This is a genomic window from Loktanella sp. DSM 29012 (genome assembly GCF_900110705.1).
GTDB lineage: Bacteria > Pseudomonadota > Alphaproteobacteria > Rhodobacterales > Rhodobacteraceae > Loktanella > Loktanella gaetbuli.
On sequence record NZ_FOEJ01000001.1, the window covers coordinates 177,434 to 290,354 of the forward strand.

Genomic DNA, 112,921 nt, shown 5'->3' on the forward strand with positions numbered 1-112,921 from the left:
GCGGCTGCGCTCGCCCTTGATCGACACGACAAGGCCGACACCGCAGGAGGAATGTTCGTCGTCATCGCGGTACAGGCCGTTTTCAGCCATCCATGCGCGCTTGGCTTCTTCGGCAGCCACCCAGGCGTCATCATAGGTTGTCATGAAATCTCTCCTTGAATGGGGGCAATCAGTTGCGACAGCATCACGCCGCAATCGTGTTTGGGGTTGGCAGACAGGAAACCGGGTTCACCGGGAAAGATGAATTCGACCGGACTGTCGTTTTTGTCGTAGGCGTCGCCGGGCACTGTGACGCGGCCCGTGCCGCCGATGAACATGCGCCAGTCGTCGCTGACGTATTCGTTCCCGGCCGAGGACCACAACTCGGTGCCGTCGGCGGCATAGGCGGTGATCTGGTAGGCGGTGCGCCGCAGGGTCACGTCATCGATCGTCACCACCTCGCCGGTCAGCGTATCCGCGCCCACGTAGCGGGTGGGACCGACCTGATCGGACAGCGTGGTAAAGTCATAGCTGTCGCGCCCGGTTTCCAGCAGTTCCGTCAGGGACGCGGGATCGGCCGGGCTGGATTCCAACCGTTCGGAATGACCCGTGAACGGATGGAAACTGTCTAGCCATTGCGCCTCAGTATCGGTGCTGCCGGCGTATGTCAGACCGTCCTCGCTCAGGCTGACGCGACGTTTGACACCTTCGGCATCGCCCGCGCAGGTGAAATGATGTTCCACCGAACAGCTGCGCGACTGGATCGTCACAAAGGCATCACAGCCTGCGGGCAGGCTGAACGTGTCCGGGGCCTGTGCTGCGACAGGCCCGGCCAGGACGCAAAGCAATGCGCCCGCGCGGATCATTCTGCGGCGACCGCGTCGGATTGCGACAGATAGTCCAGGATCGCGGTGGCGCAGTCGCGCCCGTCGCGAATTGCCCAGACCACGAGGCTGGCACCGCGCACGATGTCGCCCGCCGCAAAGACACCGTCCAGCGATGTCTTGCCGGTGGTAAAATCGGCCTTGACCGTGCCCCAGCGCGTGACCTCAAGACCTTCGACACCCCACAGGGCCGGCAGGTCCTCGGGTTCAAAGCCCAGCGCCTTGACGACCAGATCGGCCTCTTCGACGTAATGCGCGCCCGCAATCAGTTCCGGGCTTTGGCGGCCGGTCGCGTCGGGCTGACCCAGACGCATCTTGTCCACCACGACGCCGCGCAGCGGGCCACTGATGGGGGCTGGCGTGTCCACGTTCATCTGTGTTGCGTCGTCCACGAACATCTTGGGCGCGGACAGCCAGACGAATTCGACGCCCTCTTCTTCGGCGTTCTGCACTTCGCGTTGCGAACCGGGCATGTTCTGCTTGTCGCGGCGATACAGGCATTTGACCGATGTCGCGCCCTGACGAATGGCGGTGCGGACACAGTCCATCGCGGTGTCACCGCCGCCGATCACGACGACCTTTTTACCCGATGCGTTCAGTTCACCACTGTCGAATTCGGGCACCGTGTCACCAAAGCTGACCTTGTTCGAGGCGGTCAGATAGTCGATGGCGCGGACGATGCCGTCAGCCTCTGATCCCGGATTGTCCAACTCGCGTGTTTTATAGACGCCGGTGGCGATCAGCACGGCGTCATGTTTGCCACGGATCGCGTCAAAGGTAATGTCCTCGCCCACGTTGCAGTTCAGGCGGAACTCGACGCCGCCATCCTCGAGCTGGGCCATCCGCTTCATCACGACGTCTTTTTCCAGCTTGAAGCCGGGGATGCCGTAGGTCAGCAGGCCGCCCCCGCGATCATAGCGGTCATAGACGGTGACCTGCACGCCCTGACGGCGCAGCATGTCAGCGGCAGCTAGGCCACCGGGGCCTGCACCGATGATGCCGACAGATTCGCTGCGTTCGGCGTGGGGTCGGATCGGCTTGACCCAGCCTTCTTCGAATGCGGTGTCAGTAATGTATTTCTCGACCGACCCGATGGTCACCGTGCCGTGGCCGGATTGTTCGATAACGCAGTTGCCCTCGCACAGGCGGTCCTGCGGGCAGATACGGCCGCAGATTTCCGGGAACGTGTTCGTCGCCTGAGACACCTCGTAGGCCTCTTGCAGGCGGCCCTCGGCGGTCAGGCGCAACCAGTCGGGGATGTTGTTGTGCAACGGGCAGTGCGACTGACAATAGGGCACGCCGCATTGGCTGCACCGGCTGGCCTGCTCTGCCGCCTTGGCAGTCGCGTATTCTGCGTAGATCTCGCCGAAATCCTTGTTGCGCAGGTCAGGCGGACGCTTTTCGGGCATGTCACGGCTGACAGTGGTAAACTTCAACATCTTTTCGCCGGCCATGGTCACACTCCGCATCTGCATGTCTTTGGTAGCGTCTTACGCGAGGCCAATCACAATGAAAAGTCAGCAGTGCTGTCCTATTAATGAATTTTTCACCGGTGCAGCATTCAGGCGGGCGGAAAAGCACCTGATATTAGGTCCGATGCGATACCTATCTTCGGTCTGGCGACATTGCCTGCGTCGGCTAATGTGGCGGCGAATCATGAATGGCGGACAAAGGTGACTGCGGAATGACGCTCTTTACTCTGGTGCTGGTGGCCTTGATCCAAGGCGTGACCGAATTTCTGCCGGTCTCGTCCTCGGGGCATCTGGTGCTCTTGCCTTTGTTGACGGGCGAACCCGCGCAGGGATTGGCCATCGATGTGGCGGCGCATCTGGGCACATTGATTGCCGTTGTCCTGTTTTTCTGGACCGATGTGCGCATGGCGCTGTCAGGGCTGTTGCGCCTGATCCGGGGCAAGGTCGATACGCAGGGCGCATGGCTGGCGCTGTGCCTGATGGTTGCGACGATCCCGGTCATCCTTGCGGGACTGATTCTGAAGGTCACCGGACTTGCTGATCTGATCCGCGACAGCATGGTGGTCATCGCGCTGGCGTTTATCGTCTTTGGCATCGTGTTGTATCGCGCCGATCAGACGAACCCGGAGACTCGCACGGCACCCCAATGGACGATGAAACACGCCGTCATCATGGGATTGTGGCAGGTCGTCGCACTGATCCCCGGCACATCGCGGTCTGGCATCACCATCACGGGGGCGCGGACATTGGGATACACCCGAACCGATGCAGCACGCCTGTCGATGCTGATGTCCATTCCGACGATCCTTGCATCAGGGTCGTTGCTGGCGCTGGATGTGATCGGTGACACCACACCGGGTCTGTGGACCGATATTGCAATTGTGGCCGGGCTGTCATGCGTCGCGGCACTGGCCGCATTGTCACTGATGATGCGCCTGCTGCGGTCGGTCAGCTATACGCCCTATGTGGTCTACAGGGTCGCACTGGGTGCGATCCTGCTGATCATCGCTATGACTGGCGGAGGTTCTTTGCCGAGTTCTTGATCGCGGCATACTGACCCGACGGGCGGAACCGCCACAGATAGTCGGGCAGCACCGATTCCAGTGACGTCGGCGTCAGACCCAGATCGGCAAAGCCACGCGCGCCGTCGGACACCACGTTGTCGATCGCAAGGTTCTTGACCTGATCGGTTGTCAGTGGCGCGGGGGCAAGACCAAACGTCACCCTGGACAGCAGACCAAAGGCCGCCGCCATGGTGCGCGCCATGAAAAACGGGATGTTCATGACCATGTTGTTGCGATTGATGGTGTTCAGCATCTGGCGCATCAATTCGCGGAACGACGCCACATCCGGGCCGCCCAACTCAAAAACGCCAGCGACCGATGGATCGCGCAGGGCCACGGACACCGCACTGGCCACGTCATCTACGTATACGGGCTGGAACAACGTATCCGCACCCACCACCGGCAGCACCGGACCCATCCGGGACATGCCGGCAAAGCGGTTAAAGAATTCATCCTCTGGTCCGAACACGATGGAGGGGCGCAGGATCACGGCATCGGGCTGATGTTCCAGCAGCGCCTGTTCGCCCAGCGCCTTGGTCCGGGCATAGTCACTGTCCGCATCTGCATCGGCACCGATGGCGGAAATCTGCACCATCCGGTTGATACCTTCTTCGGCGGCGATCCGGGCGATCCGGCCCGGGGCCTCGGCCTGAAGCGCCTTGAAGGTATTCTTGCCCTTTTCGGCAAGCACGCCCACGCAATTCACGACCGCATCGGCACCGCGCGTCACGGTGCGCACGGAATCATCGTCGCGTATGTTGCAGAACACAGGTTCGACCTGTCCGACCACACCATAGGTGCGCACGAACATCGCCTCGTTCGGGGTGCGGCAGGCCACGCGGATGCGCCACCCGTCCTGAGCCAGCCTGCGCGCGATGTATCGACCGACAAAGCCGGATCCACCGAAAATCGTAACGAGCTTGGACATGGGACGCCTCTTTTGCAGTACCCCGCTGATGTAAACCGCACCCCGCCCACGAGCAAGACGAAAGGCGCTGCGGCAAATTCGTGAGCGTGACGCAAAAAGAGGGGTTTACAGTCCCCCGCACTCCTTCTAAATCGCCCCTCACGTGACCTGCCCAGGTGGCGGAATGGTAGACGCGCTAGCTTCAGGTGCTAGTACTGGCAACGGTGTGGAGGTTCGAGTCCTCTCCTGGGCACCACGATTTCCCCTCAGATCAACGCTTCCCCTCGGGGGACACAGGTCATCGTTGGAATGACGCCAGCCGGGGTCTAGGCTAAAGTATCGCGCCAGAGGATACACCGTGCCGTTCAGCCTGCTGACCACCCATTTCGAAATCGTTTTCCTGACGCTGCTGGTGCTGCTGGCAGCCGCATTCATGTTGCAGCAACGCAGAACGCCGCAATCGACCGCGGCGTGGTTGCTGGCGCTGGTCGTGCTGCCTTACCTAACGGTCCCGATTTTCATCGTGCTGGGGTTTCGCAAGCGCCCGGGCAAGGACAACAGCATTCAGTTTCGCGACGTCGATGCCGCTGACTCGGTCGACGGCTGGGACAGAACACTGCGGTGCTATGACCTGCCGCCGGCCACCTCTGGGCATGATCTGACACTGCTTGATCGCCCGCACACCGCCCGAGAGGCACTGAACGACCTGATCGCAGGGGCGCAGCACCGGATCGACGCATTGTTCTACATCGTCGCGAACGACCCGACGGGTACGGATTTCGTGGCGCAATTGACCCGGCGCGCAACCGAGGGCGTGCAGGTCAGGCTACTGATCGACCGGCTGGGGACATTGCGACCGCCGACAAAAGCGCTGCGCGCACTGAAGGCCGCTGGCGGTCAGGTGGCCTATTTCTCTCCTTTTACGCAGCGACCGCAGCGCGGACACATCAACCTGCGCAACCACCGCAAGATGCTGATCGCGGACGGGGTGCGGGTGTTTTCGGGCGGCATGAACATCGCGCGCAACTATCTGGATGACACGCCAGAGGCCTGGGTCGATCTGGCCTACGTCCTGACTGGCCCGGCGGTGACAAGCTTTGGCGATGTCTTTGCATCCGACTGGTCCGTGGCGGCCACCCAGATCGACGCCAAGGGCGGTGCTGCGGACAGCCACGGCGCGGCCGTCGTGCAACTTGTCCCGTCCGGTCCGGACCTGCCGCACGACGGGTTCCACGATTCGCTGGTGAACGCCATCCACCGCGCCCGCGACCGGGTCTGGATCGCGACACCCTATTTCCTGCCCACCGACAGCCTGTCCGAGGCGCTGGCCGTGGCAGCCCGGCGGCAAGTCGATGTCAGGCTGCTGCTGCCGCACAAATCGAACCAGATGATCGCCGATTTCGCACGCGGCGCCTATCTGCGCGAATTGCAGGAGGCAGGCGTGCAGGTCCTGCTATTCGCGGACGGCATGATGCATGCAAAGGCTGGCGTGATCGACACAAACGCCTACGTCGGGTCCAGCAATTGCGATGTGCGGTCCATGTTACTTAATTTTGAAACGACACTGGTACTGCATGATGACGCCAGTGCGGCGCTGATTGCGGATTGGTTCACGGGACTGTCGGACCGCTGCACGGTCGGCGTCGCAGAGGCCGGTACGCTGCGCCGCATCGCAGAGGGATTTTTCCGCATCGGGGCACCCGTGTTATGACCGAGGACAGGCCGATCAGGCTGCTGAGCTATAACATTCGCAAGGCGCTGGGCACCGACCGCAGGCGCGATCCCATGCGGATCGTTCGCGTGCTGTCGCACACCCAGGCTGATATCGTCTTGCTGCAAGAAGCAGATCTGCGGTTAGGCGACCGTCCTGCGGTGCTGTCCGAGGACGCACTGGGCGATATCGGCCTTGCGCCGCTGGCGGTCGCGGACACCGACGTCAGCATGGGCTGGCATGGCAATGCCATCCTGCTGCGCGCGGATTGGACGGCACGGCAGATCACCCGCATCCCCCTGCCCGGATTCGAACCGCGCGGTGCCGTTTCTGCCATCATCGACACGCCACAGGGACCGCTGCGCGTGATCGGTCTGCACATGGGCCTGTTGCGCCGGTCACGGGTTGCACAACAAAATGCGATACTCGCGTGGATCGCGGACCAATCGGACATCCAGACCATCCTTGCCGGTGATCTGAACGAATGGACGCTGCACCGCGGCCTTGGCCCCTTTGCCAAGAGCCACAGCCTGCATGCGCCCGGTCGCAGCTATCATGCGCGCTGGCGACTGGCACCGCTGGATCGCATCGCGGTAGACCGTCGGCTGGACCTGATCGACACGGGCATGATCGACACGAAACTGACCCGTGCGGCCTCGGACCATCTGCCGATCTACGCCGATCTGGAACCCGGATCGCTGCGCGGGGTCTGATCCGCCAAGGCCAAAGGGGGTTGAGCGAGGCGCCGCAGCGTCCTATCTGACAGCGAACCCAAGGAAAGCGGAACCACCATGGCGAACCATCTGTATCAAAACGATCTGCCAGACGGGCTGGATCTGGGACCGGTGGTTGCCATCGACTGCGAAACGATGGGCCTGAACCCGCACCGTGACCGGCTGTGCCTGATCCAGATGTCCGGCGGCGACGGCGACTGCCATCTGGTGCAGGTCGCCAAGGGCCAGACAGAGGCCCCGAACCTGTGCCGGATGCTGGCCGACCCGAAGGTGCTGAAATTGTTCCATTTCGGGCGCTTTGACATCGCCGCGATGGAACATGCATTCGGTACACTGGCCGCGCCCGTCTATTGCACGAAAATCGCGTCCAAGATGGTCCGGACCTTCACCGACCGCCACGGGTTGAAATACCTGCTGCAGGAACTGGTCGGCGTGGATATTTCCAAACACCAACAGCAAAGCGACTGGGGTGCCGAAACCCTGACCGAGGCGCAGTTGAACTATGCCGCGTCCGATGTGCTGTACCTGCATCAGTTGCGGGACGAGCTGAACCTGCGGCTGGAACGCGAAGGCCGCATGGATCTGGCCCAGTCCTGTTTCGATTTCCTGCCGACGCGGGCGAAACTCGATCTGGTCGGCTGGCCTGAAACTGACATCTTCTCGCACTGATGTCCGGGGCAGATTCATTTCAGGCCGTAGGCCGCCGGGTCATCGACGCAGAGGCCGCGTCGCTGACTGCGCTGTCGCGGTCGCTTGGCGCTGATTTCGACGCCGCTGTTGCCCTGCTGCTCAAGGCGACAGGCCGGATCATCATTTCCGGCATGGGCAAATCGGGCCACATCGGCAAGAAGATCGCGGCTACGCTGGCCAGCACCGGTACGCCCGCGCATTTCGTCCACCCCGCCGAGGCCAGCCATGGCGATCTGGGCATGTTGGCGCGGGGCGATGTGGTGATCGTCCTGTCCAATTCGGGTGAAACCCCGGAATTGTCCGATATCGTGGCCTATACCCGCCGCTATGACATTCCGCTGATCGGTGTCGCCAGCCGCGCGGAAAGCACGCTGTGCCGTCAGGCTGACATCGCGCTGATCCTGCCGCAGCTGGGCGAGGCCTGCGGCACCGGCGTGGTGCCGACGATTTCGACGACGATGACCTTGGCGCTGGGCGATGCCTTGGCCATCGCGCTGATGGAACACCGTAAATTCACGCCGGAAAATTTCCGCGACGTGCATCCCGGCGGCAAGCTGGGCGCGCGCCTGTCCAAGGTCGCTGACCTGATGCACACCGGCGACGCGCTGCCCCTTGTCAGCGCAGACACCCCCATGGGAGAGGTGCTGCTGACGATCAGCCAAAAGGGATTCGGCGTCGCAGGAATCGCCGGCGATGACGGCGGGCTGGCCGGTGTGATTACCGACGGTGACTTGCGTCGCCACATGCAGGGCCTGCTGGATCATACTGCATCCGAAGTGATGACCCCGAACCCCACGACCGTGCCCGCGGGTGCATTGGCCGAACGTGCCGTCGGCGTGATGAACGCACGCAAGATCACCTGCCTGTTCGCCCTTGATGCCGATAACCGCATTGCGGGAATCCTGCATATCCACGACTGCCTGCGCGCGGGCGTCGCCTGAGCCATGTCACGGGATATCAGCCTCCATACACAGGTGGTGGGTTGGCTGCGCATCCTGCTGCCACTGGGGGCGCTGATCCTGCTGTCCACGCTGTTTCTGATCGCGCGCGGCGACCCGGCGGAGACTGAAATCCCGTTTGCCCAGATCGACGCGGTGGCGGATGAACAGCGGATCGGTGCGCCCCGGTTCACCGGACTGACCGATACGGGCGACAGTATCGCGCTTACCGCGACCTCGGCCCAGCCCGGTGCGACAGATCCAGACCTCGTGGACGTGACGCGGCCCCGGCTGGCCCTGGACGGTTTGGACGGCACATCGCTCCGGGTGACGGCCGGCAACGGCACGATGAACACCGCCGCGCAGCAGGCGACCCTGACCGGCCTGGCACGGCTGGACCTGTCCACAGGGTATGCGATGGAAACCGCCGGTCTGAACGCCGACCTCGCGACCGGCGTCATTACCTCTGACGGGGCATTGGCGATCAAGGCACCTTACGGTGATTTGACGGCGGGGCAGGCTCGGATACAGTTGAGCGGGAACGGAAAGGGCACGCAGCTGCAATTGAGTGACGGCGTGCGGCTGGTATTTGTGCCGCAGCAAACGGGCGAGGAATAACCATGAAACGAATGACCGCCCTGATCTGCGCCCTGCTGGCCGGACCCGCATTGGCGCAGACCAACATCAATCTGGGCGGCATTTCAGCCGATCCGAATGCCCCGGTCGAGGTGACGGCAGATAACCTGAATGTGGACCAGGACGCCGGTACGGCCGTGTTCAGCGGCAATGTGGTGATCGGACAGGGCGATCTGCGGCTATCTGCGCCGCAGGTCGACGTTACTTATGGCGCTGACAGCGGCGACATTGCCCGGTTGCAGGCCAGCGGCGGCGTGACATTCGTCACCGCAACCGAAGCCGCAGAGGCGCAGACCGCCGACTATGACCTGCAGGCCGGCACGCTGACACTGAGCGGTGACGTGCTGCTGACGCAGGGCGCATCGGCGCTGTCATCGCAAACCATGGTCGTCGACCTGAACACAGGGCGCGCACAAATGTCGGGCCGGGTCAGCACCGTGTTTCAGCAAGGCGGCAACTGATGAAAGACCTCGCCGTGCCCGGTGGTGATCGCGGGCTTGTGGTGCGCCACCTGCGCAAATCCTACCGCAAGCGGCCCGTGATTCGCGATGTGAGCCTTGATTTGGGCCAGGGCGAAGTCGTGGCCCTGCTGGGCCCGAACGGGTCGGGCAAGACCACATGTTTTTACCTGATCGCCGGTTTGATCCGGCTGGAAGGCGGGCAAGTCAGCGTCGATGGCGAGGATGTCACGACATTGCCGATGTACCGCCGGGCCAACCGCGGCATCGGCTATCTGCCGCAGGAAATGTCGATCTTTCGTGGATTGACGGTCGAGGACAACATCCTCGCGGTGCTGGAAATCGCCGAACCCGACAAGAAACGCCGCCGCGACAAGCTGGAACGCCTGCTGTCGGAATTTTCGATCAGCCACCTGCGCCGGGCACCCTCGGTCGCGCTGTCGGGCGGCGAACGCCGGCGCGCGGAAATCGCGCGATGTCTGGCGGCAGGGCCGAAATACGTGCTGCTGGACGAACCCTTTGCCGGGGTGGACCCGATCGCGGTCGCGGAAATCCGCGGATTGGTCGCAGATCTGAAAAACCGTGGAATCGGCGTTCTGATTACCGACCACAACGTGCAGGAAACGCTGCAAATTGTTGATCGCGCTTATATTTTGAATGACGGCAAGGTTCTGATGTCCGGCACCGCCGAAGAAGTCGTCAAGGACGAGAACGTGCGCCGCGTCTATCTGGGCGACAGCTTTCGCGTGAATTGATACGCCATTGACACACGGGCGGTTTCAGCGCTTCATTCAAGGGATGACGATGAATGGATCCCCTTTCTTTTTCGTCCCCACCGCGTCTGAAAAGGACCGGTTCGGCGGATCAGGCAGACCATTTTCTTCATTTTTCATCCGCAGAAACGACATCGGTGCCACCGCCTGAGGGCGCGGTACCTGCACGCCTGCACGACCATCCAAGGAGAAAACCATGCGCTATCAAATCAGTGGCAAGCAAATCGACATCGGCGAGGCGCTGCAAACCCACGTGCAGACCGAGATGGGTGAAACGCTGTCAAAATATGCGGGCCGCCCGACCGAGGCGATCGTGGTTTTTTCCAAGACCGGCCATGAATTCGTGGCCGAGGCCGTCGTTCATCTGTCGACCGGCCTGACGGTGCAGGCCACCGCCCGCGACCCTGAAATCTATGCCGCTTTTGACGCTTGTTGTGAAAAAATGGACAAGCAGCTGCGGCGCTACAAGCGCCGGTTGAAAGACCATCACAGGGACCGTCCCGATCCGGTTGAAATCTCTGGAGGTGGCGCGTATATCCTCGCCGCAACGACAGATGACAACGACGAGACAGAGCAGACCAGCGACGTACCCGTGATCGTGGCAGAAACGGAAGCCAAGATTCCGGCGCTGTCTGTCGGTGAAGCGGTCATGCAAATGGAACTCGCAAGCAGCCCGGTGCTGGTTTTTCGCAACGAAAAACACAACCGGATCAATGTAGTTTATAGACGGGAAGACGGAAACATTGGATGGGTCGATCCTCACACGCGTGAGGAGTAGTCCGTCAGCCGTCCTGGGGAATTGTGATGCAGCTCGCAGAAATCTTGCAACAAAGCGCGATCAAGACCCTTGGCGGATGTTCCAGCAAGAAACGGCTGTTTCATGAACTGGGCGTGCTGGCGGAGCAGACCTACAGTGTCCCCGCCAGCGACGTCACCGAGGCCCTGATCGAACGTGAGGGGCTGGGGCCGACCGGTGTCGGACATGGCATCGCCCTGCCCCATGCGCGGCTGAACCAGGTCGAGGCCGTGCGCGGCGTCTTCTTGCGGCTGGAAAAACCCCTGAACTTTGACTCGATCGACCGGCAGCCGGTCGATCTGGTGTTCGCGCTGCTGGCCCCGTCAGAGGCGGGTGTCGATCACCTCAAGGCGCTGGCATTGGTGTCGCGGACACTGCGCAACCCCGACGTCTGCGCCAAGTTGCGCGCGAACGTCGAACCCGCGACGCTGCACATGATCCTGACCGAAGCGACCGCGTCACAAGCCGCCTGATCAGCGCAGGTTGCCGAACCCAAAGGATTCGTAATCCTTGCCATAGGCGTCGCGGGCCGCGGCCTCGATATCCGCGTCGTAAATCGCCTCGAGGCGCGCGGCGTAGGGGTCCGTGACTGTCGGCACCTCTGGCATCGTGTCGTGACCCACCTGTCCGGCCAGCCGCGCCAGATCACCGCGCAGACCGGTTTCGCGCACGATCACATCCGGCAATCCGAAATCCGACATGGCCTGCAATAGCGACAGTTGCGACGCCCATGCGGCATCCGTGCGCACCGCTGTTTGCGCAGACAGGTTATTGCGCAGGAATTTCAAGAAGGCGAGGAACGCGATCTTGTGCGCGGCCATGTGGTAGGTCGGATGGGTTTCGGGCTGTGGCCCGCCGTCCGGCACATCGACACCGTGCACCTTGCGCAAGGTGCCGCGAATTTCGGTGAAACTACCTTTGCCGTTGAACACGATCCGTTCGCAGAAAGCGGTATGGGCCCAGATCACCGGGTGCCTGACCACGGTAAATTTGCGATGCCCGGGGTTGCCGCGCAGCCATTCGCGCAACGTTTTCTGACTGAAGGACTGCAACAGATCATCGACCGGAACCTTGTCCAGACGCGCCAGCCAGTCGGATATCGCAGCCGTGGGGCCAGATTTCAGAGGCATGTACAACAGCGGGCTACGTGCCGCCGCGATATACGTCGGGATCATCGGGCCACGGCGCGGCTCGAAATTCGGCGTGCGGGTCAGGTTGAACCGGTCCAGACGCGCAAGGGTGGTTTCCATCGCGTCGAAATTCGCGACCTTGTCCGCCATCGGCATCGGGTTCTGTTTCTTCAGCTTCTTGTTCAGGGCCGTGATCTGGCTGTCGACCCCCAGCCAAAGCGTGAGGCCGTTCATCACCTCGACATCGTGCAGGTCCTCGTAGGCGACATAGAACGCGGTCTGGCCCGTGCGTTGCAGCGTGTTCATCAGCCTGACCTGAAAGCCCTGCAAATCGGTCAGATGACGTTCGAATTCGGCGGGATCGAACCGGATCTGACTGGTTTTGGCGTGGGTCGCATTGGTCAGTTTCCACTGGCCCGTAGCCGTCGCGATTTTCCAACTGACATAGCTGTCGGCGGGATTGCGGGTCAGAATGATCTTGGCGCAGCGCGGATCGGTCAGCGCAATGTCCAGCACCCTTGGGTCGTGATCGTTAAAGAAACGAAACCCGTTCAGACCGAAGGCCGCGATGACGGCGTCGATCAGTTTCTGGGGATCGTCCTCGCGTTCGCGCTGCGTGATGCCCAGCACATTGTCGGTGTCAGGGTACCCGATGAAATGGGGATTGAACGCCTCGCCCAGACAGGAAATGCCTTCAAAACTGTTCAGGTTCGCCTCGAGGAAATTGGACCCGGTCCGCATTTCCGCAAACAGGATAAAGTAGTCGTATTTTGACACGTTATTTCACCAGATAGGGTTTGCGCGGCTTTGGCGACTGATTGAGCGGTGCAGCCTCGACCGGAAAATCGCCCATGAGGTAGGGGTGCATCCCCTGGTTTTTCAGGTTTTGCAGGAATTGCCCGAACCCGGTCAGATCATGCATCCGGGGTGCCTCTGTCAGGCGTCGTGTGGTTTTTCCGGTCATTTCGTCAACGATGGTCTGAAGCGATTCCATCGGCGTTTCGATGAATTCGGCCATCGTCCAGATCCGCACCCGCGCCTTGGTCCAGGGGGACCGCAGCACGGTCAGGTGATCGTTTTCAATCTTTTGCAGACGTGCCGCCTCGTGACGCAATTCGGCAAAATTGCGGTTCGACTGGAACAGCGGGACCGCCCATGCGCCCGAAATGACCGACACCTGCGCATTGCCATCCTTGGCCAGCATCCAGTTGATGTTCTGGCTGTCACCGGGTCCGTATTGAAACGCCTGACGTTCGCCCCGGGTGTTCCAGATCAGGTTGGTCAGGAACATCTGCGGGCTGTGGTCGCGCATCGGCGCGCTGTCGGACAGCGCCCCGTTGAAACAGGTCTGCCGTCCGTCAAACTGCACCCGGTCAGGCGCATAAAGATGGCCATGCACCCGTGCGCCCGAAATCTTGGCCAGCCAGGGTTCAAAATTTTCGAACAGTTCGGTGAACCCCTGAAAGACGGAATAAGGGGCTGCCGTGATCCCGTTTTCCCAGTCCTGATTTGGCCAACGGCTTTGCATGTACAGACCGCGACGGCCCTGCGTGCGCCGTTCAACGGCCTTGGCAAAGATGCGGTCGATCTTGCCCGGATTGGGTTCCGCGCCTTTCATCGTGGCGGCGTCATCCGACAGGAATGCCTGATAGAGCCGGTCTGCATGCGGCCAGATCTTGCGGGCCACGAAACAATCGGACCGCCGCAGCAATTGCAGGTGATCATCGTAAAAGATGTGCGGTTTGCCCTGAAAGTCGAATTTCGACAGCGTCAATGACCGGCTTTCGATGTTGAAGGAATAGCTGCGGGCAAGCGTCTGGAAATAGCTTTCGTCGGGAATCCAGACCCGCGAAAAGTATTTGTCATACAGCGGACGATCAGGGTCCTGCAGGATCGCGGACAGGGTCTGCCGGGTCAGGCACCACCACTGCGATCCCATGTGCGGCACCAGACCATCCGGAATCTTGCGTCGGAAACCGATCGCGCGCTGGAATGCCACGTATTTGTCGAACATGTAGCGATTGGTCCGCCACGAAAACGGGAACCGCAGCGTGAAACGTTCCTGATCCAGTCCGCCGACCGTCCAGGGCACGTCGGCCGTTGTCGCGCTTTCGATGAAATCGGTGCGGGGCCGGCTGTCGAGATAGCGGCGCAATTCGCGCACGGGGCGCAGTGGCATGCACGACCCCGAGGCCAGATAGACGTGGCGCACATCCGCAAAGCTGCTCAGCATCACTTCGGCAGCGGACTGCGTGCCTGCCACGATGCCCCATGTGCCCCATTCGCAGCGATGGCGTTTGCAGAACTTGATCATGTCCACATCCGCAAGTGCGGCGCGAAAGATCTTGAACCGGGCGTCGCTGACATTCTTGTCCACGTGGATCACCACGGGACAGCCGCCGCTGACCCAGTGCCGCGCCACCTGTTCCGCGCGGTCAAAGGCAGTGTGCACCAGCATGATCACACCCAGCGTCATGCCCAGTTCCCCTTGGACATGAGCCCCAGGATTTCGAGCTGCCGCCAATTGATATAACGTTCCGACCACGTGCACCAAAGGTCAGGTGAATCGTCACTGGCGTAGGCCCGATATTCCAGACTGTTGGCGTAGTGCTGCTTGCGTTCCATTTCCTCCTTGGCCTTGTCTGAAAAGGTCGAGAGGAACTTGGTATGCAGCAAGGCACCAGAGGCCTTTTCGCCGCCCCACTCGTCGTAAACGAGGTTCAGACCGCGCGGCAACAGCATGTGGGTCGAACTGACGTAGGCGTAGCGGCGGTTCCATTTCACCAGCGGGATCTTGTTCAGCGCCGGGGCGCGTTCGGGTTCACCGGCAAAAAACGTGCGCGACCGTGGGCCACCCTGAATCCACAAATTACCGAACCGCGGGTTGCGGTTGATGGTGTAATTGCCGCTGTCGAACCATTCCGCGATCTGTAGCGGGTCAGCACCACGCCGGTACGGCAGATCATCGACCCGTCCCTTGGGATACATGTCGACAAGCATCGCACCGAACGATTTGATCGACGACGCATCCAGCCAGTCGGTCAGGGCACGCAGTGGCCGGGTGTCGCAGAACGGATAGACCAGCAATTCATCGGGATCGACCACCAGTGTCCAATGACCGTGCCCGTATTTGCACTGAAGCCAGTTCAGCCAGTCCACGCCGAAACGGGCCCGTTTGTAACTGGCACCGGTGCGGAACAGGGTGACATCCGGCTGATCCCGCAGAAATTCGCCACCACCATCGGTGCTGGCGTTGTCCACCATGATGAAATGGTTAACCCCCAGCCGACGGTAATATTCCAGAAAATAGGGTAACCTGATGTTTTCGTTACGAAAGGTAGAATAGACAATGATGTCGTCAGGTTTGATCTGCGACGTGCGGTTGGCGACTGATTTCAGTTCCCGACGCTTGCGAATAGCGCGGACAAGCCAACGCTGTCGCTGGACCCTCAGCTTGTAGGACTCCCACGCACCCACCGCGAACCTTTCACCATCCGAAACGACGCCAACACTACGGCGCTGACGTTAACACAGTATCAAAATGTTGCTTCCATGACGGCGCGTCGCGCCTTGATGTACGGCGTGCCGGCGCATGATCCAGAAGCGTCCTGATCTCTATGCTCCATTCATAGCGATCAGAGGGGTTCAGGTAAACGGGCCAGTCGCCCATCGCCTCGCGGCAGGCCGCAAGGTCGGCGCAAATAACCGGCACGCCCAGCGCCGCCGCCTCGATCGGGGGCAGGCCGTAGCCTTCGGCAAAGGACGGAAACAGCAGCCCCAGTGACCCGGCCAGCAGCGCGGCGATGGCACCATCGCTCAGATCCTGTGCCTCTTTGACGTGGGGCACGCCCTCGTCCAGCCTGCGGAACACGTCCTCGTTCAGCCAGCCACGGCGACCGCAGATCAGCAGATCCGGCGCGCCAGGTCCCCAGTCCTGCCAGATATCCAACAGCAGTGCATGGTTCTTGCGGGGTTCGATCGTGCCGACAACCATGAAATAGGGACGTACCGGCGACAGACGATAGGGGATTTCCTCGGGCGCGGGGCTGGGCGGTGTCACACCCAACGGGGCCACAACCACATCCAGCTGACCGGCACGCGGTCCGGCATGGCGGCGCAGGTCATTCGCCGCAGCCTGTGTCGTGCAGATCAACTGATCGGCGTGGTTCAACGCAGCTGTCAGCATCTTGCGAAACCGCGGAACAGACTTGGGGCGCTGCATGTCGGGATGATCCAGCGGGATCGTATCGTGGATCAAGACGGTGACACGCGATCCATCGTGGTTCGAGAGTGTGCGCAACAGCTGCGCGGTCAGATTGCTGTGACCCACGTTGTAATAGGATAATCCGCTTCCCAGCCGGTCGAGCATGCGGCCCAGCCGATGCGGCCTGCACCGGTCCACCGCCCGCCAGCGCACAAAGGACTGACCACGACGCGCGGCAGGCGTCAGATTGCCGTTCAGGCGCGACAGGATGTCAGGCAGATCGAACGATCCGGTCCGGCAGGCTGTGGCAAAGGCCGTCAGCCCCTTGCGATCCAGCAAGGCCAATCCCAGCGCCGTTCTGGCCAGCCCGTAGACAGGCGTCTGTGTGTCCGCGAGGAATGCGTCCACATAGGCCAATTCGACGCGATCCACGCCTGTCGGGGTCAAACCAGCCCTGGACACAAGACGAGAGATGTCCAGCAGGCGGGTTCGGGTCATGTCAGGAATCGGCAACAACGCGTTTGAGATAGGCACGGAAATCATCGCCCAGCTCTGCATTCGCGAGAGCAAAGGCGACGGTCGCCTCCAGATAGCCGGCCTTGGATCCGCAATCGTAACGTCGTCCCTCGAACCGGTAACCAAAGACGTCACGGTTCTGGGTGATCTCGGCGGCGATTGCGTCGGTCAATTGCACCTCGTTGCCGGACCCGCGTCCGATGTCGTTCAGGTTCGACATGACATCGGGTGTCAGGATGTAGCGGCCGATCACCGCCAGGTTCGACGGTGCGGTGCCTGCCGCGGGTTTTTCGACCATACCCTTGGCACGGACCAGACGGTCATCCTGGGTCACGGCCTTGTCGTCCACGTCCAGAACACCATAGGATTTCGTCTGCTCGGGGGCGACCTCCATCGTGGCGACCATCGACCCGCCGCATTCGTTGTAGGCCTCGACCATCTGCGCAAGGCAGGATTTGTCGCCGGCGATCACGTCATCCGGCAACATCACGGCAAAGGGTTCGTTCCCGATCAGGCGTCGTGCACACCAGACGGCGTGGCCCAGTCCCATCGCCTTGTGCTGGCGGATATAGGCGATGGCACCGCTTTCCATGTTGGTGGATTTCAGTGTTTCCAGCAGCTCCAGCTTGCCGTCCTTGCGCAGGCGGTTTTCAAGCTCTGGCGCGTTGTCAAAATAATCCTCAAGCGCGTTCTTGCCGCGCGCGGTGACGAAAATGAATTCCTTGATTCCCGCCTCGCGTGCCTCGTCGATGGCGTATTGCACCAGCGGGCGGTCAACCAGCGTCATGATTTCCTTGGGCACGGCCTTTGTAGCCGGCAGAAATCGCGTTCCCATGCCAGCTACGGGAAAGATCGCTTTGGTTACTTTTTTGCGCATTTGGGCCTCGGAAATGAATATTCTGGCAAGTCAGGATAGCGTCTAGGCCAGAGAAGCAATAAATCCAAGACAAGTTGTTTTAATTTACATTCGACTTTTGCACCTGCGGCACACGCAGATCATGGACGCGCTGCGCCTCGCGCAGGGAACGCGCACGGGCCGTCACGAACGTCAGGATCGGCGCATCCCTGTCTGATCGGCCGAACTGCCCGCCGGATTGTTCCCAAACGCCTGCGTCAGTGAACCGGACCCGATGAAACAAGCCCGAAAACGAAAACAGATACAGCGTCACGACGGCCCCGCCGCTGACCCGCGCGCGCGCCTCATCCCGCAAGCGTGACGCCTGCCAGAACCGTCCCGACATGACATCGTGCGGCCGCACCTTCGTGGGAAAACGCAAACGAACCCGGGGGTCCTCGACAAGCGTGATCTGCCCCAACGGGCGGGTCATGCCAGCTGCCCAACCCGCGTCAAAGGTCGCGAGGATTCGGCGCACATCCCCCGGCATCATGTGCCCGGCAACCATATGGCCCAAGAGGCTTCTGCGTTGTTCGGCACGGTGCAGAACGCGGGACGGGTTGCGGGTTGGACCGTGTTTGCGCAGGAACACCGCAAGGCTGGCACCGATCTGGAACAGATTGCGCGGCACACGCCCGGCCGTGCGGCGCGGGCTGGCAGCATAGCCGTGATGCACCTGCGCCAGCGGCACCAACGCCGTGACCGCGCCGCGTGCAGCCAGTCGCAGGTTCACGTCCGTTTCATCCAGATAGAATTCAAAGGCAGGGTCGAAACCGCCGATCGTCATCAACGCATCGCGGCGCACGGCCATGTTCGTTCCTTCGGTCTTGGCCGCACGACCCACAGACCCCTGCACCAGAACCGGACGGTCGCCCTTGACCGGCAGCGGCACAGCCTGCCCGTCACCGAACACCATCCGCCCGCGCCACTGGAAACTGATCCCGTTGCGACCGCGCACGAAACCTCCGGCAACCGTGACGCTGCCGTCCTGCAACGGGGCCAGCAGATGCGACAGCCAACGCGGTTCGGGCACGGCGTCATCGTCGATGAATGCAATCAGATCACCCGTTGCCTGTGCCACGCCTGCATTGCGCGCAGCCGAGATGTTGGGCGTATCGAATCGTACCAGTCGGATCACATCAGCCAGACCCGACGACATCACCGCAGGCGCAGAGGTCGCATCGGCAACCACGATCACCTCGACGTCCGGGTAGTCGATTTGCGCCAGACCCGTCAGGCAGCGCCGCAGCGCGTCGGGTCGGCCGTGGCTGACAACGACGACACTGACAGGCAGCATGTTAGTCCAGTCCCATCTTGGCCAGCATCGCCTCGATCCGGGGAACATCCTCTGGGTTGTTCAGCTCCCAAAACTCGCGCCCCTTGGCCGCGACCTTGACGCAGAGCACGCGCTGCGCCTGTTCCAGGAACCGCAGTTGCTCTAACCCTTCGAGGGTTTCCAACGGACCAGTGGGCCAGGTCATGTAGGCCCGTAGCGCATCGGGGCGGTAGGCATAGACGCCCACGTGATGCCAGACGGGCGTCATGGCATCGTCAGCGTAGGTTTCACCCCGATAGGGGATGACTTCCTTGGAAAAATAAAGCGCGTTCATCGCCGCGCCGAATACGGCCGTCGTCCCGCCAACGCGGCCCGCCTGACGGTCCTCGAGGAACCCGCGCAGCGCGGACCCTTCAGTTTGCAGGACAGGCGTGGCGACCATCGCGTCTGGGTTTGCACGCAGACCAGCGACCAGTTCCTCGACGAACCATGCGGGCGTCAGCGGCGCGTCGCCTTGCAGGTTCACGACGATTTCGGGGTTGCCCAGCGCGTCGAGTGCCGCGGCACAGCGCTCGGTGCCGTTGGCGCAGGACACGGGTGTCATCACGACCTCTGCGCCGAAGGCCTGAGCCGCGTCGCGGATGCGGTCATCATCGGTGGCGACCACCACGCGGTCCACGCCCGTGACCGTCATCGCGGCATCCCAGCTGCGACGGATCAGGCTGCGCGCAGTCCCATTGGCACCGCGCAGATCCACCAGCGGCTTGCCCGGATAACGGGTCGAGGCGTAGCGGGCGGGAATGACGATGACGACGCTCATGATGTCAGCAAGTCCACATCGGGCGAATAGGCGATAAAGAACGGGTTGGCGAAACCGTCCTTGCCGTATTGCAGCGGCTGGTGGTTATCAAACCGGACGACACGACCACCCGCACCGTTCAGCACCGCATGACCGGCAGCGGTATCCCATTCCATCGTACGACCCAGACGGGGATAGAGATCCGCCTCTCCGGTGGCGATCAGGCAGAATTTCAGCGAGGAGCCCGCAGATTTCATGTCCTTGACCATGTACAGGTCGATGTAGTCGTCCGTCGCCTGATCACGGTGCGATTTCGATGCCACCACCAGCAGCGCATTGTTGTCGGGACGCGACACGCTGATGGCCTCGACCTCGCCCACGGTGTCCTTGTCGAATGGTCCCAGTTCCTCGACCGTGGTGCCGTCGGCCTGCGTATAGAACATGCGGCCCTTGGCCGGGGCATAGACGACGCCCCGGATCGGCGCGCCATCGACCACATAGGCGATGTTCACGGTGAAATCGCCACGGCGTTTGATGAATTCCTTGGTGCCGTCCAGCGGATCGACGATCAGGAACGTGCTGGCCGTTTCGCCGTGCGTCTTTGACTGTTCCTCGGTGACCAGCGCCACATCGGGAAAGGCCGCGCGCAGGCCCGCGCTGATGATTGCGTCTGCCGCCTCGTCCGCCGCCGTCACAGGGCTGTCGTCGGATTTGGAACGGACCTCGAAATCGGGGCTGTCATAGATTTCCATGATGCGGTCACCCGCCTCGAGCGAGAGGCGACGCATCACGGCGGTCAGCTTTTCAAAATCCATGGTCATACTTTCTTCGCAATCCTGGGCCACACGTTGAATTGATTGATGAACAATGCTGCGGCCCTTATGCTGTGGCGGCAGACGGACGGCAAGAATTTCGTCAACAGACCCGCAAGGCAGTGAAATGTTTCAACCCGATCTTCGCAGAACACGGACGCGCACCGTCTTTGGCATGATGGAATTGATTTATCACAGTGCCGTCCGCGACATCCGCAAGAGCCATCGCAACGCGCTGATGGGTCTGGTTCTGAACATTTTCCAGACGGTGCTATTCGTTCTCAGTTTCTACGCGATGTTCATGCTGCTGGGGATGCGCGGTGCCGCGGTGCGTGGTGATTTCCTGCTGTACATCATGTCGGGTATTTTCCTGTACATGAGCCATACCAAGGCGATGAACGCCATCGTCCAGTCCGAAGGCCCGGCCAGCGCGATGATGCAACACGCGCCGATGAACACGGTGATCGCGATCTGCGCATCGGCCCTGTCGGCGCTGTATCTTCAAATCCTGTCGATCCTTGTGGTGCTGTTTTTCTACCACGTCCTGTTCACGCCCGTATATATCGACCAGCCTATCGGCGCGCTGGGCATGGTGATTCTGGCGTGGTTTTCAGGCTGCGCCGTGGGCACGATTTTCCTCGCGATCAAACCCTGGATGCCGGAATTCGCGAAAATCGGCAGTTCGATCTACGGGCGGGTGAACATGATCGCCAGCGGCAAGATGTTTCTGGCCAACGCCCTGCCTGCGTCGATGCTGGTGATGTTCGACTGGAACCCGCTGTTTCACTGCATCGACCAGATGCGCGGCTTCGTGTTCGAGAACTATCACCCCTATAATTCCAACGTCAGCTACCCGGTCAAGGTTGCGATCGTCCTGCTGGTGCTGGGCCTGCTGGGCGAATTCTATACGCGGCGTCAGGCCTCTGCATCGTGGAACGCGGCACGCTGATTGCTGACGCACCGGCAAGACGGCCACGCAAAAATTCTAGGCAATTGGTGCGACACCCCCGGTTGCAGGCCCCCGAACCCCCTCCTATATACGGCCAGTCGGTGTGACAGGCTCTGCCTCGCACCTGAAATCAAATCGGGCGCAGGTGCCGCAATGGGTCTGCGCCTCTCAAACCGCCTGATGTTAAAGGGATTTGAACCATGGCCAAAGTGATCGGTATCGACCTCGGTACGACCAACTCCTGCATTGCCATCATGGATGGCAGCAAACCACGCGTGATCGAAAACAGCGAAGGTGCCCGCACCACGCCGTCGATCGTCGCGTTCACGGATGACGAACGCCTTGTGGGCCAGCCGGCGAAACGCCAGGCCGTCACCAACCCCGAAAACACGATTTTCGCCGTCAAGCGTCTGATCGGTCGTCGGTTCGACGATCAGGATCTGGCCAAGGACAAGAAGAACATGCCGTTCGACGTGGTCGACGGCGGCAATGGCGACGCATGGGTATCCGCCAAGGGCGAGAAATATTCCCCGTCGCAGATTTCCGCATTCATCCTGGGCAAGATGAAAGAAACCGCCGAGAGCTATCTGGGCGAAGAAGTCACGCAGGCCGTCATCACGGTGCCCGCCTATTTCAACGACGCCCAACGTCAGGCGACCAAGGACGCAGGCAAGATTGCCGGTCTGGAAGTGTTGCGCATCATCAACGAGCCGACCGCCGCCGCACTGGCCTATGGTCTGGACAAAAAAGACACCAAGACGATCGCCGTCTATGACCTGGGTGGCGGTACGTTCGACGTGACCATCCTGGAAATCGACGACGGCCTGTTCGAAGTGAAATCCACCAACGGCGACACGTTCCTGGGTGGTGAAGATTTCGACATGCGGATCGTCAACTACCTCGCTGACGAGTTCAAGAAAGAGCATTCCGTCGATCTGACCAAAGACAAGATGGCGCTTCAGCGTCTGAAGGAAGCTGCTGAAAAGGCCAAGATCGAGCTGTCCAGCTCTTCTTCGACCGAAATCAACCAGCCCTTCATCTCGATGGGCTCCAACGGCCAGCCGCTGCACATGGTCATGAAGCTGACCCGCGCCAAGCTGGAAAGCCTGGTGTCCGACCTGATCAAGAATTCGATCAAACCGTGCAAGGACGCGCTGAAGGATGCCGGCCTGTCCGTCGGTGACATCGACGAGGTCGTCCTCGTCGGCGGCATGACCCGCATGCCCAAGGTTAAGGAAGAAGTCGCCAAGTTCTTTGGCAAAGAGGCGCATCAGGGCGTGAACCCCGATGAGGTCGTTGCCATGGGTGCCGCCATTCAGGCCGGCGTGCTGCAAGGCGACGTCAAGGACGTGGTCCTGCTGGACGTGACCCCGCTGTCGCTGGGCATCGAAACGCTGGGCGGTGTGTTCACCCGCCTGATCGACCGCAACACGACGATCCCGACGAAAAAGTCGCAGACGTTCTCGACCGCCGAGGACAACCAGAACGCCGTGACCCTGCGTGTTTTCCAGGGTGAGCGCGAGATGGCGGCCGACAACAAGATGCTGGGTCAGTTCAATCTCGAAGGTATCCCGCCCGCACCGCGCGGCATGCCCCAGATCGAAGTCACCTTTGACATCGACGCCAACGGCATCGTGTCCGTGGGTGCCAAGGACAAGGGCACCGGCAAGGAACAGACGATCACCATTCAGGCGTCCGGCGGTCTGTCCGACGAGGACATCGAGGAAATGGTCAAGGACGCAGAGGCCAACGCGGACGCCGACAAGGAACGCCGCGAGCTGGTCGAAGCCAAGAACCAGGCAGAGAGCCTGATTCACTCGACCGAAAAGTCGATGGAAGAGCATGCGGATAAGGTCGATCCGACCACGATCGAGGCGATCGAGCTGGCCATTGCCGCCCTCAAGGACGATCTGGAAAAGAACGATTCCGCCAAGATCAAGTCCGGCATCCAGAACGTCACCGAATCCGCGATGAAGCTGGGCGAGGCCATCTACAAGGCCAGCCAGGAGGCCGAGGACGGCGGGTCGGATGAACCAAAGGGGGCCGATGCGGATGACGACATCCTCGACGCCGACTTTGAAGATCTGGACGACGAAAAGCGCAACTAAGGCATTCGCCTGACGGAATAGACCGGCCCCTTTAACCGGGCCGGTCTTTTTCCATTCCCAGAGGGGAACACAATGGCAAAACGCGATTACTACGAAACTCTCGGGCTGGCGCGTGGCGCAGATGCGGCCGAGATCAAGAAAGCCTACCGCCAGAAGGCAAAGGAACTGCACCCCGACCGCAATTCCGACAACCCCAAGGCAGAAGAGCAATTCAAGGAAGCCAACGAGGCCTACGAGGTCCTCAAGGACGCCAACAAGAAAGCGGCCTATGACCGCTATGGTCACGCCGCATTCGAAGGTGGTATGGGCGGCGGTGGCGGCGGACCGCGCGGACCGCAGGGCCAGGGTGATTTCGCATCCGCCTTTTCGGATGTGTTCGACGACCTGTTCGGCGATTTCATGGGTGGCCAGCGCGGCGGTGGGCGCGCACGCGCGACACGCGGGTCGGACCTGCGCTATAACCTGCGGGTCAAGCTGGAAGATGCCTATACCGGCCAGCAAAAGACGATCAACGTGCCAACGGCCGTGCAATGCGGCAGCTGCAAGGGATCGGGCGCAGAGGATGGGTCCGACCCGGTCACATGCCCCACCTGTTCCGGCATGGGCAAGGTGCGCGCGCAGCAGGGCTTTTTCACAGTGGAACGGACCTGTCCGACCTGCAACGGCGCAGGCCAGACAGTGAAAAATCCGTGCCGCGTGTGCCACGGCGCAGGACGTGTGGAAAAGGAAAAGTCCCTGTCGGTGAACATCCCGGCCGGGGTGGAAACGGGCACCCGTATCCGTCTGGCCGGCGAAGGCGAGGCCGGGATGCGCGGCGGACCGGCGGGCGATCTGTATATCTTTATCGAGGTCGAGGATCACCAGCTGTTCGAACGGGAATCATCGAACCTGTTCTGCCGCGTGCCCGTCAGCATCGCAGCCGCTGCACTGGGTGGCGAAATCGAAGTGCCGACAATCGACGGTGGCCGCAGCAGGGTCAAGATTCCCGAAGGGTCGCAATCGGGGCGTCAGATGCGCCTGCGCGGCAAGGGCATGCCCGCCCTGCGTGGCGGCGGTGCCGGTGACATGTTCATCGAACTGGCGGTTGAGACGCCTGTGAACCTGACCTCGCGGCAGAAGGAAATCCTGCGCGAATTCGATACACTGTCCAAGGAAAACAACCCGCAAGGGTCCAGTTTTTTCAAGTCAGTCAAAGGGTTCTGGGATTCCATGAAGGGCTGAACGCCCCGTCTGACCGACCCACAACGGCCCGGACCTGCATGGTTCGGGCCGTTTTTCTTTGACGATTATGATGTCATCTCAGGCCGCACCGGATCGCGGTTAACCCTGTCTTCATTCATTGGCGTCACTCTGATGGCATGACTGGATTTCAGGATACCCTTCCCATCTTTGGCGACCCGGACGAGGCCGCGTGCCCATCCGGCGGCGCTCGTCAGCCATCATATCTGCGGGATCATCGGGCGCGGTTGCGCGACAGGTTTCGCACCGGCGGGGCGGCGGCCTTGCCTGACTACGAAATGTTGGAACTGCTGCTGTTCCGGTCCATCCCCCGGCAGGACGTGAAACCGCTGGCGCGGGCGTTGATCGACCACTTTGGCGACTTGAACGGCGTGCTCTCCGCCACCCCTGACAGGTTGGGCAGGATCAAGGGTGTGGGCGATGCGGTCATCACGGACCTGAAACTGGTCGAGGCGGCGACCCATCGCATGGCGCGTGGCCGCGTGATGCAACGACACGTCGTGTCCAGCTGGGATGCGCTGCTGGACTACTGCCATACGGTCATGTCGCATCGTGATACCGAACAATTCCGCATCCTTTTTCTGGATACCCGCAACACGCTGATCGCGGACGAGGCACAGGCCAGTGGCACCATCGACCATGTTCCCGTTTACCCGCGCGAGGTGGTGAAACGCGCGCTGGAACTGAACGCGGCATCGCTGATCCTGGTGCACAACCATCCCTCGGGCGACCCGACCCCATCCGACGCCGATATCGCCATGACACGGCAGATCGCCGCCGCTGCAGAAACCATGCGTATCACAGTGCATGATCATCTGATCATCGGAAAATCACGCGAATTGTCATTCCGCGCAGAGGGTCTTCTTTAGTCGCCGATCCAGACTTCGACCCGGCGATTCGCCTGACGACCGCGGGCTGTGTCGTCGCAACCGATGGGCAGCGCCTCTCCAAAGGCTGCCGTGTCGATCTGTACGGTTTCAGGCAAATCATCACCCAGGACATCCAGCAGGCGGTCACGGACACGCTTCGCACGTTCCCCAGAGAGTTCCAGATTGGCAAGCGCCGGCCCCTCGCCGTCACTGAAACCGATCAATAGTATGTCACGCCCATCATACAGTCCCGCCCGGATGTCATGGGCCAGCGTCAACAGGTTTGCGTTCGAGACAGGATCCAGCGTCGCGGTGCCGACATCAAAGCGGAACGTCAGCGACGACCGCGCGCGGGCGTGCATCAGTTGCACCATGCGCTGCAATTCGGTCAGTGGCGTATCCACGCCTGCAATCGTGATCGCATGGGCAAGCCGCCCGCCTTGCCCATCCAGCGGAATGGGCACCACACCCAAATCCACGAGACCCGCGCGGCGAATGATCAGATGCGCCTCGGGGCTGCGCAGGTAGCCCAGGAAATCGAGGACGATCTGCGGCTGCCGCTGCTGGGCCAACGTCAGGAACAGTGGGGTGGTCAGCGGGTAATCCTGCGTCTTGATGCTGCTGATACGCGGCGCACTGACCAGACCGCAGGTATCGACCAGACTGACAGCCTGGGCCACACCGGTTTCCGACAGGGCGGTGACGCCCAGCGCCCCGACATCCTCTGCCACAGCGGCACTCAGGGCGGCAGCGTCACGGTGCCGGGTCAAGGATGCGGCATCCCCCGGCAGACTGGCAAGAAAGGCATCCGCTTGCCCGTCAAGTTCGGGCCCCAGATGCAATGACAACGGCGTGCCATCGGGCCAGGCGGTCACAACCCCGGTAAAGGCGGCATCCAGCAGACCGGGGTCGATCCTGCGTTGCGGATTAAGTGGGGACACGATGGGCACCAATGCATCAATCCCAAGGATGAACGCATGGCCCAACCCGCGCAAATCCGCGAGGCCCACGTCAGCTGCCCGCTGGTTTTCAACATCAAGGATTTCCCGGAACGACAGCGCGGCATCGGCCCGAAAGGTCACCAAATCTGCAAACGCCTCGGCGGAATTGGATGGCAGGACAGGCACGTCCAGCACGGGCGCATTCTGGGCATCCAGCAGCATAATGCCGGATAGCATATCGTCCGTCACGATCTGCTGTGCCGTCAGGTCAGCCTGTCGGGCGAATCCGTCCAGCAGCGCCGGCAACAGAATTTCGGTGGCGCGCGCCTCGCCAGAGATACGCAACCGCGGCACGTATTGTGCGGGATCAGGGCATGCGGCACCGCTGCATTGCACCGTGGAGTAGTCGACCGTCAGCGGACCATAGTCCGATTCTACGCGCATGTATTGCCCGTCGTAACTGACGATCCGCCCCGTCACGCTTAGCCCACCCTGCGCCGAGGTGATCGTCACCTCTTGGGCAGCCAGTGGGGACAAGCACGCGAAAAGTGCGGCAACCGAAGCTGCCGCACTTTTCAAGATGGATCGGAACCTGTCGCGTGCATTCATCGTGCCGCGAGTGTCAGGTCCTCGAACATATTATTCAACACCAGAAATTCACCAACTGCATCGCAATCGGGCATCGACATTACCAGATCGGTCGCATCCGTGGGCTTACCCGGAACCACCTGGAGGCTTTGAGCCGCGACCTGACGACCGCAATTCCCTGCTGTCACTTCTGCCTCGACGCTGAGTGCCACATTGCCATCGCGGGCGTTGGACCCGCTTGGGAATGTATAGACCTCGGCCATGAAACCGTCGCTGATCGCCGGATCACCCAACGGCGTCAGGACTCCGCCTGTTCCGAATTCCGCAGCGGCCAGATCGCCGGTTGCGCCGTTCCAGATATGGCCGTCCTCGAAATATGCCGCACCAAACTCGAGGGCGTGCAACTGAATATCCTCTGCCCCCTGCCATTGCAGCACGGCACGGTCGTATTGGTCGATGTCGGACACGTCCGCGCTGGCAGCAGCCCCAAGACCCGTGCCGAAATCAGCCACGAACAGCGCGTTACGCGCCAGTGCCGGCACCGTCACGACCAATGCACCGTCATCGTCGGTCAGGTTCTGAAACATCATGCCACGATGATGGATCGTGACGGCCTCGTTCGGACGGCAAGTGTCCGTCAATGTGATCTGCACCATCGCGATCGGCAGCACCTGAGCAGCCATTTTGGGGTTGCAATCGGCGATTTCGACCTCGATCTCTTCCTCGGGTTCTGCAACCACTTCTGGCGCAGCCTCTACAGATTTGATCTGAGGCAGGGGCATGGCCTCTGGTGTCTGCAGGACGGGTGCGGATGGGGTCGCTGCAACCGGTTCAATCGCCACGGCTGGTTCGGGTGCTGCCTTGGGCAGTGGAATCATGCCGGGGGCTGCGGTTGCGGTGCGTACGGGCGGCTGCGTCATCGCCTGCGGTGCGTCGTCGCCGCCGATGCGCGACGCAAGTGCGTCGCCGTATTGCATGGCCGTACCAATGCCGAGTGCTGCGGAAAACGTCAGCCCGGCGGTGGCATATTTCTTCATCTTGGTCCGCATGTCCCACTCCTCGTCCAATGACTTGGGGCAGGTGTGACATTCCCCCGTGTCGTCAGCGGGACGGACTCGCGGAATTAACGTGGCATGAATGCGGCAGCGTAGATGTCGCGATCAGCGCAGATCATAGCCAAAATAGGTGACCAGCAGTTCACAAACCTTAACCGACGGGTTGCCCGTGACGTGGGTGCCCATGTCCGCCAGAACTCGGCCAGTTGGGTCATCTGCTCTGGCCGGGTCAAGCCCGTGGGCCGGATCCGGACAGGTTTTCCTGATGCCGCGTCAGACCTGACCGTGACAATGCTTGAACTTTTTACCCGACCCGCATGGGCAGGCATCGTTCCGGCCAGGATTGCCCCAAGTCTTGGGGTCGTCCTCAACGAAAACTGCACGTGCCGAGGCGTCGCCCGGCGTCTGGGCCGAGGTCGCCCTCTCCAGGCTGGCATCCGCACGCGCGGCGGCCTGCGCCTTCATCTGGGCGATCAACTGCTGCTGCTGTTCGGGCGACATCGGCCGGATCTGAGACAGTTTTTCGGTCACATCGATCCGCAGACCGTCCAGCAGACGTTCGAACAGCTGGAAACCTTCGGTCTTGTATTCGTTCAGCGGGTCACGCTGGGCGTAGCCACGGAAACCGACGACAGACCGCAGGTGTTCCAACGTCACCAGATGTTCACGCCATTTGGTGTCGATGGTTTGCAGCAGAATCTGCTTTTCCACGCTGCGCATGGTGTCCGCGCCAAAGGACGCCTCTTTTTCGGCCATGGCATCGTCGCTGGCTTTTTCCAGACGCTCGCGCATGTCGGCATTATCGACGCCTTCTTCTTCGCCCCATGCGGTGACGGGGGCGTCGACACCCAGAACGCGTTTGACCTCGGCGCTCAGCCCCTCGGTATCCCATTGATCGGCGTAGGATTTTGGCGGCATAAAGTCATCGACCATATCCTCGATCACCTGATGACGCATGTCAGCGGTGATTTCGGACAGATCCTGCGCTTCCATGATCTCGCGGCGCTGGCCAAAGATGACCTTGCGCTGTTCGTTCATCACGTCGTCGTATTTCAGCAGTTGCTTGCGGATATCAAAGTTGCGGCCCTCGACCTTGGCCTGGGCGCGTTCCAACGACTTGTTCACCCAAGGGTGGACGATCGCCTCGCCCTCTTTCATGCCCAGCGTGGACAGCACCTTTTCCAGACGCTCGGACCCGAAAATCCGCATCAAGTCATCCTCGAGCGAGAGGAAAAACACCGACCGGCCCGGGTCGCCCTGACGGCCCGAACGTCCGCGCAGCTGGTTGTCGATCCGGCGGCTTTCGTGGCGTTCGGTCGCCAGCACGAACAGACCGCCAGCCTCGAGCACGCGGGTTTTCTCGTCGGCGTGGTCGGCCTCGATCTGCTGACGCAGGGCGTCAACGTCGGCATCAGGTTTTTCGGCCAGTGCCTCTTGAACCTTCATCTCGACGTTGCCGCCCAGCTGAATGTCGGTGCCGCGACCGGCCATGTTGGTGGCGATGGTCACTGCCCCGATCTTGCCGGCATCCGCGATGATCTGCGCCTCTTGTTCATGCTGACGGGCGTTCAGCACGTTGTGCGTGATGCCTTCCTTGGTCAGCAGTTGCGACAGGAATTCGGATTTTTCGATCGACGTGGTGCCAACAAGGACCGGCTGCCCCTTGGCGTGCGCGGTCTTGATTTCCTCGACCACACCGTTGAATTTCTCGACCGCGGTCCGGTAGACCTGATCGTTTTCATCCTGCCGCGCGATGGGCTTGTTTGTCGGCACCTCGACCACACCAAGGCGGTAGATCTCGCGGAATTCGTCGGCCTCGGTCAGCGCGGTGCCGGTCATGCCCGCCAGTTTGTTATACAGGCGGAAATAGTTCTGGAACGTAACGGATGCGAGGGTCACGTTTTCAGGGCGAATCTGGACGCCCTCCTTGGCCTCGATCGCCTGATGCAGACCGTCGGATAGGCGGCGGCCCGTCATCATGCGCCCCGTGAATTCGTCGATCAGCACGACGTCGTCGCCGCGCACGATGTAATCTTTGTCCTTAGTGAACAGCTTGTGCGCACGCAGGGCCTGGTTGACGTGGTGCACCAGTGACGCACTCTCGGGATCATACAGCGATTGACCCTCTGGCAACTGACCCGCACGGGACAGCGCGTCCTCCAGGTAATCGTTGCCTTCGTCGGTATAGGTCACCTGACGGGTCTTTTCGTCCAGCGTGAAATGGTCGTCCTGGATGCCCGGCACGATCTTGTCGATTTCGCGGTACATCTCGGACCGATCCTGCGCAGGGCCGGAAATGATCAGCGGCGTGCGCGCCTCGTCGATCAGGATGCTATCGACCTCGTCCACGATCGCAAAGTTATGCGGCCGCTGATACATTTGCGACAGTTCGGATTTCATGTTGTCGCGCAGGTAGTCGAACCCCAGTTCGTTGTTCGTGGCATAGGTCACGTCGCACTGGTAGGCGTGTTTCTTTTCCTCGTCGGGCTGCTGCGGGACCACGACGCCGGTGGTCATGCCAAGGGCTGCATAGACCTTGGACATCCATTCGGCGTCGCGCCGTGCGAGGTAGTCGTTCACGGTGACGATATGAACACCCTCGCCCGACAGTGCGTTCAGATAGGCCGGGAACGTCGCGACCAGTGTCTTGCCCTCGCCGGTTTTCATTTCGGCGATATTGCCCTGATGCAGGAAGATGCCGCCCATCAACTGGGTATCGAACGCCCGCAGACCCAGTGCGCGGCGCGCGGCCTCGCGGCAGTTGGCGAATGCTTCTGGCAGCAGCGCATCCAGGCTTTCGCCACCCTTGGCGCGGTCCTGAAGGCTCCGGGTGCGGTCGATGATTTCGGCGTCGGTCAGGGCGCTGAATTCTGATTCAAGCGCGTTGATCTGTGCGATCAGCGGGCGGACGGATTTGACCTTGCGATCATTGGCGGTCCCAAAGACCTTTTTGGTGATGGTTCCAAGACCCAGCATAATCTCTCCGCGGGCGAATGGCGCCCATGTGATCCGAATGACAGAGGAGGTTGCTTGTAGGCTATCGCCTGCGCCCCTAAACAGGGCCGAGACCAGCCCCCTCAAGGCTTGCAGCCGATGTAAGGGGCCGACCCAATACTGTCAACGTGCGCTCGTTTTTGGCGCAATGATGAAAGGACACGACCCCATGAACAGACTGACCGCCCTGATGGGCGCAGCCGTCATCGCAGGCAGCGCGCAGACCGCCGTCGCACAGGATGCATCCACCGTCGTCGCCACTGTCGGTGACACCGAAATCACGCTGGGCGAAATGATCATCGCCCGCGCACAATTGCCTGCGCAATACGACCAGTTCCCCGCCGATGTCCTGTTCGAGGGCATCGTGGACCAGCTGGTCCAGCAGGAACTGCTAGCCGCATCGCTGACCGATGTGCCATCCCGTGTCGCACTGTCACTTGCGAACGAAGAACGGTCCCTCAAGGCCGGTGAAGTCATCACCGCGCTGACCGGTGAGGCGGTCACGGAAGAGGCCGTTCAGGCCCGCTATGACGAAATCATTGCCGAATTCGAGGCGAACCCCGCAACCGAATACAACGCAAGCCATCTGCTGGTCGAAACCGAGGAAGAGGCGCAGGCCGCAGCCGAACGCGCAGCGGACGAGGATTTCGCCGCGCTGGCGATGGAACTGTCCACCGGACCGTCCGGACCCAATGGCGGCGAATTGGGCTGGTTCAGCACTGGTGCCATGGTCCCCGAGTTCGAGGCCGCCGTCGTTGACATGGAGGTGGGCGCGGTGTCCGCACCGGTGCAGACCCAGTTCGGCTGGCATGTGATCAAGCTGAACGACACCCGCCCCGTGGCGGCCCCCGACCTCGAAGAGGTGCGCGGCGAAATCAGCAGCGCCATTCAGGAAGAGGCGATCACGGCGCGCATCGCGGAACTGCGCGATGCGACCGCGATCACCCTGCCGGAAACCGGCGCGATCGACGCAGAACTCTTGAACAACCTCGAACTGCTGGAACCCTGAACCATGGCTCTGTCCCCGCTTGCACCCGCTGCATTTCCTGACCTGCCCGTCATCGACGGCGTGACCTTTGCGGCGGGTGCCGCGGGGGTCAAATACCAGAACCGCACTGACGTGATGTTGGCGCTGCTGGCCCCCGGCAGCACCATTGCAGGCGTCTTTACCCGGTCGGCCACGCGGTCGGCCAACGTGCTGGACTGCCAGGCCAAGATGGGCAGCGATGCGCAGGCAGGGGCAGCCATCCTTGTAAACTCCGGCAATTCCAACGCGTTCACGGGCAAGGCGGGCGAATCCTCGGTCAAACGCATCTGCGAAGGTGTTGCCGCCCGCGCAGATGTGCCGCTTGACAGGGTCTATACCTCCTCGACCGGGGTGATCGGGGAACCTTTGCCGGACGATCGGATCACCGCCAAACTGGACGACCTGATGGCAGCCCAGTCACCCGACGGGATCGCCGAGGCCGCCCGCGCCATCATGACAACCGACACCTTTGCCAAGGGGTCGGCACAGACCGTCACCATCAACGGCAAGCCCGTTCAGATTGCCGGCATCGCCAAGGGGTCGGGCATGATCGCGCCCGATATGGCAACCATGCTGGTCTATATCTTTACCGATGCACAGATCGGCCACAGCGCGCTGCAATCCTTGCTGTCGCGTCTGACGGACCGGACATTCAACAACATCACCGTCGACAGCGACACGTCCACATCCGACACGCTGCTGATGGGGGCCACCGGCACATCCGGCGTGGACGTGACCGACAATGCCGCGTTTGCGGACGCGCTGCATGCCGTCATGCTGGACCTGTCGCATCAGGTCGTGCGCGACGGCGAGGGTGCCACGAAATTCGTGACCGTGAACGTCACGGGGGCCGCCAATGACACCGATGCGCGTCTGGTTGCCATGGCGACCGCCAACAGCCCGTTGGTCAAAACCGCCATCGCCGGTGAGGACCCGAACTGGGGCCGCATCGTCATGGCGGTTGGCAAGTCCGGCGCACAGGCCGACCGCGACCTGTTGACCATTCGCCTGGGCGATCTGGTGCTGGCCCGTGACGGATGGCGCGCACCCGAATATTCCGAAGAATCCTGTGCCGCCTACATGAAAGGCCAGAACATCGACATCAATGTCGACCTCGGGCTGGGCGATGGAACCTGCACTGTCTGGACCTGTGATCTGACCCATGAATATATCCGCATCAACGCGGATTACCGGTCATGAAAACGGTCCTCGTGTCGGCCGTTGCCCTGATCGACGTCGAGGGCCGCATCCTGCTGGCCCAAAGACCACCCGGCAAATCGCTGGCGGGCCTTTGGGAATTTCCCGGCGGCAAGGTCGAACCCGGCGAAACCCCCGAGGCTGCGCTGATCCGAGAACTGCAAGAAGAGCTGGGGATCGACACCTGGGCCTCTTGCCTCGCACCTTTGACCTTTGCCAGCCACAGCTATGATGATTTCCACCTGCTGATGCCCCTGTTCGCCTGCCGCAAATGGAACGGGACACCACAGGGGCGCGAGGGGCAGATCCTGAAATGGGCCCGCGCATCAGAGTTGCGCGACTATCCCATGCCACCCGCCGACATCCCGCTCATCCCCATCCTGCGCGACTGGCTCTAGAAACCCGGCTGCCGCGCACTGCCTGCGGCAGCCGTGCTGTATCATCTTGCCAAAAATACTCAAAAAAACAGGCCCGCCAGCAGCGCTGACGGACCTGTTTTCGGACTGCGCGTCGATTGCAGACCCTTACAAGTTCCGCTCGACCGATTCGCGCTCAAAGATTTCGATGACGTCACCGTCACGGATATCCTCGTAGTTCTCGAACGCCATGCCGCATTCCTGACCGGACTGCACTTCGGCAACTTCGTCCTTGAAACGCTTGAGCGTTTTCAGCGTGCCTTCGTGGATCACGACGTTGTCGCGCAGCAGGCGCACGCCTGCGGACCGACGTGCCACACCTTCGGTGACGATACAGCCTGCAACCTTGCCGACGCCCGTGACCTTGAACACCTCTTTGATGTTCGCATAGCCGATGAACTTTTCGCGGATCTCGTCACCCAGCAGGCCGCTGGCGGCGGATTTCACGTCATCCACCAGATCGTAGATCACCGAATAATAGCGGATCTCGACGCCCTTCTGGTTGGCCGAATTCCGCGCGGTCGCATTTGCACGCACGTTAAAGCCAAAGACAGGTGCACCGGATGCCTCGGCAAGGCCGATATCGGTTTCCGTGATGGCACCCACACCGGAATGCAGGACGCGCACGCGCACCTCGTCGTTGCCGATCTTTTCCATCGCCTGAACGATGGCTTCGGCAGAGCCTTGCACGTCGGCCTTGACGACGATCGGCAGTTCGCTGACGTTTTCGTTGGCCTTGGCGTTGGCCATCAGCTGTTCCAGCGTCGTGGCGGCCCCCAGTGCGGCCCGCTTGTCCTTGGCGACCTGTGCACGGTAGTCGGCGATTTCACGCGCCTGCGCCTCGGTTTCGGTCACGTTCAGAACGTCGCCTGCCTCTGGCGTGCCGTTAAGGCCCAGAACCTCGACGGGAACGGACGGACCGGCCTCTTTGACGCGGTCGCCCTTGTCGTCGATCAGGGCGCGGACCTTGCCCCATTGTTCACCCACAACAAAGATATCGCCCTGCTTCAGCGTGCCGTTCTGCACCAGAACGGTCGCGACAGGACCACGGCCCACGTCCAGCTGCGCCTCGATCACGGCGCCCATGGCAGCGCGGTCGGGGTTGGCCTTGAGTTCAAGGATTTCGGCCTGCAACGCGATGGCGTCCAGCAGGTTGTCCAGGCCCTGACCCGTCTGGGCCGAAACCTCGACGTCCTGCACGTCACCGGACATCGCCTCGACGATGACCTCGTGTTGCAGCAGATCCGTGCGGACCTTGTTGGCGTCGGCCGACGGTTTGTCCATCTTGTTGATCGCGACGATCATCGGGACCTTGGCGGCCTTGGCGTGGTTGATCGCCTCGATCGTCTGGGGCATGACCGCATCGTCAGCGGCAACCACCAGAACGACGATGTCAGTGACCTGCGCGCCGCGTGACCGCATTGACGTGAACGCAGCGTGGCCGGGCGTATCCAGGAACGACAGGGTCTGACCGGACTTGGTCACCACCTGATAGGCACCGATGTGCTGGGTGATGCCACCAGCCTCGCCTGCGACGACGCGGGCGTTGCGGATCGCGTCCAGCAGCGACGTTTTACCGTGGTCGACGTGGCCCATGATCGTGATGATCGGCGCACGCGGTCTCAGGTCAGCGGGTTTGTCCTCGGACTGTTCGATGACCTGCTCGACGTCGGCATCGGACACGCGCACGACGCGGTGGCCGAATTCCTCGATGATCAATTCAGCGGTATCCGCGTCGATGGTCTGGGTCTGCGTGACCATCATGCCCATCTGCATCAGCGATTTCACCACGTCGGACACGCGTTCCGCCATGCGGTTCGCCAGTTCGCCCACCGTGATTGCCTCTGGCAGCTGCACGTCGCGCACGACCTTTTCACGCTCGACCTGACCGCCCATCGCCTTTTGACGATTGCGTTCCTGCTTGCGCTTCATGGCGGCCATGGATTTCGGACGACCGCCGGCACCGCCGCGCAATGCGTCGTTGACCGTCAGCTTGCCGGACCGGCGACCATCGTCACTGCGGCCGGGTTTGCTGTCGCGGGGTTTCACGTCGCGGTCACGGTCTGTCTTGCGCGGCGCGGCAGAGGGGCGCGACACGGCTGTTTCGCCGGGTGCTGCGGCAGCCGGATCGGGGGACGCGGCAGGCGCAGGCGCGTTTTTCGCGGCCTCTTCCTTGCGGCGCTTTTCCTCTTCCTCGGCGGCTTTTGCCTTGGCGCGTTCTTCGCGTTCGCGGTCTTCGGCCTCTTTTGCCTCGATTTCGGCACGACGGCGGTCACGCTCTTCGGCGCGCGCCTTTTCCTCGGCGGCACGTTTCGCAGCGTCCTCGGCCTCGCGGGCCTTGGACATGGCGAGTGCCTTCATCCGGCGCTCCAGCTCGGCATCGGAAATGCCTGCGGGCCGCTTGGACGGATCGCCGCCCAGTCGGTTTGCTGTTCCGGATGTCGTGGGTTTCGCTGCACCGGGTTTCGGCACAACCACGCGCTTGCGCTTGGTTTCCACAACAACGTTCTTGGTCCGTCCATGCGAAAAGCTTTGCTTTACGTTGCTGGGGCGGGACCCGCCAAGGCCGAGTGGTTTCTTGCCGTCAGTATCGCTCATCTAGCTATATATCCTTCCCGACAGCCGGATCGCTGTCGTCAATCTCGCGCAGGCCGCGCAGTCTTGCGGCCTCCATTACAACACGGTCGCTAATTCCGCCAGTCGCGAGCGCACCATGTATCACACTTTGCCGTCCGAATGCCAAACCCAGTTCGGCACCCGTCAGGCAGTTAAAATAGCGGGCCCCTTCCGGGGTCCAGAGTTTCGCCTTGCCGCGGTCAGACCCATCGGCAGCCTGCAACAACACGCGGACACGCGCGCCACCCGCCAGCCAGCCCTTGACCTTTTCAAAGCCACAGATCGCCAGACCCGCCTTGCGGGCCATCGCAATCAGGTCAATCACACGCCGCGTCATCTGGCGTTCAACCTCGTCCGCCAGATCGTCAGGCACCGTCACCGCCTGTTTCGCGGATCGGCTGAACTGGCCCTTTTTCGCGGCATCCAACGCGTCACGGGTGGATGACACATACATGCCACGTCCGGGCAGTTTTTCCAGTACATCGGGCACAACAAGATTTTCTGGCCCCACGACGAACCGAACCAGACCCGATTTCGGGGCCGTCTCGCCGGTGACGATGCACCGCCGTTCGGGGCCATCATCCCGGTTCTTTTTCAATCCGCCGCGCGCCATCGCGATGTCAGAGGCCTCAGGCCTCTGCCTCCTGGTCCATATCGGCATCGTCCGTGTCAGATACAAGGTCATCGGGATCGACCCAACCCAGCATCACGCGGGCCGTCATGATCATGTTCTGCGCTTCTTCCAGGCTGATGTCGAATTTTTCCAGCGTGCCTTCGTCCTTGTGACGCTCACCGTTGACGATGGTCCAGCCACCGGCCAGTTCCCAGTCGGCACAGGTTGCGAAATCTTCGAGCGTTTTCACGTCATCCTCGGCCAGCGCCTCGACCATTTGCGGTGTCAGCCCCTCGAATTCGATCAGGCTGTCCTCTGCACCCAGTTCGCGAGCGCGATCCAGCGCCTTGGCGTTCTGCGCCTCCAGATAGTCGCGGGCGCGTGCCTGCAACTCGCCGGCCGTGTCGTCGTCCACGCCTTCGATGACCAGCAGTTCCTCTGCGTCGACATAGGCGACTTCTTCGAGGTTGGTGAATCCTTCGGACACCAGCAACTGCGCAAAGAATTCGTCCAGATCCAGCGTGTCCATGAACAGTTTGGTGCGGACTTCGAACTCGGCCTGACGGCGCTTGGATTCTTCTTCTTCGGTCAGGATGTCGATGTCGAGACCGGTCAGCATCGACGCCAGACGCACGTTCTGACCGCGACGACCGATGGCCAGGCTCAGCTGTTCATCGGGCACGACCACTTCGATCTTGCCAGCTTCTTCGTCCAGAACGACCTTGCTGACCTCGGCGGGCTGCAATGCATTCACCAGGAACGTCGGCATGTCCTCGTTCCAGGGGATGATGTCGATTTTCTCACCCTGAAGTTCGTTCACGACGGCCTGGACGCGGCTGCCGCGCATACCCACGCAGGCACCCACGGGGTCGATGCCGCTGTCATATGAAATGACGGCAATCTTGGCGCGCGAACCGGGATCACGGGCAACGGCCTTGATCTCGATGATGCCTTCGTAGATTTCCGGCACTTCCATCTTGAACAGTTCGGCCATGAATTCCGGTGCGGTCCGCGACAGGAAGATCTGCGGGCCGCGCTGTTCGCGGCGCACGTCCTTGATGTAGCAGCGGATGCGGTCGTTGGGGCGGTATGCCTCGCGGCCGATCTTTTCGTTGCGGCGCAGAATCGCCTCGCCAGAGCCTACGTCAACGATGACGTTGCCGTATTCCTCACGCTTGACCATCGCGTTGATGATCGTGCCGGCGCGGTCCTTGAATTCTTCGTACTGCTTGTCACGCTCGGCTTCACGCACCTTTTGCAGGATCACCTGCTTGGCGGATTGTGCCGCGATGCGGCCCAGTTCGACCGGGGGAACCTGTTCGACCAACGTGTCGCCGACCTTTGGGTCCTCGATGTAACCCTTTGCGGTCTCGACGGTGAATTGCGACTGATAGTTTTCGTATTCTTCCTCGTCCACCACCGTGCGCACACGGGTGAACGTCGCACGACCGGTCTTGCGGTCGATGCTGACGCGGATGTCCATTTCAGCGCCATAACGCGACTTTGCCGCACGCGCGAGCGACTCTTCCATCGCCTCGACCACCAGACCGGGGTCGATGTTTTTTTCGCGTGCCACGGCCTCTGCGGTCTGCAAAAGCTCCAGCTGGTTGGCGGATGTAATGGCCATCAGTTCATCTCCTTGCGCGAACTCGGTCGCTTTTTCGATCTCTTGTCGGGGGCGACGTTGTCGTCGCTGTCAATAATGGTCTGGACTTCGTCGAATTGGGTCTCGTCGATCAGGCCGCCGTCCTTGCGACCCTTGAGAGCCTCGCGGATCAGGTCGTCGGTCAGGACCAGTTTCGCATCCGACAGCCATTCGAATTTCAGGCCGATGGTGCCTTCTTCGATTTCGATCAGCACTTCGTCGCCCTCTACGCCGGCCAATTCGCCTTTGAACCGACGGCGACCGTCGATCAGCTCGTCCGTTTCGATCTTGGCCTCGAACCCCTGCCACTGTTCGAAATCCTTGAGACGGGTCAGGGGGCGGTCGATACCGGGGCTGCTGACCTCCAGCGTATAGGCGTCCAGGATCGGGTCCTCGACATCCATGACGGCGCTCACGGCGGTGCTGATCTTGCCGCAGTCGTCGACTTCGATGGTGCCGTCAGGTTTCTGCGCCATGATCTGGAGCGTCGTTTCCTTGCCGGACATCAGACGGATTCGCACGATTTCATAGCCCAGGTCCTCGACCACGGGGGTAATGATCTCTGCGATGCGACGGTCGATGGCCGCCTTGGCGATGAGGTCGTTCATGGATTCCTCCAAGCACAAAAAAACGGGCGCGCGGCCCGTTCGAAATTCCGGTTGGGCGCTGGGGGTGGAGGCCAGCACGCCGCTGTTGAGCATCACATAGAGCAACCTCAGACAAACTGCAAGTGATGCCGATCAGCGCCCCCGTGGCTGGATGTCAGGCCATCCACCAGCGTTCGGCCATGCGCGCATCGTCCATCGGTCGCTGGTGCCCCAGTTGCGCTGGCGTGCCGATCCGCGTCGATGCGGCCTGAAGCGTCGTGGCAAAGGCCGGAATGATCGCGCGGCCCTGATCACGCAGCAGCATCTGCGCCTCGGCATAGACTGCATCGCGCAGGTCGGCGTCCATCGTGGACCGCCCCTGCCGCAGCAAGTCCCGGAACCGGTCGGACGCCTCGATCCCGTCGGTTGCCTGGCCATAGGCCGCCAGCAACATCCAGTCGGCGGTTGCCCGCCCGGCGGATCCGATCCCCGCACAGGTCAGAACCTCGCGGCCCGACGCATCACGCAAGCTGATCCGGGGGCCGGTTGCGCCCCATGACCCCGTGATCCGCGCTGCACCGAAACCAGCCTGCGCCAGATGGTAGCCTGCCCGGTCAGGATCGCAGGCCAGGGTGTGGCCAGCCTGAAAATGAGGGTTTGCCGGGCCAATCGGACTGTCCGCGGCTACCTGACCATATCCCGCCAAGAGGTCGTCGACCCAGGCCTGCCGGTCTATCCCATGACGCAAGGCGGCCCGCAGATGATGTGCTGCCGGGCGCTGCGGCACGTGAAACGCATCGTGCTGGTTGCCCGACACCTGTTGTAGCGACAGTCGCGGATGTGCCGCGATTGACGCCGCATCCGCCGGGGCGACCCGGTTGATCGCATCCACACGCCCCGCGAGCAACGCCGAGAGCCGGACTGCGGGATCATTCATCGCGACATAGTCAATCCGGTCGAACCAGCCCGCAGTCTCGCCCTTGTAATGATCGTCTACGCGCACCGCCGTCATGCGCCGACCCGGCCGAAACGCCGTCACGCGGTACAGACCTGTGCCGATTCCGTCGCGCATCGCTGCGTTCATCTGGCCTGCCGGGTAGATCAACAGGTGGTGATCCGACAGCAAGTAGGGAAAATCCGCATTCGGCGCAGTCAGTTTCAACGTGACCTGATACGGGCCGGACGCCCGCAGATCGTCGATCAAACGCACGATTGCGCCCGCACCATAGGCGCGGTCGTCGTCGCGGTGCAGGTTCAACGAGGCGATCACATCCGCTGGGCCGAAATCCGCACCGTTGTGAAAACGCACGCCACGCCGCAGATTGAAAACCCAGGTCTGGCCATCCGTGCTGTCCCAGCTTTCGGCCAATTCACCCTTGAGGCTGCCATCCGCGGCGATTTCCGTCAGGCAATCGAACACTGCACCCTGACCCGCCGCAATCATGAACAGATCGCTGTGACCGCGCGCATCCCAGCTGTCGGACGGATGCGCCCCGCCCAGACCCGCGACCAGCGTGCCACCACGCGACTGCGCCCGCAAAGGCAGCCCTGTCAGCCCCAGCACACCGGCAGCCACCGCGCCCTGCAACAGGCGACGGCGGTTGGGGATAGTCGGTGCGCGTCGGTCTGACATGGCCTGCCTGTGCTGTGACTGTCTTGCAGGTTCGGCCGCAACGGCCGTCCTGTCAAACCCTATAGGCCCAGGGCCGCGCGCTGGGCGGCAAAGCGGTCCATCGCCCGCACCAATTCTGCGCTGATCCCCGGCTCCGACAGCGCGTGACCCGCGCGCCCGACCAGCTTCAGCGTCGACATCGGCCAGGCCTGCGACAGCCTGTAGCCCGAAATCGGCGGACAAATCATGTCATAGCGCCCCTGGACGATGACACCGGGGATTTGCGCCAGACGGTCCATGCGGTTCAGGATCGCCGTGTCGTCGTCCAGCCAGCCCTGATTCTGAAAATAGTGGTTTTCCAGCCGCGAAAACGCGCGGGCATAATCGGCGGGGGATTCGCCGGTCACACCATCGCTGTCTATCGCTGCCAGCGCGTTTTCCCAGGCAGCCCAGGCGCGGGCGTATTTGATTTCCTGCATCATGTCGCCGGAAAACAGGCGCTTGTGATAGGCCGCAATCAGGTCGCCGTGTTCGTCCTCGGGGATCAGCTTGGTAAAGCGGTCCCACAGATCGGGCCAGAACCGGCCCGCACCACCGCCATAGAACCAATCCAGTTCCGGCTGCGTCATCAGGAACACGCCCCGGATCGCAAGGGCCGCTGCACGGTCGGGATGCGTTTGGGCATAGATCAGCGACAGTGTCGCACCCCAGCTGCCACCAAACACGATCCACCGGTCAATTTTCAAAGTTTCGCGAATCAGTTCGATATCGCGGACCAGATGCCAGGTCGTGTTGTTGCTGACCGCGGCGTGGGGCCTTGATCGTCCGCAACCGCGCTGATCGAACAGAATGACCCGGTAGTGTTCGGGATTGAAATAGCGGCGCATCGCGGGGCTGCATCCACCGCCCGGACCACCATGCAGGACGACCACGGGAATGCCCGCAGGGTTTCCGCATTGTTCAACGTAGACCGTATGCCCATCACCAACGTCCAGAGTCCGCTGATCAAACGGATCAATCGGCGGGTAGAGATAGGCTGATGCGCTCTTTTGTTTCAGGCTTCTGTCCATGACAGTGGCATATAGTGCGCTACAATCTAAATCCACGCCCAACCCACTTGAGGACGCGATGAATACCAATACGATTGATGACGGCGAAATCGCCAAGTTCGAGGCGATGGCCGCCGAATGGTGGGACGAGACTGGCAAGTTCAAACCGCTGCACATGATGAACCCCGTCCGGCTGGACTATATCACGATGCAGGTGGCCGCCCATTACAACCGCGACCTGTCGGCCGACCGGCCTTTTGCCGGGCTGCGCATACTCGACATCGGTTGCGGTGGCGGTCTGTTGTGCGAACCGATGGCGCGGCTAGGTGCCGATATCGTGGGCGTTGATGCGGCCCCCCGAAACATTCCCGTCGCACGGGTTCATGCCGAACAATCCGGGCTGGACATCGATTACCGTGTGGGCACCGCCGAGGCGCTGGCCGCAGCAGGCGAACAGTTCGATGTCGTCCTGAACATGGAAGTGGTCGAACATGTGGCCGATCCCCAAGGCTATCTGGACGCTTGCCACGATCTGCTGAAACCCGGCGCGATCCACCTGTGTTCGACCATCAACCGCAACGCCAAATCATTCGCCATGGCCATCGTCGGGGCCGAATGGGTGATGCGCTGGCTCCCCAAGGGGACGCATGAATGGTCGAAATTCATCACCCCGGACGAGTTGTTCGCCATGATGACCAAGGCCGGAATGGAACCCGTCGACCGCACGGGTTACGTGTTCAACCCGCTGAGTTTCACTTGGTCGATGTCGCCCAAGGATCTGTCGGTGAACTATGTCACCGCCGCGGTCAGGCCCGCCGGCTAGGATGCTTCGAGGGACGTCAGGTCTGATCTGACAATTTGACCCGCAGTTCGCGCAACAGCGGCAGGGCGGCGCGGACCTTGTCCTCGCCCACCTTGCCGGCGACATCTGCAACCAGCGGTGTGATCGCCGCGATGGCCGCGTCCCGGGCGGCGCGACCCGCCGGACTGATCGACACCATCTTCTTGCGGGCGTCATCCCAATCGGGGCGGATATGGATATAGCCTGCCCACTCCAGCTTGGTCAGCGTGTTGGTCATCGCACCGCGCGTCAGGTGAAAGGTCTGCGCCAGCTGCGTGGGCGAGCGTTCCGCGTTGCTGTGGGCCAGATGGTTCAGCACGCTGAAGTGCGACAGTTCCATCCCCTTGGGCAGCACACGCGTCAGGGCATGGCGCACCAATTGATCCACGGCCAGCAGTTCGCTGAACAGGCTGACGGCAAGGTGCTGATTGGTATCGGTCAATGTGGCCCCGCGAATGGTCTGTCATGCGACAACGCCGGAATACGCCGCCGGGCCTGTTCTACCTGCGTCAGGTCAAGGTTCACAACCGTCACGCCGGGCGTGGTGCCAGCGTCGGCCAGCACCTCTCCCCAGGGGGCCACGGCCAGCGCGTGCCCCCAGGTCTGACGCGGCCGCCCCGCCTGTGCGGGATGCGTGCCGGTCTGGGCGGCAGCAAGGACGAAACACCCTGTTTCAATGGCACGCGCACGCAGCAGCGTTTCCCAATGGGCCGCCCCCGTGACCGGAGAAAACGCAGACGGCACAAGCAGGATATCGGCACCCGCCTGCGCCAATGCCCGATACAGATACGCAAACCGGAGATCATAGCAGATCGACAGGCCCAGCGTGGCCGTATCCGCGCGCACCGTCACGGCCTGCGCCCCCGGACGGTAGCCCGCGGATTCACGATAGCTTTCCGTGTCGCTGACGGTCACGTCGAACATGTGGATCTTGTCGTAGTAGGCCGCTATCGCGCCGTTTGGATCGATCAGGAAACTGCGGTTGGCGAACCGTCCGTCCACGTCATCCGTTTTCAGCGCCAGCGACCCGATGGACAGCCAAATTCCCAGATCCGCCGCCTGCGCGCGCAGGGCTGTCAACGTGGGATCATCGTCCTGCCGGTGCAGAACAAGCTGCTGGTGCGCCCGGTCCTGACTGACGCAGTTCGTCACCTCTGGCGTGCAGATCAGGGTGGCACCGGCCGCGGCAGCCTGCGCCACATAGGCCTGTGTTGCGCCCAGATTGACATCCGGGTCGTCGCCACTGGTCAGCTGGACCAGCGCCGCCTTCATGCGGCCAAGAGGGCGTCCAGCTTACCCGCCTGTTCCAGCGCATATAGATCATCGCAACCGCCCACGTGCACCTCACCCACGAAAATCTGCGGCACAGTGCGGCCACCATTGGCGCGCTGCATCATCTCGGCCCGTTTTTCGGGCTGCTGTGCAAGCGAGATTTCCTGAAACGCCACACCCTTGGAGGTCAGCAAGCGTTTGGCGGCGTGGCAAAAACCACAGGTCGGTGTGGTGTAGATTTCAACGGATGACATGACGATCCCTCGGGTTCAGTGCGTTTGATCATATCTAGTCATCTTTGACCGCCCTTGCCAGTGTGAGGACATGCACCTGCTGTGCGCCAACGCGCAATGCCGCGTCAGCCGCAGCTGCAAGCGTGGCACCCGTGGTCATCACGTCATCCACGATCAGCACGCAGCGACCTGCCATCGCCACCCCACGGCGCGGATGGGGCTGGATGGCGCGGTCGAGGGCGGCAAAGCGGGCGCTGCGGCCTGTCTGCACCATCTTGGGTGCGGGACGTGGGCGCACCAGCGCATCAGGCAGATGTTCCAAGCCCAACCGGCGGGCCACCAGCGTCGACAGCAGGTTCGCCTGATTATAGCGCCGCGCCAACAGGCGGGACCAATGCACGGGAACCGGCACGACAAGGGCGTCATCGTCAAAGAGCCCGGACGCCGCCTGCGTCATCCAGCGCGCGGCAGGCACGGCCAGATCGGTGCGGTCGCCGTGTTTCAGACCCAGCACCATCCGCCGACCGATCCCGTCATAGACCAACGCCGCGCGTCCCCGCGCCCAGGGACGCGCCAGGGTCATGCAGTCGTCGCAATGCAGCACCGCACCGCCTGCGTCGTCACCCATCAGGGGCGCACCGCACAGGTCGCAGGCCGTGCCGGTGATGAACCGCGTATCGCGCCAACACGGGCCGCACAGACCGTTTTCCGCAGCGGTGGGCTGATCGCAGGCGACGCAACTGGCGGGATAGATGGCGCGGATCACGCTTTGCAACTTCATCGCTTGCCCCTACATGACGCGGATGCAGCCATTGACCGACCGCCCCGCCCTGATACGCAATCGCGCCCGCGCCACCGAAAATTTCCTGCGCGTCCGCGCCATCGACGATGTCGAGGAAAGACTGCAAGAGGTTAACAGGTCGTTTACGGATGTGGCGATCGTTACGCCGCGGCCAGACCTGTGGCAGACGCGCCGGGCAGACGCGCGAATTGTCGCAGACGACGATATTCTTGATCTGCCGCAAGAGGCATTTGACCTGGTGATCCACGACCTGTCCCTGCACTGGGCGCAGGATCTCGTGGGGCAGTTGGTGCAATCGCGGCGGGCCTTGCGGGCGGACGGATTATTTCTGGCGACCCTGTTCGGGGGGCAGACACTGAACGAGCTGCGCAGCGCATTGGGACAGGCCGAGGCGCGTATCACCGGCGGGCTGTCGCCACGGATCGCGCCGATGGGTGAAATCCGCGATCTGGGCGGGCTGTTGCAACGTGCTGGATTCGCGCTTCCCGTCGCTGATTCTGACACGATCACAGTGACTTATACAGATGCCCTGGCGCTGATGCGTGACTTGCGCGCCATGGGCGAAGGCAACGCGCTGGACGCACGCCTGCGGCATCCGACACGCCGCACGGTCATGGATGCGGCAACGCAGCTGTATGCGGATCATTTCGGCACGCCGGACGGACGCGTCACCGCCACCTTCGAGATCGTCACGCTGACGGGATGGTGCCCTGCCGCCAACCAGCAGCAGCCCCTGCGCCCCGGCTCTGCCAAGACCCGGCTGGCTGACGCGCTGGGCGTGCCAGAGGCACCGCTGGACCCGTCCACAGATTGACCTGAGCCGCAAAGCGTTTATCTGACCCCTATCCCGCCGCAGAGGAGTTTTCGATGTTCGACGCAAAGTCAGAAGTGCGCCCCGCCACATGCCCGGTCCATGCCCCTGCGGACCACCCAGCCATTGAACCGGCCCGCGTCGGGATTCTGCTGGCGAACCTCGGCACACCTGACGGCACCGACTATTGGTCGATGCGGCGTTACCTGAACGAATTTTTGTCTGACAAACGCGTCGTCGATTATTCCGCCTGGATCTGGCAGCCCCTGTTGCAGCTGGTCATCCTGTCGAAACGCCCCTTTACCTCTGGCGCGGCCTATCGGTCGATCTGGAACACCGAAGCGGACGAAAGCCCGTTGCTGACGATCACCAAGGAACAGACCGCCGCCATCAAGGAAGAAATGCACAAGCGCTATGGCGACCGTGTGCGTGTCGATTTCTGCATGCGCTACGGCAACCCGTCGACCAAATCCAAGGTCCGCGAAATGACCGAGGCCGGTTGCCAGAAAATTCTGTTTTTCCCGTTGTACCCGCATTACGCCGGTGCCACGTCGGCCACAGCAAACGACCAGTTTTTCCGCGCGTTGATGCAGGAAAAATGGCAACCGATCGCCCGCGTGGTCGAACCTTATTACGAGGACCCGGCCTATATCGACGCCCTCGCCCAATCCATCGAAACCGCCTATGCCAAGATGGACAAGAAGCCTGAAAAGCTGATCTGTTCCTATCACGGTGTGCCGGAACGCTATCTGCGCGAGGGCGATCCGTACCACTGCCAGTGCCAGAAAACGACGCGCCTGCTAAAGGAACGGCTGGGCTGGGACGACACGCAGATCGTCACGACATTCCAGTCGCGCTTTGGCCCCGAAGAATGGCTGAAACCCTACACCGTCAAGGAAGTCGCCCGACTGGCTGAAGAAGAAGGCGTCAAAAACATCGCCGTCTGCGCGCCCGCCTTTTCGGCCGATTGCATCGAAACACTGGAAGAGATCAACGAAGAGATCAAGGAAAGCTTTGAAGAAGCGGGTGGAGAGCATTTCACCTATATTCCCTGTCTCAACGCTGACGCCGCGCATATCCACGCGCTGTCTGGTGTCATCGACCGCAACCTGACGGGCTGGATCGACCAGTAGGGCTTGCGCGTTTGCCCTGCCCGTGTCAGCGATCACGCTGACATCAGGGAGGGTTCCATGTCGATCATTGGCCGGATGAAACCGCAGCACCGCGTCTTTGCGGGATTTGCAATCTATGCATTCATTCTGGGTCAATTGTTCACCCGCCTGCCCACGGTCAAGGACGCGATGGGCATTGGCGAAGGTGCGCTGGGCCTTGGACTGATCGGCGCGCCCGTCGGCACACTGATTGCGCTGACGCTGGCCCCGCCGCTGATCGAACGGTTCGGTCACAAACGGTCGATGATTGCCGCGCTGTGCACCATGTCGGTGTTCTACGCCATTGCCGTCCATGCCACCGGGCCGGTCGCGCTGTTCTTGTTGCTGGTGCCCGCGGGCCTGACGCTGGGCACCGTCGAGATCATCATCAACCTAGAGGCTGACCGGGTCGAGGCGACCCTGCCCTACCGTATCATGAACCGCGCCCATGCGTTCTGGTCGCTGGGGTTTTTCGGTGCCGGCCTGTTCGGTGCGCTGATGGCGCAGATCGGGCTGTCGCCACAACTGCATCTGGCGCTGGTCGTGCCGCTGTCGGGGGCCGCGATCTGGCTGCTGCTGTCGGATTTCAGCGCCGCACCGAAACGGGGATCGGAAATGACCGGTCCGTCATCCATGGTCGCAAGGCCGTCGCTGGCGATCATGGCGCTGGTCGGGCTGTGCCTGTCCGCCATGGTGCTGGAAGGCGGATCGATCGACTGGTCGGCGATCTACATGCGCACGATTTTCGAGACAGCGCCCTATTTCGGCGGGCTGACCGTGGCGACCGTGGCGCTTTCCCAGGCGCTGTTGCGCTATTTCGCCGACCCGGTCGTCGACCGCTTCCAGCCCGTCCCTGTCGCGCGCGGGATGCAGGTCGCCATGGCTGTCGGCGTCGTCATGGTCTTTTTCGCGCCGAATGCCTGGGTCGCACTCGCAGGGTTCGCCATGATCGGGGCCGGCACGTCGGCGCTGTTTCCACTGGCCATGTCCGCCGCAGCGCAACGCACGGACAGACCGTCATCGGTCAATGTCGCAGCACTCGCGCAGTTCAGCTTTGTCGCATTCCTGCTGGGACCGCCGCTGCTGGGTTTCGTGGCGGAACACATCGGGTTGCGCTGGGTGTTTGGCCTGACCCTACCGCTGATCCTGCTGTCGGCAGCCCTGTCAAAAGGCCTGCAACCAGAGACAGAAAAGCGCGCGGCCTGAGCAGCCGCGCGCCTGCATTTCGGCAAGTCTGATCCGTTACAGAACCAGAACCTGCGTGCCCAGTTTGGTCATGTTGAACAACTCGGCGATATGTTCGTTGTACAGACCGATGCAGCCGTTCGATGACCGGCGCCCGATCTTGCGCGTGTCATGGGTGCCGTGGATGCGGTAATACTGCCATGTCAGCCACAGCGCGTGGGTGCCCAGCGGATTGTCGGGGCCGGGACCGATGTAATCGGGCCATTCGGGGTTGCGTTCCTTCATCGACGGGGTCGGACGCCAGTCGGGGCCATCGACCTTTTTGATGATCTCAGTTTCGCCACGGCGGGTCAGATCGTCGGTCAGCGGAACGGACGTGGGATACAGCTTGTAGATGCTTTCGTCCTCGCTCCAGTAATGCAGCGCCCGGCTTTGCAGGTCGACGAGGATCGCACCATTCGTCAGGCTGCCAAAGTAGGGGCGCCAGTCCAGCGACCGAAAACTGGCGACGTTACGCGTGACGGCACTGCCACCGCGGATGTTGGCCTCCATCTCGGTGCTGTTGGCTTGCGCCAATGCAGGCGTCGCAAGGGCGGCGGCACCGGTTGCCAGCATGGCACGGCGCGTGATCAGGGTCGGTTTCTTCATCAAATCCACCTCAACTTCTTATTTTGCTTTTTCTTATTTTGCTTTTGCAACGGATAGGCGGGGCGTATCCAGCGGACAATTCAAACTTGCGTGCATTGGGCAAAGCCTTGCCGAAGCGTGTTTGATTAGCATCGCAAGCTCGCGTAACACAGAGCTGAATTTGAAGGATCACCTGATGCATCGACGCCTTGTTCTGACTGGTCTGGCCACCGTCGCACTGACCGCCTGCGCACGCGCACCGCGTGGCCGGATCGGCCCTGACGGCCTGCCGCTGCCGCAGGTCTACAACATTCAGCCTGGCGACGAGGATGACATCCAGTTTCGCATGCTGGACAGTGTGAATACCCTGCGTCGCGCTGCCGGCGTACCATCGGTGGAGCTGGACCCGCAGCTGACCGCCGCGGCTGCCACCCATGCCCGCGACATGCAGGCCCAGAACCGTCCCTGGTTGTTCGGATCTGACGGATCGTCACCGCTGGACCGGGCACGCATCGCAGGATTCCGAGGTCGGATTCTGGGCGAAAACATCGCTGAATCCTACGAAACAGAGCTGGAAACCCTCGCCGCCTGGATGAAGCAAGAAGACACGCGCCGTGTCGTGCTGGACCCGGCCGCGCGGCGCATGGGTCTTGCTTGGTCCCAAGAGGCAAACGGCAAGCTGTGGTGGACGATGAACATGGGTAGCGACCCGTTCGCACAGGCACCGATCGCCAGTGTCGCAGGGTTCACCCCCGCAATCACGCGCTAGGGGTAGATAAAGATCGGCGTGCCGTCGCGCACCATGGCATAGATTTCTTCAATCTCGGCATTGGTGACGGCGATACAGCCCCAGGTCCAGTCGGGCTGTCCGATATACATTTCTGGCGTGCCGTGGATAAAGATATCGCCGCCCGGTGATTTACCCATGGCGCGTGCCACCGCGATATCGCGCGAATTCGGGTAGGAAATGCCCAGTGACAGGTGAAACCGGCTGTTGGGGTTGCGGCGATTGATACGATAGGCACCTTCGGGCGTGCGACCGTCACCTTCGACGACCTTGTGACCTTCGGGGGCGAACCCCATTTCCATTTCGTATTGCTTCAACAACTGGTTGTTGTGCAGCAATTGCAGAATGCGCTGGCCCTTGAACACCTGAACGCGTGTCACCTCGGGACCGTTGTAGGTCAGAAAACGCGCTGGTTTACCGGCACATGCAGCGAGAAACGCGCCCAATGCCCCGAAAATGGCGAAACGTCGTGTCAGGTTCATGGCTCGTCCCCACAGGTCCGGTCTGCGCCGGTCACCCGCAATCTACGACAGCGCGCGAACCTGCGCTAGCGGACAAGCGGTGCAACATCACCCGCGTGTCAGTTGCGCCACCACTTCTGCGTGAGGTGACCAGCGGAACTGGTCCACAACCTGAACCCAGTCAACAACAAATCCCGCAGCGACCAATGTGGCGACATCCCGCCCAAAGGTGACGGGGTTGCACGATACCATCGCTACCCGGTTGATCCCGCTGGCCGCAATCGTGGCCACCTGTGCGGCAGCGCCCGCACGCGGCGGGTCGATGACAACGGCATCAAACCCCTTGAATTCGTCGGGTTCCAGCGGACGGCGGAACAGGTCGCGTGTCAGCGTGGTGACCCGTTTCAACCCGCGCGCACTGCGCCAGCCCCGATCCAGTGCGGCCAGCATCTCGGCCTCGCTCTCGACGGCCAGCATCTCTGCCTGCGTGGCGAGGGCCAGCGCAAACGTCCCGCAACCGGCAAACAGATCAACAATGCGATCAGCGCCTTGCAGGATCTCCTGGACCGCGTCGCGCAGGGCACCCTCGCCATCAGCTGTGGCTTGCAGGAATGACCCCGGCGGCGGCGTGACCTTTACCGGGCCAAAGGACTGCGCCGGGGACTGGATCGTCACCAAGGTTTCATCGTTCCACGTCAGCCGTGCCAACCCGCTGTTCTGCGCAAAAACCGCAAGGTCGAGGCGCAACTGGTCGGTCAGTGGCTGGTCGGTGCCGATCAGCACATCCAGCCCGTTCAGGCTCTCGGTAACGGTCAGCCCGACCTCGCCCCGGCGGGACGCGGCCAGGACGGTCAACGCTTCCAGCATCGGGATCGCGGCAGACAGCGCGGGCGTGACCAGCTGGCAATCGGGCACCGCCACCAGCACATCGGATGCACGTGCGTGAAACCCGACCATCGCACCCTTTTTCGTGCGGCGACCGGCAAATTTCGCACGCCTGCGCGATTGCGGTGGAGAGGTGTGCAAGGTGCGAAACGGCGGTGTCAGGCCATGCGCGGACAGGGCCCGTTCGACGATCCCCTGTTTGAAACCAGCCACATAGGCGTCAGAGGCATGCTGCAACGCACAGCCGCCACAGGTTTTGAAATGACGGCAGGGCGGTGCGACCCGATCGACCGACGGTGTCACAATCTGCGCTGATCCATCGTCGCGCAGGGCCACGTCCTCGCCCGGCAGGGTGCGCGGGATCAGCGTGCCATCCTCGGCGCGGCCCAGTCCTAGATGCGTCATCGCGGTGATTTTCATTCAGCGGCGTCCTGTAGCGTCAAGAAGCCCCCCGATTGCCTATTCCAGTAGCGCGCGTAAAGCCCATTTTGCGCCAGCAGGCTGTCATGGGTGCCTTCTTCGACGATACGTCCCTCTTCCAGCACGATGATCCGGTCCATCTGGCGCAGCGTGGACAGCCGATGTGCAATGGCGATGACGGTCTTGCCGTCCATCACCTGATCCAGTGCGGACTGAATCGATGCCTCGACCTCGGAGTCGAGCGCGCTGGTCGCCTCGTCCAAGATAAGGATCGGCGCATCCTTGAGGATCGCGCGGGCAATCGCGATGCGCTGCCGCTGGCCGCCCGACAGTTTCACGCCGCGTTCGCCCAGATAGGCGTCGAACCCGGTGCGTCCGGCATGATCACGCAAACCGGGAATGAAACTGGATGCCTCTGCCCGGTCAGCGGCAGCGTTTAGCGCCGCATCGTCCGCATCCGGATTGCCATAACGGATGTTATCGCGGGCAGAGCGGTTGAACATCGACGTTTCCTGCGTGACCATCCCGATCTCGCGCCGCAGGCTTTCTTGTGTGACGTCCCGCAAATCCTGACCGTCGATCAGAATCCGCCCCTTTTCCGGGTCATAGAGCCGCAGCAACAAGGCAACGAGCGTGGATTTCCCCGCGCCGGATGCACCGACGATCCCCAGTTTTTCGCCCCCGCCGACATGCAGGGTCACGTCGCGCAGGCCGCCCTGCCCACCGCCATAGGTGAACGTCACACCGTCCAGCATGACCGCACCGTCGGTCAGCGCCAACGCAGCGGCATCAGGAACATCGGTCAGCGCATGGGGTGGCGACAGCGTCTGGATCGCATCCTCGATTTCGCCCACGTTGCCGTACATCTGCATCAGAGTGAAACTGACCCACCCCGTCATCTGCGACAGCCGCAATCCGATGGTGCCTGCAATCGCGATGTCACCGGCGGTGGCGGCGCCATTGGTCCACAGCAGCAGCGTGATCCCGACGAGAAGGACCGGCAGCGTGCCCGCCAGCGCCATCAGGAACAGGCGAAACCACACGTTGACCCACCCATAGGCGAGCCCCGCGACGCGGAATTTTTCCATCGCACCGATGGCGGCCCGGTCCTCGTGGTCGGCATGGGCAAACAGCTTGACCGTCTTGATGTTTGTGATCGTGTCGACGACCTGCCCGCTGACCATCGCCCGCGTGCCGGCCCTCGCCTTGGACGTGGCGCGGATTTTCGGCATGAACCCACGGATCAGCGCGATATAGGCAACCAGCCAGACGGCCAGCAACAGGGCTGACCACATATCAATGCCGGTCAGCAGCAGCACGGACCCCACGACCGAGGCCAGCGCATAGACCACCGTCTGCACGAAATCGACAGCCGTGTCGGTTGTCGCACGCGCCGCCTGCATCTGTTTTTGACTGATCCGACCTGCAAAATCGTTGTCAAAGAAACTGACCGCCTGTCCCAGCGTGTGCCGGTGCAACCGCGACAGCACCAGCGTATAGATGCCCGGCCCCATCACCACGACGTTCAACAGCGCCGACAGCCCCAGCGTAATCGGCCGCGCAAGGATGAAAAACGCCACGACAGCAGCCAACAACCAGACGTTGCTGGCAAAAAATCCATCCGCGTCCGCTGCGAGCGCCCGGTCGATCACCCGGCCAAGGATCAGCGCGGAAATCACCTCGAGCGCGCCAGCCGCGATGGACAGCAACGATCCCAGACCCAGTGCACGCCCACTGCCTGCCAACGCCCAGCGCAGGAATGCGGCGAGTGAATTCGGTGGCGGTCCCTCTGCCGGGGCAAAGGCGTCGATCATCGTTTCGGGTTTCATCCGTCGTCCCCTAAAAATCCGCCTGACTGACGTGCCCAGAACTGGGCATAGCGCCCTTGCTGCGCAAGCAGGCTGTCGTGCGTGCCGTCTTCGACGATGCGCCCGTTTTCCATGACGATGATCCGGTCCATGCGTGCGATGGTCGACAGGCGGTGCGCGACGGCAATCACCGTCTTGCCATTCATCATCGTGACCAATGCGGACTGGATCGCCGCCTCGACCTCTGAATCTAGCGCGCTGGTGGCTTCGTCCAGCACCAGGATCGGTGCATCCTTGAGAATGACGCGGGCCAGGGCGATACGTTGCCTTTGCCCGCCTGACAATTTGACCCCGCGTTCACCCACCAGTGCGTCGTAACCACGGCGCCCCTCGCTGTCCTCGAGCGTCAGGATGAAATCATGCGCAGCGGCCTGCCGGGCGGCAGCAATCATCGCGCCCTCGTCCGCATCGGGCCTGCCATACAGGATGTTGTCTCGCACGGACCGGTGCAAGAGAGAGCTGTCTTGCTGCACCATTCCGATGGCACGCCGCAGGCTGTCTTGGGTGACGTGGCGAATATCCTGTCCGTCAATCTCGATCCGACCCTGTTCTGCGTCGTAAAACCGCAAGAGCAGTTTGATCAGGCTCGATTTTCCGGCCCCGGACGCGCCAACGAGGCCGACCTTTTTCCCCGCCGGAATCGTCAGGTCGATCTGGTCCAGACCGCCCCCGCCCCGGCCGTAATGATGGCTCAGCCCTGTGATCTGCAATGCGCCTGCGGTCATCGCCAGCGGTTTGGCATCGGGGCTGTCGACCAGCCGCGTGCGCTGGCCGATGGTTTCCAACCCCTCGGCCACGACGCCGAGGTTCTGGAACAATGTCGAGACCGCCCACATGATCCAGCCGCTCATGCCGTTCAGGCGCAAGGTCAACGCGGTGGCAGCCGCGACAACGCCGGCACTGGCCAGCCCGTTCAGCCACAAAAACAGCGCATAGCCGACAACGCCGACGATCAGCCCGCCGTTCAGCACCAGCAGCGCGATGTCCATGATGGAATAGAGCCGCATTTCACGCTGGAACGTGGTGCGCGCGCCCTCGATCGCGTCGCGGGCGTAGGCCACTTCCTTGTCGTGATGGGCGAACATCTTGACCGAGTGGATGTTGGTATAGCTGTCCACGACACGGCCCGTGACCACCGAACGCGCATCGGACGCGGCCTTGGACGCAGGCCCGATGCGGCGGATCGTCCATTGCAACAGCAACAGATAGGGCACCAGCCACAGCATCATCGGCAGGATCAGCCGTGCGTCACTGTTGCCCAGCAGGATCACAGCACCGATCAGATAGGCCAGCGCAAAGGCAATCGCGTCGAACACCTGAAAGATCGCCTCGCCCGCGGCGGGTGGCGTCTGCATGATCCGGTTCGCGATGCGCCCGGCAAAATCGTCTTCGAACCAACCGACAGATTGGCGCAGCACCTGCCGGTGTGCGCGCCAGCGGACCAGCGTGGTAAAGTTCGGCAGGATCGTGTTGTTCAGCAACGCCACCTGTGCGCCCTGCACGATGGGGCGCAGAACCAAAATGAACAGGGCCACGACGATCAGTTCGATCCCGTGGTTGTCCCAGAATGCCGCGCGCCCCGTGTCCAGCAGATCGACCAGCCGCCCCAGGTAATAGATCAACCAGACCTCGACGGCGGCGACCGCTGCCGCCAGCACGGCAGTGACCGCGAACATCCGCCGAAATGGCCCCGCGTAGTCGCGCAGAAACGGGATCAGCCGCTGCGGCGGCGTATCCGTTTCTGTGTAGGCAACATAGGGATCGACAAGACGTTCAAAGAAACGAAACACGGGAGACAGACCTGAAATGTGATTAGGCCCTCGGTGTCTGCCCCTTTGTCCGGGGTTTCAAGTGGCGCCGCGTAGCAGGTCGTCACGTGAAAGTGTGAAACCGGACGCGATCCAGCGTGATTCGGCCTGTTTCAGGGCCTGTCCCAACGCAGGCCCCTGCACGGCAGGCATGAAATCTGCGGCACTGACCGGCAGGGTCTGATCTGCAGCAAAACGGGCGCTTTGCACCGCATTGGGGTCGATTTCCTGACCCATGGTCGCGGCAAGGATCGCCAGTTTGTCGATCGCGATAGCCGCGCCGTGTCGATATCCCATTTCCGCCGGGCTTGCCTGGTCAGCGCGCAGCGTGTCGATCATCGCGGCCTGTGCCTTGCTCAGCCGTAGCCGGTCCAGCGATCCCCCCAGCGCCGCGAGGCGTCGCATTGGATCGGGTGCCAGACCCGCGCGTTGTTCCACATGCACCAGCACGGTCAACACATCGGCAGCGGCCCCGGTCAACACCCGCATCAGCGCGCCACAGGCGGCCATGCTGGCGACAGCGGGTGCCGGATCGGGCGCTGCCAGCAGCTTGAGCAGTTCTTGCGTGACCCGTTCCGCGGACAGGCCATCCAGCCCGTCGGCATTCATCGCGCAGGCCGCCAGACCGTCGGCGTCAATGCCCAGCGCCGGGTCGCCATACCAGGCGAAGAACCGGAAAAACCGCATGATACGCAGATAATCCTCGCGGATGCGCAGCACAGGATCACCGACGAACCGCACCCGCCCGGCTAGGGCATCCGGCACACCCCCCAACGGATCGGCGATGCTGCCGTCCGCGCCTGCATAGAGCGCATTCATCGTGAAATCCCGGCGGCGGGCATCCTGAGCCAGATCATCGGTGTAGGCGACGGTGGCGTGCCGCCCGTCCGTGTCGATGTCGCGGCGAAACGTCGTGATCTCGTAGGGTGCGCCATCCGCAATCACCGTGACGGTGCCGTGGTCGATCCCGGTCGGCACGACCTTTAGCCCCGCTGCCTGCGCCAGCGCCATCACCCGGTCAGGCCGGGCATCCGTCGTCAGATCCAGATCACTGACCGGTGCGCCGATCAACGCGTTGCGCACGCAACCGCCGACAAACCACGCCTGATGGCCTGCCTCTGTCAGCATGGTGCAGACCGCAACCGATGCGGGCGTCGTCAGCCAGGGGGCATCCAACCGGGTCATACTGCCATCCGGTCAGCCAGCGTGCGCAGGATCCGGCCCGTGGCACCCCAGATGTAATAGGGGCCATAGGGAACGGTATAGTAATGCCGCCTGCTGCCTTGCCAACGGCGGCTTTGGATCAGGAAACGGGCGGGGTCGGATACATGGGCCAATGGCACCTCGAACACTTCGGATACTTCGCCCGCCTCCGGACGCGGGGTGAAATCCCTGTCGATCATCCCGATTACAGGGGTCATGTCAAAACCGGTCACCGTCTCGTGGCTGGGCAAGGCACCCAGCACACGCACCGCAGACCGGGGCAAACCGACCTCTTCCTCTGCCTCGCGCAGGGCGGCGGCGATTGCGTCAGCGTCGCCTGCATCCAGCTTGCCACCCGGAAAGGCAATCTGCCCCGGATGGTGGCGCAAGGCAGCGGACCGTTTCGTAAGGATCACAGTCCCACGGGCCGGCCGCACGGCGATCAGCACGGCTGCCGGTCGCAATGTGCGGCCTGCCGGTCGCATCACGTCGGGGTTCAGGTCATAATCAGTGGATGGCCGGCCCGGACGGGCCAGCGCACCCAGCAGACGGGATTCCAGATCAGGCGTCGCCATCGGTTTTTTCGGCCTCGAACCCCAGCGTATCAGGCTGGAATTCGTAATGCGCGCCGCAAAACTGGCAATCGGCGGTGACGATGCCTTCGTCGGTGGTCATCGTGCCGATGTCCTTGGCCGAATAGATCGACAGGCTTTGACGGACGCGATCAGCCGAACAGGTGCAACCAAAGGTGATGGGCTGGGCGTCATAGACGCGCGGTGCCTCTTCGTGAAACAGACGCACCAGCAGGTCCGTGGGCGCAACCGATGGCCCGATCAGTTCCAGATCGTCCACCGTATCCAGCAGCAGGTTCGCGCGGCGCCAGTTTTCGCCCTCATCATCCGTCAGAATATCCTCTGCGGCCAGCAAACCACCCTCGCCGCTGCCGCCTTCACCGCTGGCAAAGGGGGACGCCTTGGGCATGTGTTGCAGCATGACGCCACCGGCACGCCAGCGCGCGCCCTGGCCTGCGTTCTGGTTCAGGCCGAACGATAGCGAGAACCGCGTCGGAATCTGTTCGGACTGAGCAAAGTAAGTCTCGGCGCAGGCGGACAGGCTACTGCCGGTCAGGGGCGTGATCCCCTGATAGGGCGCCATGCCGCTGCCCTGGTCGATCAGAATGGCGAAATAACCGTCGCCAACCTGTGAAAACGGGTCCGCGCCCGCATCCAGCAGATCGGCGTCATATCCGGCGTAGGCCCGCATCCGGGCCGGTTCGCCGTCCTCGGTCGGGCCATAGTAATCCGTGGCGATCAGGCGCGCGGCACCCGATGACCGCACCTGTAGCGACAGCTTCCATTCCAGTTTCATGGTCTGGCCGATCAACGCGGTCAGCAGGGCCATTTCGGCAACCAGTGCCTCGATGACCGGAGGATAGTCATGCTGTTTCAGGACCGCATCCAGAACACCGTCCAGGCGCGCAACGCGGCCCCGGATGTCGGACGCATCCAGCGTGAATGGCAGAACGGTGTCGTCCCAGGCGATCTGAGAGCCTAAGGTCATGGGCTTTCCTAACTTGTGCGGAATTTGCATATCGGGTCCATATAGTCACGGCAAGCAATGGTCCAAGGGGGCGACGATGATCCGCAGATACGGGACACCCCCGAAACATGACGTGCGCTATGGTTTGCGCCCCGGTGCCTATGTGATTTTGCCGCGTGACGGGATGCTGTTGCTGACATGGCAGGGCGATCCGCACAACGAACTACAGCTGCCCGGCGGCGGCATTGATCCCGGTGAAACCCCCATTCAGGCGCTGCACCGCGAGGTGTTCGAGGAAACCGGTTGGCGCATCGCCAAACCCCGCCGTCTGGGGGCATTTCGCAGGTTCACCTGGATGCCCGAATACAAACGCCACGCGGAAAAGCTGTGTCATATCTACGTGGCGCGCCCCACCCTGCGGATCCGCAACCCGGTGGAACCCAACCACACCGCCGTCTGGGTCAGCCCCACCGATGCGCTGGGGATGCTGGCAAATGACGGCGATGCCGCGTTTTTGCGGGGTGTCATCTGACCGACAACGGCGCAAACCTTGCCCCGCATCACAAATCGCAGTATCGCGCTGGACCAACGCTCACGTTGCAAAGGCCCTTACCATGACCGCGCCCAAGAAAGTCGTCCTCGCCTATTCCGGCGGTCTGGACACATCGATCATCCTCAAATGGCTCAAAACCGAATACGGCTGCGAGGTCGTGACCTTTACCGCTGATCTTGGTCAGGGTGAGGAACTGGAACCCGCTCGCAAGAAGGCCGAGGATATGGGTGCCTCCAGCATCTATATCGAGGACCTGCGCGAGGAATTCGTGCGCGATTTCGTGTTCCCGATGTTCCGCGCCAATGCCGAATACGAGGGGCTGTATCTGTTGGGCACATCCATCGCGCGCCCGCTGATTTCCAAGCGTCTGGTCGAGATTGCAGCGGCAGAAGGTGCCGATGCCGTCGCCCACGGTGCAACCGGCAAGGGCAACGATCAGGTCCGGTTCGAAATCGCGGCCTACGCCCTGAACCCCGATATCAAGGTCATCGCCCCCTGGCGCGAATGGGACCTGACCAGCCGCACCAAGCTGCTTGAATTTGCCGAGCAACACCAGATTCCCGTCGCCAAGGACAAGCGCGGCGAGGCACCGTTCAGCGTCGACGCCAACCTGCTGCACACCTCGTCCGAGGGCAAAGTGCTGGAGGACCCGGCGATCGAGGCCCCCGATTACGTCTATCAGCGCACCGTCGCACCAGAGGACGCCCCCGACACGCCCGAAATGGTGGAAATCACCTTTGAGCGTGGCGATGCGGTTGCGATCAACGGCGAGGCAATGTCGCCAGCCACAATCCTGACCAAGCTGAACGAATTGGGTGGCAAGCACGGCGTGGGTCGCCTTGACCTCGTGGAAAACCGGTTCGTGGGCATGAAATCGCGCGGCATCTACGAAACCCCCGGCGGCACCATCCTGCTGGAGGCCCACCGCGGCATCGAGCAGATCACGCTGGACAGCGGTTCCGGCCACCTCAAGGACAGCATCATGCCCCGCTACGCAGAGCTGATCTACAACGGCTTCTGGTTCTCGCCAGAGCGGGAAATGCTGCAAGCGCTGATCGACAAGAGCCAGGAGCACGTACAGGGCACCGTCCGCGTGAAACTGTACAAGGGTTCGGTCAACACCGTCGCCCGCTGGTCCGATGCCTCGCTTTATTCAGAGGCGCACGTCACGTTCGAAGACGACGCCGGTGCCTATGACCAGACCGACGCGCAGGGTTTCATCCAGCTGAACGCGCTGCGCCTGAAACTGCTCGCCGCACGCGCACGGCGGTTGAAGAAGTAGAACGAAACAACCCGCCCCGGTTTGCACCGGGGCGGGTTTAACAAATCACTCGTTAACGCCGGGCCTGGCGATACTGGTTAAAACAATACTCACTATCCTGCCCGGATATCTGAAACATTTCAGGTCGCGTGCAATCTTGGCGACCATTCGTGAATAGCCACGAGGCGCATCCGGGCAAAGTTTCAGGGGCAGACGAATTATTTCAGCCGACAGGAAAACAGCCTGTCGTAATGCGACATCGCGCGCGCGGCGAGGGCTGCTGCCTCGCCCGTCAGGTCCGGCAAGGCCTGCTCTGCCGCAGCGAACCCCGTGCTGGCATGAACCGCACCATACCAATGCGGGGCCCACGCCCCATCGTCAGGATGGCCGCCTGCGGGCCAGGACAGCATCGCAGGATCAAAATCCATACCGATCGCGTCACACAATTTGCGCAACATGGATTCGGGATCTGCCCGGATATCGGCGCTGTCGATAATGATCCCGCCAATCCGGTCGAACAAGGCCGTCTGCGCGGCAAACCCGATATCGTCATCCGTGACGCTGTCGCGTTTTGCGCCGTAGCTGGCGACGACCCGCGCGGGATGCCGGATCAGGTGAATATTCACGCAATCCGACACCCAGTCCAAAGGCATCCCGTCCATGTGATGCGGCATGTGTTTCATGTAGAAATGGGGCTTGTTATCGGGGATCGGCCCGGCGCAGCGCGCAGCAACACGGGCCGGATCGGTTTCATGCGCCGCCAGAATGGCATCGCGCATCGGATGGTCCGCACCCGTCCGCGCAAGGTAGGGCGCGTAGAATGGTTCATCCCAGACCGCGAAATCCGGCCGGGCACCAAAGCTGTACATCATTGCCGTCGACAGGTTGCGCGGCCCGGACCACATCGCGATTTTCATGCCGCCTCCACCAATGCCTTGTACAACCCCCTGATCCTTGTGGTCACCGGACCCAGCTGCCCGCTGCCGATCGCCCGCCCGTCGATCGTGCCAACGGGCGTCTGCGCACCAAAGGTACCCGTCAGGAACGCCTCGTCCGCGCCATAGGTATCAACCAGCGAATAATTGCGTTCAAACACCGGAATGCCATCCGCCCGGCAAACGTCGATCACCTTTTGCCGGGTGATGCCGTTCATGCAGTAATCACCGGTGCTGGTCCAAACCGCCCCCTTGCGCACGATAAAGAAATTGCAGGCGTTGGTCGTATTCACGAAACCATGCACATCCAGCATCAGCGCCTCGTCCGCGCCCGCCTTTTGTGCAGCGATACAGGCGAGGATGCAGTTCAGTTTGGAATGACTGTTCAGCTTGGGGTCTTGGGTCATCGGCAGACCGCGTTGGTGCGGCACCGTCGCCAGATTGATCGGGCGCGGAATGGACGGTTTGGAATGTTCCATGATGATGACCATGGTCGGGCCCGACTGCGACAGCGACGGGTGCTGGAACGGGCGCACCTTGACCCCGCGCGTGATCATCAGACGTGCGTGCGCATCGGTGGTCATGTCGTTGGCGCGGCGCGTGTCCTCGAGCGCGGCAATCACGCCTGCCCGGTCCAGCCCGATGTCCAGATCAATCGCCTTTGCGGCCTCGAACAGACGGTCCATATGATCGTCCAGAAAGGCCCAGCGCCCGTCATACAGGCGCAGACCTTCCCAGATGCCGTCACCCAGCATGAAACCGCTGTCATAGACGCTGACCGTGGCCTCGGCCTTGGGTCTCAGATGGCCATCGACCCAGATCAGAATGTCATTGTTGCGCAAATCCTCTGCGGATTGATGGGTCGATACCTCGGGGGGCATTGAAAATCCTTCCAGTTTTCCGCGACGCTAGGCCGATCTTTCACACGGGTAAAGACCGCGTGAGGACGCCGCGACAGCATTGCGCAGACGCTGTGCGCCGTTGCACGGTCAGGCGACTTTGCGAGGGGGAAAGTAATGTTCAAACGTCTGATCACCGCCGTGATCTGTGCACTGGGTCTGACGACCGGGGCACAGGCACAGGCGACGCAGACCGCCATCGTTGCGGGTGGCTGTTTCTGGTGTGTCGAGGCTGATTTCGAAAAGGTGCGCGGTGTCGGCGATGTCGTGTCAGGCTACACCGGCGGCACCACGGCGAACCCGACCTATAATGCTGTCGTGCGTGGCGGGACCGGCCACTACGAAGCGGTCTTTATCCCGTTCGACCCGAACGTGATCAGCTACCGCGAGATCATCGACCTGTTCTTGCGCAGCATCGACCCACTGGATGCCGGCGGACAGTTCTGCGACCGTGGCAACAGCTATCGCAGCGCGATCTTTGCGCTGAACCAGCAACAGGCAAACGAGGCGACGGCAGCGATCAATGCAGCCCAGCGCCAGCTGCGCCGACAGATCGTCACGCCGGTTCTGCCCGCCAGCACTTTTTATCGCGCCGAAGCTTACCATCAGAACTACTACAAAAGCGAAGGTCTGAAGGTCACGCGCGGCGGCGTGAAAACCAAGATGGGGGCCTATGAATACTATCGCCGGGGCTGCGGCCGCGATGCCCGCGTGGCGCAAATCTGGGGCGCGGATGCGCCCTTTGTCCACTAGCTGCCGTCGAGCATCATGTCCTGGACCTCCTTGAGGTCCGGGATCACGTCCGCGGTGCCATGGCGTTGCACCATCAGCGCACCGGCCCGCATCGCGACGCCGATGGCCTGCGCCATGGGCTGCCCGCGATCCAGCCCGGCCAGTGTGTAGCCGGTAAACGTGTCGCCGGCCCCAGTGGTATCAACCGGTTCGACCGGGATCGCGTCAAAATGCTGTTTGCCTGCGCGACTGTACCAATCGGCCCCGTCTGCCCCAAGGGTAACGATCACGTCGGCCACGCCCAGCGCATCCGGCGTCAGGCCCGTCGCATCCTGTAGCTGCTGCGCCTCGACCGCGTTCAGAAACAACAAATCCAGCGCCGGCAGAACCGCCTGCACGCGGTCCGCATCAAAGGGTGCGGCGGCGTAGGCGATGCGCAACCCCATCTTGCGCCCCAGTTCGGCGGCGGTGCGTTGCAGGTTGGTTTCGTTCTGGATCAGCAGCCAATCGCCGGTTTCGGCCTCGGACAGGGCTTCTTGCAGGATGGACTGCGGGATGACCTCGTTGGCACCGGGGGACAGGACGATCATGTTTTCACCCTGAAGATCGACAACGATCAGCGCCTGCGTGGTATCCGCATCGACCCGCGCGATGAACCGCGTGTCGACCCCGTATTCCATCAGCCTGTCGACGCACCATTCACCATCGTCACCGACAGCGCCGATGTGATGCACGGTGGCACCCGCACGGGCACCGGCGACGGACATGTTGGTGCCCTTGCCGCCCAGAAACAGCGCATGATCGGTGGCAGACAGGGTTTCGCCCGCCTGTGGAATATGCGGCACGGCATAGACGTGATCCGCGTTGATTGATCCCAGGTTCCAAATAGCCATGTCAGGCAATCTTTCCGGCGGCGATCACCGCCATGTTCAAAATGTCATTGACCGAAGACACGGTGGAACAGATCTGCACGGGTTTTCCAACCCCCGACAGGATCGGGCCGATGACTGTCGCGCCACCCATCTCTTGCATCAGCTTGACGCTGATCGAGGCGGAATGCCGCGCGGGCACCACCAGCACATTGGCTGGCCCCGTCAGACGGCTGAACGGATAGGCCGCTGCCGCAAGCGGGTTCAGCGCCACATCGACCGTCATTTCGCCTTCGTATTCGAAATCGACACCGCGACGGTCCAGCACCTCGGGGGCGCGATGCATCTTGTCCGCGCGTTCCGATTTCGGATAGCCAAAGGTCGAAAAGCTGCAAAACGCGACACGCGGTTCCAGACCAAAGCCGCGCGCAACCTGTGCGGCACGGGTGGCGATATCGGCCAGATCCTCTTCGTCCGGCCATTCCTGCACCAGCGTATCGGCAATCAGCACGATCCGGCCCCGGTTCAGCAGGGCCGTCACGCCGACAGCACCATCCTGCGGTTTCGCGTCAAAGACATGGCCGATCAGTTCCAGCACCTGCGCGGATTTGCGCGTGGCCCCCGTGACCATCCCATCCGCGTGCCCATGCGCCAGCATCAGCGCGGCAAAGACATGCCGGTCACGCGCGGCCAGCCGGTGCACGTCCTGACGGTCATGGCCCTGACGTTGCAGGCGGGCGTAGAGAAACGATTTGTAGGTTTCCAGGTGTTCCGTGTTCGCCGCATTGACGATCGTCAGCTCGCCAATGGCGTCATCCAGCTTTTCGGCACGTAACAGCGCCTCGACATCGCGTGTGCGCCCCACGACCAGCGCACGGCCCAGCCCCTGCCGCTGATAGGCGATGGCCGCACGGATGACGCGCGGGTCGTCGCCTTCGGCAAAGACCAGCGTCGATTGGGCGCTGCGCGCACGCGCATGGAGCCCGCGCAGAATGTTCGCCGTCGGGTCCATCCGTGCGGTCAACGTCGCGACATAGCTGTCCATGTCGATGATCGGGCGGCGTGCAACACCGGTATCCATGCCAGCCTTGGCAACAGCCGGGGGGATACGACTGATCAGACGCGGATCAAACGGCGTGGGGATGATGTAATCGCGGCCAAAGTTCAGTTTGCGCCCATAGGCAGCCGTCACCTCGTCCGGCACGTCCTCTCGGGCCATTTGCGCCAGCGCATGGGCGCAGGCGATTTTCATCTCGTCGTTGATCGCGCGAGCGTGAATATCCAGCGCGCCGCGGAACAGGTAGGGAAAGCACAGCACGTTGTTGATCTGGTTGGGATAATCGCTGCGGCCCGTGGCCACGATCGCATCATCGCGAACGGCGTGCGCCTCTTCTGGCGTGATCTCGGGGTCAGGGTTCGCCATGGCAAAGATTACCGGGTTCGGCGCCATGCTTTCGACCATGTCCTGCGTCACTGCCCCCTTGGCCGAAACGCCCAAAAACACGTCGGCACCCTTCATCGCGTCCGTCAGGGTCCTTGCGTCCGTGGTCGCGGCATGGGCCGATTTCCACTGATTCATGCCTTCGGTCCGGCCCTGATAGATCACGCCTTTGGTGTCGCACATGATGCAATTGTTGTGCTGCGCGCCCATCGCCTTGAGCAATTCAAGGCAGGCAATCCCCGCCGCCCCCGCACCGTTCAATACGATGCGCACATCCTCGATCTTTTTGCCGGACAAATGCAGCGCATTGAGCAAACCCGCCGCACAGATCACCGCTGTGCCGTGCTGGTCGTCGTGGAAAACGGGGATATCCATTTCCTCTTTCAGACGCTGTTCGATGATGAAACATTCCGGTGCCTTGATATCCTCGAGGTTGATCCCCCCGAAACTGGGCCCCATCAGCCGGACCGCATTGCAGAACGCATCCGCGTCCTCTGTATCCAGTTCCAGATCGATGGAATTGACGTCGGCGAACCGTTTGAACAGGACGGATTTACCCTCCATCACCGGCTTTGACGCAAGCGCGCCCAGGTTCCCCAGCCCCAGCACAGCCGTGCCGTTGGAAATGACCGCGACCAGATTGCCCTTGTTGGTGTAATCATAGGCCAGCGCCGGATTGGCATGGATCTCCTCGCAGGGGATGGCCACACCCGGGGAATAGGCCAGCGACAGATCGCGCTGCGTGGTCATTGGGACCGTCGCGTTGATTTCCCATTTGCCCGGTGCGGGTTGCAGGTGGAACGCCAGCGCGTCTTCTCTTGTTACTTTGGCCATGAATATCCCCTCCGGTCAGGCGGCCACGTTAGACAGGCCCGCGAATTGGCTCAACCGCTGCTTTCATGGTCCGGCGCGCAATGTTAGGGTTTAACGCTACCAGCGCCGAGGGTTCGATGTCCGACACAATTACGCCGATGATGGCGCAATACCTGGAACTGAAGGATCAGTATCAGGACGCGATCCTGTTCTACCGGATGGGCGATTTCTACGAGATGTTCTTTGACGACGCGGTGCAGGCCGCTGCGGCACTGGACATTGCCCTGACGAAACGTGGCAAACACGACGGGGCCGATATCCCGATGTGCGGCGTGCCTGTGCATTCCGCCGAAAGCTATCTGCTGACCCTGATCCGCAAGGGATTCCGCGTCGCCGTCTGCGAACAAATGGAAAGCCCCGCAGAAGCGAAAAAGCGCGGGTCGAAGTCCGTGGTAAAACGCGACGTGGTGCGATTGGTCACCCCCGGCACATTGACCGAGGATAGCCTGCTGGACGCCCGGCGGCACAACTATCTGGCCGCGATCGCACAGGTGCGCGACGACACCGCGATGGCATGGGTCGATATCTCGACCGGCGTGCTGCGGGTGATGACCTGCCCGGTGGTGGCGCTCGCCCCCGAACTCGCGCGGCTCGCCGCCAAGGAAGTGCTGATCGCGGACGGGACAGAGGACAGCTTTCGATCCCTGATCGAGGACGCAGGCGCCAGCCTGACAACACTGGGCCGCGCGGCATTCGACAGCACCAGCGGTGAAAAACGGTTGTGCGACTTGTTTCGGGTCGGGTCACTGGATGCGTTCGGTGCATTCACACGGGCCGAGGTCGCGGCCCTCGCAGGTGTCACGGAATACCTCGACATCACGCAAAAGGGACAGCTTCCCCTGCTACGCCCGCCGGTGCAGGAAAACCGCGCCGCCAGCATGCAGATCGACGCTGCAACGCGCCGTTCACTGGAACTGACCCACGCGCTGTCAGGCGGTCGTGCTGGATCGCTGCTGGATGCCATCGACCAGACCGTAACGGCGGCCGGCGCGCGCCTGCTGGAACGGCGCCTGTCTGCGCCATCCCGACGATTGGACGTGATCACCGCACGTCAGGATGCCGTGGCGGCCTTGGTCGATGATCCTGCCCTGACCGAGGATATCCGCGATCATCTGCGCGGGACCCATGATCTTGACCGCGCACTGTCACGCCTCGCACTGGATCGTGGCGGCCCCCGCGACATGGCTGCGATCCGCAACACGATCGAAGGCGCGCGGCGGCTGGAACAGACACTGAACAAGGCAGAATTGCCAAATCTGCTGGCCGAAGCTCAGTCAGGTCTGACCGGACATGATGCCATTCATGCCCTGCTGGATGCAGCCCTCGTCGCGGACCCACCGCTTTTGGCGCGGGACGGTGGTTTCATCGCGCCCGGCTATGACGCCAATCTGGACGAAGCGCGCAAACTGCGTGACGAAGGTCGCAGTGTCATCGCCGCCATGCAGGCGGAATTCATCGCAACAACGGGCATCAACGCACTGAAAATCAAGCATAACAACGTGCTTGGATATTTTATCGAGGTGACTACCACGCACGCCGACCGCATGATGACGCCTCCCTTGTCGGACACGTTCATTCACCGTCAGACCACCGCCAATCAGGTTCGGTTTACAACCATCGCACTGAACGAAATCGAGAGCCGCATCCTCAACGCCGGATCAGAGGCGCTTGAAATTGAAAAAAGGCTCTATGCGAGCCTTTCAGAGTCTATTCTCGCCGAACAAGCGCACCTTGGGCAGTTGTCACGCGCGCTGGCGGAATGTGATCTTGCGGCAGGTCTTGCCCATCTTGCGCGTCGCGAGGCGTGGGTCAGACCGGACATCGATGACAGTCGTGCCTTTACCATCGAGGGTGGCCGCCATCCGGTTGTCGAGGCCGCACTCATGCGCGCAGGCCAACCATTTGTGGCCAACGGCTGCGATCTGACAGATACGCCGATCTGGCTGCTGACCGGGCCGAACATGGCCGGTAAATCGACATTCCTGCGCCAGAACGCATTGATCGCCATACTGGGTCAGATGGGGGCGTTCGTGCCAGCCACCAGCGCGCAGATCGGCATCGTAAGCCAGATCTTCAGCCGGGTCGGTGCCTCTGATGATTTGGCCCGTGGACGGTCAACCTTCATGGTGGAAATGGTGGAAACCGCCGCGATCCTGAATCAGGCTGACGACCGGGCGCTGGTCATCCTCGACGAGATCGGCCGCGGCACGGCGACCTACGACGGTCTGTCCATTGCCTGGGCCACGCTGGAACACCTGCATGACGTCAACCGCTGCCGCGCCCTGTTCGCCACCCACTACCACGAGATGAGCAGCCTGTCCGCGAAACTGGCAGGGGTCGACAACGCGACCGTCAGCGTCAAGGAATGGGACGGCGACGTGATCTTCCTGCACGAGGTGAAAAAAGGCACGGCCGACCGCAGTTACGGCGTTCAGGTCGCACGGCTGGCCGGGTTGCCGCCTGCCGTCGTCGCCCGCGCCAAGGTCGTGCTAGAGGCACTGGAAAAAGGCGAACGCGAAGGTGGTGGCGCGCGCAAGGCCGTCATCGACGACCTGCCATTGTTCGCCGCCATCCCGCCTGCCCCCACACCCGCACGCCCGGCAACATCGCAGGTCGAAGACCGCTTGCGCGCGATTCTGCCTGATGAGCTGACGGCACGGGACGCACTGGCCCTGATCTACGACCTCAAGACCATGTTGACGCCCGACGCGGATTGACCCGCGCCTGCATCATCTTGCCAAAAATACTCGGGGGTCCGGGGGCAAAGTCCCCGGTCGGTCGGCCCGGCCGTCAGGCCGGGTCGAAACAGGCGTCAGCCTGCCGTGTTCGACGAAACACCCACCTGTGCGGGACGCAGCAGGCGGTCGTGCAGCATGAATCCTTCGGTGGAGACGTCGATGATGTCGCCGGCCTTTGTGCCAGGCAACGGTGCCTCGAACATCGCCTGATGCACATTCGGGTCGAACTTGTCACCGACTTCTGGCGTGATCGGGTCGATGCCGTGTTTCTTGAAGACTGAAATCAATTCGCGCATCGTCAACTCGACGCCTTCCAGCAGGGCTGCATTCACCGCCTTGTCGGTGTCTGCGGTGGATTTCAGCGCACGGCGCAGGTTGTCGTATACCGGCAGCAGGTCGCGGGCCAGTTTCGACCCACCATAATTTTCGGCCTCGCGACGATCACGATCGGCGCGTTTGCGGGTATTCTCGGCATCTGCCAGCGCGCGCATCCACTTGTCGCGGAAATCGTCGCGCTCTGCCTCGATGTCAGCGATCCGGGCAAGCGTTTCTTCGCCTTGCGCGTCCAGCTCATCGCCCTCTGCTGCAAGCTCATCCAGGCTCATCGGTTCGTCTTGGTCGGCCATATCATTTCCTTCAGGAGCGGTCGGCGATCATCTGTCCGACACGCTGTGCGGTGTAGTTCACAATGGGCACGATGCGCCCGTAATTCAGTCGCGTTGGACCAATGACGCCAACGGCGCCAATGATCTTACGGTCGGCGTTCATATACGGTGAAACGACCAAAGAGGAACCCGAAAGCGAAAAAAGTTTGTTCTCGGAACCGATAAAGATCCGGACGCCGTCGCCCTGATCCGCCAGTTCCAGGAACTGGGCGATATCACGTTTGCGTTCCAGATCGTCGAACAGGCTGCGGATGCGGTCAATGTCGTCCGTATCCTCACCCAACAGGTTCCCGCGCCCCCGCACGATCAACCTTTCGTTCGATTCGCCTTCGTTTTCCCACAGCACGGCACCAGATTGCACCAGCTCTGCCGCCAACCTGTCGATTTCCTGCCGGCGGGCCTTGATCTCGCGCTCGATGACGGCCCCCAGCGTCGAAAGTGTCTGGCCCTCGGCGATGGCGTTCAGAAAATTGGCAGCCTCGCGCATGGAGGACGGAGTCTGACCCGGAGGCGGTGTGAACAGGCGGTTTTCGACATGTCCATCGGCGAACACCAGCACAACCAGTGCGCGGGTCGCAGAAAGCGAGACGAATTCGATATGCTTGATGGGGGCTTCGTGTTTCGGGGTCAGCACCAGGCTTGCGACCTGTGTCACGCCCGACAGGGCCGACCCGACGCGGTCGAGGACCGATCCGACATCGGTATCACGGTCCGTCAACGTCTGGTCGATCAGATCGCGATCCGAACCGTTGAGTTCGTTCACCTCGAGCAGGCCATCGACAAACATGCGTAGACCCACCTGTGTCGGCACCCGGCCTGCACTGACGTGTGGACTGCCCAGCAGGCCAAGGTATTCCAGATCATTCATCACGTTGCGGATCGTGGCCGCACTGACCTGTTCGGACATGGTCCGCGTCAGCGTCCGTGAACCGACCGGGGCCCCTGTTTCAAGGTAGCCCTCGACAATCCGGCGGAACACCTCGCGCGAGCGGGCGTTCAGATCATCGAATTGCGGTGGTGACTGGGTCATTTTTTTCCGGTTTCAGGCGATTGGGACTTTGGTCAAACGGACGGGTCGCGTCAACGGGACTTGGATTTATCACATGGGGCGCGTATGCCGCTTGCGCAACCAAAAGGAGCTGACATCATGCGCCCATCCGGCCGCGAGACCCACCAAATGCGTGACGTATCCATCGAAACCGGTGTGACCCGCCACGCCGAAGGAAGCTGCATGATCCGCATGGGCGACACGCATGTTCTATGTACTGCCACTGTCGATGAACGTGTACCATCATTTCTGAAAAATTCCGGACTCGGTTGGGTGACAGCCGAATATGGCATGCTGCCACGGGCAACGCATACTCGGATGCGCCGCGAGGCCAAGAACGGCCAATCCGGAAGAACACAGGAAATTCAAAGACTTATCGGACGCAGCCTGCGTGCTGGCGTGGACCGGGTCGCATTGGGCGAACGCCAGATCCAGATTGACTGTGATGTGATCCAGGCCGATGGCGGGACCCGTTGCGCATCGATCACGGGCGGCTGGGTTGCACTAAAACTGGCTGTGAACAAGCTGATGAAGGCAGGCCTGATCACGGCCGATCCGCTGGTCGATCCGGTTGCCGCGATTTCTTGTGGTATCTACGCGGGGCAAGAGGTTCTGGACCTTGATTATCCCGAAGATTCCGAGGCCGGCGTTGACGGAAACTTTATCATGACAGCAGGCAAATTGGTCGAAGTGCAGATGTCCGCCGAAGGTGCGACATTCACCCGCGGCCAGATGGACAAGCTGCTGGACCTGGCCGAGGCCGGGATCACGGACCTGCACCGCATCCAGATGGAGGCTGTCGCTTGAGGCGGTTTGACGGACAACAGCTGGTGATCGCAACGCACAACACGGGCAAGCGGGACGAAATTGCCGACCTGCTGGCGCCTTACGGCGTGACGTTGACCAGCAATGCCGACCACGGACTGCCGGAACCGGAGGAGACCGAGGATAATTTCGTCGGTAACGCCCGGATCAAGGCCCACGCTGCGGCCAAGGCGACGGGGCTGCCAGCGCTGGCCGATGACAGCGGTATCCAGATTGATGCGCTGGATGGTCAGCCCGGCGTCTATACGGCTGACTGGGCCGAAACACCGCAGGGGCGGGATTTCCAGATGGCCATGCGCCGCGCCCATGATGCGCTGGAGGCGGTCAATGCGCCAGAGCCTCGGACCGCAAGGTTTTGCTGCACATTGGTGCTGGCATGGCCTGACGGTCATGACGAAGTCTTTGAGGGCGTGATGGAGGGGCAGATCGTCTGGCCCGGACGCGGCGATCAGGGGCATGGCTATGACCCGATCTTTTTGCCTGCTGGGTATACGCAGACGTTCGGTGAAATGGACCGCTGGGAAAAAAACCGCATCAGCCATCGCGCGGATGCGTTTCAAAAACTGATGGCCGGCTGTTTTGCCTGAAGACTGGCGCCTCGGCGGATTCGGGCTGTATCTGCATTGGCCGTTCTGTCAGGCCAAATGTCCCTATTGCGATTTCAACAGTCATGTCACGGCGAACGTGGATCAGGACCGTTGGGGCCGGGCCTATGTCAGTGAAATTCGGCGGCTTGGGGCCGAAACCGAAGGCCGCGTGTTACAATCCGTTTTCTTTGGTGGTGGCACACCGTCCCTGATGTCGGTTTCACTGGTTGATACGATCATGCGGGAAATCCGCGCGACCTGGCCCATCGCGAATGACATCGAAGTCACGCTGGAGGCGAACCCAACCTCGACCGAGGCGGACCGTTTTCGTGGGTATCGCGACGCTGGTGTGAGCAGGGTTTCCCTCGGCGTCCAGGCGTTGAATGACCACGATCTGCGCAGGCTTGGGCGCATGCACAGCGCCGCAGAGGCCATGACGGCGTTCCATGTCGCGCGTGACACGTTCGAACGAGTCAGCTTTGATCTGATCTATGCCCGGCAGGACCAGACCCTGAACCAATGGAAAACGGAACTGACCACGGCATTGGACATGGCTGTCGATCATCTGTCCCTCTATCAATTGACGATCGAGGACGGCACTGTTTTCGGGCAGCGCGATGCGCTGGGGCAGTTGAAGGGACTACCGGACGACGATCTGGGGGCGGACATGTATTTTGCGACACAGGAAATCTGTGCCGCTGCAGGGTTCGTCGGCTATGAGACGTCAAACCACGCCCGGCCGGGCGCAGAAAGCACGCACAACCGGATCTATTGGCAGTCGGGCGATTATGTCGGGATCGGGCCCGGTGCGCAGGGCCGACTGACACGTGATGGGCACCGATGGGGCACGGCGACACCGCTTGCCCCCGGAGCCTGGCTGAACCAGGTCGAAAAAGAGGGCCACGGCGAAGACCCACGCGAACAGATCAGCCGCGCTGACGCACTGACTGAATTGCTGTTGATGGGGCTTCGGTTGGCAGATGGCCTGGATCGTGATCGACTGGCCGCCGCAGGCTATCAAAACGGCAATGCACAAGAGAGAGAGCTGGCCGCGCTGGACCTGATCGCAAAAGACCCCGCACGGTTGCGGGTCACACCCGCAGGACGCCCGGTGTTGAACGGTGTCCTGCGGGCGCTATTGGCAGATTAGCTGCCCGCCAGTTGCCGCATGAGATCATCCAACTGGTTCAGATCGCGGTAACGGATCGTCATTTTACCGCTTTCCTGCCCGGCATCCTGATCAATGTTCACCTGCATGTTAATGGCAGCCGACAGTTCTCTTTCGAGTGCGACAGTATCGGCGTCCTTTCGGGATTTCTGACGTGGCCGCGCGGCCTTTTCGTCAGTCTCCGGTTTCTTGCTCAGCCGCTCTGCATCCCGGACAGACAAACCCTTGGAAATGATCTGCCGCGCGAGGTCTGTCGCCTTGGGGTGACCAACCAATGTCCGTGCATGGCCAGCCGTCAGTTTGCCAGACCCAAGCCAATCCAGAACATCGTCCGGCAACGACAGGAGCCGCATCTGATTTGCGATGTGGCTGCGGCTCTTGCCCAAGGCGGAGGCAAGCTGTTCCTGCGTGTGCCCGAACCGGTTCATCAGCTGCCGGTAACCGGCCGCCTCATCGACCGGATTCAGATCAGCACGCTGAATGTTTTCGATGATCGCGATCTCAAGAACTTCGGTATCGTTGAATTCACGGATCAGAACCGGGATGTCGTGGCGGTTAGCCATCTGGGATGCGCGCCAACGGCGTTCACCGGCGACGATCTGGTATTGATCCGTCGTGCCAGGTTGAATGCGCACGATCAAAGGCTGGATAACGCCTTTTTCCTTAATAGATTCAGATAGTTCCGCGAGCGCGTTATCGTCGAAGGTGCGCCGGGGCTGATCAGGATTGGGGTGAACGCTCTCGATCGGGACATAGAGGTCCGGACGCGGGGCAGCCCGTTCCGTATCGGACTGAACTGGCTGAACATCCGCCATCAATGCAGAAAGACCGCGGCCCAAACCACGGGTTTTCGGGGGTTGGGACATCAGCTGACCTTTCTGAGTTGCGATTTGGTTTGTGACAAAACCTCGGCTGCCAGTTCGCGGTAGGCTTGGCTACCTGCGGATTGGCTGTCGTAGGAAAGTGCGGGCATCGCAAATGAGGGTGCCTCGCTCAGGCGCACATTACGTGGAATCACGGTCTCGAACACCAAGCCACCCAAATTGTCGCGCGCATCCGCCTCGACCTGTTGCGACAGGTTGTTGCGGCGGTCGTACATCGTCAAAACGACGCCTTCGATCCGCAACGCCTTGTTTGCGGATTGGCGGACTTCGCGGATGGTCAGCATGAGCTGCGACAGGCCCTCAAGCGCGAAAAATTCGCTTTGCAATGGCACGATTACCGAATGTGCGGCAACCATGGCATTCACTGTCAGGATATTCAGTGACGGCGGGCAATCAATCAGCACGAAATCAAAGCCCATCGCGTCCATCGGCAGCTGTCGCAGCGCATCAAATAACAGAAAGCTGCGTTTTTCGTTTGAAATGAGTTCGATATCGGCGGAACTCAGGTCAGTTGTCGCGGGGATGATCGACAGATTTTTGACCGTCGTCGCTTGAATCGCTTGATCTGGCAGGGCGTCGCCCAAAATGAAATCATAGGTCGTCACCTGACGCGCGTAGGGCGACACACCCAAACCCGTGGACGCATTGCCCTGCGGGTCAAGGTCGATCAACAGCACCTTCTGCCCTACTTCTGCCAAGGCCGCACCAAGATTGATCGTCGTGGTCGTCTTGCCAACGCCGCCTTTTTGGTTTGCGACGGCAATGATCTTTGCGCTTTTGCCGGGAATTGCATCAGGCACGGGAAATGTCCTTTATGACAAGTATTTGCGCAGCCGGGTCGGTCTGACTGACAGTGGCATCACAGGAAAATTGCCACGATTTACGCGCTGCCGCAACTTCAGCTTGGGCTGACTGCCCTTTTGGAAAAATTGCGACGCCAGACGGCTCTAGCAACTGCGCGGCAAACCCCAGCAAATCAGTCAATGGTGCAAGCGCACGCGCCGTAACGCATTTCGCCCTGACAGCTGTCGTATCGGTGATCCGCTCTGCAAAAACATCGACATTGAGGTCAAAGGTGCGTGCAGCTGTCCGCAAAAACGCAGCCTTGCGCTGATCGCTTTCGATCAGCTGAATGCGCATTGCCGGTCGTTGTGTCTTGGCTGCGATAGCAATGACGACGCCTGGAAATCCACCGCCACTGCCGATGTCTGTGAGGGTATCGCAGTGCTCGGGAACATGGGGCAACAATTGCAGGCTATCCTGAATATGCCGGGTCCAGATGTCCGATACTTGTGAACGCGCGACCAGATTGATCTTGGCGTTCCATTTTAACAACAATGCGCTGAACTGCTCGAGGGTGAGCAGTGTTTCACGTGAAACATCTGATGAAAGTGCACGGCGTTCAACTGACACGCCGTACCTCTTCCCTGCGCAACGCGCCACGGATCAGCAGCATCGCTGCAGGTGTCATACCTTCTAGGACCAAGCATTCATGAAGGTTTTGCGGTTGTGCCCTCGCCAATTTCAGTTTCAATTCATTCGAGAGGCCAGCCAGCCCTTGAAAAGAAAAACCGGCGGGAATGACTGTCGCTTCTGCTTCTTTCAAAGCGTCAATGTCACGTTGTTGACGTTTTGCATAAGGCGCGTAAAGGGCGTCATTCCGGACCTGCTGACCGATTTCATCGGGTATCTGATCAAGAGAAGCATCAAGCGATTTGACCTTTGGAAAATCGCAGTCCGCAAGACCCAGCGCCTCGTGTGCGGTTCGCGCAGGACCGTCCGCTGCGACATTTACCCCCTGCCCTGCCAATTCCCGCGCCGAGACCTTGACCGAGGTCAGCACGTTCAATGCTGTTTCAATCTGATCAAGTTTTTTGGAAAATCTGTCCCAACGCCGATCATCAACGAGGGAAAGCATGCGCCCAGTCGGCGTCAATCGACGGTCTGCATTATCTGCACGCAACAGCAGCCGAAATTCTGCCCGCGACGTGAACATCCGATAGGGTTCCGTGACACCCTTGGTGATCAGATCATCAATCATGACGCCAATATAGGAATCACTACGACTGAAACTGAACCCATCCAGACCTTGTGCCTGCCGGGCAGCGTTCAAGCCAGCGACAAGCCCCTGTGCGGCGGCCTCTTCGTATCCGGTTGTGCCGTTGATCTGTCCTGCAAGATACAGGCCGGGGCATGCCTTCAGAGCCAGCGCACTTGAAAGGCTTTGGGGATCCACAAAATCATATTCAATCGCGTAGCCAGGTTGCAGGATCTCTGCATTTTCCAGCCCAGCGATCGAGTGAACATAATCGGCCTGAACATCCTCCGGCAATGAAGTACTGATGCCGTTGGGATAGACCACGTCCGACGTAAGTCCTTCAGGTTCTAAAAAGATTTGATGCGAATCCTTCTCGGCGAAACGCACGACCTTGTCCTCGATCGACGGGCAATAACGGGGTCCAACACCGTCGATGTGACCACCGTACATCGCTGAACGTCCGATATTCTTGCGGATAATATCGTGCGTCGCCGCATTGGTATGCGTGATCCCGCAGGCAACCTGCTGAACTGACAAATGGTCACTCAGAAATGAAAACAACGACGGAACATCGTCCGCATGTTGCTGTTCTAGTTGATCCCACTTGATGGATGATGATTTCAGCCGGGGTGGCGTACCAGTCTTGAGTCGCCCGATTGGCAAATCAAGCGATCGCAATTGTTCGGACATCCGCATGGATGCGGCATCGCCCATCCGCCCACTCGGATAGGACGTGTCACCAATATGGATGAGCCCCCCGAGGAACGTGCCCGTGGTCAAAACAACAGCGGACGCTAGAACCGTGCTATCATCAGCCAACATCACTCCGGCGGTGCGTCCGCCATCCATAACCAAGGACGCGACCTCGGCTTCAATCACCTGAAGCCCTTGCTGCGATGTCATGATCCGTTGCATGGCACGTCGATACAGGACACGGTCCGATTGCGTACGCGGTCCCTGAACAGCCGGCCCCTTCGTACGATTCAGCAGTCGGAATTGGATCCCGGATTCGTCGGCAGCAAGACCCATTGCACCGCCAAGTGCGTCGATCTCTCGTACCAGATGGCCTTTACCCAGACCACCGATCGCCGGGTTGCACGACATCACACCAATATCAGACATTTTCATAGTAATCAACGCAGTCGAAGCACCCGCCCTCGCAGATGCAAGAGCAGCTTCACAGCCGGCATGACCACCACCGACCACAACAACATCAAAATGTTTCACGTGAAACATCCTACTTTCCAATACAAAAACTGGAGAAAATTTCGCCAAGGAGGTCCTCTACATCTACCCTCCCCACAATGCTGTCAAGCGATCTGACCGCGCTGCGCAATTCCTCTGCCAACAGGTCGACAGGCAAGCCCAGTGCCATCTGGTCCTCAGCGTGGTTCAACTGATCAAGCGTTGAAATCATCTGCCTGCGGTGTCGTTCGCGGATCGCCAGACCAGCATTGGCTGATCGACTGCTCAACTCTTGACCGATTTGGCGGATCATTTCCGACACACCGTCCCCAGTCAAACCTGAAACACCCCCTGCAGCGGACGATTTTCCGACCAAAACCAGATCGGTTGGCTGTCGCGGAAACGGTGTTGTTTGTCCATCTTCTGACAGGAAAACCCTAAGATCAGCATTTTCAGCGCGCTGACGCGCCAGATCGACACCCATCTTCTCGACGATGTCGTCAGTATCCCGAATGCCGGCGGTATCGAGGAGCGTGACAGGCAGCCCCGAAATTTCCATCCGGACTTCGATCACGTCGCGAGTGGTGCCAGCAATTTCAGATGTGATTGCGGCGTTCCGCCCTGCCAACCTGTTTAATAACGTCGATTTTCCGATATTCGGTGGTCCGACAATAGCGACCTCAAAGCCTGTGCGCACACGCTCGGCGGCAAAAGATCCGGCAATCTGCTTTTCAAGGCCGGATTTGACCCCCACCAAGAGTTGCCTCACCTCCGGGTAGACGTCGACCGGCACCTCTTCATCAACGAAATCAATCGTTGCCTCGATCAGCGCGGCAGCGCGGATCAGGTTTTGACGCCACCCCTCGGCAAGCTGACCAAGCTCGCCGCTAAAGACCCGCACAGCCTGTTTGCGTTGGGCCTCGGTCTCGGCATCAATGAGATCGGCCAACCCTTCGACCTGGGCGAGGTCAAGACAACCGTTTTCCAGCGCGCGCCGGGTAAAATCACCGGGACCGGCTGGCACTGCGCCCAACGACGCTAACCGGGAATTTACCGCAGCGATGATCGCAGTGCTGCCGTGGCAATGAAGTTCGATGACATCTTCACCCGTAAAGCTGTGACCGCGCGCAAACCGAAGCACCAAGGCTTCGTCCAGCAGGACGCCGTCGGCATCAACCAGACGACGCAATCCACGTTTTTCTGGGACGTTTGCCATCAGGCCAGATGCGACAGCGACCGCATCTGGTCCCGAAATACGGATCACGGATACGCCTGCCCTCCCCGGTGCGGACGCCAAGGCGAAGATCGTATCCATATATAACCCCTTGATAAGGCTACGTATTCATAGAATCAAAGAAGTCCGAGTTCGTCTTTGTCTGCTTCAACTTGCCAATCAGGAACTCAATGGCATCCGTGGTGCCCATCGGATTCAGGATGCGGCGCAAGACATAGGTTTTCGCCAGATCTGACTTTTCGACCAACAGCTCTTCCTTGCGAGTGCCGGATTTGAGGATATCCATCGCAGGGAATACGCGCTTGTCTGCAACCTTGCGGTCCAGCACGATTTCCGAGTTACCCGTGCCCTTGAATTCCTCAAAGATCACTTCGTCCATCCGGCTACCGGTATCGATCAGCGCGGTTGCGATGATGGTCAGCGACCCACCCTCTTCGATGTTGCGGGCAGCACCAAAGAAACGTTTGGGGCGTTGCAATGCGTTGGCGTCCACACCACCCGTCAGCACCTTGCCGGACGATGGCACGGTCGTGTTGAATGCACGGCCCAGGCGCGTGATCGAATCCAGCAGAATGACCACGTCGCGCTTGTGCTCGACCAGGCGCTTGGCCTTTTCGATCACCATTTCAGACACGGCAACGTGGCGCGTCGCAGGTTCGTCGAATGTCGAAGATACGACCTCGCCTTTGACGGACCGTTGCATGTCGGTAACTTCCTCGGGGCGTTCGTCGATCAGCAGAACGATCAGATAGCACTCTGGATGATTGCGTTCGATCGAATGGGCGATGTTCTGCAACAGCACCGTCTTACCCGTGCGCGGCGGTGCCACGATAAGCGATCGTTGCCCTTTGCCGATGGGTGACACCAGGTCGATGATCCGCGCCGACCGATCCTTCTTGTCGTGCTCGCTGTCGACTTCCATCTTCAGGCGCTCGTCGGGATACAGCGGCGTCAGGTTGTCGAATGCAACCTTGTGCTTGGTCTTTTCGGGATCTTCAAAGTTGATCTTTTCGACCGTCTTCAGCGCGAAGTAGCGCTCGTTGTCATTGGGCTCTTTCATCGTGCCCTCGACGGTGTCGCCGGTGCGCAGCGAATACTGACGGATCATCTCGGGCGAGACATAGATATCATCGGGACCCGGCAGATAGTTTGCCTCGGGCGACCGCAGGAACCCGAAACCGTCCTGCAAAACCTCCAGCACGCCGTCGCCGCCGATCAGCCACTCCTCGTCAGCCCGTTCGCGCAGAATGGCGAACATCATGTCGCCCTTGCGCATGGTGGATGCGTTCTCGATCTCAAGCTCTTCTGCCATGGACAACAGGTCCTTGGGGCTTTGTGCCTTGAGATCGGCGAGGTTCAGACGGTGTTCGGACATGTGCAAGGTTCCAGACGCCAGCGCACTGGCGTTTCAAAAAGATCAGACTGGGAAAGCGGGATGCCCGGACGGGCGCGCTGCGCGGCAGTTAAGCGCAGCACCCCGAAAAGTCAACGCAGATCAGAACGGGCGAACGATCACTGCGACCACCGCTACGATCATCAGGATTGTCGGCGCCTCGTTCGCGATCCGGTAGGTCTTGCCGGACCGGGTATTGGTACCGGCTGCAAATTCCTTGCGACGGGCGGCCATCCACATATGTGCGACTGTCATGGCGATCACGGCCAACAGTTTTGCCCAACCCCAGACGGCACCGAAATCCAAGCCACCCATGCCGATCATCAGGATCCCGCAAATCCATGCCGTGATCATGGCTGGATTCATGATCACGCGCAGCAGCTTTTCTTCCATGACCTTGAACGTCTGGTCCAGTTCGGACCCCACCGTTGCGCGTTCAGCGTGATAGACAAACAATCTTGGCAGATAGAATAGACCTGCCATCCAGGCAATCACGGCCATGACGTGCAGGGCTTTGATCCAGTCGTAGTAAGGCAAGAGCCAGTTCATTGGTTATCCTCGTCCAGTCTGCCCTACTCTTTCAATAATAAAGAAAGAAAAGAAAGATGATGTTTATGTAGGTTGCCAAGAATCTGGGGATCGATTTTTCATCAACATATTTATCCATAGACCAGGGACCGTTTTATCACAGGTCAAACTCAACGTAAGATCAGAAACCCATTTTAAAACAATAACATAAATTACGATCTTCGTTCAGTTTACACTTTCTCAAGACTTGACTCTCGCTTTTTAGGGACATTGTGCACAGCCCAAAGTTATCCCGTCCACATGAGGATGACCGCAATGAATCCCCCCAGTTGTCCCGGGTTCACCGCGCTGCGTCGGCCACTCCTCGGCTGTTTGCCTCAGCTTGACGTTTCACCCAAAAATGTCCTTCAGTTATCCCCATGCCCGATGATTTGATCCTTGCCAGCGGTTCCACGATCCGCGCGACGCTCCTGCGGAATGCGGGTGTTTCCTTTGCAGTTGAAAAACCCCGTGTGGACGAGGATGCGATGCGTCTGTCGCTTCAGCACACGGGCGCGCCGCCGCGTGACATCGCCGATGCCCTGGCCGAGATGAAGGCCGCCAAGGTGTCGTCCCGATATCCTGACGCCCTGGTAGTCGGTTGCGATCAGGTTCTCGCCTTTGGACAGGACGTGCTGGCAAAGCCCGAAACACCCGAACAGGCGCTTGAACAGTTGAAATCAATGCGCGGGCAGCGGCATCAATTACTGTCAGCTGCCGTGATTTATCACGACAACGCGCCGCAATGGCGCCATGTCGGCGTGGTTCGCCTGCACATGCGCGATGCCAGCGACGCCTATCTGGCCGATTATGTGCAACGCAATTGGGATGACATTCGCCATTGCGTGGGTGCCTACCAGCTCGAGGCAGAGGGGGTGCGGCTCTTTCATCGCATCGAGGGGAATTATTTCGATGTGCTCGGTCTGCCGCTGCTCGACCTCTTGTCTTATCTGACGCTGCGCGGGACACTGCCCGGATGACACATCCTGCCATTCCTCTTGCCGGTGTGATCGGTTTTCCAATCGGTCATTCCGCGTCGCCGCGCCTGCATAAATACTGGCTGAACCGCTACGGGATCGCCGGTGACTACGTCCCGCTGCAGGTGTCGGAAGGATCCTTGGAAACCGTGATCCGCGCGTTGCCGCAAATGGGTTTCGTCGGGGCCAATGTCACCATCCCGCACAAGACGTCGGTCATGCAGATCGCGGATCACCTGAGCGACCGCGCGATCCTTGTCGGGGCCGCGAATACGCTGATCTTTCGTGCTGATGGCAAGATTCATGCCGACAACACTGACGGTTACGGTTTCATAGCCAACTTGAAACAGGGTGCACCGAACTGGTCGGCTGCATCCGGGCCCGCGCTGGTTCTGGGCGCAGGCGGTGCGGCGCGGGCGATTATCGTGGCGCTGGCCGATGCTGGTGTGCCGCAGATCCTGCTCGCCAACCGGACAAGGCCCAAGGCCGAGGCGCTGCGTGCCGAATTCGGCACCCGGATCAAGGTGGTCGATTGGGTGCAGGCCCAGGATGCCGTGGCCGAGGCGCATCTGATCGTCAACACCACCTCCTTGGGTATGACAGGCCAGCCTGACCTGAAGCTCTCTCTGGATGGTCTGTCCGCCGATACGGTCGTGACAGACATCGTTTACAAACCGCTGCGCACGCCCCTGCTGGAACAGGCAGCCGCGCGCGGCTGCGTCACGGTCGACGGGTTGGGCATGCTGTTGCATCAGGGCGTGCCCGGTTTCGAACGATGGTTCGGCACACGGCCAGAGGTTGACGACGCCTTGCGCGCGGCCGTTCTGGGATGACCTATCTGCTTGGCCTGACCGGGTCGATCGGCATGGGCAAGAGCACGACCGCACAGATGTTTCGCGACGCCGGTGTGCCGGTCTGGGATGCAGATGCCAGCGTGCACGCGCTATATGCTGCGGGCGGTGGTGCTGTCGCACCGATCGGCGCGGTTTTCCCCGACGCGATTGTGGATGGTGCAGTGTCCCGCCCTGCCCTGCGGACCATCATGCAGTCCGACGCAACCGCGCTGGACCGGGTGGAACGGATCGTTCATCCCCTCGTCGCGGCTGATCGGGCCGCGTTCATCGCCGCGAAAACGGACCCGTTGCTGGTGTTCGACATACCCCTACTGTTCGAAGGTGGCGCCGAAGCCTGGCTGGACGGCACATTGGTCGTCACAGTCCCGCCTGACATCCAGGCAGAACGTGTACTGGCGCGGCCCGGCGTGACGCAGGCGCAGTTTGACATGATCCTGTCGCGTCAGATGCCTGACGCAGAAAAACGTTCACGCGCTGATTTCGTGATCGAGACGCGCACACTGGACGACACACGCCAGGCTGTGCAAAACCTGATCCTGGATCTGACCGGGGCTGACCATGCGTGAAATCGTTCTAGACACTGAAACCACTGGATTCGAGCCTGCAGAGGGCGACCGGATCGTGGAAATCGGCGCAGTCGAGCTGATCAATCACATGCCGACCGGCCGGACCTATCACCAGTATATCAACCCGCAGCGCACGATGCCGCAGGCCGCGTTCGAGGTGCACGGTCTGGGCGACGATTTTCTGCGCGACAAGCCGGTTTTCAAGGATATCGCACAGGATTTCATCGATTTTGTGGGTGACTCGAAAATGGTGATCCACAACGCCAAGTTTGACATGAAATTCCTCAATGCCGAACTGGGCTGGTTGAACCGCCCGTTGCTGCCGATGGATCAGGCACTTGATACGCTCGACATCGCGCGTCGCCGGTTCCCCGGATCGCCTGCGTCACTGGATGCGCTGTGCCGCAGGTTCGGGATCGACAATTCGTCACGCACCTTGCACGGGGCGTTGCTGGATTCTGAAATCCTGGCAGAGGTCTATCTGGAGCTGATCGGTGGCCGGCAACCTGATCTGGTGCTGCAAGGCAGAAGCAGCCAGAAAACCCAGACTTCTGAGCCAGGCGAATGGCGGGCCTACCCACGCGAAACACCCTTGCCGTCGCGGATCACGGATGCGGAAACCGCCGCCCATACTGCATTTGTTGACAGTCTGGGCGACGGCGCGCTTTGGAAAAAGCTGGCCTGACGGTTTAGTTGATCGGCGCTTTTTCGGCCTGGGATTTCTGGGCTTCCATGCGGGCGGCCAATTGGGCGCGATAAAGCGCCACGAAATCGATCTGTTCGAGGTTCAGCGCCTGAAAACCACCTTCGCGCGTGGCATTGGCGACGATGTGGCGGATATAGGGGAACGTCAGGCGCGGGCATTCGATCAGCAGAAACGGATGCATCTGGTCCTCTGGCACGCCGGAAATCTGGAACACGCCGGCATATTCCAACTCGAGGATGAACAGCGGCTCACCGGCATCCTTGGTCTTGGACGTGATGTTCAGCTTGGTGATGACTTCGAACTGGTTGTCATTCCCGCGCTTGCGGGCGTCGACGTTGACCTGAACCTGAATTTCCGGCGTCGCGTCGCCCTTGATTCCCTTTTGCGCAAGGATGTTTTCGAACGACAGGTCGCGCACGTATTGCGTGACGATGCGGTTGCTGACCTGCGGCGGTTGTTGGGGGGCGTCGGCGGCGGGTGTCGTTTCAGGCGTATCGGCCATGGAGTGTCTCCGTCAAATTAGGTTGGCGTGAGGCATAGCAGGGCGATGCCGCAGGCTCAATGCTGCGTCCAGCCGGAAGGACGGTGCGTTGGTTTCTTGTCCTCGTCGAGGGTGCTGTACTCGCCGTCGATCACCGTGTCGTCGGGGCGGGGCGATTGATGGGGCGGTGTGCCCATCTGGAACCGCTGCACGTTCACACGCGCCTTGATCGCCAGAAAAACGCGGTGCCGGACGGACGGGATCAGCAAGGAAAAGCCGACGGCGTCGGTGAAAAACCCCGGTGTCAGCAGCAATGCCCCCGCAAACAGGATCATCGCACCATTCGCCAGGGGTTCCGACGGGTCTGACAGTTGCGAAAACGACGATTGCAACCGGTTCAATTCACGCGCACCCTGCGATCTGACCAGCCAGCTGCCCAAGATTGCTGTCAACAGGACGATCAACAGTGTGGGCCACAGTCCGATGGCACCACCAACCTGGATGAATAGGGCGATTTCGATCAGCGGGACGGCAATGAACGCCAGCAAAAGGTACATTTTCGGTCCTTTGGTCACAGGGGGCGGCCATAGGTGGACTTGGCCGCAACTGACACCTACATAAGTTCAGACCCAAAAGTTACCAGCCATCCGGCGGCAAGAGGACCAATATGAACGGACCCATTATCCAGCTACTCGTCCTTGCAGGCATCGCGATTTTCCTCGTGTTGCGTCTGCGCGGTGTGCTTGGCACCCGCGAAGGGTTTGAAAAACCGCCCGTCCCACTGGACAAGCCCGCACCGGCCAAACGTGACTTTGAGGTGATCGAGGGCGGCCCTGACCGCGATATCATCGACCACGCCGATGAAGGCACGTCCACGGCCCTGGCCCTGGCCGAGATGAAACGCATCGACCCGTCGTTCAACGTAGGCGAGTTTCTGAGCGGTGCGCGTCAGGCCTATGAAATGATCCTGATGGCATTCGAACGCGGCGATCTGGATGAGGTGAAACCCTTCATTTCCGAAGACATCGAAGCAGCCTTTACCTCGGTGATCCATGATCGCGCCGACAAGGGGCTGACCGTCGATGCCACATTCGTGGGCATCAGCGAGTTGAAGCTGCGCGACGCGACGTTCGATCAGTCCACCAAGGAAGCCGAGCTGACGATCCGCTTTGGCGGTGAACTGGCCTATGTCGTGCGCGATCATGGCGGCGACATCGTCGATGGTGATCCCAACGCGATCAAAAAGCAAAAGGACGTCTGGACCTTTGCGCGCGTGATGGACAGTGGCGATCCCAACTGGCGCCTTGTCGCAACGGAATGATGGCGAAACCGGCGTGGGCGCTGTCGGCGTTCCTGGCCTGGACGGGGACGGTTATGGCAGAACCGACTTACACGATCCTCGACTTCGGTGACCTGAACGGCTGGGACGACGATGACCACGCCGCCGCATTGGACGTTTTCACGAACACCTGCGGCGATATCGACCGGACCGACTGGCAGCGGCTGTGTGCCTTTGCAAAGGACGGTCCGGCCGCGCGCGATTTCTTTGAGACGTTTTTCAAGCCCGTTCTGATAGAGGACGGTACACCGATGCTGTTTACCGGATACTTCGAGCCGGAAATACGCGGTGCGCTGCAACCGTCCGATACCTATCGCTATCCGATTTACGCGCTGCCCGGTGATGGATTGGAAGGCATCTATTCACGCCGCGAGATCGAAGAGGACCTGCCCTTCGCGGGTCAGGGGTTGGAAATCGCGTGGCTAGCCGATCCGGTCGATCTGTTTTTCCTACAGGTGCAGGGGTCAGGCCGCATCCGTCTGCCTGATGGTGGCGTCATCCGCGTGGGATACGCTGGCAAGAACGGGCGCGATTATACCTCGGTCGGGATGGCCTTGGTTGAACGTGGGGAATTCACGCTGGATCAGGTATCTGCCCCGACGATCCGCCAGTGGGTGCGCGATAACCCTGTCGAGGGCCGCAACCTGCTGTGGTTGAACGATTCATACGTTTTCTTCCGCGAGGTGAACGAGGTGCCTGCTGATCTTGGCCCGCTTGGTGCCATGAACCGGTCGATCACCACGGGACGCAGCATCGCGGTCGATCCCAGCATCACGATACTGGGCGCGCCTGTCTGGATCGAAAAGCAGGGCCGTGATCCGATCAATCGGCTGATGATCGCGCAGGACACTGGGTCAGCGATCAAAGGTGCGCAGCGTGCCGACATATTCTACGGCACCGGCGATGCAGCGGGTGCTGCGGCTGGTGCCATCAAGGACGGTGGTCGCATGGTCGTCCTGATGCCCATCGACTACGCCCTGTCCAAGACCGAGCCACGGGTCAGTTTCTGATGCGCCGCCCGCGCCACCTGTCACCCGAAGAGCGCGCGATCTGGGATCATGTCGCAAGGCAGGCGCAACCGCTGAATCCGAAAAAACCCAAACCCGCCCCAGAGGCAAAGGCCCCACCCAAACGCCCGTCCAGCGTCGTGCCACAACGCGATCTGCCTGATTTCACCGTCGGCATGAAAGCCGATATCGCACGGTCGCACGACATTCTGCCGCCACTGCGCGAACGCCTGCAACGCGCGCCCATCCAGATGGACGCCAAGAATTTCATGCGGATGAAGTCGGGCAAGCTAAAGCCCGAAGGCCGTCTGGACCTGCACGGTATGTATCGGGACGAGGCCTATCCCGAACTGATCGCATTCATCCTCAATGCGCAGGCTGCGGGCAAGCGGCTGGTGCTGGTGATTACGGGCAAGGGGAAATCCAGCGACGACTGGGCCGGCGGGCGCGGTGTGCTGCGCCGTCAGGTGCCGCAGTGGCTGCAACTACCGCCCATTGGTCCTGCGGTGCTGGAGGTGCGTCCCGCGCATCTGAAACACGGTGGGGACGGGGCGTATTACGTGTATCTACGCCGTCGCAAGTGATGCGCGGGCGCGGGTGACGCCCAGTGTGGCCATGGCCGCCGCGATCAGAAAAAACACCAGATAGCCGATCATTTGTGCGGGGAAATCGACGCCCCAGTCGATCAGATACCCCGAGACGCCCGGCCCGATGGCGGATCCGAAAACCATGATGGCGGCGGCTGCCGCCTTGATCGCGCCGATGTGGCGCGTGCCGTAGAATTCCGCCCAGAACGCGCCGGGCAGGGTGGACTGCAGGCCTTGGCCAATCCCCAGCACAGCCATGCCCAACGCGGCAATCGGGATCGACGGTGCAAGCGCGATGATACCAAAGGCCAGCGCAAAGGGCAGCATGTAGAACGGCACGATCCGGCCTGATCCAAACCGGTCGATGGCCCAGCCGGTTGCGAAATTCGATGCGATGCTGATGATCGTGAACAGGGGAAAAAGGGCGACGAAACCTGCCAGTGTCCAGCCTTTGACCTCGGTCAGGTGGACCTGCTGGAACCACAGCGCAGTGCCCCAGGCGGGTGGTCCCAGCAGGGCAGGGACCATCAACCAGAACAACGGATGCCGCAACACATCGGCGCGCGTCCAGTGCCGTCCGTGCATGCCGGCGGCCTGTTCATCCTTTGCCAGTGATTGTGGCGTGCGTTCCTGACGCAGCAACAGGCCCATCAGCGGGATTGTGACGACGACGATCATGCCTGCCACCACCCACAGTGTCCGCCAGTCTGTCGTGATCAACAGGGCCACGAAAACAATCGGCAGCACGGCCTGACCGACGGAATAGCCCATGGATGCCACGGCCAGCGCCTTGCCACGCCCGGCCACGAACCAGCGTGCCATGGATACGGTGGCCAGATGGCTGGACATGCCTTGCCCGAACAACCGCAGGAAAAAGATCGCCAGCACCAGCAGCGCAGCATTTGGCACGGCGGCCATGAAAAAACAGGCGGCTGCCAGCCCTGCAAAGACCAGCGTGCCGATGACACGCACCCTGAACCGGTCGACCAGCGTGCCGGCCCAGATCATCGTGATCGCAGACGCGGTGGTGCCCAGCGTGTATAGCCCGCCCCACTGCCCGTCCGTCAGGCCGAAATCGTCCATGATCCCGCCTGCAAACAGCGAGATAAAGAACGTCTGCCCATAGGACGACGTCAGCGTCAGGATGAAACCCGCCAGCAGGAACAGCCAGTTGGTGCGAACAAAGGATACAAAATTCATGTGCCCTTCGTCGCGCCGCTAGATGAGAAAGAAAAGCCCTAAAGCACGTAGCGCGACAGGTCGGTGCTGCGTGCCATTTCGCCAAGGTGCTTTTCGACAAAGGCTTCGTCGATCGCGATTTCCTCGCCGCCGCGGTCGGGTGCCGTAAAGGACAGATCCTCGAACACCCGTTCGATCACGGTATAGAGCCTGCGCGCACCGATGTTTTCAACGCTTTCGTTCACCTCTGCCGCGATCTTGGCCAATGCCGCGATGCCGTCGGTGGTGAATGTGACGGTCACATCCTCTGTCTTCATCAGGGCGGAATATTGCAGCGTCAGCGCATTGTCGGTTTCGGTCAGGATGCGGACGAAATCATCCTCTGTCAGGGCGCGCAGTTCGACGCGGATCGGCAGGCGGCCCTGCAATTCGGGCAGCAGATCGGACGGTTTGGCGACGTGGAATGCGCCTGAGGCAATGAACAGTATGTGGTCGGTCTTGATCGGGCCGTGCTTGGTGCTGACGGTCGTGCCTTCGATCAGGGGCAGCAGGTCGCGCTGCACGCCCTCGCGGGACACATCGGCACCTCGTGCATCAGACTTGGCGCAGACCTTGTCGATTTCGTCCAGAAACACGATCCCGGATTGTTCGACCGCCTCCATCGCGGCCTTGGTGACGATTTCATCGTCCAGCAGTTTGTCCGCCTCTTCGGCGATCAGCGCGTCATAACTGTCAGCAACGCTGAGGCGTTTTTTCACCGTGCGACCGCCGCCCATTTTGCCGAACAACTCGCCCAGGTTCATCATGCCGCCCATGCCGCCGGGCTGGCCGGGGATGTCCATACCGCCCAGCGGGTTCGACGTATCCTTCAGCTCCAGCTCGATCATGGTGTCGTCCAGCAGGCCGTCCTTGAGTTTCTTGCGAAACATCTCGCGCGTGCCTTCGCGCGCACCTTCGCCTGCGACGGCGTCGATCACGCGTTCCTCGGCGGCCTTGTGGGCGGATGCCTTGACGTCCTCGCGCATGTGTTCGCGGGTGTCGATGATGGCAGTATCGACCAGATCGCGGATGATCTGTTCGACATCGCGCCCGACATATCCGACCTCGGTGAATTTGGTGGCCTCGACCTTGATAAAGGGCGCGCGTGCCAGTTTCGCCAGACGGCGGCTGATTTCGGTTTTCCCGACGCCGGTCGGCCCGATCATCAGAATATTCTTGGGGTAGACCTCGTCGCGCAGATCGTCGCCCAGCTGCTTGCGCCGCCAGCGGTTGCGCAGGGCCACGGCCACGGCGCGTTTGGCGTCATTCTGGCCGATGATATAACGGTCCAGTTCGGATACGATTTCGCGCGGTGTGAGGTCGGTCATAGTGGTCACTTTCCTTCTTGTGCCACTCAACTGGCAACCCGGACCCCTTTTGGCAAGGGGTCCGGATCGGGCGTCACTTTGCCAAGAAGTCGAGAACGGCCTGGTTCCATTCTGTGGCGTGGCTGACATTGCAGCCATGCGGTGCACCCTTGATCTCGTGCAGTTCACTCTGCGCAACCGCCTTGTGCGTGCGGTGGCCTGCTCCCTCGATCGGCACGATACCATCGTCGGTGCCGTGCAGGACAAGCGTGGGGACCGTGATCTTTTTCAAGTCATCGCGGAAATCCGTGGTCGCCCATGCCTTCATGCAACCGAGTGCCGCATCCTGAGAGGATTGTTTGCACAGAGTCAGCGCCTTTTGGCGTTCTTCTTCGGACACCTTCAACGCACCGTTGGCGGTAAAGAAATCACTGGTGAAGCCGTCAAAGAACGCGTCGCGATCCCCGGTCAGGTTTTTCTCGAATTCATCTGCTGCGTTCTGCGTCAGCGGACCGTCGGGGTTGTCGTCGGTCTGCAGCAAGTAGGGCGGTACGGCAGAGGCAAACACCACGCTGCGCAACCGGCTTTCGCCATGGTTCGGAATAAACCGCGCGACTTCGCCACCGCCCATCGAAAAACCGATCAGCGTGGCGTCCTGTAGGTCCAGATCTTCCATGATGCCGTTCAGATCGGCGGCCAAGGTGTCGTAGTCGAACCCTGTGCCCGGCTTCTCGGACTGACCGAACCCACGACGGTCATAAGTGACGACGCGGTAGCCTGCGTCCTTGAGTGCGCCGACCTGATGTTCCCAGGCTTTGCCCGACAGCGGCCAGCCATGGATCAGAACGACGGGGCGGCCCGTGCCGCCGGTATCACTGACATTCAGTTTCATGGATTGTCCTTTCTTAATCCGTTTCAGCAGGACAATCCCCGAGCATTCCATCCAGTTCCGAAAAACCGGATCACGGATACCTCATGCGCTAGCCGCCGACGGTTTCCACGGTCAGGTTGCCGTTGGTGTAGACGCAGATGTCGGACGCAATCGCCATCGATTTGCGGGCAATCGCCTCGGCGTCCAGATCGCTGTCCATCAAGGCGCGTCCTGCGGCCAGCGCATAGTTGCCGCCCGATCCGATGGCGGTGACATCGTGTTCGGGTTCCAGCACGTCGCCCGCACCCGTGATGACAAACAGATCTGTACCGTCGCTGACGATCAGCATGGCTTCCAGCTTTTGCAGGTATTTGTCGGTGCGCCAGTCCTTGGCCAGTTCGACGCTTGCGCGTTGCAGCTGACCCGGTGTCGCCTCGAGCTTTTTCTCCAGCCGTTCGAGCAGGGCAAAGGCATCGGCGGTCGATCCGGCAAAGCCTGCGACGACATCCGCACCCTTGACCTGCAGGCGGCGGACCTTGCGGGCGGTGCCCTTGATCACGGTCTGGCCCAGGCTGACCTGCCCGTCGCCCGCGATCACAACCTTGCCACCTTTGCGCACGCCTATGATCGTGGTGCCGTGCCAGCCGGGGAATTGATCGCTGTCCATGTCGCTATCCTGTCGCCATTGCGTTGTGGCTTATATGGTCGGGCGGTCCGGGTGCGGCAACCCCGAGGCTTGCTTGCGCCGGGTGGCTGGGTCAGAATACTGTTATGGATCAACCGGGTGACGTCGTATTCTATCTGGATCCCGGGCTGCTGAACAGCGCGCGGGCGGGCAAGCATAATTTCATCGGTCTGGTCGCCAAATGCCTGACCGACGCCGGTTTGCGCGTGTTTTTCGAACCCAATACGCTGACGGCGCGCAATGCCTCGGCCCGGCGGCCCGGCTATTCGCTGTTTCACATGGATGAACCGACGCATCCGCGCGCGCTGACCCTGCGGCGCAATTATTTCTACCCGTTCTGGCAAATCGAAACATCGGCCCGGCGCTGGGAGTGGGACGTGGCGCTGGCCAGGTTCGACAAGGCCGAGATCGACCGCAAGGAGGCGACACGCTTTTTCAATTTCTGGCGCAAGCGGCTGTATCCCGGTCTGGCCGAGGACAGCACGCGGCACGGACCGCTGTATATGCCGCTGCAGGGGATGGTGCGCGAACACAGGTCGTTCCAGTCATGCAGTCCGATCGAGATGATCAAACGCACCGCCGAACGGTTTCTCGACCGCGATGTGATCCTGACGCTGCACCCGAACGAGAGCTATACCAAGGACGATCACGCAGCGCTGCATCTGGTCGAGGAGAAATACGACAACGTCAGCATCAGCGCCCGCCCGATGACCGCGATCCTGCCGGGCTGTTCTGCCGTCGTGACGCAGAATTCATCTGTCGCACTGTCGGGTTTCCTGTTCCGCAAACCCGCCGTGATCTTTGCCCAGATCGATTTTCACCACATCACCGGGAACGTACCAAAGGACGGTGAGGACAAGGCGTTCAAGGCGATCACGCAATTCCCAGATTTCGAAGGCTACGTTTGGTGGTTCCTGCAACAGATGTCGATCAACGCAGGCAGACCCGAGGCCCCGGACAAGATCGCCGCCACCCTGCGCCGCCACGGCTGGCCGGTGTGAGGGGGTTAGTCGTTTCGTTGAGCCGGCAGGTTTCATTAGGGAAGGTCCGGTATGCGGACGACGCTGCTGGTAGTAACACTAAGTTCATGAACCTACAGGTTGCTGAAACACCGCTGCATGTCGCCTCCCAGTTCGAAGGCCATTTCTTTGGGGGACTTTCCAAACTCAGATTTAGCCGCCGGATTTGCACCCGATTTCAATAGCGCTTCGACAACCACAGTGTTTCCTCGGCTTACGGCGACATGAAGCGGCGTTTCTGACATGTCTCCAACAGCGTTCACGTCGGCACCTGCCTCAATAAGCAACAGCGCTCCATACGTATTTTTTTGCCAAAGCATCACATGCAATGGGGTATCACCATCGGAGTCTCTGCTATCGATGTGAACTGGAGCTTCACCCATTTCAGCGGGGAAAAGGGTTTCGGAACATGACATAAGGAGTTGATCCAAAGTCTCTCTGGATTTGAGTTTCTTGGACATTCCAACTCTCACCAAATTCTTTTGCAGTGCTCCGATAACACAGTTGAACTCTGCGTCGTTAACGAAAAATCTCAAGCCAATTTGGGCTCAAAGCAGACCTGCCGCACCCGCAAAAACAACCTGAACCACGAAAAAGGCCGCCCCGATGGGACGGCCCTCGATCATCACGCCAGTGGCGGAATTCAGATGGAGTCTTCGATCCAGCTTTGGATGGCGGCCTTGGGGGCGGCGCCGGCCTTGTTGGATACGACTTCGCCGTTCTTGAACACGAACAGCGCCGGGATGCCGCGCACGCCCATGGCGGCGGGGGAATTGGGGTTTTCGTCCACGTTGACCTTTACGATCTTGACGCGGCCTTCCATCTCGGCGGACAGCTCTTCCAGGGCTGGGCCGATCTGTTTGCAGGGGCCGCACCATTCGGCCCAGAAATCCACGACGACGGGGATATCGGACTGTTTGACTTCGGCATCGAACGTGGCGTCGGTGACGGCAAGGGTTGCCATGTTGGTCTCTCCTGGGATCAGTGTCAGGGACGGAACCTAGGAACGCGGCGTGCAGACGTCAAGCGACGCTCTGCCGTGACAGGGCATCCAGCGCCAGCCCGACCGGCACATCCATCAGGTTTGCGGTGGCGGTCCACAGGATCGCAGTGCGGATCTGGTGGTCGGGGTAGATTTGCGTCAGCGCATCGGCATAGGCCCCCAGCTGGCGCAGCAATCCTTCGGGCACCTGATCTGGGGATGCGGGCACAACGCGGTTCGTTTTGAAATCGACGGCCGTCACGGTGGTGTCGGTGACGATCAGGCGGTCGATGGTCCCGTTGATGCGCTGCCCGGACAGGCCCGGCAGGTTGGCCGTGATGCCAACCTCGGCCAGTGTCCTGTCAAACACATGCGCAAGCTCCGGCACGGCCAAGAGCGTCAGCGCGTCGTTCACCAGACCATCGGTCGGCACGTCGTCCGCGCCGGGATAGGATGCCAACAGGCGTTCACCGATCGTGCGGCGCTGATCAGCGGGATGGTCGGGCAGATGTTCCAGCAGCAGGTGCATCAATGTCCCGCGCATCTTGGCCACGTCGGCGTCATCCTCGGCCGGGTCACCGGGCACCACCTTGGCCCCGTCCATCTGCGACGGTGACAGCGTCCCTGGCCGCACGACAGCGGGAAGGGGGGCCAGGACCAGTGGCGGATCGTCGGGTGCTGCGGTCTGTTCCGCATCAATGCGTTCGCCCGCCAGCCACGTGCCGTTGGACACGCGCTGGATCGCCAGATCACCGGCATGATCCATCGCGGCACCGGCCTGTTCCATGCCCTGTGCGACCAGATCGTACCAGCCGGTGTCGCCCTTGCCTGGATTGCCGGCAGAGCCGACGATCAGCCATTTTTCCGCCCGCGTCATCGCGACATACAGCAGCCGCAGACGTTCGCGCGCCTGCTTGTCCAGCACGTCCTGCACCTGTTCCTCCAGTGCGGGGGGCGTGTCGGGCTTGTTCGGTTTCCACAGCGGTGTCTTGCCCGGCAGGATGTCGCCACGCAGGATTTCAGGGCGTTCCTTGGCGTCAGGCAGGATGACGATCGGGGCCTCCAGCCCCTTGGCCCCGTGGACGGTCATCACCCTGATCTGATCGCCCTGCGCATCGACCTGCCGCTTGATCGTCAGATCGTCGGCATCCATCCATCCGATGAACCCCGTCAGGCTGGGCACGCCGTCGCGTTCATAGGCCAAGGCCTGTGCCAGCAGCGCGTCGATGCCGTCCTCTGCCTCTGACCCCAGACGCGCCAGCAGTTTGCGCCGCCCGTCATGCCGGATCAGCAATCGCGCAATCAGGTCGTAGGGCCGCAAAAAGTCGGTATTCTGGCGCAGATCCCTGAGGATCGCGACCGTTTCCGGGTGGTTGTCGTCCGCACGCAGCACCTGCCAGAGCGTCTGACCCAAGCGTCGCGGTTGCGCGAGCGTATACAGGTCCTGTTCCGACCAGCCGAACAATGGCGATTTCAATGCCGCTGCCAGCGACAGGTCGTCTTCTGGCAAGGCGAGGAACCGCAACACGGCGCCAATGTCACGCACCGCGAGCTCGGCCCCGACGCGCAGCACATCGGCCCCGGCGATGGGCAGCTGCGCTGCCTTGCAGGCGCGGATCAGTTCGGGAAACAGCAGGCCCTGACGGCTTTGTACCAGGATCAGGATGTCGCCTGCGCGCACGGGTCTGTGGTTGTAGGTGCCGGTATTGCCGATCTCGACTGGCAGATATTCGGTTGCCATCATCCGCTTGATCTGGCCGGCCACCCGTTCGGCCATGCGGACCATGTGGTGGCTTTCGCTAATTTCGTCGACGGGGTCGATCCAGCTGGCTCCGGCGTCCTGTTTTTCGACGGGTTCGACCAGTGGCCAAAGGTCGACACGTCCCGGCATATCCGCCTTGAACGCCAGATGCCGTACCTCGCCGCCCAGAGCATCGGCCCGTTCCCGCACAAAGGTTTCATCCACCACCCGCAGGATCGCAGGCGCCGACCGGAACGAATGTTCCAGGGTGCTGACCGCCAGCGGGGCATCGCCTGCTGCCAAACCGGTTGCGAAATGACCGCGCATCCGTTGGAATTCCAGCGGATCGGCCCCCTGAAACGAATAGATCGACTGTTTGACGTCGCCCACGACGAAAATGGTGCGGCCTTCGTCGGCGCGTGCGCCCTGACCGCTGACCAGTTCGCGTGTCAGATGCTGGATCACATCCCATTGCAGTGGCGACGTATCCTGCGCCTCGTCCACCAGCAGGTGGTTCATGCCGCCGTCCAGCCGGAACAGCACCCAATCCGCGACAACAGGGTCAGCCAGCAGGGCGCGGGCCTTGGCGATCAGGTCGTCGAAATCCAGCACGCCGCGGGTTGTTTTCGCCGTCCTGTAGGCATCGGTGAACAACACGCCAAAGCGGTTCAGCGCCAGCGATTTGTCGAATACCTGCAGCGACAGACGCGTGCCGCGGGCGACCTCGACCTGTTCCATCAGACCGTTCAGTGCGTCGGTCAGATCGGGGTGGGCGGTGCGCAGGGCCTTGGTCGGAATGGCGTCAATCTTGGCCGCAAAGGGCTGTTTAGCGGCTGATCCGGTCAGCAGAACCTTTTCCAGGATGACCAGATCGGCAGGGCCGGGTGCGTGCAGGTCGATCCGGGCCAGCGCATCGGCGTTCTTGTTGTCCTGCGTGCCGCCGGCGCGCAGAACCCCGATCAGGTCACGGATGATTTCCCGCCCGTCAGTCCCCAGAATATTGGCGATCAGGCTGTCCAGCGTCACGTTGTCCGGCAGGTCCAGCGTTGTGCGCAGATCATGTTCGTCCAGCGGCGCGGCAAAGTCATCGGCGCGCCCGGCGATATCCCGCACCAGATCATCCACGTCCGCGCCGGTGAAATACCGCAGCATGTCGGCCACGATTGCGCGATGTTCCCCCTCGACCAGCGCATCCATGACCTCTGAGCGCATCAGCGCGGCAGACCGGTCGTCGATTTCACGAAAATCGGGACTGACCCCGGCCTCAAGAGGGAATCGCCGCAGGATGCTGGCGCAGAACGAATGAATCGTCTGAATCTTCAGACCGCCCGGCGTTTCGATGGCCGAGGCAAACAGCGTGCGGGCCCTGTTCAGATCGTGGTCACCGATGTCGGTTTCCACCCCAAGCGTGCGCAGTTCCGCCCGCAGATCGCTGTCGGGCAGCATGGCCCAGCCGCCCAGCCGTTTGAACAGGCGGTTCTGCATCTCGGCGGCGGCCGCCTTGGTATAGGTCAGGCACAGGATGTTCTGCGGGCTCACGCCCTCCAGCAGCAGGCGGGCCACGCGGTCGGTCAGCACGCGCGTCTTGCCGGATCCTGCGTTGGCCGACAGCCATGTCGATGCATGGGGGGCGGCGGCTGTGACCTGCCGTTGTGTCGCCTCGTCACGGATCATGTCAGCACCTCTGGCGTGGCAGGGTCGCTGTCTGTCCATTCGCCACGGCGCGACAGATGATCGTAGTCGCCGTCGAACGTGACGCGCTGCGGTGCCCGCCGGGCGGTATAGGGCCAATCGTCCCTCTGGCACATGGTCAGGAATTTTATCAGCTGCGCCCAGACAAGGTCCGGCGGGTGGTCGTCCAGCGGGGCTGCGACCTGCGGCATCCCGCGCTTGATCCCCAGAAATGCAGCGGCCTGCGTCTGACGCACTCCAACCGCGGCAAAGGCACCGCGCTCGATCATCGCGGCCTCCAGCAGCAGCTGTTTGTCGAATGCGGCCTGTTCCTTGGCCGTGGGCAGGGTTCCGGTCTTGTAGTCATAGATCAGGGCCCGCCCGTCGGGGGTGGCGTCGATCCGGTCTGCCTTGCCGTTCAGGACGATGTCAGGTCCGGGCATGGTGATTTCGCCCCATGTTTCCAGGGCAACCAGCGTGCCGTCCTTCTGGCGCATGGCCTCTTGTTGCAGAAAATCGGGTGCGATCTGGTCGAACAGGACACGCCATTGCAGGCGCACGGTGGGCCAGGGGCACATTTCGGCCAGCGTGTCGTTAGTGATGGTACGCAACAGGTCGCGGGCGGCAGGATCAGACGCATCGGGTCGTGCGCTGACAAACCGTTCGAGGATCTTGTGAAACACATCCCCCTTGAGCGCCGCATCCACATCGGCTGTCAGCGGTTTCAGCGCGGTCAGACCAAGGATCTTGCGCGCGTAGATCGCATAGGGATCACGGTAGAGCGTCTTGATCTGGGTGACAGACACTTTCCTTGGTCGTGCGCTGGCGGGTGGCATGGGTGCCGGGCGTGTCGCCCGGTCGATCAGCACATCAGGTTGCGACAAACGGGCCGCGTGTCGCAGCCAGACTGCCCCGCGCGCACGCATCTGGTCCAGCGCCTGCGGACCCTGCGCATCAGGCAATCCCGCTAGCAGGTTGGTCAGGCGATTGACCCAGCGCGACGGCACGGTTTCCGCATCGCGGCGGGCGCGGGTGATCCAGACCTGCGGGGCGCAGATGGCCTGTTGGAAATCATGTGCCGACAGCCCGATCTGGCGCTCTGGCAGAAGCAGCCCGGCCTGCGCGCGCAATGTCCGGTTCAGCCAGGGATCGGGTTTGGGACTGGGTGGCCAGATGCCGTCGTTCATGCCGCCCAGGATGACCAGTTCGGCACCGCCGACACGCGCCTCGAGCGTGCCGAGGATCGTGATACCCGGATGGCCCGCATCGCGGTCGCGGACGGTCTTGGCCGCCATCAGCGCGCGAAACAGCGCTGCATAGTCGCGGTTGTCCATCGGGTTTCCGGCATCGGCATCCCGTGCGATGGCCGCCATGACACCCTGCATCATGCGGCCTGCCGCCTTCTTGAACAACTCTCCGGTATCGCGCCCATCTGGTCCCGCAGCGAGCAGTTCCGCAACAGCCATGTGCTGTGTGAGGTGATCCACGATCGGCAAGGTGCCGGAATGATCCAACGCGCTGATGACGCGCGCAACCCAGGCTGTCCAATCGTCCAGCCCGTCCTTTGGGTTGGACATGCTGCCGACCCATGCCGTCATGACCGCCGGCGTGACAACGGGCGGACCGCCACGGCGCAGATGCAGTTCCAGGTCGCGGGTCCACAAAAGGTGCTGACGGCCTGCGACACTGCTGTTGGTCAGCGGGTGTTTGAGCAGGATCAGCAGGACCTCGGCGGTGATCGGCCTGCCAAAGGCGGTGACGATATGTTCCATGAACCGACCCGGCGGTGACAGGCCCAGCGGCAGGCCGCCGCTGTCGTCCGGCGTGATATCCCAACGATCCAGTGCAGCGGTGACCTGCCGGGTCAACATCCGGTCCGGCGAAATCAGCGCCGCAGGCACGCCATCCGCCGCAGCCTGTCGCAGGCGCAGGGCAATGACCTCTGCCTCTGCGCGGGGGCTGTCGGCCTCGATCAATGTGACATCGGCCATGGCAGCGGGCAGGTCGGTCAGCGCTGCGCCGTCACGGCGCCATTGGTCCGTCACGGGGGCAGGGCGTAGCGACAGCGATACAAGTGCCGCGCGCGCCGGGGCGGGCGGTGGCTGGTCGGTCCAGGGACAGACAAGGTCCGCTGACAGGTCAAGGTCGCGCATCAGGCGGCGATAGCGATATTGCGGATGATCCTCGTGGGTCAGCGTGCCACCCATGCTGTCCCAGACATGCTGCGGCATGTCGAAATCATAGCCGGGCAGCACGACGGCCCCCTGCGGCAGTCTGGACACGGCCTGCATCAGCAGCCCGGTGGCACCGCGCGATCCGGTGGAACCTGCAACGATGACGGGATGGTCCGGCGGCTGAACCGCCCATAGGTCGATCAGGGACAGGATGTGCATGCGCTGGCGGGCTGCCGCATCGGGTTGTGCGGCCTCTGCGATGAAATAGGGCTCCAGCAACCTGAGGAATTTCAACGCCTGCTGCCAATGGCCGGACACATCGGTGACATCCAATTGGGTCAGGGTTTCGAAATCGACGCCTTCACCATGCATTTCGTCCATCAGCGCAGCCAGGCTGTCCGACAGATCATAGAGTGCTGCACGCGGCAGGCCGGGTGTGGCATCAATCAGCTTTTCCACGGCGCGGGACAGTTCCAGCCTGCGGCGCAGGGGTGATACAGGCAGATCGGCTGACCCGATTTCTCCTTCGAATGCCAGGTCGGTGACCAGTTTGATCCGCGGCAGCAGTCGCGCCGGGCCAGCATCGAATGCGGCCCTGATTTGTCGCTGCATCCGGGCTGCGTTCACGTAGATCCGGATCTGTGACAGATCCGTGCTGCGTGCGGCCAACCCGCCGACAAAGGCCTGCGCAAAATCGACACCGGGGGCCAGCCCGAACAGCCTGGGGTGATCGCTGGGGTCAAACATCGTGCTCTTTCAACATGGCCTCGGCTTGCGGAATGCTCTCGGGGCGACCGACATCACAGATCAAGCCGTCCCAGACCAGACCATATAGACCGCCATCCGCGATCATCTGGTCCCAGATCACATTCAACGAAAAGGCCGGCACGCGCACACCGTGGACCCGGTTCGTGCGCGTCAGTTGCAAACCGGTATAGACATAGTCCTGACCACGGGTCAGCCGCCCGTCAGCCGCCCGGGCAAAATCACCCGGTCCGCTGTGTCCGTGCATCCGGGTTGTCGGCACCAGCAGCAGTAGCGCCTCCATCGCGGGTGTCCAGCCAGCGCAAAGGGTTCGGACGGGGTTTGGTCCGCACCAGACGGCGTCGGTGTTCAGCGTGACAACAGGATCATTGCCCAAAAGCGATAAAGCGTGGCGCAAACCACCACCGGTTTCCAACAGCGCGACCTCGTCAGATATCGCGATGTCGCGTCCGCGCAGGTGATCGTGAATCATCGCGCCCTTGTAATGGGCATTGACCACGCGCCTGCCGATGCAGGGGACGTCTGTCAGGTCCAGCGCGTGATCCAGCAGGGTGCGTCCGGCGACTGTGATCAGCGGTTTGGGTCGCGTGTAGGTCAGGGGGGCCATCCGGGTCCCCTTGCCAGCGGCGAACAGCAGTGCGGGATAGGTGCGCGTCATGGGGCGACCGGCGCGGGAATGTCGCGCAGCACGATGTCGCGCAGTTCGGACAGCGCAGGATGTCCAAGGTCGCGTAACAGCACTGACCAGACACGCGGCATCATCGCGGAATAGCGCCCCTTGCCGCCCGCGATCAGACGGCAGAACACACCCAGAATCCGCAGATTGCGCTGGGCACCCAGCACGGCAAGGCGCAGCGCCATATCGTCTGCCGTCTCACCTGTCGCGCGGGCAAAACGCGCGGTTTCGCGTGCGATTATGTCAGCAGGCACGTCGCGGCGAATATCGGACAAGAGCGAGGCCAGATCATAGCCGCGCGGCGCAAGGCAGGCATCCTGGAAATCCAGCAGACCTACGCGGTCGCTGCCCGAGGCCTGCGGACGCCAGATCAGGTTTTCCGCGTGGAAATCCCTCAGAGCGATCCGGTCCGCCAATGGTGCGTGGCGGGTCAAAGCCTCTTGAACAGCGGCAACCAGCGGTGCGGGATCGGATCCGGCATAGAGTTCGGCCGTGATGGCGACCATCTGCCCGCCCCGTACCGGGTCGATCTGCGGCAACTCCAGTGGTGCAGCACCGTCAAGTTGGATCAGCACATCGGTTGCCGCATCATACAGGACCTGCTGATCTGCGGGTGTTCGGGACGCCATTTGCGCCAGGCTTTGTTGTCCGAGGTCGGACAAAAGCAGGAACCCCGCGGGATCGGCACTGATGATCCGGGGCGCGCAAAACCCATGATCCGTCAGATAGCGGGCAATCCGCACGAATTGCGCTGTATCCTCGCCTGTCGCCGGGTCAGCGTCCATCAGGATCAGGCTGTCGCCCCCGGGTGCCGTCAGGCGTGCGTAGGCGCGTGACGATGCATCGGCCGCGATGGGTTTTGCGGCCCAATCGGAAACCCCTGCATCGGTCAAAAAGCGGGTCATCATGGCCGAACGGTCAGTCATTCAACCAGCCCAGTTTCTGCTGCCATCGTTCGGGACCGGTCAGCGTGACGGTGTGGTGGTCGGTCGCGGCCGTGAAATGACAGGTCAGCGCATCACCGGGTGTTTCTTGCCCCAAGCGGTCTGGCCACTCGATCAGACAAATCGCATCTTCAAAAGCATCCTCAAGACCCAGTTCCAGCACCTCGTCCGCGCTGGTCAGCCGATACAGGTCGCAGTGCCAGATTTCGGTTTCCCCGTCATCGTATGTCTGTACCAGTGTAAACGTCGGAGAAGGCACATCCTCCATCCGGCGCAGCCTGTTGCGAATGAATGCGCGTGCAAATGTCGTCTTGCCAGCCCCGATATCACCGCTGAGCAGAAGTGTGTCACCACGGTCCAGCGCAGCGGCAAATTGCGCGGCAAGCGCCTCGGTCTTTGCGAGGTCTGGCAGGGTGATCTGGGTGCAAAAGGTCGACATGCAACCAGAGTAATCGCCCCCACCTTGGCCGCAACCGGATTCAGCCGCGCGCGACCCGTTGTTTCGTCCTGTGCGTTTGCGTCACGCAGCCCATCGGTGGCTGGCCATCGGCGGGCAGGAATTTTACCATCGTCATCCCGGCGGGGATCGGATGCGCCTCGCAACGCAGACGGCGCCCGTTCACCAGGATGATGTCATCTGTGACAACCTCGCGCCGCGGGCCGAGCTGGCCGAATTTTTCGACCTTGCGCCAGAAATCCGTGGGTGCGCTGTGCGATTTCCAAAGGCGCAGCGCTGTTCGCAGATCCTGCAAGTCGAACGGATGGCTATTTTGGTCGCCCCACATCTGGGTGTAGGCTTGGTTTGTCATGATCAACGTGCTGGCATCGGAAAAAACCGCGATGGCATCGGGCAGCGTATCCAGCACCGCCTGACCGGTTTCGATTTCGACGCGAAAACGCCGGGTCAGCGAGACTTCGGCGCTGATATCCTCGAACAATATGGCGATGGCACCATCGGGGTGTGGACGGCCGGTCACGCGAAAAATCTGGCCATCCGGAAGGTCCCATCGGTCGGAATAGGCACCGTCGGTCGTCACTGCATCGAGGGCTGCAAACTGTTCGCGCCAGCCGGGATAATCCTTTGGTTCAGGAAGTTTGCGCATCTCGCGCAGCCGGTCCAGCAACGATTCCAGCGTCGGGCGAACGGTGACGAACTGAATGGGCAGACCAAACATGTCGACAAAGGCGGGGTTGAACATCGTCAGTTTGCGGTCGCGGTCAAAGATCGCAAGCCCGGTGGACAGTTCCGCAAAGGTTTTCACCAGTGTCTGCCGAAAACCCTGCAACTCTCGCTCGGCGCGCATCGTGTCATTGGCGTCGGTTGCGAAAAACAACGTCGAACCGGGCAGAGGGGTTGCGGTGATGTCGAACCAATGCTCTGCCTCTTCGCCGTGCAGTTGCAGTGACAGGCGACGCGCGTGGGGCGCGCGACACCCATTGTCGGGCACGGAGATTTCGTTGAACAGTCGTTGTCCGGGCCAGATGCGACCTGCACCCGGCGAATCCGGCCGCGTCCGTTCCGCATAGGCCAGATAGGCAGCATTCGCCCAAATCAGTTCGCCGCGCGAATCCTCTTGCCAGATAAGTTGCGGTGTCTCGCGCAGGATGTCGCGCAGTTGGGTCAGTTCCTTGTTCTGGATCGCGTGTTCCATTGCGGCGAAGCGGTCGCTTGCCTGTTCGGCCTCAGCCGCCTCGAGGCTGATGCGGGTCAAACCGTTTTCGTTCCTGATCTGGATACGGATCGTGTCGTCCTGTCCTGCCGGGACCTGTCGACTGTCATTCCAGTCCAGATCGCCCAACGTATCCTGCAGCGTCGGGAACTGGTCCCCGAGCACATGCAAAAGTGCCCCCAGATCGCCAAGTTTGTCGCGGTGGTCGCCGATCAGCGCGGACCCACTGGGCGATGCGTCGATCAATATATCCCGGTCGAACAGAAAAACGGGTGTCTGCGCGATCATGTTTGGTCGCAGCGGAACGGACGCAATTCCTGACGTTGATCGGACAAAGATGGATGCCGCTGTCAGGCCTGCCACGCAAAGGCAGGCCGCAACGAAAAGAAGGATAGAATCATAGATCACGATCAAGGCCCCCAGACGTATCTACCCAAAGACTGTCCGCCGGAGGTTAATGCCGCATTAACAGGCCCGATCAGGGCAGGAATGCGGGGTTTTTTCCCAGTGTGGGGCGGTGCGCCGGGCTGATATCGACGAGGGCGCGCATCGGCCATGTGACAGTCACCACGGCACCGGATTCGGATTTGTTGGCGAATGTCAGGCTGGCACCAGACCGTTCCAGCAGTGTTTTCGCGATAAAGAGACCAAGCCCCATGCCGCTGTAGGCCGGACGTTTTTCGCCGTCGATTTCTGACCGCCTGCGCCGCACGTAGGGGTCGCCGATGCGACCGATGACCGATTGCGGAAACCCGTGCCCGTCGTCACTGATCATGACCCGCGCCTCGGTGGCCGACCAGTCGATGCGCACGACGACTGCCTCTTGGGCAAAGTCGACGGCATTCTGGATCAGGTTGCGCAATCCGTGGATGATTTCGGGTTTGCGCTGGATCGTGGGCTGCGGGACGGAGCCGCCCTTGATGTCGAACAGAACACTTGCCTTGCGGTCCAGATGCGGTTCGGCGGCCTCGCGGGCGACGGCCTCCAGCGGGGCGGTTTTCATCATCAGGTCGTCCTTGCCCGCGCGCCCCATGGATTGCAGGATCTCTCCGCAGCGGTCGGCTTGCGACCGGATCAGCATCACATCGTCGCGCAGGTCGGGGTTGCCACCCAGTTCCGCGACCAATTCGGTGCTGACCAGTTTGATCGTGGCCAGTGGTGTGCCCAGTTCATGCGCTGCCGCTGCGACAACACCGCCCAGGTCCGTCAATTTCTGTTCGCGTTCCAGGGCCAGCTGTGTTGCCAGCAACGCATCGCCCATACTGTGCATTTCAGTTGTCACCCGCCGGGCGTAGATGCCCAGAAACATGACGCCAATCACCAATGAGACCCAATAGCCAAAGCCAAAGAGCGGCGGCAGGATCAACAGCGAACCATCCGCCAACTGAAGTGGCAGGGACGTAAAGCTGATCAGCGTGATCATCCCGATCGCCAGCGCCCCGAGTGCGAGAAAACTCAGCAGGTGCAGGACCGTTGCCGCGATGGTGACCGGGGCCAGGATCAACAGGGCAAAGGGATTGTTCAGGCCACCTGTCAGATACAGCAGCAGACCCAGTTGCAGGATGTCGAATGCCAGCATGGCGCTGGCTTCGCGTTCGGACAGGCGTTTATTCTGGGGAAAATACGCGTGTGTGGCGATATTGGCGATGGCGGCCACGCAGATCGTCGAAATGACCGGCGTCAGGGGCAATGTCAGCCCGTAGAGCTGGACCGCGACAAGGATCGCCACAACCTGACCGCCGACAGCCGCCCACCGCAACGTCAGCAGTGTCCGGAGCCGGACCCAGTTGCTGCGTTCGTGCTGTGCCAGCATCGATATGTCGTAACTCTCCATGATCGCCCTTAAATGTGATGCGTGTGCCCATTGTTATGGGCCGGTGGATAGGCAATCAATGCGACGCTTTTGAAAGGAGCCCTGATGAACCGCGCGATCGTCCTCGTTTCCGGTGCTGCCATTGCTGCCGTGGTAGGTGTGTCACTGTCCCTGACCTTCAATCGTGGTCAGGATCTGGCATCCTGTTTCAGCACCAACGCCGAAGGTGCCGACATCGGTGGCCCATTCACGCTGGTCAATCAGGAGGGGCAGACGGTCACGGATGCAAATGTCATCACGGAACCGACGCTGGTCTATTTCGGATACGGGTTCTGCCCTGATGTCTGTCCCATCGACAATGCCCGCAACGTGGCGGCGGTGGATCTGCTGGCGGAACAGGGTGTGTCGGTCACGCCTGTGTTCATTTCCGTGGATCCCGCACGCGATACCCCCGAATTCATGGCCGATTACGCAGCAAACATGCACCCCAAGATGATCGGCCTGACCGGAAGCGAGGCACAGGTCAAGGCAGCGGCGGATGCCTACAAGGTCTATTATGCACGCAACGGGGATGATCCTGACTATTACCTCGTGGACCATTCCGCGTTTACGTACCTGATGCTGCCGGACACCGGTTTTGCGACATTCTTTCGCCGCGACACACCGCCGCAGCAGATCGCTCAAGAGGTCAGTTGCGCCTTAACATAGATTGACGGCCTGCCGCGCGGTCCTATCTCTTGGGTAACAAGGCAAGGTATTGAAAATGAACAGCGACACACGCGATCTCGGCCCTGACCCGTCACTTTTGCTGGTGGACGATGACGAGGCTTTCGTCAAACGTCTTGCCAAGGCGATGGAAAAACGGGGGTTTGTTGTCGAAACGGCTGAATCCGTGGCCGAAGGCAAGGCAATCGCGTCTGCCCGGCCGCCTGCCTATGCCGTGGTTGACCTGCGGCTGGAGGACGGCAACGGCTTGGATGTGGTAGAGGTGCTGCGCGAACGCCGTCCGGAATCGCGGATCGTTGTTCTGACGGGCTATGGTGCAATCGCCACCGCGGTTGCCGCGGTCAAGATCGGTGCGACCGACTATCTGGCGAAACCCGCTGACGCGACGGATGTGACCAATGCCCTGCTGGCCGGACAGGACGAATTGCCGCCGCCGCCCGACAACCCGATGAGCGCGGATCGCGTGCGTTGGGAACATATCCAGCGCGTTTATGAATTGTGCGACCGCAACGTGTCTGAAACGGCGCGCAGGCTCAGCATGCACCGCCGGACGCTGCAACGGATCCTCGCAAAACGCAGCCCGCGCTAAAGGTCGAAACGCTTGCGGATGCGGTCGACACGGGTGCCGTCGCGCAGCGGAACATCAATCAGCCTGTCGAAATCGACAAATCCCATCGCGGCATAATAGCGCAGTCCACTGTCGTTGTCCGCGCGGATCGTGGCGTCGATGGTGGCAAAGCCCTCGGACAGCGCCCTGGCTCTGGTTGCTGCGAACAGGGCACGGCCAATGCCCTTGCCCGCATGATCGCCTGACACGAAACTGGCGATGATCGCCCAGCCCTGCATCGCAGCATCATCGGGGTCGGGACGGGCGAGCATCTGAAACCCGCCGATCTTGCCGCCCATATCCGCGACATGCGTGCAGATCAGTGCAGGGCGCGAGATGTAGTGCTGTCGCATCCGATCCACATCGAACGAGGTTTGATGTGCTGTCGTGCCACCCTCGGCGATGATCGGGTTCAGCACATCGAGCATCCCCAGTGCGTCCGCTGACGTGGCCTGTCGGATCATCATTGCATCATTTCCAGCAAGGCGGCGTGTCGGGCGGTGAAATCTGCGCGCACGTCGACCGGCGGGCGCAAGGCGATGGTCAGCCCTTCGATCAGTTCGGGTTTCTGGCGGCCAAAGAACCTGTTGGCCTCGGCCTTATCAAAACCGGCAATCTGCACCGCTTCGGCCCACGCCGACACGCGGTCGGCGGCCTTGATCTGTTTCTTGACGCTGGTTGGCAGGGTTGCAGGCAGTCCGAACCGCAGGTGGATCGCGGCGGTCAACCTCATGTCCAGCTCGCCATAGCCGGGGCCGATGGCGGCCTTGACCGGGCTGATCATGTCCCCGATCACGTATTCGGGCGCATCATGCAGCAGTGCCGCCAGCCGCCATTTCGCCGGCGCCTTGGGGTTCATGCGAGCAAACAGATCCTCGACCAGCATCGAATGTTCGGCGACGGAATAGGCGAAATCACCCTGTGTTTGCCCGTTCCAGCGCGCGACAAAGGCCAAACCGTGGGCGATGTCCTCGACCTCGATATCGAAAGGCGTGGGGTCCAGCAGGTCGAGCCTGCGACCCGAGAGCATTCTTTGCCATGCGCGGGGCTGTTTCATCGTACTGTCATATCCGTTGGAAACCGGTCCAGATAGCGGGCCATGCGCGCAGCCGCGAGGGTATTGCGCAGGAACATCTTGCGCATCATCGGCGTATTTCTGGCAGGCGTTTGTGACACTGGTATCGCGGAATGGTCCGGAAAATGCACGGCCATGAACCGCGTCAGGTCGCGGGCATAGCGCGGTGGCAACTCTTGTGCCTTGTCCCGCCATGGTTTTGCGGGGCCGATGAAATGCGCGATGTTGACGGGGGCCATTGCGCCAAAAAGCCGTGCGCTCTTGGTCATTTGCCAGTTCCATAAGGGCGAGAGTTCGGCCCAGTCACAATGAGCAGCCCAATTGAGAAGTGTCTGATCGTGCTGTCTGATCGCATCCGGGTGGCGTCCGGCAAGGTCACGGATGCGCGCCGACAGATCAGCCTTGGCCCATTGGATCATGTCCAGCAGCATGACGCCGCTGTTGAAATAGGGCGCGGGCGGCAGATTGATGGCGGTGAAATCCCCGCTGGCGCGCTGTGGCGTGCGCCATTGCATCGTATCACGCACAGCGCCGATCGCCCGCCCGCCCAGATCGAGGTGCATCAGCGCGTTGAAATCCCCGCCATCGATATGGATGTCGCTGTCCAGATAGAGCAATCGGTCATAGTCAGCCGTCAGCACATGCGGCAGCGCAAGGCGCAGATAAACGCTCTCACTGCGGCGGGCATCGCGCGGCAGGTCGGCGAATGCACCGTCGGTCGTCACCTTGACCAACCGCAGGCCATGGGCCGTCAAACTGTCCGGGATGGCCAGATCGTCCATCGTCACGATGCAGATGTCGAACTGGCGGTCGCGTTGCAGGTCGGCGATCTGCGTCGCTGCATGCAGCGCATAGGGCAAATATCCTGCATCACAGCAAAAAACGACCGCCCTGCGATGGGCGGCCGGTATCGAAAACGCTGCCGTGATCTGCGACATGGGGACCCTGACGGTGCAACGGTTGAACAGACTGTCCACGCAGTCAAAGGGCGATCACGTCGCGTTGTCAACGCGGTGACGTTGGTGGTATGGGGCGACAACGCTTTTTTCCGCCAGGAGACGGACATGACCCAAGATTATATCGTCAAAGACATTTCACTTGCTGCCTATGGTCGCAAGGAACTGGACATCGCAGAAACGGAAATGCCGGGGCTGATGGCCCTGCGCGAGGAATACGGCGCGTCCAAGCCGCTTGCGGGTGCCCGCATCGTCGGATCGCTGCACATGACGATCCAGACCGCCGTTCTGATCGAAACGCTGGTTGCACTGGGTGCCGACGTGCGCTGGGCATCCTGCAACATCTTTTCCACGCAGGACCATGCTGCCGCCGCCATCGCGGAATCCGGCGTGCCTGTTTTCGCGATCAAGGGCCAAAGCCTGGAAGAGCATTGGGACTACCTGGACAAATCCTTCATGTTCCCCGAAGGCGCGAACATGATCCTAGACGATGGCGGCGACGCAACACTGTACGTTCTGCTGGGTGCCCGTGCCGAGGCAGGCGAGGACATCATCCCCGTCCCGCAATCCGAAGAAGAAGAAGTCATCAAGGCGCAGATCAAAAAGCGGATGGAAGCATCCCCAGGCTGGTTCACCAAGGTGAAGGCTGCGATCAAGGGCGTGTCCGAGGAAACCACCACAGGCGTTCACCGTCTGTATGACCTGCACAAGAACGGCCAGCTGCCGTTCCCCGCGATCAACGTGAACGATTCTGTTACCAAGTCAAAGTTCGACAACAAGTACGGTTGCAAGGAATCGCTGGTCGACGGCATCCGCCGCGCCACCGACACCATGATGGCCGGCAAGGTCGCCGTCGTCTGCGGCTACGGCGACGTGGGCAAGGGGTCGGCTGCGTCGCTGCAGGGCGCCGGCGCACGCGTCAAGGTGACCGAGGTCGATCCGATCTGCGCACTGCAGGCGGCGATGGACGGTTTCGAGGTTGTCCTGCTCGAGGACGTGCTGGACAGCGCCGACATCTTTATCACCACCACCGGCAACCGCGACGTCATCCGCATCGAGCACATGCGCGAGATGAAGGACATGGCGATCGTCGGCAACATCGGCCATTTCGACAACGAAATTCAGGTTGCGGCGCTGAAAAACCACAAGTGGACAAACATCAAGGAACAGGTGGACATGATCGAAATGCCTTCGGGCAATCGTCTGATCCTGTTGTCCGAAGGCCGTTTGTTGAACCTTGGCAACGCCACCGGTCACCCGTCGTTCGTGATGTCCGCATCCTTTACCAATCAGGTGCTGGCGCAGATGGAACTGTGGACCAAGGGCGAGGAATACGCCCCCGGCGTCTACATCCTGCCCAAGCATCTGGACGAAAAGGTCGCCCGCCTGCACCTCAAGCGGATCGGCGTCAAACTGACAGAGCTGAAAAAGGAACAGGCGGATTATATCGGCGTCACCGTCGAAGGTCCGTTCAAGCCGGAACACTACCGCTACTGACCCCACGCGGCAGTGCGTGCCTGATACCTGCGGCATCGCGGTCCTTGTGACTGCGGTGCCGCATTTGCATTCAGGGCCAGGCAACCCCACGCGCACCGACACAGATCGTCGTGAACGGCCCACGGCAAAGCCGGCCAGAACAGCCCTCTTTTTTCTTGTCCGATGACCTGACCTGACGTTAGCGTTACCGCGACGGCCAGAAAGGCTGCATGGCAACAAGGGGAACCCGATGGGAAAACGTGACGATCTGATCCAGAAATACGCCGAAGATCTGCGCAATGACTGCGGTATGGAGCCGGACATGGACCTGCTGACCAAGGTCACGATTGGCTGCGGTCCGTCAATCTACAACGCCGACGCAAGCACGGTCGCGGGCAGCGATCCGGAGGAATTGCAGCGCGTCGTGGACGGGTTCCTGAAGAAAAAGCTGGGCCTGCCGGACAGCCCTGACCTGATGGACGCCGTCAACAAGGCAATCGACACCTACGGTCGGTCAAACCGGAACAAATACCGGGCGGTGATCTACTACTTGCTGACGAAACATTTCGGTAAGGAAGCCGTTTACGGCTGAACGCGCGCGCGCGCCATATGTGGCGCGCGCCCTCATGCCAGCAGGATCAGCACCGCGCCCATGATGGCACAGCCGAAACTGGCGTATCCCGCGTTTATCAGACCCAGTGACCATGGCCTGCCTTCGAAGCCCACAGTCAGGATCAGCCAGGGCGATATGATGAATGCGCCCAGACCGAACCCCGATGTCAGACCTTCGATGATCGTGTCGATCGCGGACAGCGCAAAAATGTGTCGCATCATCCCGGCCACCAGCAGGATCATCACGCCCGAGACTACATAGGGCCAGGGGTTTGCGCTGTTTACCGGTTTGCCATCCGCGCGCACAGCGACGCCTGCGGCCTTGATCCAGTATTTTGACAGCAATCCGTACCAGATCGCACCGAAAACAAATCCGGCAAAAGCCGCCCCGATCACATCTGCAAATCCCAACGCCACCCTCCTCCTGTCAAAAAAACCTGCCAAACCATCGCGCGTCCGACCAGTGTTTGCTTCTGCCGGCAACCGCGCCATCTAGCATGCAAAGCGTCCAGCGGGGTGACCACAATTGATAAAGGCTCTGTTGAACTGGTTTGTCGAGGATGGCGAAGCGATGCCGTGGCGATCCGTGGCTGTCACGACGGCGGCCGTGGCGGGGCCCGCACTTGTTGCTGTGCCGCTGATCGGCAGTCCGGGTGCCATCGCATTCATCGCGGGACTGTCGGCGCATCTGGCTGCACGTGATCGCGGGATCGGCCCAGCCGCGTTGGTGACGCTGGTCCTGATGATGTCGGGGCTGTTGGTGTTGGGGGCACCGGTCATGGCACTGATCCTTGCCCCTTGCCTTGCGGTGATGATCGGGATCTGCGGGACGCACGGGATGGCGCAACCGGGGATGCGGGCGCTGATCGTCTGGACCATCTTTACCAGCCCGATCCTGCCAGATGACCGAGATGCGGTGCTGGCGGCCATATTCATCGGCGGCATGATCTGGGCGCTGGCGATCACATGGTGGTTCGACGAGGATGCGACTGGCGACGCGGAAACAGCGCAAAGTCATCGTTATGCGCTGATCTTCGAGATGGGTCTGGGGATCGGTTTGATGCTGTCTGTCTACGTCGGCGGTCGGTATTTCGGTGAACACGGGTTCTGGTTTCCGCTGACCTTTGTCGTGCTGTGCGTCCCGCCGCACGGCAACCTGTTTTCCAAGACCCTGCGCCGCACCATCGGCACTGTTCTGGGCACGGCAATCGCGATCGCGGTCGCCGCAATATCCGAAGAGATGTGGTTGACCGTCGCCGTCGGCATGATCGCGCTGCCGATCGCCTTTCGGTTTTTGCCGCGCAACTATACGCTGTTCACGACCTTTCTAACGGTTGCCGTTCTGGAAATTCTGGCGCTTGTCTCGCAGGTCAGCGTGTTGGCGGTCGAACGTCTGGTCACAATGGCCGCGGCGGCAGCGATGACCGTGGTCATGGGCGTGCTGGGCATCATCGTGCTGCGGTTGGTCAAACCGGATGCGCTGCGCGCGCTTCAGTCCGGGGAATGACCCGCGAGTTCGAGGACGATCTGCCATTCTGCATCACTCACGGGTTGCACGGACAGGCGCGAATTCTTGACCAGAACCATGTCGGACAGCCGATCATCGCTCTTGATCTGGTCCAGCGTGACAGGGCGTGGCAACCGTTTCAACGCGCGCACATCGACGCATTCCCATTTGCCATCCTGCGCCGTGCTGTCGGGGTGGGCCGTGGCGATGACCTCGACGATGCCTACGATTTCCAGCCCGGTCCGCGAGTGATAGAAAAACCCCGTATCGCCGATTGCCATCTGGCGCATGATGTTGCGGGCCTGATAATTGCGCACGCCGTCCCATTCACTGCCCGCCTGACCCAAGGCCGTCAGGTGATCCCAGCCAAACACGTCCGGTTCCGATTTGAACAGCCAGTGGGCCATGTCATTCCTCCTTGAGTGGGCGGGATAACAGTGTCTGCAATGCGGTTTCGACACTGATTTTCTGGGCACAAAGACTTGCCACGATGGTGCAGACCGGCAGGTCGATGCCCCGCGCCTGACCCAGGTCCGTGACCGCGACCGAGGTGGCGGCCCCTTCGACCGTGGCAGCCGCATCGATCCGGTCACCAGCACCAAGTGCGAGGCCCCGACGATAGTTTCGGGACAGCGTCGAGGTGCAGGTCAGTGCCAGATCACCCAGACCGGATAATCCGGTCAGCGTTTGCGGATCGGCCCCCAGCGCCTCTGCCAGTCTTTGCATTTCGGCAAAACCGCGAGTCATCAACGCAGCGCGGGCGCTGTCACCCAATCCCGCGCCAATCGCGACGCCGCAGGCAATGGCAATCACGTTTTTCAGCGCGCCACCCAGTTCGGCACCGATGGTGTCCGTGGTGCGATACAGACGCAGATTGGCCGTGGACAGTGTCTGCTGCAACGCCCGCCCGGCCGTATCGTCGGCACAGGCCAGCGTCAGTGCGGTCGGCAGGCCCGCCGCGATATCATCGGCAAAGGATGGCCCGGTCAGGATCGCCGCGGTGGCATCGGGCAGGGTCGCGGAAATGCTGGCGACCGGTCCCGTCAGGGTTTCAAGGTCGATCCCCTTGCAGCAGGCCACGATCCGCTTGTTTGCCAACTGGTCGTGATGTGTCTCTAGCACGCGACGCAGGCTCTGTGCGGGAACGGCCATCAGAACGCATTCCGCTGGCTCTAGCTGCGTCGCGTCATCGGTGATCAACACGTTGGCGGGAATTGTCACGTCCAGTTTCGGACTGCGGCGGGTCTGGTCCATGCCCCGGAGGTCACGCGCCAACAGCGTGACCGCCCGCCCGTCCCGTGCCAGTGAAATCGCCAGCGCGGTGCCGAATGCGCCAGCTCCTACAACAGCGATCATGCCTTTGCCCCCTTCTTGCCCGATCCCAGCATCGCCGGTGCGGTGTCATCCAGCGGCCAGCGCGGTCGTGCGCCCAGCGTCAGATCATCCTGTTCGCCCGCTGCAAAACGCGTCAGCCCTGCGTAGGCTATCATGGCAGCATTGTCGGTGCACAGCGCCAGCGGTGGGGCCAGAAACGCCGTATTGCGCCACGTGCACAAGTCAGTCAGCGCGGTGCGGATCGCCATGTTCGCAGCGACCCCGCCCGCAACGGCAAGCGTGGGTGTGGCCGGGTTCAGCGCAAGATACAGGTCCAGCGCGAGTGCGGTTTTCGCCGTCAGCACATCAGTCACCGCAGCCTGAAATCCGGCGGCAAGGTCGGCCTGATCTATCCGATTGAGTGTCTGTTCCGGTCCGATCACGCCGTCACGCGCCCGCAAAAGGGCGGTTTTCAACCCGGAAAAGGACATGTCACAGTCGTGCCGATCAAGCAAGGGTCGTGGCAGCTTGAACCGTTTGGGATCCCCCGTTTTCGCCGCGGCCTCAACCGAAGGGCCGCCGGGTTGCGGCAGGGCCAGCAGGCGGGCGGTCTTGTCGAATGCCTCGC

The 112,921-nt window shown here is 61.3% G+C and carries 110 protein-coding genes and 1 tRNA gene (2 of these 111 cut by a window edge); 43 read left to right on the forward strand and 68 right to left on the reverse strand.

The genetic code is table 11. From position 1 onward, the window contains the following. The 3 genes in view from gltB to BMX27_RS00895 are tightly spaced (each overlapping or abutting the next) and all read right to left on the reverse strand, a layout consistent with a single transcriptional unit that may run on beyond the window. Window positions 1–144, reverse strand: partial view of a glutamate synthase large subunit gene (gene gltB / locus BMX27_RS00885; protein ID WP_090158045.1) — the 5' end (the start) only. The gene continues 4,389 nt to the left of window position 1, outside the view; 144 of the gene's 4,533 nt are visible here — the first part of the coding sequence; its start codon is at window positions 142–144; its stop codon lies beyond the left edge, outside the window. Continuing rightward, window positions 141–845, reverse strand: a complete 705-nt coding sequence (locus tag BMX27_RS00890) for a hypothetical protein (protein WP_090158046.1) — start codon at window positions 843–845, stop codon at window positions 141–143. The genes gltB and BMX27_RS00890 overlap by 4 nt, the downstream gene beginning before the upstream one ends. Next, window positions 842–2,317: an NAD(P)-dependent oxidoreductase gene (locus tag BMX27_RS00895; protein WP_090158695.1), complete on the reverse strand. Its 1,476-nt coding sequence runs from the start codon at window positions 2,315–2,317 to the stop codon at window positions 842–844. Before BMX27_RS00895 ends, BMX27_RS00890 begins: the two co-directional genes overlap by 4 nt. 230 nt (window positions 2,318–2,547) lie before the next feature. Here BMX27_RS00895 and BMX27_RS00900 point away from each other — a divergent pair, with 230 nt between their 5' ends. Continuing rightward, window positions 2,548–3,378, forward strand: a complete 831-nt coding sequence (locus tag BMX27_RS00900; RefSeq protein ID WP_090158047.1) for an undecaprenyl-diphosphate phosphatase — start codon at window positions 2,548–2,550, stop codon at window positions 3,376–3,378. Here BMX27_RS00900 and BMX27_RS00905 read toward each other — a convergent pair. Then, a complete protein-coding gene (locus BMX27_RS00905; protein ID WP_090158048.1) occupies window positions 3,344–4,327 on the reverse strand; it encodes a complex I NDUFA9 subunit family protein in 984 nt (327 codons plus the stop codon). The two genes, BMX27_RS00900 and BMX27_RS00905, sit on opposite strands and share 35 nt — an antisense overlap. Window positions 4,328–4,476: 149 nt before the next feature. On the opposite strand from BMX27_RS00905, the gene BMX27_RS00910 reads away from it, so the two are divergent. The 10 genes from BMX27_RS00910 to BMX27_RS00960 all read left to right on the forward strand — a co-directional run bounded on the left by BMX27_RS00910 (window position 4,477) and on the right by BMX27_RS00960 (window position 11,515). Beyond that, window positions 4,477–4,562, forward strand: a tRNA-Leu gene (locus BMX27_RS00910). 102 nt (window positions 4,563–4,664) lie between these two features. Beyond that, window positions 4,665–6,017 (forward strand): phospholipase D-like domain-containing protein, encoded by a 1,353-nt coding sequence (locus BMX27_RS00915; protein ID WP_256212347.1) that lies wholly within the window; start codon window positions 4,665–4,667, stop codon window positions 6,015–6,017. Next, the gene (locus BMX27_RS00920) at window positions 6,014–6,730 is read left to right on the forward strand and encodes an endonuclease/exonuclease/phosphatase family protein (protein ID WP_090158049.1); all 717 of its coding nucleotides are present in this window, start codon (window positions 6,014–6,016) and stop codon (window positions 6,728–6,730) included. Before BMX27_RS00915 ends, BMX27_RS00920 begins: the two co-directional genes overlap by 4 nt. 78 nt (window positions 6,731–6,808) lie before the next feature. Continuing rightward, window positions 6,809–7,420: a ribonuclease D gene (locus BMX27_RS00925; protein ID WP_090158050.1), complete on the forward strand. Its 612-nt coding sequence runs from the start codon at window positions 6,809–6,811 to the stop codon at window positions 7,418–7,420. Continuing rightward, window positions 7,420–8,382: a KpsF/GutQ family sugar-phosphate isomerase gene (locus BMX27_RS00930; protein WP_090158051.1), complete on the forward strand. Its 963-nt coding sequence runs from the start codon at window positions 7,420–7,422 to the stop codon at window positions 8,380–8,382. Before BMX27_RS00925 ends, BMX27_RS00930 begins: the two co-directional genes overlap by 1 nt. Window positions 8,383–8,385: 3 nt before the next feature. After that, window positions 8,386–8,997, forward strand: coding sequence for an LPS export ABC transporter periplasmic protein LptC (gene lptC, locus BMX27_RS00935; RefSeq protein ID WP_090158052.1), 612 nt, complete (start codon window positions 8,386–8,388; stop codon window positions 8,995–8,997). 2 nt (window positions 8,998–8,999) lie between these two features. After that, a complete protein-coding gene (gene lptA / locus BMX27_RS00940; protein WP_090158053.1) occupies window positions 9,000–9,476 on the forward strand; it encodes a lipopolysaccharide transport periplasmic protein LptA in 477 nt (158 codons plus the stop codon). Further along, entirely contained in the window at window positions 9,476–10,228 is a 753-nt protein-coding gene (gene lptB / locus BMX27_RS00945) for an LPS export ABC transporter ATP-binding protein (RefSeq protein WP_090158054.1), read from the forward strand. The genes lptA and lptB overlap by 1 nt, the downstream gene beginning before the upstream one ends. Before the next feature lie 214 nt (window positions 10,229–10,442). Beyond that, window positions 10,443–11,024 carry a ribosome hibernation-promoting factor, HPF/YfiA family gene (gene hpf, locus BMX27_RS00955; protein WP_090158056.1) on the forward strand — a complete coding sequence of 194 codons (582 nt, stop codon included), beginning with the start codon at window positions 10,443–10,445 and terminating at the stop codon, window positions 11,022–11,024. A gap of 26 nt (window positions 11,025–11,050) precedes the next feature. After that, window positions 11,051–11,515 carry a PTS sugar transporter subunit IIA gene (locus BMX27_RS00960; protein ID WP_056029705.1) on the forward strand — a complete coding sequence of 155 codons (465 nt, stop codon included), beginning with the start codon at window positions 11,051–11,053 and terminating at the stop codon, window positions 11,513–11,515. On the opposite strand, the gene BMX27_RS00965 is transcribed toward BMX27_RS00960, so the two are convergent. The 8 genes from BMX27_RS00965 to cysQ all read right to left on the reverse strand — a co-directional run bounded on the left by BMX27_RS00965 (window position 11,516) and on the right by cysQ (window position 20,677). Further along, entirely contained in the window at window positions 11,516–12,949 is a 1,434-nt protein-coding gene (locus BMX27_RS00965; protein WP_090158057.1) for a nodulation protein NodH, read from the reverse strand. Between the two features lies 1 nt (window position 12,950). Next, entirely contained in the window at window positions 12,951–14,648 is a 1,698-nt protein-coding gene (locus BMX27_RS00970) for a DUF5927 domain-containing protein (RefSeq protein WP_090158058.1), read from the reverse strand. After that, window positions 14,645–15,649 carry a glycosyltransferase family 2 protein gene (locus BMX27_RS00975; protein ID WP_090158059.1) on the reverse strand — a complete coding sequence of 335 codons (1,005 nt, stop codon included), beginning with the start codon at window positions 15,647–15,649 and terminating at the stop codon, window positions 14,645–14,647. The genes BMX27_RS00970 and BMX27_RS00975 overlap by 4 nt, the downstream gene beginning before the upstream one ends. 34 nt (window positions 15,650–15,683) lie before the next feature. Next, on the reverse strand, window positions 15,684–16,874 hold the full coding sequence (locus BMX27_RS00980) for a glycosyltransferase family 4 protein (RefSeq protein ID WP_177172616.1): 1,191 nt from the start codon (window positions 16,872–16,874) through the stop codon (window positions 15,684–15,686). Between the two features lies 1 nt (window position 16,875). Beyond that, window positions 16,876–17,769 (reverse strand): UTP--glucose-1-phosphate uridylyltransferase GalU, encoded by an 894-nt coding sequence (galU, locus tag BMX27_RS00985; RefSeq protein WP_090158061.1) that lies wholly within the window; start codon window positions 17,767–17,769, stop codon window positions 16,876–16,878. Between the two features lie 79 nt (window positions 17,770–17,848). Continuing rightward, on the reverse strand, window positions 17,849–19,084 hold the full coding sequence (locus tag BMX27_RS00990; protein WP_090158062.1) for a glycosyltransferase family 2 protein: 1,236 nt from the start codon (window positions 19,082–19,084) through the stop codon (window positions 17,849–17,851). A gap of 1 nt (window position 19,085) precedes the next feature. Further along, on the reverse strand, window positions 19,086–19,883 hold the full coding sequence (locus tag BMX27_RS00995; protein WP_090158063.1) for a 3-deoxy-manno-octulosonate cytidylyltransferase family protein: 798 nt from the start codon (window positions 19,881–19,883) through the stop codon (window positions 19,086–19,088). After that, entirely contained in the window at window positions 19,880–20,677 is a 798-nt protein-coding gene (gene cysQ, locus BMX27_RS01000; protein ID WP_090158697.1) for a 3'(2'),5'-bisphosphate nucleotidase CysQ, read from the reverse strand. Before cysQ ends, BMX27_RS00995 begins: the two co-directional genes overlap by 4 nt. A 124-nt stretch (window positions 20,678–20,801) precedes the next feature. Between cysQ and BMX27_RS01005 the strand changes: the two genes are divergently transcribed. The 4 genes from BMX27_RS01005 to radC all read left to right on the forward strand — a co-directional run bounded on the left by BMX27_RS01005 (window position 20,802) and on the right by radC (window position 25,839). Further along, window positions 20,802–21,623, forward strand: coding sequence for an ABC transporter permease (locus BMX27_RS01005; RefSeq protein WP_090158064.1), 822 nt, complete (start codon window positions 20,802–20,804; stop codon window positions 21,621–21,623). A 200-nt stretch (window positions 21,624–21,823) separates the two neighbouring features. After that, window positions 21,824–23,731, forward strand: coding sequence for a molecular chaperone DnaK (gene dnaK / locus BMX27_RS01010; RefSeq protein ID WP_090158065.1), 1,908 nt, complete (start codon window positions 21,824–21,826; stop codon window positions 23,729–23,731). Between the two features lie 72 nt (window positions 23,732–23,803). Further along, window positions 23,804–24,952, forward strand: a complete 1,149-nt coding sequence (gene dnaJ, locus BMX27_RS01015) for a molecular chaperone DnaJ (RefSeq protein WP_090158066.1) — start codon at window positions 23,804–23,806, stop codon at window positions 24,950–24,952. A gap of 137 nt (window positions 24,953–25,089) precedes the next feature. Then, window positions 25,090–25,839 (forward strand): RadC family protein, encoded by a 750-nt coding sequence (gene radC, locus BMX27_RS01020; protein ID WP_090158067.1) that lies wholly within the window; start codon window positions 25,090–25,092, stop codon window positions 25,837–25,839. On the opposite strand, the gene BMX27_RS01025 is transcribed toward radC, so the two are convergent. From BMX27_RS01025 to secA, 3 genes are all read right to left on the reverse strand, one after another. Continuing rightward, on the reverse strand, window positions 25,836–27,317 hold the full coding sequence (locus BMX27_RS01025) for a phosphate ABC transporter substrate-binding/OmpA family protein (protein ID WP_177172617.1): 1,482 nt from the start codon (window positions 27,315–27,317) through the stop codon (window positions 25,836–25,838). The two genes, radC and BMX27_RS01025, sit on opposite strands and share 4 nt — an antisense overlap. Before the next feature lie 68 nt (window positions 27,318–27,385). Further along, complete coding sequence (locus BMX27_RS01030) at window positions 27,386–28,417, reverse strand: hypothetical protein (protein WP_090158069.1); 1,032 nt, start codon at window positions 28,415–28,417, stop codon at window positions 27,386–27,388. Window positions 28,418–28,696: 279 nt separating this feature from the next. After that, on the reverse strand, window positions 28,697–31,399 hold the full coding sequence (gene secA / locus BMX27_RS01035; RefSeq protein ID WP_090158070.1) for a preprotein translocase subunit SecA: 2,703 nt from the start codon (window positions 31,397–31,399) through the stop codon (window positions 28,697–28,699). A 187-nt stretch (window positions 31,400–31,586) separates the two neighbouring features. On the opposite strand from secA, the gene BMX27_RS01040 reads away from it, so the two are divergent. The 3 genes from BMX27_RS01040 to mutT are packed head-to-tail and all read left to right on the forward strand — an operon-like array spanning window position 31,587 to window position 34,039. Then, window positions 31,587–32,426, forward strand: coding sequence for a peptidylprolyl isomerase (locus tag BMX27_RS01040; RefSeq protein WP_090158071.1), 840 nt, complete (start codon window positions 31,587–31,589; stop codon window positions 32,424–32,426). A 3-nt stretch (window positions 32,427–32,429) separates the two neighbouring features. Next, on the forward strand, window positions 32,430–33,644 hold the full coding sequence (gene argJ, locus BMX27_RS01045) for a bifunctional glutamate N-acetyltransferase/amino-acid acetyltransferase ArgJ (RefSeq protein ID WP_090158072.1): 1,215 nt from the start codon (window positions 32,430–32,432) through the stop codon (window positions 33,642–33,644). Continuing rightward, complete coding sequence (gene mutT / locus BMX27_RS01050) at window positions 33,641–34,039, forward strand: 8-oxo-dGTP diphosphatase MutT (protein WP_090158073.1); 399 nt, start codon at window positions 33,641–33,643, stop codon at window positions 34,037–34,039. Before argJ ends, mutT begins: the two co-directional genes overlap by 4 nt. A gap of 126 nt (window positions 34,040–34,165) precedes the next feature. On the opposite strand, the gene infB is transcribed toward mutT, so the two are convergent. The 6 genes from infB to pip form a co-directional block, all read right to left on the reverse strand. Then, a complete protein-coding gene (gene infB, locus BMX27_RS01055) occupies window positions 34,166–36,655 on the reverse strand; it encodes a translation initiation factor IF-2 (RefSeq protein ID WP_090158074.1) in 2,490 nt (829 codons plus the stop codon). Window positions 36,656–36,659: 4 nt separating this feature from the next. Further along, window positions 36,660–37,286 carry an RNA-binding protein gene (locus BMX27_RS01060; protein WP_090158075.1) on the reverse strand — a complete coding sequence of 209 codons (627 nt, stop codon included), beginning with the start codon at window positions 37,284–37,286 and terminating at the stop codon, window positions 36,660–36,662. A 16-nt stretch (window positions 37,287–37,302) separates the two neighbouring features. Continuing rightward, window positions 37,303–38,913, reverse strand: coding sequence for a transcription termination factor NusA (nusA, locus tag BMX27_RS01065; RefSeq protein WP_090158076.1), 1,611 nt, complete (start codon window positions 38,911–38,913; stop codon window positions 37,303–37,305). Further along, window positions 38,913–39,539 (reverse strand): ribosome maturation factor RimP, encoded by a 627-nt coding sequence (gene rimP / locus BMX27_RS01070; RefSeq protein WP_056030666.1) that lies wholly within the window; start codon window positions 39,537–39,539, stop codon window positions 38,913–38,915. Before rimP ends, nusA begins: the two co-directional genes overlap by 1 nt. A gap of 154 nt (window positions 39,540–39,693) precedes the next feature. Beyond that, window positions 39,694–41,151: an ABC transporter substrate-binding protein gene (locus BMX27_RS01075; RefSeq protein ID WP_090158077.1), complete on the reverse strand. Its 1,458-nt coding sequence runs from the start codon at window positions 41,149–41,151 to the stop codon at window positions 39,694–39,696. A gap of 59 nt (window positions 41,152–41,210) precedes the next feature. Beyond that, a complete protein-coding gene (gene pip, locus BMX27_RS01080; RefSeq protein WP_090158078.1) occupies window positions 41,211–42,200 on the reverse strand; it encodes a prolyl aminopeptidase in 990 nt (329 codons plus the stop codon). A gap of 58 nt (window positions 42,201–42,258) precedes the next feature. Between pip and ubiG the strand changes: the two genes are divergently transcribed. Continuing rightward, window positions 42,259–43,002: a bifunctional 2-polyprenyl-6-hydroxyphenol methylase/3-demethylubiquinol 3-O-methyltransferase UbiG gene (gene ubiG, locus BMX27_RS01085; protein ID WP_090158079.1), complete on the forward strand. Its 744-nt coding sequence runs from the start codon at window positions 42,259–42,261 to the stop codon at window positions 43,000–43,002. A gap of 16 nt (window positions 43,003–43,018) precedes the next feature. Here the strand turns inward: ubiG and BMX27_RS01090 are convergent, their stop codons facing one another. Genes BMX27_RS01090 through BMX27_RS01105 form a run of 4 tightly spaced genes read right to left on the reverse strand, consistent with a single transcriptional unit; the run spans window position 43,019 to window position 45,306 of the window. Next, window positions 43,019–43,462, reverse strand: a complete 444-nt coding sequence (locus tag BMX27_RS01090) for a MarR family winged helix-turn-helix transcriptional regulator (protein WP_177172618.1) — start codon at window positions 43,460–43,462, stop codon at window positions 43,019–43,021. Next, window positions 43,459–44,292: a carbon-nitrogen hydrolase family protein gene (locus BMX27_RS01095; protein WP_090158080.1), complete on the reverse strand. Its 834-nt coding sequence runs from the start codon at window positions 44,290–44,292 to the stop codon at window positions 43,459–43,461. The genes BMX27_RS01090 and BMX27_RS01095 overlap by 4 nt, the downstream gene beginning before the upstream one ends. Continuing rightward, complete coding sequence (gene grxC / locus BMX27_RS01100) at window positions 44,289–44,546, reverse strand: glutaredoxin 3 (protein ID WP_090158081.1); 258 nt, start codon at window positions 44,544–44,546, stop codon at window positions 44,289–44,291. The genes BMX27_RS01095 and grxC overlap by 4 nt, the downstream gene beginning before the upstream one ends. Window positions 44,547–44,580: 34 nt before the next feature. After that, entirely contained in the window at window positions 44,581–45,306 is a 726-nt protein-coding gene (locus tag BMX27_RS01105; RefSeq protein ID WP_090158082.1) for a double zinc ribbon domain-containing protein, read from the reverse strand. 13 nt (window positions 45,307–45,319) lie between these two features. Between BMX27_RS01105 and BMX27_RS01110 the strand changes: the two genes are divergently transcribed. From BMX27_RS01110 to BMX27_RS01120, 3 genes are read left to right on the forward strand one after another with little or no spacing between them, the layout of a single operon-like run. Further along, the gene (locus BMX27_RS01110) at window positions 45,320–46,141 is read left to right on the forward strand and encodes a methyltransferase domain-containing protein (protein WP_090158699.1); all 822 of its coding nucleotides are present in this window, start codon (window positions 45,320–45,322) and stop codon (window positions 46,139–46,141) included. A gap of 53 nt (window positions 46,142–46,194) precedes the next feature. Next, entirely contained in the window at window positions 46,195–47,271 is a 1,077-nt protein-coding gene (gene hemH, locus BMX27_RS01115; RefSeq protein WP_090158083.1) for a ferrochelatase, read from the forward strand. 57 nt (window positions 47,272–47,328) lie between these two features. Next, window positions 47,329–48,495: an MFS transporter gene (locus BMX27_RS01120; RefSeq protein ID WP_090158084.1), complete on the forward strand. Its 1,167-nt coding sequence runs from the start codon at window positions 47,329–47,331 to the stop codon at window positions 48,493–48,495. Between the two features lie 36 nt (window positions 48,496–48,531). On the opposite strand, the gene BMX27_RS01125 is transcribed toward BMX27_RS01120, so the two are convergent. Beyond that, entirely contained in the window at window positions 48,532–49,122 is a 591-nt protein-coding gene (locus BMX27_RS01125; RefSeq protein ID WP_090158700.1) for a L,D-transpeptidase, read from the reverse strand. A 175-nt stretch (window positions 49,123–49,297) separates the two neighbouring features. Between BMX27_RS01125 and BMX27_RS01130 the strand changes: the two genes are divergently transcribed. Further along, on the forward strand, window positions 49,298–49,870 hold the full coding sequence (locus BMX27_RS01130) for a divisome-associated lipoprotein DalA (RefSeq protein ID WP_090158085.1): 573 nt from the start codon (window positions 49,298–49,300) through the stop codon (window positions 49,868–49,870). On the opposite strand, the gene BMX27_RS01135 is transcribed toward BMX27_RS01130, so the two are convergent. The 7 genes from BMX27_RS01135 to BMX27_RS01165 all read right to left on the reverse strand — a co-directional run bounded on the left by BMX27_RS01135 (window position 49,867) and on the right by BMX27_RS01165 (window position 58,093). Continuing rightward, entirely contained in the window at window positions 49,867–50,370 is a 504-nt protein-coding gene (locus BMX27_RS01135) for a L,D-transpeptidase family protein (RefSeq protein WP_090158086.1), read from the reverse strand. The two genes, BMX27_RS01130 and BMX27_RS01135, sit on opposite strands and share 4 nt — an antisense overlap. 87 nt (window positions 50,371–50,457) lie before the next feature. Next, window positions 50,458–51,654, reverse strand: coding sequence for a class I SAM-dependent RNA methyltransferase (locus tag BMX27_RS01140; protein ID WP_090158087.1), 1,197 nt, complete (start codon window positions 51,652–51,654; stop codon window positions 50,458–50,460). Beyond that, the gene (locus tag BMX27_RS01145) at window positions 51,651–53,483 is read right to left on the reverse strand and encodes an ABC transporter ATP-binding protein (protein WP_090158088.1); all 1,833 of its coding nucleotides are present in this window, start codon (window positions 53,481–53,483) and stop codon (window positions 51,651–51,653) included. Before BMX27_RS01145 ends, BMX27_RS01140 begins: the two co-directional genes overlap by 4 nt. Beyond that, a complete protein-coding gene (locus BMX27_RS01150; RefSeq protein WP_090158089.1) occupies window positions 53,480–55,312 on the reverse strand; it encodes an ABC transporter ATP-binding protein in 1,833 nt (610 codons plus the stop codon). Before BMX27_RS01150 ends, BMX27_RS01145 begins: the two co-directional genes overlap by 4 nt. 57 nt (window positions 55,313–55,369) lie before the next feature. Then, window positions 55,370–56,515 carry a CCA tRNA nucleotidyltransferase gene (locus tag BMX27_RS01155; protein ID WP_090158090.1) on the reverse strand — a complete coding sequence of 382 codons (1,146 nt, stop codon included), beginning with the start codon at window positions 56,513–56,515 and terminating at the stop codon, window positions 55,370–55,372. After that, window positions 56,512–57,108, reverse strand: coding sequence for a CoA pyrophosphatase (locus tag BMX27_RS01160; RefSeq protein ID WP_090158091.1), 597 nt, complete (start codon window positions 57,106–57,108; stop codon window positions 56,512–56,514). The genes BMX27_RS01155 and BMX27_RS01160 overlap by 4 nt, the downstream gene beginning before the upstream one ends. Beyond that, the gene (locus BMX27_RS01165) at window positions 57,095–58,093 is read right to left on the reverse strand and encodes an Hsp33 family molecular chaperone HslO (RefSeq protein ID WP_090158092.1); all 999 of its coding nucleotides are present in this window, start codon (window positions 58,091–58,093) and stop codon (window positions 57,095–57,097) included. The genes BMX27_RS01160 and BMX27_RS01165 overlap by 14 nt, the downstream gene beginning before the upstream one ends. Before the next feature lie 76 nt (window positions 58,094–58,169). On the opposite strand from BMX27_RS01165, the gene BMX27_RS01170 reads away from it, so the two are divergent. Next, window positions 58,170–58,604, forward strand: a complete 435-nt coding sequence (locus BMX27_RS01170; protein WP_090158093.1) for an NUDIX hydrolase — start codon at window positions 58,170–58,172, stop codon at window positions 58,602–58,604. An 82-nt stretch (window positions 58,605–58,686) separates the two neighbouring features. After that, complete coding sequence (locus tag BMX27_RS01175; RefSeq protein ID WP_090158094.1) at window positions 58,687–59,907, forward strand: argininosuccinate synthase; 1,221 nt, start codon at window positions 58,687–58,689, stop codon at window positions 59,905–59,907. Between the two features lie 197 nt (window positions 59,908–60,104). Here the strand turns inward: BMX27_RS01175 and BMX27_RS01180 are convergent, their stop codons facing one another. Beyond that, window positions 60,105–60,803, reverse strand: a complete 699-nt coding sequence (locus BMX27_RS01180) for a sulfotransferase-like domain-containing protein (protein WP_090158095.1) — start codon at window positions 60,801–60,803, stop codon at window positions 60,105–60,107. After that, window positions 60,800–61,702: a D-amino acid aminotransferase gene (locus tag BMX27_RS01185; protein ID WP_090158096.1), complete on the reverse strand. Its 903-nt coding sequence runs from the start codon at window positions 61,700–61,702 to the stop codon at window positions 60,800–60,802. The genes BMX27_RS01180 and BMX27_RS01185 overlap by 4 nt, the downstream gene beginning before the upstream one ends. A 135-nt stretch (window positions 61,703–61,837) precedes the next feature. On the opposite strand from BMX27_RS01185, the gene msrA reads away from it, so the two are divergent. Further along, window positions 61,838–62,473 carry a peptide-methionine (S)-S-oxide reductase MsrA gene (msrA, locus tag BMX27_RS01190; RefSeq protein WP_090158097.1) on the forward strand — a complete coding sequence of 212 codons (636 nt, stop codon included), beginning with the start codon at window positions 61,838–61,840 and terminating at the stop codon, window positions 62,471–62,473. Here msrA and BMX27_RS01195 read toward each other — a convergent pair. Then, entirely contained in the window at window positions 62,470–63,345 is an 876-nt protein-coding gene (locus BMX27_RS01195; protein ID WP_090158098.1) for a ribokinase, read from the reverse strand. The two genes, msrA and BMX27_RS01195, sit on opposite strands and share 4 nt — an antisense overlap. Window position 63,346: 1 nt before the next feature. Beyond that, the gene (locus BMX27_RS01200) at window positions 63,347–65,596 is read right to left on the reverse strand and encodes an NADP-dependent malic enzyme (protein ID WP_090158099.1); all 2,250 of its coding nucleotides are present in this window, start codon (window positions 65,594–65,596) and stop codon (window positions 63,347–63,349) included. A 116-nt stretch (window positions 65,597–65,712) separates the two neighbouring features. Here BMX27_RS01200 and mutS point away from each other — a divergent pair, with 116 nt between their 5' ends. Continuing rightward, a complete protein-coding gene (gene mutS / locus BMX27_RS01205; RefSeq protein WP_256212348.1) occupies window positions 65,713–68,352 on the forward strand; it encodes a DNA mismatch repair protein MutS in 2,640 nt (879 codons plus the stop codon). 95 nt (window positions 68,353–68,447) lie between these two features. Here mutS and BMX27_RS01210 read toward each other — a convergent pair whose 3' ends face one another. Then, on the reverse strand, window positions 68,448–68,999 hold the full coding sequence (locus BMX27_RS01210) for a nucleotide exchange factor GrpE (protein ID WP_090158100.1): 552 nt from the start codon (window positions 68,997–68,999) through the stop codon (window positions 68,448–68,450). Window positions 69,000–69,009: 10 nt separating this feature from the next. After that, window positions 69,010–70,068, reverse strand: a complete 1,059-nt coding sequence (hrcA, locus tag BMX27_RS01215) for a heat-inducible transcriptional repressor HrcA (RefSeq protein ID WP_090158101.1) — start codon at window positions 70,066–70,068, stop codon at window positions 69,010–69,012. 117 nt (window positions 70,069–70,185) lie between these two features. Between hrcA and rph the strand changes: the two genes are divergently transcribed. From rph to hemW, 3 genes are read left to right on the forward strand one after another with little or no spacing between them, the layout of a single operon-like run. Next, a complete protein-coding gene (gene rph / locus BMX27_RS01220) occupies window positions 70,186–70,893 on the forward strand; it encodes a ribonuclease PH (RefSeq protein WP_090158102.1) in 708 nt (235 codons plus the stop codon). Beyond that, window positions 70,890–71,498 carry an RdgB/HAM1 family non-canonical purine NTP pyrophosphatase gene (rdgB, locus tag BMX27_RS01225; protein ID WP_090158103.1) on the forward strand — a complete coding sequence of 203 codons (609 nt, stop codon included), beginning with the start codon at window positions 70,890–70,892 and terminating at the stop codon, window positions 71,496–71,498. Before rph ends, rdgB begins: the two co-directional genes overlap by 4 nt. Beyond that, window positions 71,491–72,648, forward strand: a complete 1,158-nt coding sequence (gene hemW / locus BMX27_RS01230) for a radical SAM family heme chaperone HemW (RefSeq protein WP_090158104.1) — start codon at window positions 71,491–71,493, stop codon at window positions 72,646–72,648. Before rdgB ends, hemW begins: the two co-directional genes overlap by 8 nt. Here hemW and BMX27_RS01235 read toward each other — a convergent pair. The 7 genes from BMX27_RS01235 to hemJ all read right to left on the reverse strand — a co-directional run bounded on the left by BMX27_RS01235 (window position 72,645) and on the right by hemJ (window position 79,949). After that, on the reverse strand, window positions 72,645–73,532 hold the full coding sequence (locus BMX27_RS01235) for a ParB/RepB/Spo0J family partition protein (RefSeq protein ID WP_090158105.1): 888 nt from the start codon (window positions 73,530–73,532) through the stop codon (window positions 72,645–72,647). The two genes, hemW and BMX27_RS01235, sit on opposite strands and share 4 nt — an antisense overlap. Then, a complete protein-coding gene (locus tag BMX27_RS01240) occupies window positions 73,532–74,350 on the reverse strand; it encodes a ParA family protein (protein ID WP_090158106.1) in 819 nt (272 codons plus the stop codon). The genes BMX27_RS01235 and BMX27_RS01240 overlap by 1 nt, the downstream gene beginning before the upstream one ends. Beyond that, window positions 74,343–74,963: a 16S rRNA (guanine(527)-N(7))-methyltransferase RsmG gene (gene rsmG, locus BMX27_RS01245; protein WP_090158107.1), complete on the reverse strand. Its 621-nt coding sequence runs from the start codon at window positions 74,961–74,963 to the stop codon at window positions 74,343–74,345. The genes BMX27_RS01240 and rsmG overlap by 8 nt, the downstream gene beginning before the upstream one ends. After that, on the reverse strand, window positions 74,953–76,824 hold the full coding sequence (gene mnmG / locus BMX27_RS01250) for a tRNA uridine-5-carboxymethylaminomethyl(34) synthesis enzyme MnmG (RefSeq protein ID WP_090158108.1): 1,872 nt from the start codon (window positions 76,822–76,824) through the stop codon (window positions 74,953–74,955). The genes rsmG and mnmG overlap by 11 nt, the downstream gene beginning before the upstream one ends. 1 nt (window position 76,825) lies before the next feature. Next, window positions 76,826–78,088, reverse strand: coding sequence for a tRNA uridine-5-carboxymethylaminomethyl(34) synthesis GTPase MnmE (gene mnmE, locus BMX27_RS01255; protein ID WP_090158109.1), 1,263 nt, complete (start codon window positions 78,086–78,088; stop codon window positions 76,826–76,828). Between the two features lie 19 nt (window positions 78,089–78,107). After that, a complete protein-coding gene (gene rho / locus BMX27_RS01260) occupies window positions 78,108–79,382 on the reverse strand; it encodes a transcription termination factor Rho (protein WP_090158110.1) in 1,275 nt (424 codons plus the stop codon). A gap of 120 nt (window positions 79,383–79,502) precedes the next feature. Then, complete coding sequence (gene hemJ, locus BMX27_RS01265; RefSeq protein ID WP_090158111.1) at window positions 79,503–79,949, reverse strand: protoporphyrinogen oxidase HemJ; 447 nt, start codon at window positions 79,947–79,949, stop codon at window positions 79,503–79,505. A 398-nt stretch (window positions 79,950–80,347) separates the two neighbouring features. On the opposite strand from hemJ, the gene BMX27_RS01270 reads away from it, so the two are divergent. The 4 genes from BMX27_RS01270 to dnaQ are packed head-to-tail and all read left to right on the forward strand — an operon-like array spanning window position 80,348 to window position 83,049. Further along, window positions 80,348–80,947, forward strand: coding sequence for a Maf family protein (locus BMX27_RS01270; RefSeq protein WP_090158112.1), 600 nt, complete (start codon window positions 80,348–80,350; stop codon window positions 80,945–80,947). Beyond that, entirely contained in the window at window positions 80,944–81,777 is an 834-nt protein-coding gene (locus tag BMX27_RS01275) for a shikimate dehydrogenase (protein WP_090158113.1), read from the forward strand. Before BMX27_RS01270 ends, BMX27_RS01275 begins: the two co-directional genes overlap by 4 nt. Further along, window positions 81,774–82,364: a dephospho-CoA kinase gene (gene coaE / locus BMX27_RS01280; protein WP_090158114.1), complete on the forward strand. Its 591-nt coding sequence runs from the start codon at window positions 81,774–81,776 to the stop codon at window positions 82,362–82,364. The genes BMX27_RS01275 and coaE overlap by 4 nt, the downstream gene beginning before the upstream one ends. Then, window positions 82,357–83,049, forward strand: a complete 693-nt coding sequence (gene dnaQ / locus BMX27_RS01285; protein WP_090158115.1) for a DNA polymerase III subunit epsilon — start codon at window positions 82,357–82,359, stop codon at window positions 83,047–83,049. The genes coaE and dnaQ overlap by 8 nt, the downstream gene beginning before the upstream one ends. 4 nt (window positions 83,050–83,053) lie before the next feature. On the opposite strand, the gene secB is transcribed toward dnaQ, so the two are convergent. Both secB and BMX27_RS01295 read right to left on the reverse strand, forming a co-directional pair. Beyond that, window positions 83,054–83,572 carry a protein-export chaperone SecB gene (gene secB / locus BMX27_RS01290; RefSeq protein ID WP_090158116.1) on the reverse strand — a complete coding sequence of 173 codons (519 nt, stop codon included), beginning with the start codon at window positions 83,570–83,572 and terminating at the stop codon, window positions 83,054–83,056. A 56-nt stretch (window positions 83,573–83,628) separates the two neighbouring features. Then, window positions 83,629–84,108, reverse strand: a complete 480-nt coding sequence (locus BMX27_RS01295) for an FxsA family protein (RefSeq protein WP_090158117.1) — start codon at window positions 84,106–84,108, stop codon at window positions 83,629–83,631. Between the two features lie 110 nt (window positions 84,109–84,218). Here BMX27_RS01295 and BMX27_RS01300 point away from each other — a divergent pair, with 110 nt between their 5' ends. The 3 genes from BMX27_RS01300 to BMX27_RS01310 are packed head-to-tail and all read left to right on the forward strand — an operon-like array spanning window position 84,219 to window position 86,481. Then, a complete protein-coding gene (locus BMX27_RS01300) occupies window positions 84,219–84,872 on the forward strand; it encodes a Tim44/TimA family putative adaptor protein (RefSeq protein ID WP_090158118.1) in 654 nt (217 codons plus the stop codon). Between the two features lie 53 nt (window positions 84,873–84,925). Continuing rightward, complete coding sequence (locus tag BMX27_RS01305; RefSeq protein ID WP_090158702.1) at window positions 84,926–85,900, forward strand: murein transglycosylase A; 975 nt, start codon at window positions 84,926–84,928, stop codon at window positions 85,898–85,900. Next, complete coding sequence (locus BMX27_RS01310; RefSeq protein ID WP_090158119.1) at window positions 85,900–86,481, forward strand: Smr/MutS family protein; 582 nt, start codon at window positions 85,900–85,902, stop codon at window positions 86,479–86,481. Before BMX27_RS01305 ends, BMX27_RS01310 begins: the two co-directional genes overlap by 1 nt. On the opposite strand, the gene BMX27_RS01315 is transcribed toward BMX27_RS01310, so the two are convergent. From BMX27_RS01315 to hslV, 4 genes are all read right to left on the reverse strand, one after another. Then, window positions 86,464–87,684, reverse strand: coding sequence for an MFS transporter (locus BMX27_RS01315; RefSeq protein ID WP_090158120.1), 1,221 nt, complete (start codon window positions 87,682–87,684; stop codon window positions 86,464–86,466). The genes BMX27_RS01310 and BMX27_RS01315 overlap by 18 nt on opposite strands. A 38-nt stretch (window positions 87,685–87,722) precedes the next feature. Continuing rightward, the gene (hslU, locus tag BMX27_RS01320) at window positions 87,723–89,030 is read right to left on the reverse strand and encodes an ATP-dependent protease ATPase subunit HslU (protein WP_090158121.1); all 1,308 of its coding nucleotides are present in this window, start codon (window positions 89,028–89,030) and stop codon (window positions 87,723–87,725) included. A 73-nt stretch (window positions 89,031–89,103) separates the two neighbouring features. Continuing rightward, window positions 89,104–89,901, reverse strand: a complete 798-nt coding sequence (locus tag BMX27_RS01325; RefSeq protein WP_090158122.1) for an alpha/beta fold hydrolase — start codon at window positions 89,899–89,901, stop codon at window positions 89,104–89,106. A gap of 88 nt (window positions 89,902–89,989) precedes the next feature. Further along, window positions 89,990–90,547: an ATP-dependent protease subunit HslV gene (gene hslV, locus BMX27_RS01330; RefSeq protein ID WP_090158123.1), complete on the reverse strand. Its 558-nt coding sequence runs from the start codon at window positions 90,545–90,547 to the stop codon at window positions 89,990–89,992. A 104-nt stretch (window positions 90,548–90,651) separates the two neighbouring features. Between hslV and BMX27_RS01335 the strand changes: the two genes are divergently transcribed. Beyond that, window positions 90,652–91,566: a hypothetical protein gene (locus BMX27_RS01335; RefSeq protein WP_090158124.1), complete on the forward strand. Its 915-nt coding sequence runs from the start codon at window positions 90,652–90,654 to the stop codon at window positions 91,564–91,566. Window positions 91,567–91,658: 92 nt separating this feature from the next. Here BMX27_RS01335 and BMX27_RS01340 read toward each other — a convergent pair whose 3' ends face one another. The 9 genes from BMX27_RS01340 to regB form a co-directional block, all read right to left on the reverse strand. After that, entirely contained in the window at window positions 91,659–92,045 is a 387-nt protein-coding gene (locus tag BMX27_RS01340) for an ankyrin repeat domain-containing protein (protein ID WP_056029917.1), read from the reverse strand. A gap of 182 nt (window positions 92,046–92,227) precedes the next feature. After that, complete coding sequence (gene trxA / locus BMX27_RS01345; RefSeq protein WP_056029920.1) at window positions 92,228–92,548, reverse strand: thioredoxin; 321 nt, start codon at window positions 92,546–92,548, stop codon at window positions 92,228–92,230. 58 nt (window positions 92,549–92,606) lie between these two features. Next, window positions 92,607–95,981 (reverse strand): double-strand break repair helicase AddA, encoded by a 3,375-nt coding sequence (addA, locus tag BMX27_RS01350; protein ID WP_090158125.1) that lies wholly within the window; start codon window positions 95,979–95,981, stop codon window positions 92,607–92,609. Continuing rightward, complete coding sequence (gene addB / locus BMX27_RS01355) at window positions 95,978–98,899, reverse strand: double-strand break repair protein AddB (RefSeq protein WP_090158126.1); 2,922 nt, start codon at window positions 98,897–98,899, stop codon at window positions 95,978–95,980. Before addB ends, addA begins: the two co-directional genes overlap by 4 nt. Further along, complete coding sequence (locus BMX27_RS01360) at window positions 98,892–99,575, reverse strand: nucleotidyltransferase family protein (RefSeq protein WP_090158127.1); 684 nt, start codon at window positions 99,573–99,575, stop codon at window positions 98,892–98,894. Before BMX27_RS01360 ends, addB begins: the two co-directional genes overlap by 8 nt. Continuing rightward, a complete protein-coding gene (locus tag BMX27_RS01365; RefSeq protein ID WP_090158128.1) occupies window positions 99,572–100,519 on the reverse strand; it encodes an aminoglycoside phosphotransferase family protein in 948 nt (315 codons plus the stop codon). Before BMX27_RS01365 ends, BMX27_RS01360 begins: the two co-directional genes overlap by 4 nt. Then, window positions 100,512–100,976 carry a tRNA (adenosine(37)-N6)-threonylcarbamoyltransferase complex ATPase subunit type 1 TsaE gene (gene tsaE, locus BMX27_RS01370; RefSeq protein WP_090158129.1) on the reverse strand — a complete coding sequence of 155 codons (465 nt, stop codon included), beginning with the start codon at window positions 100,974–100,976 and terminating at the stop codon, window positions 100,512–100,514. Before tsaE ends, BMX27_RS01365 begins: the two co-directional genes overlap by 8 nt. 40 nt (window positions 100,977–101,016) lie before the next feature. Then, a complete protein-coding gene (locus BMX27_RS01375) occupies window positions 101,017–102,495 on the reverse strand; it encodes a PAS-domain containing protein (protein ID WP_090158130.1) in 1,479 nt (492 codons plus the stop codon). A 190-nt stretch (window positions 102,496–102,685) separates the two neighbouring features. Beyond that, window positions 102,686–104,041, reverse strand: coding sequence for a sensor histidine kinase RegB (gene regB / locus BMX27_RS01380; protein WP_090158131.1), 1,356 nt, complete (start codon window positions 104,039–104,041; stop codon window positions 102,686–102,688). An 84-nt stretch (window positions 104,042–104,125) separates the two neighbouring features. On the opposite strand from regB, the gene BMX27_RS01385 reads away from it, so the two are divergent. Together BMX27_RS01385 and BMX27_RS01390 are read left to right on the forward strand one after the other, a co-directional pair. Further along, window positions 104,126–104,728: an SCO family protein gene (locus tag BMX27_RS01385; protein ID WP_056029944.1), complete on the forward strand. Its 603-nt coding sequence runs from the start codon at window positions 104,126–104,128 to the stop codon at window positions 104,726–104,728. Window positions 104,729–104,783: 55 nt separating this feature from the next. Continuing rightward, window positions 104,784–105,335: an ActR/PrrA/RegA family redox response regulator transcription factor gene (locus BMX27_RS01390; protein ID WP_090158132.1), complete on the forward strand. Its 552-nt coding sequence runs from the start codon at window positions 104,784–104,786 to the stop codon at window positions 105,333–105,335. On the opposite strand, the gene BMX27_RS01395 is transcribed toward BMX27_RS01390, so the two are convergent. Genes BMX27_RS01395 through BMX27_RS01405 form a run of 3 tightly spaced genes read right to left on the reverse strand, consistent with a single transcriptional unit; the run spans window position 105,332 to window position 107,366 of the window. Continuing rightward, window positions 105,332–105,820, reverse strand: coding sequence for a GNAT family N-acetyltransferase (locus tag BMX27_RS01395; protein ID WP_090158133.1), 489 nt, complete (start codon window positions 105,818–105,820; stop codon window positions 105,332–105,334). The genes BMX27_RS01390 and BMX27_RS01395 overlap by 4 nt on opposite strands. Next, entirely contained in the window at window positions 105,817–106,410 is a 594-nt protein-coding gene (locus tag BMX27_RS01400) for an HD domain-containing protein (protein WP_090158134.1), read from the reverse strand. Before BMX27_RS01400 ends, BMX27_RS01395 begins: the two co-directional genes overlap by 4 nt. Next, window positions 106,407–107,366, reverse strand: coding sequence for a glycosyltransferase family 8 protein (locus tag BMX27_RS01405; protein WP_090158135.1), 960 nt, complete (start codon window positions 107,364–107,366; stop codon window positions 106,407–106,409). Before BMX27_RS01405 ends, BMX27_RS01400 begins: the two co-directional genes overlap by 4 nt. Before the next feature lie 126 nt (window positions 107,367–107,492). On the opposite strand from BMX27_RS01405, the gene ahcY reads away from it, so the two are divergent. Beyond that, complete coding sequence (gene ahcY, locus BMX27_RS01410; protein ID WP_056029955.1) at window positions 107,493–108,881, forward strand: adenosylhomocysteinase; 1,389 nt, start codon at window positions 107,493–107,495, stop codon at window positions 108,879–108,881. Between the two features lie 229 nt (window positions 108,882–109,110). Further along, entirely contained in the window at window positions 109,111–109,452 is a 342-nt protein-coding gene (locus BMX27_RS01415; RefSeq protein WP_090158136.1) for a DUF2853 family protein, read from the forward strand. Between the two features lie 32 nt (window positions 109,453–109,484). On the opposite strand, the gene BMX27_RS01420 is transcribed toward BMX27_RS01415, so the two are convergent. Next, window positions 109,485–109,883, reverse strand: a complete 399-nt coding sequence (locus tag BMX27_RS01420) for a DUF1761 domain-containing protein (RefSeq protein WP_256212352.1) — start codon at window positions 109,881–109,883, stop codon at window positions 109,485–109,487. A 130-nt stretch (window positions 109,884–110,013) separates the two neighbouring features. Here BMX27_RS01420 and BMX27_RS01425 point away from each other — a divergent pair, with 130 nt between their 5' ends. After that, complete coding sequence (locus BMX27_RS01425) at window positions 110,014–110,979, forward strand: FUSC family protein (RefSeq protein WP_090158138.1); 966 nt, start codon at window positions 110,014–110,016, stop codon at window positions 110,977–110,979. Here the strand turns inward: BMX27_RS01425 and BMX27_RS01430 are convergent. The 3 genes in view from BMX27_RS01430 to tsaD are tightly spaced (at most 1 nt apart) and all read right to left on the reverse strand, a layout consistent with a single transcriptional unit that may run on beyond the window. After that, window positions 110,964–111,386, reverse strand: a complete 423-nt coding sequence (locus tag BMX27_RS01430) for an EVE domain-containing protein (protein ID WP_090158139.1) — start codon at window positions 111,384–111,386, stop codon at window positions 110,964–110,966. The two genes, BMX27_RS01425 and BMX27_RS01430, sit on opposite strands and share 16 nt — an antisense overlap. Before the next feature lies 1 nt (window position 111,387). After that, window positions 111,388–112,335, reverse strand: coding sequence for an NAD(P)H-dependent glycerol-3-phosphate dehydrogenase (locus BMX27_RS01435; RefSeq protein WP_090158140.1), 948 nt, complete (start codon window positions 112,333–112,335; stop codon window positions 111,388–111,390). Beyond that, window positions 112,332–112,921: the 3' portion of a tRNA (adenosine(37)-N6)-threonylcarbamoyltransferase complex transferase subunit TsaD gene (tsaD, locus tag BMX27_RS01440; RefSeq protein WP_090158141.1), read on the reverse strand. 505 nt of this gene lie beyond the right edge of the window; only the last 590 of its 1,095 coding nucleotides appear in the window; the start codon falls outside the window, past its right edge; it ends in the stop codon at window positions 112,332–112,334. The genes BMX27_RS01435 and tsaD overlap by 4 nt, the downstream gene beginning before the upstream one ends.

Excerpts from the sequence above, each read along its gene's own strand:
- BMX27_RS00890 (WP_090158046.1), bottom strand. The coding sequence starts at position 845 with ATGATCCGCGCGGGCGCATTGCTTTGCGTCCTGGCCGGGCCTGTCGCA.
- BMX27_RS00895 (WP_090158695.1), bottom strand. The coding sequence starts at position 2,317 with ATGGCCGGCGAAAAGATGTTGAAGTTTACCACTGTCAGCCGTGACATG.
- BMX27_RS00900 (WP_090158047.1), top strand. The coding sequence starts at position 2,548 with ATGACGCTCTTTACTCTGGTGCTGGTGGCCTTGATCCAAGGCGTGACC.
- BMX27_RS00905 (WP_090158048.1), bottom strand. The coding sequence starts at position 4,327 with ATGTCCAAGCTCGTTACGATTTTCGGTGGATCCGGCTTTGTCGGTCGA.
- BMX27_RS00920 (WP_090158049.1), top strand. The coding sequence starts at position 6,014 with ATGACCGAGGACAGGCCGATCAGGCTGCTGAGCTATAACATTCGCAAG.
- BMX27_RS00925 (WP_090158050.1), top strand. The coding sequence starts at position 6,809 with ATGGCGAACCATCTGTATCAAAACGATCTGCCAGACGGGCTGGATCTG.
- BMX27_RS00930 (WP_090158051.1), top strand. The coding sequence starts at position 7,420 with ATGTCCGGGGCAGATTCATTTCAGGCCGTAGGCCGCCGGGTCATCGAC.
- lptC (WP_090158052.1), top strand. The coding sequence starts at position 8,386 with ATGTCACGGGATATCAGCCTCCATACACAGGTGGTGGGTTGGCTGCGC.
- lptA (WP_090158053.1), top strand. The coding sequence starts at position 9,000 with ATGAAACGAATGACCGCCCTGATCTGCGCCCTGCTGGCCGGACCCGCA.
- lptB (WP_090158054.1), top strand. The coding sequence starts at position 9,476 with ATGAAAGACCTCGCCGTGCCCGGTGGTGATCGCGGGCTTGTGGTGCGC.
- hpf (WP_090158056.1), top strand. The coding sequence starts at position 10,443 with ATGCGCTATCAAATCAGTGGCAAGCAAATCGACATCGGCGAGGCGCTG.
- BMX27_RS00960 (WP_056029705.1), top strand. The coding sequence starts at position 11,051 with ATGCAGCTCGCAGAAATCTTGCAACAAAGCGCGATCAAGACCCTTGGC.
- BMX27_RS00970 (WP_090158058.1), bottom strand. The coding sequence starts at position 14,648 with ATGACGCTGGGTGTGATCATGCTGGTGCACACTGCCTTTGACCGCGCG.
- BMX27_RS00980 (WP_177172616.1), bottom strand. The coding sequence starts at position 16,874 with ATGACCCGAACCCGCCTGCTGGACATCTCTCGTCTTGTGTCCAGGGCT.
- galU (WP_090158061.1), bottom strand. The coding sequence starts at position 17,769 with ATGCGCAAAAAAGTAACCAAAGCGATCTTTCCCGTAGCTGGCATGGGA.
- BMX27_RS00990 (WP_090158062.1), bottom strand. The coding sequence starts at position 19,084 with ATGCTGCCTGTCAGTGTCGTCGTTGTCAGCCACGGCCGACCCGACGCG.
- BMX27_RS00995 (WP_090158063.1), bottom strand. The coding sequence starts at position 19,883 with ATGAGCGTCGTCATCGTCATTCCCGCCCGCTACGCCTCGACCCGTTAT.
- cysQ (WP_090158697.1), bottom strand. The coding sequence starts at position 20,677 with ATGGATTTTGAAAAGCTGACCGCCGTGATGCGTCGCCTCTCGCTCGAG.
- BMX27_RS01005 (WP_090158064.1), top strand. The coding sequence starts at position 20,802 with ATGTTTCAACCCGATCTTCGCAGAACACGGACGCGCACCGTCTTTGGC.
- dnaK (WP_090158065.1), top strand. The coding sequence starts at position 21,824 with ATGGCCAAAGTGATCGGTATCGACCTCGGTACGACCAACTCCTGCATT.
- dnaJ (WP_090158066.1), top strand. The coding sequence starts at position 23,804 with ATGGCAAAACGCGATTACTACGAAACTCTCGGGCTGGCGCGTGGCGCA.
- radC (WP_090158067.1), top strand. The coding sequence starts at position 25,090 with ATGACTGGATTTCAGGATACCCTTCCCATCTTTGGCGACCCGGACGAG.
- BMX27_RS01030 (WP_090158069.1), bottom strand. The coding sequence starts at position 28,417 with ATGCGGACCAAGATGAAGAAATATGCCACCGCCGGGCTGACGTTTTCC.
- secA (WP_090158070.1), bottom strand. The coding sequence starts at position 31,399 with ATGCTGGGTCTTGGAACCATCACCAAAAAGGTCTTTGGGACCGCCAAT.
- BMX27_RS01040 (WP_090158071.1), top strand. The coding sequence starts at position 31,587 with ATGAACAGACTGACCGCCCTGATGGGCGCAGCCGTCATCGCAGGCAGC.
- argJ (WP_090158072.1), top strand. The coding sequence starts at position 32,430 with ATGGCTCTGTCCCCGCTTGCACCCGCTGCATTTCCTGACCTGCCCGTC.
- mutT (WP_090158073.1), top strand. The coding sequence starts at position 33,641 with ATGAAAACGGTCCTCGTGTCGGCCGTTGCCCTGATCGACGTCGAGGGC.
- infB (WP_090158074.1), bottom strand. The coding sequence starts at position 36,655 with ATGAGCGATACTGACGGCAAGAAACCACTCGGCCTTGGCGGGTCCCGC.
- BMX27_RS01060 (WP_090158075.1), bottom strand. The coding sequence starts at position 37,286 with ATGGCGCGCGGCGGATTGAAAAAGAACCGGGATGATGGCCCCGAACGG.
- nusA (WP_090158076.1), bottom strand. The coding sequence starts at position 38,913 with ATGGCCATTACATCCGCCAACCAGCTGGAGCTTTTGCAGACCGCAGAG.
- rimP (WP_056030666.1), bottom strand. The coding sequence starts at position 39,539 with ATGAACGACCTCATCGCCAAGGCGGCCATCGACCGTCGCATCGCAGAG.
- BMX27_RS01075 (WP_090158077.1), bottom strand. The coding sequence starts at position 41,151 with ATGTCAGACCGACGCGCACCGACTATCCCCAACCGCCGTCGCCTGTTG.
- pip (WP_090158078.1), bottom strand. The coding sequence starts at position 42,200 with ATGGACAGAAGCCTGAAACAAAAGAGCGCATCAGCCTATCTCTACCCG.
- ubiG (WP_090158079.1), top strand. The coding sequence starts at position 42,259 with ATGAATACCAATACGATTGATGACGGCGAAATCGCCAAGTTCGAGGCG.
- BMX27_RS01095 (WP_090158080.1), bottom strand. The coding sequence starts at position 44,292 with ATGAAGGCGGCGCTGGTCCAGCTGACCAGTGGCGACGACCCGGATGTC.
- grxC (WP_090158081.1), bottom strand. The coding sequence starts at position 44,546 with ATGTCATCCGTTGAAATCTACACCACACCGACCTGTGGTTTTTGCCAC.
- BMX27_RS01105 (WP_090158082.1), bottom strand. The coding sequence starts at position 45,306 with ATGAAGTTGCAAAGCGTGATCCGCGCCATCTATCCCGCCAGTTGCGTC.
- BMX27_RS01110 (WP_090158699.1), top strand. The coding sequence starts at position 45,320 with ATGACGCGGATGCAGCCATTGACCGACCGCCCCGCCCTGATACGCAAT.
- hemH (WP_090158083.1), top strand. The coding sequence starts at position 46,195 with ATGTTCGACGCAAAGTCAGAAGTGCGCCCCGCCACATGCCCGGTCCAT.
- BMX27_RS01120 (WP_090158084.1), top strand. The coding sequence starts at position 47,329 with ATGTCGATCATTGGCCGGATGAAACCGCAGCACCGCGTCTTTGCGGGA.
- BMX27_RS01125 (WP_090158700.1), bottom strand. The coding sequence starts at position 49,122 with ATGAAGAAACCGACCCTGATCACGCGCCGTGCCATGCTGGCAACCGGT.
- BMX27_RS01130 (WP_090158085.1), top strand. The coding sequence starts at position 49,298 with ATGCATCGACGCCTTGTTCTGACTGGTCTGGCCACCGTCGCACTGACC.
- BMX27_RS01135 (WP_090158086.1), bottom strand. The coding sequence starts at position 50,370 with ATGAACCTGACACGACGTTTCGCCATTTTCGGGGCATTGGGCGCGTTT.
- BMX27_RS01140 (WP_090158087.1), bottom strand. The coding sequence starts at position 51,654 with ATGAAAATCACCGCGATGACGCATCTAGGACTGGGCCGCGCCGAGGAT.
- BMX27_RS01145 (WP_090158088.1), bottom strand. The coding sequence starts at position 53,483 with ATGAAACCCGAAACGATGATCGACGCCTTTGCCCCGGCAGAGGGACCG.
- BMX27_RS01155 (WP_090158090.1), bottom strand. The coding sequence starts at position 56,515 with ATGACCCGGTTGGATGCCCCCTGGCTGACGACGCCCGCATCGGTTGCG.
- BMX27_RS01160 (WP_090158091.1), bottom strand. The coding sequence starts at position 57,108 with ATGGCGACGCCTGATCTGGAATCCCGTCTGCTGGGTGCGCTGGCCCGT.
- BMX27_RS01165 (WP_090158092.1), bottom strand. The coding sequence starts at position 58,093 with ATGACCTTAGGCTCTCAGATCGCCTGGGACGACACCGTTCTGCCATTC.
- BMX27_RS01170 (WP_090158093.1), top strand. The coding sequence starts at position 58,170 with ATGATCCGCAGATACGGGACACCCCCGAAACATGACGTGCGCTATGGT.
- BMX27_RS01175 (WP_090158094.1), top strand. The coding sequence starts at position 58,687 with ATGACCGCGCCCAAGAAAGTCGTCCTCGCCTATTCCGGCGGTCTGGAC.
- BMX27_RS01180 (WP_090158095.1), bottom strand. The coding sequence starts at position 60,803 with ATGAAAATCGCGATGTGGTCCGGGCCGCGCAACCTGTCGACGGCAATG.
- BMX27_RS01185 (WP_090158096.1), bottom strand. The coding sequence starts at position 61,702 with ATGCCCCCCGAGGTATCGACCCATCAATCCGCAGAGGATTTGCGCAAC.
- msrA (WP_090158097.1), top strand. The coding sequence starts at position 61,838 with ATGTTCAAACGTCTGATCACCGCCGTGATCTGTGCACTGGGTCTGACG.
- BMX27_RS01195 (WP_090158098.1), bottom strand. The coding sequence starts at position 63,345 with ATGGCTATTTGGAACCTGGGATCAATCAACGCGGATCACGTCTATGCC.
- BMX27_RS01200 (WP_090158099.1), bottom strand. The coding sequence starts at position 65,596 with ATGGCCAAAGTAACAAGAGAAGACGCGCTGGCGTTCCACCTGCAACCC.
- mutS (WP_256212348.1), top strand. The coding sequence starts at position 65,713 with ATGTCCGACACAATTACGCCGATGATGGCGCAATACCTGGAACTGAAG.
- BMX27_RS01210 (WP_090158100.1), bottom strand. The coding sequence starts at position 68,999 with ATGGCCGACCAAGACGAACCGATGAGCCTGGATGAGCTTGCAGCAGAG.
- hrcA (WP_090158101.1), bottom strand. The coding sequence starts at position 70,068 with ATGACCCAGTCACCACCGCAATTCGATGATCTGAACGCCCGCTCGCGC.
- rph (WP_090158102.1), top strand. The coding sequence starts at position 70,186 with ATGCGCCCATCCGGCCGCGAGACCCACCAAATGCGTGACGTATCCATC.
- BMX27_RS01235 (WP_090158105.1), bottom strand. The coding sequence starts at position 73,532 with ATGTCCCAACCCCCGAAAACCCGTGGTTTGGGCCGCGGTCTTTCTGCA.
- mnmG (WP_090158108.1), bottom strand. The coding sequence starts at position 76,824 with ATGTTTCACGTGAAACATTTTGATGTTGTTGTGGTCGGTGGTGGTCAT.
- mnmE (WP_090158109.1), bottom strand. The coding sequence starts at position 78,088 with ATGGATACGATCTTCGCCTTGGCGTCCGCACCGGGGAGGGCAGGCGTA.
- rho (WP_090158110.1), bottom strand. The coding sequence starts at position 79,382 with ATGTCCGAACACCGTCTGAACCTCGCCGATCTCAAGGCACAAAGCCCC.
- hemJ (WP_090158111.1), bottom strand. The coding sequence starts at position 79,949 with ATGAACTGGCTCTTGCCTTACTACGACTGGATCAAAGCCCTGCACGTC.
- BMX27_RS01270 (WP_090158112.1), top strand. The coding sequence starts at position 80,348 with ATGCCCGATGATTTGATCCTTGCCAGCGGTTCCACGATCCGCGCGACG.
- BMX27_RS01275 (WP_090158113.1), top strand. The coding sequence starts at position 80,944 with ATGACACATCCTGCCATTCCTCTTGCCGGTGTGATCGGTTTTCCAATC.
- coaE (WP_090158114.1), top strand. The coding sequence starts at position 81,774 with ATGACCTATCTGCTTGGCCTGACCGGGTCGATCGGCATGGGCAAGAGC.
- dnaQ (WP_090158115.1), top strand. The coding sequence starts at position 82,357 with ATGCGTGAAATCGTTCTAGACACTGAAACCACTGGATTCGAGCCTGCA.
- secB (WP_090158116.1), bottom strand. The coding sequence starts at position 83,572 with ATGGCCGATACGCCTGAAACGACACCCGCCGCCGACGCCCCCCAACAA.
- BMX27_RS01295 (WP_090158117.1), bottom strand. The coding sequence starts at position 84,108 with ATGTACCTTTTGCTGGCGTTCATTGCCGTCCCGCTGATCGAAATCGCC.
- BMX27_RS01300 (WP_090158118.1), top strand. The coding sequence starts at position 84,219 with ATGAACGGACCCATTATCCAGCTACTCGTCCTTGCAGGCATCGCGATT.
- BMX27_RS01305 (WP_090158702.1), top strand. The coding sequence starts at position 84,926 with ATGGCAGAACCGACTTACACGATCCTCGACTTCGGTGACCTGAACGGC.
- BMX27_RS01310 (WP_090158119.1), top strand. The coding sequence starts at position 85,900 with ATGCGCCGCCCGCGCCACCTGTCACCCGAAGAGCGCGCGATCTGGGAT.
- BMX27_RS01315 (WP_090158120.1), bottom strand. The coding sequence starts at position 87,684 with ATGAATTTTGTATCCTTTGTTCGCACCAACTGGCTGTTCCTGCTGGCG.
- hslU (WP_090158121.1), bottom strand. The coding sequence starts at position 89,030 with ATGACCGACCTCACACCGCGCGAAATCGTATCCGAACTGGACCGTTAT.
- BMX27_RS01325 (WP_090158122.1), bottom strand. The coding sequence starts at position 89,901 with ATGAAACTGAATGTCAGTGATACCGGCGGCACGGGCCGCCCCGTCGTT.
- hslV (WP_090158123.1), bottom strand. The coding sequence starts at position 90,547 with ATGGACAGCGATCAATTCCCCGGCTGGCACGGCACCACGATCATAGGC.
- BMX27_RS01335 (WP_090158124.1), top strand. The coding sequence starts at position 90,652 with ATGGATCAACCGGGTGACGTCGTATTCTATCTGGATCCCGGGCTGCTG.
- BMX27_RS01340 (WP_056029917.1), bottom strand. The coding sequence starts at position 92,045 with ATGTCCAAGAAACTCAAATCCAGAGAGACTTTGGATCAACTCCTTATG.
- trxA (WP_056029920.1), bottom strand. The coding sequence starts at position 92,548 with ATGGCAACCCTTGCCGTCACCGACGCCACGTTCGATGCCGAAGTCAAA.
- addA (WP_090158125.1), bottom strand. The coding sequence starts at position 95,981 with ATGATCCGTGACGAGGCGACACAACGGCAGGTCACAGCCGCCGCCCCC.
- addB (WP_090158126.1), bottom strand. The coding sequence starts at position 98,899 with ATGTTTGACCCCAGCGATCACCCCAGGCTGTTCGGGCTGGCCCCCGGT.
- BMX27_RS01360 (WP_090158127.1), bottom strand. The coding sequence starts at position 99,575 with ATGACGCGCACCTATCCCGCACTGCTGTTCGCCGCTGGCAAGGGGACC.
- BMX27_RS01365 (WP_090158128.1), bottom strand. The coding sequence starts at position 100,519 with ATGACTGACCGTTCGGCCATGATGACCCGCTTTTTGACCGATGCAGGG.
- tsaE (WP_090158129.1), bottom strand. The coding sequence starts at position 100,976 with ATGTCGACCTTTTGCACCCAGATCACCCTGCCAGACCTCGCAAAGACC.
- BMX27_RS01375 (WP_090158130.1), bottom strand. The coding sequence starts at position 102,495 with ATGATCGCGCAGACACCCGTTTTTCTGTTCGACCGGGATATATTGATC.
- regB (WP_090158131.1), bottom strand. The coding sequence starts at position 104,041 with ATGGAGAGTTACGACATATCGATGCTGGCACAGCACGAACGCAGCAAC.
- BMX27_RS01385 (WP_056029944.1), top strand. The coding sequence starts at position 104,126 with ATGAACCGCGCGATCGTCCTCGTTTCCGGTGCTGCCATTGCTGCCGTG.
- BMX27_RS01390 (WP_090158132.1), top strand. The coding sequence starts at position 104,784 with ATGAACAGCGACACACGCGATCTCGGCCCTGACCCGTCACTTTTGCTG.
- BMX27_RS01395 (WP_090158133.1), bottom strand. The coding sequence starts at position 105,820 with ATGATGATCCGACAGGCCACGTCAGCGGACGCACTGGGGATGCTCGAT.
- BMX27_RS01400 (WP_090158134.1), bottom strand. The coding sequence starts at position 106,410 with ATGAAACAGCCCCGCGCATGGCAAAGAATGCTCTCGGGTCGCAGGCTC.
- BMX27_RS01405 (WP_090158135.1), bottom strand. The coding sequence starts at position 107,366 with ATGTCGCAGATCACGGCAGCGTTTTCGATACCGGCCGCCCATCGCAGG.
- ahcY (WP_056029955.1), top strand. The coding sequence starts at position 107,493 with ATGACCCAAGATTATATCGTCAAAGACATTTCACTTGCTGCCTATGGT.
- BMX27_RS01415 (WP_090158136.1), top strand. The coding sequence starts at position 109,111 with ATGGGAAAACGTGACGATCTGATCCAGAAATACGCCGAAGATCTGCGC.
- BMX27_RS01430 (WP_090158139.1), bottom strand. The coding sequence starts at position 111,386 with ATGGCCCACTGGCTGTTCAAATCGGAACCGGACGTGTTTGGCTGGGAT.
- BMX27_RS01435 (WP_090158140.1), bottom strand. The coding sequence starts at position 112,335 with ATGATCGCTGTTGTAGGAGCTGGCGCATTCGGCACCGCGCTGGCGATT.